General features: G+C 65.6%; 104 protein-coding genes, 1 tRNA gene and 1 riboswitch (1 of these 106 running past the window's edge). Of the genes, 50 read left to right on the plus strand and 55 right to left on the minus strand.

Annotated features, from left to right (window positions below):
• Both M4J40_RS03570 and M4J40_RS03575 read right to left on the minus strand, forming a co-directional pair.
• A partial coding sequence (locus M4J40_RS03570) for a GNAT family N-acetyltransferase (RefSeq protein WP_251752172.1) occupies positions 1-454 on the minus strand: 454 nt, incomplete at its 3' end.
• 98 nt (positions 455-552) lie between these two features.
• Positions 553-906: a YbaN family protein gene (locus M4J40_RS03575; protein ID WP_251752173.1), complete on the minus strand. Its 354-nt coding sequence runs from the start codon at positions 904-906 to the stop codon at positions 553-555.
• A 300-nt stretch (positions 907-1,206) separates the two neighbouring features.
• Between M4J40_RS03575 and M4J40_RS03580 the strand changes: the two genes are divergently transcribed.
• On the plus strand, positions 1,207-1,785 hold the full coding sequence (locus M4J40_RS03580; protein ID WP_251752174.1) for a biotin transporter BioY: 579 nt from the start codon (positions 1,207-1,209) through the stop codon (positions 1,783-1,785).
• Positions 1,786-1,964: 179 nt separating this feature from the next.
• A complete protein-coding gene (locus M4J40_RS03585) occupies positions 1,965-4,214 on the plus strand; it encodes an EAL domain-containing protein (protein WP_251752176.1) in 2,250 nt (749 codons plus the stop codon).
• 64 nt (positions 4,215-4,278) lie between these two features.
• Here M4J40_RS03585 and eda read toward each other — a convergent pair whose 3' ends face one another.
• The 4 genes from eda to M4J40_RS03605 form a co-directional block, all read right to left on the minus strand.
• A complete protein-coding gene (gene eda / locus M4J40_RS03590; protein ID WP_251752177.1) occupies positions 4,279-4,911 on the minus strand; it encodes a bifunctional 4-hydroxy-2-oxoglutarate aldolase/2-dehydro-3-deoxy-phosphogluconate aldolase in 633 nt (210 codons plus the stop codon).
• A gap of 158 nt (positions 4,912-5,069) precedes the next feature.
• Complete coding sequence (locus M4J40_RS03595) at positions 5,070-6,104, minus strand: LacI family DNA-binding transcriptional regulator (RefSeq protein WP_251752179.1); 1,035 nt, start codon at positions 6,102-6,104, stop codon at positions 5,070-5,072.
• A gap of 102 nt (positions 6,105-6,206) precedes the next feature.
• Positions 6,207-7,145: a DMT family transporter gene (locus tag M4J40_RS03600; RefSeq protein WP_251752180.1), complete on the minus strand. Its 939-nt coding sequence runs from the start codon at positions 7,143-7,145 to the stop codon at positions 6,207-6,209.
• Between the two features lie 118 nt (positions 7,146-7,263).
• A complete protein-coding gene (locus tag M4J40_RS03605; RefSeq protein WP_251752182.1) occupies positions 7,264-7,800 on the minus strand; it encodes a MarR family winged helix-turn-helix transcriptional regulator in 537 nt (178 codons plus the stop codon).
• A gap of 191 nt (positions 7,801-7,991) precedes the next feature.
• Between M4J40_RS03605 and M4J40_RS03610 the strand changes: the two genes are divergently transcribed.
• From M4J40_RS03610 to M4J40_RS03630, 5 genes are all read left to right on the plus strand, one after another.
• Positions 7,992-9,053: a GTP-binding protein gene (locus tag M4J40_RS03610; protein WP_251752184.1), complete on the plus strand. Its 1,062-nt coding sequence runs from the start codon at positions 7,992-7,994 to the stop codon at positions 9,051-9,053.
• Between the two features lie 312 nt (positions 9,054-9,365).
• Positions 9,366-10,337, plus strand: coding sequence for a WD40 repeat domain-containing protein (locus M4J40_RS03615; RefSeq protein WP_251752187.1), 972 nt, complete (start codon positions 9,366-9,368; stop codon positions 10,335-10,337).
• Positions 10,337-11,467, plus strand: coding sequence for a radical SAM protein (locus M4J40_RS03620; protein WP_251752189.1), 1,131 nt, complete (start codon positions 10,337-10,339; stop codon positions 11,465-11,467). The genes M4J40_RS03615 and M4J40_RS03620 overlap by 1 nt, the downstream gene beginning before the upstream one ends.
• Before the next feature lie 257 nt (positions 11,468-11,724).
• Complete coding sequence (locus M4J40_RS03625; RefSeq protein ID WP_251752190.1) at positions 11,725-12,198, plus strand: TrmO family methyltransferase; 474 nt, start codon at positions 11,725-11,727, stop codon at positions 12,196-12,198.
• Positions 12,199-12,241: 43 nt separating this feature from the next.
• Complete coding sequence (locus M4J40_RS03630; RefSeq protein ID WP_251752192.1) at positions 12,242-13,066, plus strand: AraC family transcriptional regulator; 825 nt, start codon at positions 12,242-12,244, stop codon at positions 13,064-13,066.
• 2 nt (positions 13,067-13,068) lie between these two features.
• On the opposite strand, the gene M4J40_RS03635 is transcribed toward M4J40_RS03630, so the two are convergent.
• Together M4J40_RS03635 and hemH are read right to left on the minus strand one after the other, a co-directional pair.
• Positions 13,069-14,499 carry a homospermidine synthase gene (locus tag M4J40_RS03635; protein WP_251752194.1) on the minus strand — a complete coding sequence of 477 codons (1,431 nt, stop codon included), beginning with the start codon at positions 14,497-14,499 and terminating at the stop codon, positions 13,069-13,071.
• A gap of 282 nt (positions 14,500-14,781) precedes the next feature.
• A complete protein-coding gene (gene hemH, locus M4J40_RS03640) occupies positions 14,782-15,795 on the minus strand; it encodes a ferrochelatase (protein WP_251752196.1) in 1,014 nt (337 codons plus the stop codon).
• A gap of 280 nt (positions 15,796-16,075) precedes the next feature.
• Between hemH and M4J40_RS03645 the strand changes: the two genes are divergently transcribed.
• The 3 genes from M4J40_RS03645 (at position 16,076) to M4J40_RS03655 (ending at position 19,533) form a co-directional block, all read left to right on the plus strand.
• Positions 16,076-16,615, plus strand: coding sequence for a TRAP transporter small permease subunit (locus tag M4J40_RS03645; RefSeq protein WP_251752197.1), 540 nt, complete (start codon positions 16,076-16,078; stop codon positions 16,613-16,615).
• A gap of 20 nt (positions 16,616-16,635) precedes the next feature.
• On the plus strand, positions 16,636-18,264 hold the full coding sequence (locus M4J40_RS03650; RefSeq protein WP_251752199.1) for a TRAP transporter large permease subunit: 1,629 nt from the start codon (positions 16,636-16,638) through the stop codon (positions 18,262-18,264).
• Between the two features lie 195 nt (positions 18,265-18,459).
• Complete coding sequence (locus tag M4J40_RS03655; protein ID WP_251752200.1) at positions 18,460-19,533, plus strand: D-alanine--D-alanine ligase family protein; 1,074 nt, start codon at positions 18,460-18,462, stop codon at positions 19,531-19,533.
• A 68-nt stretch (positions 19,534-19,601) separates the two neighbouring features.
• Here the strand turns inward: M4J40_RS03655 and M4J40_RS03660 are convergent, their stop codons facing one another.
• On the minus strand, positions 19,602-20,708 hold the full coding sequence (locus tag M4J40_RS03660; protein WP_251752201.1) for a TRAP transporter substrate-binding protein: 1,107 nt from the start codon (positions 20,706-20,708) through the stop codon (positions 19,602-19,604).
• A gap of 290 nt (positions 20,709-20,998) precedes the next feature.
• On the opposite strand from M4J40_RS03660, the gene M4J40_RS03665 reads away from it, so the two are divergent.
• On the plus strand, positions 20,999-21,745 hold the full coding sequence (locus M4J40_RS03665; RefSeq protein WP_251752202.1) for a gamma-glutamyl-gamma-aminobutyrate hydrolase family protein: 747 nt from the start codon (positions 20,999-21,001) through the stop codon (positions 21,743-21,745).
• Between the two features lie 15 nt (positions 21,746-21,760).
• On the opposite strand, the gene M4J40_RS03670 is transcribed toward M4J40_RS03665, so the two are convergent.
• The 3 genes from M4J40_RS03670 to M4J40_RS03680 all read right to left on the minus strand — a co-directional run bounded on the left by M4J40_RS03670 (position 21,761) and on the right by M4J40_RS03680 (position 24,496).
• A complete protein-coding gene (locus tag M4J40_RS03670; RefSeq protein WP_251752203.1) occupies positions 21,761-22,825 on the minus strand; it encodes a nickel/cobalt transporter in 1,065 nt (354 codons plus the stop codon).
• Positions 22,816-23,475, minus strand: a complete 660-nt coding sequence (locus M4J40_RS03675) for a DUF1007 family protein (RefSeq protein WP_251752204.1) — start codon at positions 23,473-23,475, stop codon at positions 22,816-22,818. The genes M4J40_RS03670 and M4J40_RS03675 overlap by 10 nt, the downstream gene beginning before the upstream one ends.
• 76 nt (positions 23,476-23,551) lie before the next feature.
• Positions 23,552-24,496 carry a LysR family transcriptional regulator gene (locus tag M4J40_RS03680; protein ID WP_251752205.1) on the minus strand — a complete coding sequence of 315 codons (945 nt, stop codon included), beginning with the start codon at positions 24,494-24,496 and terminating at the stop codon, positions 23,552-23,554.
• A gap of 892 nt (positions 24,497-25,388) precedes the next feature.
• On the opposite strand from M4J40_RS03680, the gene M4J40_RS03685 reads away from it, so the two are divergent.
• From M4J40_RS03685 to M4J40_RS03705, 5 genes are all read left to right on the plus strand, one after another.
• Positions 25,389-26,534, plus strand: a complete 1,146-nt coding sequence (locus tag M4J40_RS03685; RefSeq protein WP_251752206.1) for a type III PLP-dependent enzyme — start codon at positions 25,389-25,391, stop codon at positions 26,532-26,534.
• Positions 26,535-26,615: 81 nt separating this feature from the next.
• Positions 26,616-27,140, plus strand: coding sequence for a GNAT family N-acetyltransferase (locus tag M4J40_RS03690; protein ID WP_251752207.1), 525 nt, complete (start codon positions 26,616-26,618; stop codon positions 27,138-27,140).
• A 233-nt stretch (positions 27,141-27,373) separates the two neighbouring features.
• Entirely contained in the window at positions 27,374-28,345 is a 972-nt protein-coding gene (locus tag M4J40_RS03695) for an SPFH domain-containing protein (RefSeq protein WP_251752370.1), read from the plus strand.
• A 13-nt stretch (positions 28,346-28,358) separates the two neighbouring features.
• Complete coding sequence (locus M4J40_RS03700; protein ID WP_251752208.1) at positions 28,359-28,817, plus strand: NfeD family protein; 459 nt, start codon at positions 28,359-28,361, stop codon at positions 28,815-28,817.
• 109 nt (positions 28,818-28,926) lie between these two features.
• Positions 28,927-30,342, plus strand: a complete 1,416-nt coding sequence (locus tag M4J40_RS03705; RefSeq protein ID WP_251752209.1) for an outer membrane beta-barrel protein — start codon at positions 28,927-28,929, stop codon at positions 30,340-30,342.
• A gap of 11 nt (positions 30,343-30,353) precedes the next feature.
• On the opposite strand, the gene M4J40_RS03710 is transcribed toward M4J40_RS03705, so the two are convergent.
• Complete coding sequence (locus M4J40_RS03710; RefSeq protein ID WP_251752211.1) at positions 30,354-31,271, minus strand: DMT family transporter; 918 nt, start codon at positions 31,269-31,271, stop codon at positions 30,354-30,356.
• Between the two features lie 258 nt (positions 31,272-31,529).
• On the opposite strand from M4J40_RS03710, the gene M4J40_RS03715 reads away from it, so the two are divergent.
• Positions 31,530-32,825: an adenylosuccinate synthase gene (locus tag M4J40_RS03715; RefSeq protein ID WP_251752213.1), complete on the plus strand. Its 1,296-nt coding sequence runs from the start codon at positions 31,530-31,532 to the stop codon at positions 32,823-32,825.
• 131 nt (positions 32,826-32,956) lie between these two features.
• Positions 32,957-34,789, plus strand: coding sequence for a hypothetical protein (locus M4J40_RS03720; RefSeq protein WP_251752214.1), 1,833 nt, complete (start codon positions 32,957-32,959; stop codon positions 34,787-34,789).
• 10 nt (positions 34,790-34,799) lie between these two features.
• Here the strand turns inward: M4J40_RS03720 and M4J40_RS03725 are convergent, their stop codons facing one another.
• Positions 34,800-35,120 carry a multidrug efflux SMR transporter gene (locus tag M4J40_RS03725; RefSeq protein WP_251752216.1) on the minus strand — a complete coding sequence of 107 codons (321 nt, stop codon included), beginning with the start codon at positions 35,118-35,120 and terminating at the stop codon, positions 34,800-34,802.
• 126 nt (positions 35,121-35,246) lie between these two features.
• Positions 35,247-35,600, minus strand: a complete 354-nt coding sequence (locus M4J40_RS03730; RefSeq protein ID WP_251752219.1) for a hypothetical protein — start codon at positions 35,598-35,600, stop codon at positions 35,247-35,249.
• Positions 35,601-35,783: 183 nt separating this feature from the next.
• Here M4J40_RS03730 and M4J40_RS03735 point away from each other — a divergent pair, with 183 nt between their 5' ends.
• The 3 genes from M4J40_RS03735 to rpmE all read left to right on the plus strand — a co-directional run bounded on the left by M4J40_RS03735 (position 35,784) and on the right by rpmE (position 38,321).
• The gene (locus tag M4J40_RS03735) at positions 35,784-36,815 is read left to right on the plus strand and encodes an RluA family pseudouridine synthase (RefSeq protein ID WP_251752221.1); all 1,032 of its coding nucleotides are present in this window, start codon (positions 35,784-35,786) and stop codon (positions 36,813-36,815) included.
• 135 nt (positions 36,816-36,950) lie between these two features.
• Entirely contained in the window at positions 36,951-37,847 is an 897-nt protein-coding gene (rpoH, locus tag M4J40_RS03740; protein WP_251752222.1) for an RNA polymerase sigma factor RpoH, read from the plus strand.
• A 246-nt stretch (positions 37,848-38,093) separates the two neighbouring features.
• Positions 38,094-38,321: a 50S ribosomal protein L31 gene (rpmE, locus tag M4J40_RS03745; RefSeq protein WP_251752224.1), complete on the plus strand. Its 228-nt coding sequence runs from the start codon at positions 38,094-38,096 to the stop codon at positions 38,319-38,321.
• 133 nt (positions 38,322-38,454) lie between these two features.
• Here rpmE and M4J40_RS03750 read toward each other — a convergent pair whose 3' ends face one another.
• On the minus strand, positions 38,455-38,988 hold the full coding sequence (locus M4J40_RS03750) for a DUF1465 family protein (RefSeq protein WP_251752226.1): 534 nt from the start codon (positions 38,986-38,988) through the stop codon (positions 38,455-38,457).
• Positions 38,989-39,500: 512 nt separating this feature from the next.
• On the minus strand, positions 39,501-39,692 hold the full coding sequence (locus tag M4J40_RS03755) for a DUF1192 domain-containing protein (RefSeq protein WP_251752227.1): 192 nt from the start codon (positions 39,690-39,692) through the stop codon (positions 39,501-39,503).
• Positions 39,693-39,832: 140 nt separating this feature from the next.
• On the opposite strand from M4J40_RS03755, the gene M4J40_RS03760 reads away from it, so the two are divergent.
• The 5 genes from M4J40_RS03760 to M4J40_RS03780 all read left to right on the plus strand — a co-directional run bounded on the left by M4J40_RS03760 (position 39,833) and on the right by M4J40_RS03780 (position 45,504).
• Complete coding sequence (locus tag M4J40_RS03760) at positions 39,833-40,831, plus strand: NAD(P)H-quinone oxidoreductase (protein WP_251752228.1); 999 nt, start codon at positions 39,833-39,835, stop codon at positions 40,829-40,831.
• Between the two features lie 135 nt (positions 40,832-40,966).
• Positions 40,967-41,665 carry a DUF1013 domain-containing protein gene (locus M4J40_RS03765; RefSeq protein WP_251752229.1) on the plus strand — a complete coding sequence of 233 codons (699 nt, stop codon included), beginning with the start codon at positions 40,967-40,969 and terminating at the stop codon, positions 41,663-41,665.
• Positions 41,666-42,094: 429 nt separating this feature from the next.
• Complete coding sequence (locus tag M4J40_RS03770; protein WP_251752230.1) at positions 42,095-43,813, plus strand: alpha/beta fold hydrolase; 1,719 nt, start codon at positions 42,095-42,097, stop codon at positions 43,811-43,813.
• 248 nt (positions 43,814-44,061) lie between these two features.
• Positions 44,062-45,081, plus strand: coding sequence for a helix-turn-helix transcriptional regulator (locus tag M4J40_RS03775; protein ID WP_251752231.1), 1,020 nt, complete (start codon positions 44,062-44,064; stop codon positions 45,079-45,081).
• 240 nt (positions 45,082-45,321) lie between these two features.
• On the plus strand, positions 45,322-45,504 hold the full coding sequence (locus tag M4J40_RS03780; RefSeq protein ID WP_251752232.1) for a YdcH family protein: 183 nt from the start codon (positions 45,322-45,324) through the stop codon (positions 45,502-45,504).
• An 81-nt stretch (positions 45,505-45,585) separates the two neighbouring features.
• Here M4J40_RS03780 and M4J40_RS03785 read toward each other — a convergent pair whose 3' ends face one another.
• Positions 45,586-46,746: an OpgC family protein gene (locus M4J40_RS03785; protein WP_251752233.1), complete on the minus strand. Its 1,161-nt coding sequence runs from the start codon at positions 46,744-46,746 to the stop codon at positions 45,586-45,588.
• A 116-nt stretch (positions 46,747-46,862) separates the two neighbouring features.
• Positions 46,863-47,660: a sulfite exporter TauE/SafE family protein gene (locus tag M4J40_RS03790; protein ID WP_251752234.1), complete on the minus strand. Its 798-nt coding sequence runs from the start codon at positions 47,658-47,660 to the stop codon at positions 46,863-46,865.
• A 468-nt stretch (positions 47,661-48,128) separates the two neighbouring features.
• On the opposite strand from M4J40_RS03790, the gene M4J40_RS03795 reads away from it, so the two are divergent.
• The 3 genes from M4J40_RS03795 (at position 48,129) to M4J40_RS03805 (ending at position 50,044) form a co-directional block, all read left to right on the plus strand.
• The gene (locus tag M4J40_RS03795; RefSeq protein WP_251729611.1) at positions 48,129-48,341 is read left to right on the plus strand and encodes a YdcH family protein; all 213 of its coding nucleotides are present in this window, start codon (positions 48,129-48,131) and stop codon (positions 48,339-48,341) included.
• Positions 48,342-48,480: 139 nt separating this feature from the next.
• Entirely contained in the window at positions 48,481-48,975 is a 495-nt protein-coding gene (gene purE, locus M4J40_RS03800) for a 5-(carboxyamino)imidazole ribonucleotide mutase (RefSeq protein ID WP_251752235.1), read from the plus strand.
• Positions 48,965-50,044, plus strand: a complete 1,080-nt coding sequence (locus M4J40_RS03805) for a 5-(carboxyamino)imidazole ribonucleotide synthase (RefSeq protein ID WP_251752236.1) — start codon at positions 48,965-48,967, stop codon at positions 50,042-50,044. Before purE ends, M4J40_RS03805 begins: the two co-directional genes overlap by 11 nt.
• 11 nt (positions 50,045-50,055) lie before the next feature.
• Here M4J40_RS03805 and M4J40_RS03810 read toward each other — a convergent pair whose 3' ends face one another.
• The gene (locus tag M4J40_RS03810) at positions 50,056-50,859 is read right to left on the minus strand and encodes a class II glutamine amidotransferase (RefSeq protein ID WP_251752237.1); all 804 of its coding nucleotides are present in this window, start codon (positions 50,857-50,859) and stop codon (positions 50,056-50,058) included.
• A 395-nt stretch (positions 50,860-51,254) separates the two neighbouring features.
• Between M4J40_RS03810 and rpsU the strand changes: the two genes are divergently transcribed.
• Positions 51,255-51,482 carry a 30S ribosomal protein S21 gene (gene rpsU, locus M4J40_RS03815; protein WP_251729615.1) on the plus strand — a complete coding sequence of 76 codons (228 nt, stop codon included), beginning with the start codon at positions 51,255-51,257 and terminating at the stop codon, positions 51,480-51,482.
• A 202-nt stretch (positions 51,483-51,684) separates the two neighbouring features.
• Complete coding sequence (locus tag M4J40_RS03820) at positions 51,685-52,527, plus strand: tetratricopeptide repeat protein (RefSeq protein ID WP_251752239.1); 843 nt, start codon at positions 51,685-51,687, stop codon at positions 52,525-52,527.
• A 354-nt stretch (positions 52,528-52,881) separates the two neighbouring features.
• On the opposite strand, the gene ftsH is transcribed toward M4J40_RS03820, so the two are convergent.
• From ftsH to ruvB, 11 genes are all read right to left on the minus strand, one after another.
• Positions 52,882-54,804 (minus strand): ATP-dependent zinc metalloprotease FtsH, encoded by a 1,923-nt coding sequence (gene ftsH / locus M4J40_RS03825; protein WP_251752240.1) that lies wholly within the window; start codon positions 54,802-54,804, stop codon positions 52,882-52,884.
• Between the two features lie 82 nt (positions 54,805-54,886).
• Positions 54,887-56,194 carry a tRNA lysidine(34) synthetase TilS gene (gene tilS / locus M4J40_RS03830; RefSeq protein ID WP_251752241.1) on the minus strand — a complete coding sequence of 436 codons (1,308 nt, stop codon included), beginning with the start codon at positions 56,192-56,194 and terminating at the stop codon, positions 54,887-54,889.
• Between the two features lies 1 nt (position 56,195).
• Positions 56,196-57,344 carry a tol-pal system protein YbgF gene (ybgF, locus tag M4J40_RS03835; protein ID WP_251752242.1) on the minus strand — a complete coding sequence of 383 codons (1,149 nt, stop codon included), beginning with the start codon at positions 57,342-57,344 and terminating at the stop codon, positions 56,196-56,198.
• Between the two features lie 284 nt (positions 57,345-57,628).
• Positions 57,629-58,135 carry a peptidoglycan-associated lipoprotein Pal gene (pal, locus tag M4J40_RS03840; protein WP_251752243.1) on the minus strand — a complete coding sequence of 169 codons (507 nt, stop codon included), beginning with the start codon at positions 58,133-58,135 and terminating at the stop codon, positions 57,629-57,631.
• A gap of 168 nt (positions 58,136-58,303) precedes the next feature.
• Entirely contained in the window at positions 58,304-59,653 is a 1,350-nt protein-coding gene (tolB, locus tag M4J40_RS03845; RefSeq protein ID WP_251752244.1) for a Tol-Pal system beta propeller repeat protein TolB, read from the minus strand.
• Between the two features lie 52 nt (positions 59,654-59,705).
• Positions 59,706-60,743 carry a cell envelope biogenesis protein TolA gene (locus tag M4J40_RS03850; protein WP_251752245.1) on the minus strand — a complete coding sequence of 346 codons (1,038 nt, stop codon included), beginning with the start codon at positions 60,741-60,743 and terminating at the stop codon, positions 59,706-59,708.
• Positions 60,744-60,746: 3 nt separating this feature from the next.
• On the minus strand, positions 60,747-61,217 hold the full coding sequence (gene tolR / locus M4J40_RS03855; RefSeq protein WP_251752246.1) for a protein TolR: 471 nt from the start codon (positions 61,215-61,217) through the stop codon (positions 60,747-60,749).
• 3 nt (positions 61,218-61,220) lie between these two features.
• On the minus strand, positions 61,221-61,934 hold the full coding sequence (tolQ, locus tag M4J40_RS03860) for a protein TolQ (protein WP_251752247.1): 714 nt from the start codon (positions 61,932-61,934) through the stop codon (positions 61,221-61,223).
• A gap of 260 nt (positions 61,935-62,194) precedes the next feature.
• Positions 62,195-62,605, minus strand: a complete 411-nt coding sequence (locus tag M4J40_RS03865) for a YbgC/FadM family acyl-CoA thioesterase (protein WP_251752249.1) — start codon at positions 62,603-62,605, stop codon at positions 62,195-62,197.
• Positions 62,602-63,123 (minus strand): isochorismatase family protein, encoded by a 522-nt coding sequence (locus M4J40_RS03870; protein WP_251752250.1) that lies wholly within the window; start codon positions 63,121-63,123, stop codon positions 62,602-62,604. The genes M4J40_RS03865 and M4J40_RS03870 overlap by 4 nt, the downstream gene beginning before the upstream one ends.
• A 1-nt stretch (position 63,124) precedes the next feature.
• Entirely contained in the window at positions 63,125-64,171 is a 1,047-nt protein-coding gene (gene ruvB, locus M4J40_RS03875; protein WP_251752252.1) for a Holliday junction branch migration DNA helicase RuvB, read from the minus strand.
• 337 nt (positions 64,172-64,508) lie between these two features.
• Here ruvB and M4J40_RS03880 point away from each other — a divergent pair, with 337 nt between their 5' ends.
• Positions 64,509-65,249: a DUF2927 domain-containing protein gene (locus M4J40_RS03880; RefSeq protein ID WP_251752254.1), complete on the plus strand. Its 741-nt coding sequence runs from the start codon at positions 64,509-64,511 to the stop codon at positions 65,247-65,249.
• Between the two features lie 34 nt (positions 65,250-65,283).
• Here the strand turns inward: M4J40_RS03880 and M4J40_RS03885 are convergent, their stop codons facing one another.
• Entirely contained in the window at positions 65,284-65,949 is a 666-nt protein-coding gene (locus M4J40_RS03885) for a hypothetical protein (protein WP_251752256.1), read from the minus strand.
• Between the two features lie 267 nt (positions 65,950-66,216).
• Here M4J40_RS03885 and M4J40_RS03890 point away from each other — a divergent pair, with 267 nt between their 5' ends.
• Positions 66,217-67,029, plus strand: coding sequence for a metallophosphoesterase (locus M4J40_RS03890; protein WP_405030712.1), 813 nt, complete (start codon positions 66,217-66,219; stop codon positions 67,027-67,029).
• Positions 67,030-67,105: 76 nt separating this feature from the next.
• Here the strand turns inward: M4J40_RS03890 and M4J40_RS03895 are convergent, their stop codons facing one another.
• The 3 genes from M4J40_RS03895 to M4J40_RS03905 form a co-directional block, all read right to left on the minus strand.
• A complete protein-coding gene (locus M4J40_RS03895; RefSeq protein ID WP_251752259.1) occupies positions 67,106-68,770 on the minus strand; it encodes a DUF882 domain-containing protein in 1,665 nt (554 codons plus the stop codon).
• Positions 68,771-69,075: 305 nt separating this feature from the next.
• Positions 69,076-70,980: a murein L,D-transpeptidase gene (locus M4J40_RS03900; RefSeq protein WP_251752372.1), complete on the minus strand. Its 1,905-nt coding sequence runs from the start codon at positions 70,978-70,980 to the stop codon at positions 69,076-69,078.
• 128 nt (positions 70,981-71,108) lie between these two features.
• On the minus strand, positions 71,109-72,659 hold the full coding sequence (locus M4J40_RS03905) for a sigma-54 dependent transcriptional regulator (protein WP_251752261.1): 1,551 nt from the start codon (positions 72,657-72,659) through the stop codon (positions 71,109-71,111).
• Between the two features lie 181 nt (positions 72,660-72,840).
• On the opposite strand from M4J40_RS03905, the gene M4J40_RS03910 reads away from it, so the two are divergent.
• From M4J40_RS03910 to M4J40_RS03925, 4 genes are all read left to right on the plus strand, one after another.
• A complete protein-coding gene (locus M4J40_RS03910; RefSeq protein ID WP_251752263.1) occupies positions 72,841-74,694 on the plus strand; it encodes a M3 family oligoendopeptidase in 1,854 nt (617 codons plus the stop codon).
• Between the two features lie 296 nt (positions 74,695-74,990).
• Positions 74,991-76,124, plus strand: coding sequence for a Re/Si-specific NAD(P)(+) transhydrogenase subunit alpha (locus M4J40_RS03915; protein ID WP_251752264.1), 1,134 nt, complete (start codon positions 74,991-74,993; stop codon positions 76,122-76,124).
• Between the two features lie 25 nt (positions 76,125-76,149).
• Positions 76,150-76,620 carry a proton-translocating transhydrogenase family protein gene (locus M4J40_RS03920; RefSeq protein ID WP_405030714.1) on the plus strand — a complete coding sequence of 157 codons (471 nt, stop codon included), beginning with the start codon at positions 76,150-76,152 and terminating at the stop codon, positions 76,618-76,620.
• Positions 76,621-76,630: 10 nt separating this feature from the next.
• Positions 76,631-78,025, plus strand: coding sequence for an NAD(P)(+) transhydrogenase (Re/Si-specific) subunit beta (locus M4J40_RS03925; RefSeq protein WP_251752268.1), 1,395 nt, complete (start codon positions 76,631-76,633; stop codon positions 78,023-78,025).
• Positions 78,026-78,091: 66 nt separating this feature from the next.
• On the opposite strand, the gene M4J40_RS03930 is transcribed toward M4J40_RS03925, so the two are convergent.
• On the minus strand, positions 78,092-79,480 hold the full coding sequence (locus M4J40_RS03930; protein ID WP_251752270.1) for an MATE family efflux transporter: 1,389 nt from the start codon (positions 79,478-79,480) through the stop codon (positions 78,092-78,094).
• Between the two features lie 179 nt (positions 79,481-79,659).
• On the minus strand, positions 79,660-80,109 hold the full coding sequence (gene mntR, locus M4J40_RS03935) for a manganese-binding transcriptional regulator MntR (protein ID WP_251752273.1): 450 nt from the start codon (positions 80,107-80,109) through the stop codon (positions 79,660-79,662).
• A gap of 237 nt (positions 80,110-80,346) precedes the next feature.
• Here mntR and M4J40_RS03940 point away from each other — a divergent pair, with 237 nt between their 5' ends.
• Positions 80,347-81,672: an Nramp family divalent metal transporter gene (locus M4J40_RS03940; RefSeq protein ID WP_257235085.1), complete on the plus strand. Its 1,326-nt coding sequence runs from the start codon at positions 80,347-80,349 to the stop codon at positions 81,670-81,672.
• A 251-nt stretch (positions 81,673-81,923) separates the two neighbouring features.
• A complete protein-coding gene (locus M4J40_RS03945; RefSeq protein ID WP_251752275.1) occupies positions 81,924-82,532 on the plus strand; it encodes a peroxiredoxin-like family protein in 609 nt (202 codons plus the stop codon).
• A gap of 86 nt (positions 82,533-82,618) precedes the next feature.
• On the opposite strand, the gene M4J40_RS03950 is transcribed toward M4J40_RS03945, so the two are convergent.
• Both M4J40_RS03950 and M4J40_RS03955 read right to left on the minus strand, forming a co-directional pair.
• Positions 82,619-83,554: an ABC transporter substrate-binding protein gene (locus M4J40_RS03950; protein ID WP_251752277.1), complete on the minus strand. Its 936-nt coding sequence runs from the start codon at positions 83,552-83,554 to the stop codon at positions 82,619-82,621.
• A 20-nt stretch (positions 83,555-83,574) separates the two neighbouring features.
• A complete protein-coding gene (locus M4J40_RS03955; RefSeq protein ID WP_251752279.1) occupies positions 83,575-84,348 on the minus strand; it encodes an ABC transporter permease in 774 nt (257 codons plus the stop codon).
• 88 nt (positions 84,349-84,436) lie between these two features.
• A riboswitch (TPP riboswitch) is annotated at positions 84,437-84,551 on the minus strand.
• Between the two features lie 258 nt (positions 84,552-84,809).
• Here M4J40_RS03955 and M4J40_RS03960 point away from each other — a divergent pair.
• Positions 84,810-84,885: transfer RNA gene (locus M4J40_RS03960), tRNA-Glu, on the plus strand.
• Between the two features lie 173 nt (positions 84,886-85,058).
• Here M4J40_RS03960 and M4J40_RS03965 read toward each other — a convergent pair.
• Positions 85,059-86,744 carry a methyl-accepting chemotaxis protein gene (locus M4J40_RS03965; protein WP_251752281.1) on the minus strand — a complete coding sequence of 562 codons (1,686 nt, stop codon included), beginning with the start codon at positions 86,742-86,744 and terminating at the stop codon, positions 85,059-85,061.
• A gap of 582 nt (positions 86,745-87,326) precedes the next feature.
• On the opposite strand from M4J40_RS03965, the gene M4J40_RS03970 reads away from it, so the two are divergent.
• On the plus strand, positions 87,327-88,217 hold the full coding sequence (locus M4J40_RS03970; protein WP_251752283.1) for a hypothetical protein: 891 nt from the start codon (positions 87,327-87,329) through the stop codon (positions 88,215-88,217).
• A gap of 188 nt (positions 88,218-88,405) precedes the next feature.
• Here M4J40_RS03970 and M4J40_RS03975 read toward each other — a convergent pair whose 3' ends face one another.
• The 5 genes from M4J40_RS03975 to M4J40_RS03995 form a co-directional block, all read right to left on the minus strand.
• Positions 88,406-89,920 (minus strand): alpha-N-arabinofuranosidase, encoded by a 1,515-nt coding sequence (locus M4J40_RS03975; protein ID WP_251752285.1) that lies wholly within the window; start codon positions 89,918-89,920, stop codon positions 88,406-88,408.
• Between the two features lie 197 nt (positions 89,921-90,117).
• On the minus strand, positions 90,118-91,437 hold the full coding sequence (locus tag M4J40_RS03980) for an extracellular solute-binding protein (protein WP_251752287.1): 1,320 nt from the start codon (positions 91,435-91,437) through the stop codon (positions 90,118-90,120).
• A 95-nt stretch (positions 91,438-91,532) separates the two neighbouring features.
• Positions 91,533-92,378, minus strand: a complete 846-nt coding sequence (locus M4J40_RS03985; protein ID WP_251752290.1) for a carbohydrate ABC transporter permease — start codon at positions 92,376-92,378, stop codon at positions 91,533-91,535.
• Positions 92,379-92,381: 3 nt separating this feature from the next.
• Positions 92,382-93,311: a carbohydrate ABC transporter permease gene (locus M4J40_RS03990; protein WP_251752291.1), complete on the minus strand. Its 930-nt coding sequence runs from the start codon at positions 93,309-93,311 to the stop codon at positions 92,382-92,384.
• A gap of 11 nt (positions 93,312-93,322) precedes the next feature.
• Positions 93,323-94,411 (minus strand): ABC transporter ATP-binding protein, encoded by a 1,089-nt coding sequence (locus M4J40_RS03995; protein WP_405030713.1) that lies wholly within the window; start codon positions 94,409-94,411, stop codon positions 93,323-93,325.
• Positions 94,412-94,754: 343 nt separating this feature from the next.
• On the opposite strand from M4J40_RS03995, the gene M4J40_RS04000 reads away from it, so the two are divergent.
• Positions 94,755-95,495 carry a FadR/GntR family transcriptional regulator gene (locus M4J40_RS04000; protein WP_251752295.1) on the plus strand — a complete coding sequence of 247 codons (741 nt, stop codon included), beginning with the start codon at positions 94,755-94,757 and terminating at the stop codon, positions 95,493-95,495.
• Between the two features lie 15 nt (positions 95,496-95,510).
• Here the strand turns inward: M4J40_RS04000 and M4J40_RS04005 are convergent, their stop codons facing one another.
• The 5 genes from M4J40_RS04005 to M4J40_RS04025 all read right to left on the minus strand — a co-directional run bounded on the left by M4J40_RS04005 (position 95,511) and on the right by M4J40_RS04025 (position 100,711).
• Positions 95,511-96,299, minus strand: coding sequence for an ABC transporter permease (locus M4J40_RS04005; protein WP_251752297.1), 789 nt, complete (start codon positions 96,297-96,299; stop codon positions 95,511-95,513).
• Entirely contained in the window at positions 96,296-97,234 is a 939-nt protein-coding gene (locus tag M4J40_RS04010) for an ABC transporter ATP-binding protein (protein WP_251752299.1), read from the minus strand. Before M4J40_RS04010 ends, M4J40_RS04005 begins: the two co-directional genes overlap by 4 nt.
• Complete coding sequence (locus M4J40_RS04015) at positions 97,231-98,415, minus strand: ABC transporter permease (protein WP_251752302.1); 1,185 nt, start codon at positions 98,413-98,415, stop codon at positions 97,231-97,233. The genes M4J40_RS04010 and M4J40_RS04015 overlap by 4 nt, the downstream gene beginning before the upstream one ends.
• 53 nt (positions 98,416-98,468) lie before the next feature.
• Entirely contained in the window at positions 98,469-99,377 is a 909-nt protein-coding gene (locus M4J40_RS04020) for an ABC transporter substrate-binding protein (RefSeq protein ID WP_251752303.1), read from the minus strand.
• A 308-nt stretch (positions 99,378-99,685) separates the two neighbouring features.
• On the minus strand, positions 99,686-100,711 hold the full coding sequence (locus M4J40_RS04025) for a class 1 fructose-bisphosphatase (protein WP_251752304.1): 1,026 nt from the start codon (positions 100,709-100,711) through the stop codon (positions 99,686-99,688).
• Between the two features lie 379 nt (positions 100,712-101,090).
• Between M4J40_RS04025 and M4J40_RS04030 the strand changes: the two genes are divergently transcribed.
• A complete protein-coding gene (locus M4J40_RS04030; RefSeq protein ID WP_251752305.1) occupies positions 101,091-102,029 on the plus strand; it encodes an ornithine cyclodeaminase family protein in 939 nt (312 codons plus the stop codon).
• Here the strand turns inward: M4J40_RS04030 and M4J40_RS04035 are convergent.
• Positions 101,934-102,863 (minus strand): endonuclease/exonuclease/phosphatase family protein, encoded by a 930-nt coding sequence (locus M4J40_RS04035; RefSeq protein WP_251752307.1) that lies wholly within the window; start codon positions 102,861-102,863, stop codon positions 101,934-101,936. The two genes, M4J40_RS04030 and M4J40_RS04035, sit on opposite strands and share 96 nt — an antisense overlap.
• Positions 102,864-103,111: 248 nt before the next feature.
• Here M4J40_RS04035 and M4J40_RS04040 point away from each other — a divergent pair, with 248 nt between their 5' ends.
• The 3 genes from M4J40_RS04040 (at position 103,112) to M4J40_RS04050 (ending at position 104,588) form a co-directional block, all read left to right on the plus strand.
• Positions 103,112-103,546 carry a low affinity iron permease family protein gene (locus tag M4J40_RS04040; protein ID WP_251752308.1) on the plus strand — a complete coding sequence of 145 codons (435 nt, stop codon included), beginning with the start codon at positions 103,112-103,114 and terminating at the stop codon, positions 103,544-103,546.
• A 233-nt stretch (positions 103,547-103,779) separates the two neighbouring features.
• Positions 103,780-103,905 (plus strand): type B 50S ribosomal protein L36, encoded by a 126-nt coding sequence (ykgO, locus tag M4J40_RS04045; protein ID WP_026783921.1) that lies wholly within the window; start codon positions 103,780-103,782, stop codon positions 103,903-103,905.
• A gap of 77 nt (positions 103,906-103,982) precedes the next feature.
• Positions 103,983-104,588, plus strand: a complete 606-nt coding sequence (locus M4J40_RS04050; protein ID WP_251752309.1) for a tetratricopeptide repeat protein — start codon at positions 103,983-103,985, stop codon at positions 104,586-104,588.
• 197 nt (positions 104,589-104,785) lie between these two features.
• Here M4J40_RS04050 and pyk read toward each other — a convergent pair whose 3' ends face one another.
• The 3 genes from pyk to M4J40_RS04065 form a co-directional block, all read right to left on the minus strand.
• On the minus strand, positions 104,786-106,222 hold the full coding sequence (pyk, locus tag M4J40_RS04055) for a pyruvate kinase (RefSeq protein WP_251752310.1): 1,437 nt from the start codon (positions 106,220-106,222) through the stop codon (positions 104,786-104,788).
• Entirely contained in the window at positions 106,219-106,719 is a 501-nt protein-coding gene (locus M4J40_RS04060) for a DUF1036 domain-containing protein (RefSeq protein WP_251752312.1), read from the minus strand. Before M4J40_RS04060 ends, pyk begins: the two co-directional genes overlap by 4 nt.
• A 159-nt stretch (positions 106,720-106,878) precedes the next feature.
• Positions 106,879-107,772, minus strand: a complete 894-nt coding sequence (locus M4J40_RS04065) for a DMT family transporter (RefSeq protein ID WP_251752313.1) — start codon at positions 107,770-107,772, stop codon at positions 106,879-106,881.
• A gap of 126 nt (positions 107,773-107,898) precedes the next feature.
• On the opposite strand from M4J40_RS04065, the gene M4J40_RS04070 reads away from it, so the two are divergent.
• From M4J40_RS04070 to M4J40_RS04080, 3 genes are all read left to right on the plus strand, one after another.
• Positions 107,899-108,696, plus strand: a complete 798-nt coding sequence (locus M4J40_RS04070) for an N-formylglutamate amidohydrolase (protein WP_251752315.1) — start codon at positions 107,899-107,901, stop codon at positions 108,694-108,696.
• A 115-nt stretch (positions 108,697-108,811) separates the two neighbouring features.
• On the plus strand, positions 108,812-109,066 hold the full coding sequence (locus tag M4J40_RS04075; protein ID WP_051228978.1) for a DUF2312 domain-containing protein: 255 nt from the start codon (positions 108,812-108,814) through the stop codon (positions 109,064-109,066).
• A gap of 177 nt (positions 109,067-109,243) precedes the next feature.
• Positions 109,244-110,428, plus strand: a complete 1,185-nt coding sequence (locus M4J40_RS04080) for a sugar MFS transporter (protein WP_251752316.1) — start codon at positions 109,244-109,246, stop codon at positions 110,426-110,428.
• Here M4J40_RS04080 and M4J40_RS04085 read toward each other — a convergent pair whose 3' ends face one another.
• Positions 110,429-111,694, minus strand: coding sequence for a glycoside hydrolase family 5 protein (locus M4J40_RS04085; RefSeq protein WP_251752318.1), 1,266 nt, complete (start codon positions 111,692-111,694; stop codon positions 110,429-110,431). It lies immediately after the preceding gene.
• Between the two features lie 185 nt (positions 111,695-111,879).
• On the opposite strand from M4J40_RS04085, the gene M4J40_RS04090 reads away from it, so the two are divergent.
• Positions 111,880-111,938: the start of a trimeric intracellular cation channel family protein gene (locus M4J40_RS04090; RefSeq protein WP_251752319.1), read on the plus strand. The gene runs 550 nt beyond the window's last position; 59 of the gene's 609 nt are visible here — the first part of the coding sequence; it begins with the start codon at positions 111,880-111,882; its stop codon lies off the right edge, out of view.

Raw genomic sequence — 111,938 nt, forward strand, 5'->3', positions numbered from 1 at the left:
AAGGCTCCGCGCCGACGCCCGACACCGCCGTCCGTAAGGAAAAGACCAACGCCAGAAACGAACTCAGAACTGGATAATTCCTGGGGGCAACGTCATCAAGAACCTTCATAGAGGGGGTGTTGCCCCGGTCCACGGTCGCGAAGATCGCAGCAAGGGATGTGTCTCGGACGGCAATCAGTTGCTCGACCGCCTCGCATATGAGGCCAAGGCCGCGGTGTCGCGGCAGGAGCCAGTAGCCAAGCTCGGCAACCGGGCGTCCGACAAGCCCTATGACACCCATGAACTCGTCCGACTCCCTTGACGTTATGGCGTAGGCCTGAGGCGGGGTCGTCCGTGCGTTCTCGGAAATGAAGCTCGTGGCATCCTCAAGGCGATAGGGAAAAGGCACCGTGGGCAGCCACTGCGCGGTGTTCCAGTCGTTCATGGCCTCAACAAGCTTCGGTGCGTCCTTCATGTCGAGGGCGCGCAGGCGAACACGGGAGGTATCTATGGCATTCGATGACATTCCCCTTGCCTCTTCTCGTTGGTAGCGGCAGCGCATCCGCCCGTGTGTCACTCCGGCCGCGACCAGACGTAGGCGCCGATGAGCACGAAGACCGCGGCAACGATTACCAGGAGCAGCAAGCCGGGCTCGCTGCCTTTGTAGAAGGCATAGAAACCGAGCGCCATGCCGATCGTCGACAGAAGCTTGCCCGATCGCGGGATGGCGCCTCGCTCGCGCCACGCGGAGAGAAGCGGGCCGAACCGGCGATGCGACAGCAACCACGCTTCGAGCCGAGGCGACGAGCGCGCAAAGCAAGCGGCGGCAATCAGGAGAAAGGGCGTTGTCGGCAGAAGCGGAAGCACTGCGCCAATCGCGCCGATGACCACCATCAGGCAGCCGATGATCATGTAGGCTTGGCGCATACCCCAACCGTTTCGTCGCGGCAAGCGAGGGCCCCCCGTCGCCGCGACGAAGACTATGCGAGACGTTCGCAACGGACAACTGCCAGCGAGCGGTCGCTTCGGTTGCCGGCGGCAGGGGCGTCCCGAATAGCCTTCGGTGGAGACTTTTGCATGTATACGTAATATCTCGTATAGTTTGGATCGTCGTCATCTTGACGCCGCACCGGCTTGATGTTTTTGTCCGCGGGAAAGCTGTCGCGATCGCAGGCCGCCATGTCGTGATCGACCGGGCCGCGACGCAACGCCGGAAAGGACCGAGACTTGATCACTCTGAACCAGCCGTCCACCGCCTTCACCCGTTCGCTCGCCAGCTCCAGCCGCGCCGTCAAGGTGACGGCGGTCGTGTTCGGCTCGCTGCTGATCGCCGCCGCGTCTCAGATCGAGGTGCCGTTCTTCCCGGTGCCGATGACCATGCAGACGTTCGCCGTGCTGCTGGTTGGCCTGCTGTTCGGCGCCCGCCTCGGCGCTGCCGCCGTTGTCACCTATCTTGCCGAAGCGGCCATCGGGCTGCCTGTGCTGTCGGGTGGTGGATCGCTGGCGATGCTCCTCGTCAAGCCGGCCACCGCCGGATATCTCGTCGGCTTCGTCGGCGCCGCCTTTGTTGCCGGCCTGATCGTCGAGCGGACCGCCGGTCGGCTTTGGGGCGTGGTCGCGGCAGCCGTTGCCGGCGAAGTGGTTCTGATGACGCTTGGCGTGGCCTTCCTGGCCTGGCTGATTGGAGCCGAGAACGCGGTCACCTATGGCTTCGTGCCGTTCATCCTCGGCGATCTGCTGAAGATCGTGCTGGCCGTGGCTGTTGCCCGAGGCGTCGGTCGACTGTCGCTTCCGGCTGCGCTCTGAACATCGCTTTCCTGAAATAACCTTCCAGACGGCCGCCTGGTTTTCCGGCGGCCGTCGTTTTATGTGAATACCGCGCTTTTCTGCGTCGAGATTCAGCCTTTGGAAACGATCGTCTCTCAGACTACGAACCTGCGGGGGCGGCTGCGACCATTCTGTCGAGCCGGGGAGTGTCGAGGGCGATGATCAGATCGGGCGCAATCGAGAAGAGGCGGCTGCGCGAGCTCTATCGCTACCGCATTCTGGATACGCCTCCCGAACCCGAGTTCGATGGCCTCTGCGATCTTGCCCGCAACTTGCTGGGCGCCGAGGCGGCCGTCATCACTTTCCAGGACTCCGATCGTTCGTGGTGCAAGGCCCACGCTGGGCGGCATGTGCCGACGCTGCCGCGCATGGCATCGGTCAGCGAGCAGGCGGTCATTTCCGGCAAGGCGGTTGTCTTCGAGGATCTCGCCAACGAACCGTTGTTTCGCGACCATCCCCTGGTGCAGGGCGAGAATGGCATGCGTGCCGCCGTCGGCGTGCCCATCGAGGTCAAGAAGGGGCTTTGCGTCGGCGCCGTCGTGGCGATGTTCGACAAGCCTCGCAAGGTGGCCAGCGCAGATATCGAGAATCTGCGGCACCTCATGCGTGCCATCGTCGATCGGCTGCATCTCCGCCGCATTCGCATAGAGCGCGAGGTCGACCATATTGCCCGCGCCAAAAAGGATGCCGAGATTGCCGCTCAGAAGTGGGAAATCGGCAAACAGCGGCGCCTTCTGGAGCAGACGGCTCGTCTCGCCCGCATCGGCGGCTGGGAGTATGAGGTCGGCGCAGACCGCATGATCTGGTCGGCGGAGATCTATCGTCTGCTGGAACTTGACGAGGCGGGCGCGCCGCCTGACCTGACGACGCTGCTGGGGTACTGCCAGGAGGAAGCCGCCGGTGAAGTGCGACGGCTGATCGTCCGCGTACTGACGCGGGGGGAGTCCTTCGAGACGGAAATACCGCTGATCACCGAGTCCGGCCGGCGACGCTGGGCGCGCTGCGTTTGCGAAGCGGAAGTCCAGCGGGGCAAGGTCGTTCGGCTCCTTGGTACGGTGCAGGACACGACGCTGCAGCGGGCGACCGAGGAAGAGGTCAACTTCATCGCCACGCACGACATGGTGACGGGGCTTCTCAATCGCGCCGTGTTCCAGGAGCGGCTCGACCGTGCGTTGACGTTCCGGGCGCCCGTTCGCACCGTTGGCCTCTATCTGATCGACGTCGACCACTTCAAGTCGGTCAACGACACGCTTGGCCACCATGCCGGCGACGTGCTGCTCGCAGAGGTGGGACGACGGCTGCGCGAGGCGGTCGGCGAACTTGGTATTGTTGCCCGGCTCGGCGGCGACGAGTTCGCGCTGATGATGCCGGACTGCGGCGGCGAGAGCGAGCTGGTCGCCATCGGCGAGCAGATGATGCGCGGCCTGCAGGAGCCGATCGCCTACGAGGCGGAATCGATCCCGGTGACCATTTCCGTCGGCATCGCACGCGCGCCTTCGGGCACGCCCGCCGATCAGTTGTTCAAGGATGCCGACATCGCCCTCTACGAGGCCAAGGGCGAGGGGCGAAACCGTTTCGTTCTGTTCGACCGGGCGATGCGCGAGGCGATCGAGCTGCGCCACTCAATCCTGAGGGCGATCCGCCAGGCCATCGACAGGGGCGACCTGCGCCTCCATTACCAGCCCAAATACTCGCTTCGCACGGGCGTGCTGGCCGGGTTCGAGGCTTTGCTGCGCTGGCACCGGCCGGACGGCTTCATCGCCAGCCCCGGTTTCTTCGGGATTGCTCTCGACGACCCGCAACTCGGCCTCGCCATCGGCGACATGGTCATTCGCGAAGCGGTGCGCCAGGCCGCCGACTGGCGCGCGCGTGGCATCATCTTCGATCACGTGGCGATCAACGTCGCCACGCCGCAGTTCCGGCGGGGCGATCTCTGTGACTGCCTTACCGCCGCGCTCGAGGAGTTCGACGTGCCGCCGACGGCCCTGATGGTCGAGGTGACTGAGAACGTGCTGCTGTCCAAGGTGGCCGACGAAGTGCAGACGACGCTGTCGCAGCTGGCCGGCAAGGGCATCAAGATCGCCCTCGACGATTTCGGGACCGGCTATGCCTCGCTGAGCCACCTGAAAGACTTTCCGGTCGACCTACTGAAGATCGACCGCTCCTTCGTGGCGACGCTTACCGAGGAACGCGAGAGTCGTTCCATCGTGCGCGGCATTACCGCGCTTGCCCACGACCTTGGCATACCGGTCATCGCGGAAGGCGTAGAGACCTCCGCCCAGCGCGACATGCTCAGGCATTTCGGCGTCGATTTCGGCCAGGGCTATTTGTTCGCGCGCGCCATGTTGCCGGCGCAGATCGAGGCGACGGGGCTGGTCAGCCGGGTGGCGGCCCAAGTGCGCGCCTGACAAAAAACGTCGCCGACCGGGACGATCCGATCGGCGGCACTGTTTTTCGGACTCGGTGCGGCTGTCAGGCGGCGATCGCCGCCGCTTCCCTTGCCAGCTTTTCGATGCGGGCCCAGTCGCCGGCCTTGACGGCATCGGCCGGCGCCACCCAGGAGCCGCCGACGCAAACGACGTTCTTCAGCATGAGATAGTCGGCCGCGTTGTCGAGGCTGACGCCGCCGGTCGGGCAGAACACCATTTCGCCGAGCGGGGAGGCGAGCGCCTGCAGATACTTCGGCCCGCCGGCCGGACCGGCCGGGAAGAACTTGACGACCCGGTAGCCCTTGTCGCGGGCCACCATCGCCTCGGAGGCCGTGGCGACGCCGGGCAGCAGCGGAACATTGAGCTCAATCGCCGCGTCGAGCAGGTCCGGCGTGGCGCCGGGGCTGACCAGGAACTTGGCACCAGCTTCGACGGCCGCCTTGGCCTGGGCGCGATCGAGCACGGTGCCGGCTCCGACCACGCCGCCTTCGATCTGGCTCATCGCCCGGATGGCGTCCAGCGCCGCAGGCGTCCGCAGGGTCACTTCAAGCGCCGGCAGGCCGCCCTTGACCAGCGCGGTGCCGAGCGGCACGGCGTCTTCCAGGCGGTCGATGATCAGCACCGGAACCACCGGCGCACGGCGGAGGACGGCGAGAAGGGCGGGGGTGTCGAACATGGCGGGTCCTTTGCATCGGCATTCGCTGGCGTGGCAACCTGTTCGCGCCTGACGGCATGAAAGCATCAGCTCGCACCAGCTGGTAGATGGTGGCAGGATCACCTACGACGCCGCGAGCATCCTACCATTCCACACTGGTATGGCAGAAAATGGCCGGATCAGCCACTCGATTCCCGAATGACCAGATGCGGAGCTATGAGTTTATGCTCGAACGGCGGCTCGTCCCCGACGATCAGCGCGTAGATCGCGCGCGCCGCTTCCCGGCCGATCTCCTCGGAGCCGTTTTCGACCGTCGTCAGGGCTGGCGCCCAGGTTTCGGAGCCGTCGACGTCGTCGTAGCCGGTAACGGCCATGTCGATGCCCGGACGAATGCCGAGGCGTGCGAAGCTGCTCATCAGGCCGAAGGCAAGGACGTCGTTGAAACAGACGACGGCGGAGGGGCGCGGCGAGTGACCCGCGATGATCTCAGCCGCCTTGCGGCCGTCGCCCTGGGTCATCAGTTCGGGGACGTCGAGCACCGGGGTCAGGCCGGCTTCGGTCATGGCCTCGCGGAAGCCGGCGTAACGGTCGCGGCCCGACGATGTGGAACGCAGGCCGCCGACGAAGGCGATGTCCTTGTGGCCCTTGCCGATCAGGAGACGGGTGATCTCGTACATGCCGTGGCGGTCGTCGCCCCGTACGCTCGGGGCATTGGCGCCGTCGACGTCGCGGCAGACCAGCGTCACCGGCGTGCCGGTGCGCATGATGGCCTCGATGTCGGCGACGGTGGTGCCGACCGACGGGCATAGCACCAGACCGTCGGCGTTCTGCTGCTGCAGCACCTGGACGAAGTTACGCTGGCGCTCGATGCTGTCGCGATGATTGCAGATGAGGATGGTGAGGCCGTAGGTCTCGAGCTCGCTCTCGACGGCGCGGAACACCTCGGCGAAATAGGGGTTGAGCACGTCATGCACCACCACGCCGACGATGTCGGTGCGGGCGGTTCGCAGCGAGGCGGCTTGCCGATTGTAGATGTAGCCCATCTCGGCAGCCAGCGCCTGAACGCGCTTGCGCGTTTCGGCCGAGACGGCCGGGTTGTCGCGCAGCGCCAGGGAGACCGTCGCCGTCGAAACCTCCAGCTGCGCGGCGAGCTGGCTCAGCGTCACGCGGCGGCGGCGGAATCGGCGAAGGTCTTCCCGTTTGTTGGTGGTCATCGAACGTCCTGTTTTCTGCCGTCTCAATCGATCACATGAAACATAAGGACGGGCGGCGTCAACTGAATTGCCTACGTACGGAACCGGCTGCCGGCGCTTCCCTCAGGAACGCGTCGCGGCCGCCATCTCGCGGGCGTGCACGACGCGCTCGCGGTGGAAGAGATAGAGCCCCGACGCGACGACGACGCCGGCTCCGACGAGCGTCCAGATCGACGGCACGTCGGAAAAGACGAGATAGCCGGAAACGACCGTCCAGATGAGCTGGACATAGCCGTAGGGGGCGAGCGTGGCGGCCGTGGCGAAGCGATGGGCGGTCATCACCAGGAAGTGGCCAAAGCCGCCGGCGGCCCCCATGAAGATCAGGCCGGCCCAGACGAGGGGTGACGATGGCGTCTGCCAGACGACGAGAAGCGGGGGAATCAGCAAGAGGCTCGGCACCGCGGCGAGCGAGATCACCAGCGACCCGGTGTTGACGCGCGTGGCGAGGTGGCGCGTGACGAGATTGTAGACCGCGCCGGACATCATCGACGTCAGCGCCAGCAGCATGGCCGGATGGAATGTGCCGAAACCTGGCTGGGTGATCAGCAGCACGCCGAGGAAGCCGACGGCAATGGCGCCGACACGGCGGATGCCGATCTTCTCATGCAGGAAGACCACCGACAGCAGGGTGATGACCATCGGCGACAGGAAGCCGATGGAGGTCACTTCGGCGACCTGAAGGTAGTGCAGGGCGCTGAAGTTGGCGAGTGTCATGACCGTCAGGAGCAACGCCCTGAAGATCTGCAGCCCAGGGCGCTCGAAGCGCCAGGCGCCGGGCGAGGACAGCGGGTTCAGCACCGCCATCGCCATCAGAAGGTTGATGACGTAGCGGAACCAGGACACCTCGATCACCGGCAGATGGTAGCTCATCGCCTTGGCGGTCGTATCAAGGCAGGCGAAGACCATGGTCGACCCGAACAGCGGGATCAGAGCCTTGAGCGGCGCGCGGGTCGGGGGAACGATCGGCTTGGGCGAGGGCGCACTTGGCCCGGGAAAGGACATCGACGATTTCGCTGGCAGGTAACGGGCTGGGCACCGGCGCGGAGACGCCGCCGGATCGATTCAAAATCATACTAAAGTATTGTTCTGGCCGATGTAAGCCCGTTCGTTGAAGGCGCCGTCAGTCAGTGGCGCCTTCCTCTGCCTCCTCGCGCAGGATCGGTGCGGCCGGCTTGGCGACGGTTTCGATCATCTCTTCGTCGTCATCGTCGGCATGGGCGGCGACGCCGGTTGGCAAGAGGTTCTTTTCGATCTGGCGCAACAGCTTCTTGAGGCGCTTCCGGTCCTTCTCGTCGAGGCCGGCCAGCGCTTCCTTCTCGACGCGCTTCCAGACGGCATCCACCGCGCCGGCCCGCTCGCGGCCGGCGTCGGTCAGGAACACACGGGCGAGGCGACCGTCCGCGCTGGAGGTCTGGCGGGTGAGCAGCCCCTGTGCGCCCAGGCGGGAGATCATCTTGGTGACGGTCGGCGGCTGGACCGCGAGCTCGGCGGCGAGTTCCGACATCGACTGGCCGTCGCGCTCGGCCAGCGCCTTCAGCACGGCCTCCTGGCCGGGATGCAGCCCGATGCGGCCGAGGTGGACCGCGGCGCGGGTACGATGGACGCGAGCCGCCTGCACCAGGCGGTGAGTGACGCTCTTGCGATGGTTGAAGCTCATGCCCCTCGTCTCCGTCGTCGGCGCCGGCCGACGGGCCGTCGCTCTACACCTTTGAGTGATCCCCTTTTCACATGGAACTATGACACTTATTTAGGGGCCGAAGATTTTTCCATAAGCCGCCGTCCGCCTTTGTCGTGCGTCCGTCAGGAGGGCGTGCTAGGACAGCGGTCCTCTTATCCGTGGAGATGCGCATGTCCGCTCCGGCCGCCACCCCGTCCATCCCCGTCACCGTTCTCACCGGCTACCTCGGCGCCGGCAAGACGACGTTGCTCAACCGTATCCTCACCGAGGACCATGGCAAGCGCTATGCCGTCATCGTCAACGAATTCGGCGAGATCGGCATCGACAACGACCTCGTGGTCGATACCGACGAGGAAGTGTTCGAGATGAACAACGGCTGCATCTGCTGCACCGTTCGCGGCGATCTGATCCGCGTCGTCGAGAATCTCGCCAAGCGGCGCGGCAGCTTCGACGCCATCCTGGTGGAGACCACCGGCATCGCCGACCCCGTCCCGGTCGCCCAGACCTTTTTCATGGACGAAGAGGTGAGGAAGTTCGCCCATCTCGACGCCGTCGTGACGCTGGTCGACGCCAAGTTCTTCCTCGACCGTCTCGGAGACGCGCCTGAGGCGGAGGACCAGGTGGCCTTCGCCGACGTCATCGTGCTCAACAAGACCGATCTCGTCACGCCGGAGGAGCTGCGCGAGGTTGAGAAGACGCTGCGTCAGCTCAACCCCTACGCCAGCATTCACAAGGCCACCCGCTCGGGCGTTGCGCTTGATGCCGTCCTCGACCGCGGTTCGTTCGACCTCGATCGCGTGCTGGAACTCGACCCGTCCTTCCTGGAGGCCGACGAGCACGATCACGACCATGTTTGCGGGCCGGACTGCGATCACGATCACCACCACCATGATCACGACCACGATCATCACCATCATGGCCACGAGACGCACCATGACACCGAGGTCACATCGGTGTCGCTGAAGACCGGCGAACTCAACCCCGACAAGATCCTGCCGTGGATCTCGGAAATCACCCAGGCGCAAGGTCCCAACATCCTGCGCCTCAAGGGCATCCTGGCCTTCCCCAACGAGCCCAAGCGCTACGTGGTGCAGGGCGTGCACATGATCGTCGAAGGTGATCTGCAGCGCGATTGGAAGCCCGGCGAAGCCCGCGAGAGCCGCCTGGTGTTCATTGGCCGCAAGCTCGATCATGCCGAGCTGGAAGCCGGCTTCAAGGCCGCTGCTGCTTGATCCAGCCTCAAGCGCCGGCGGCGACATCCGTCGCCTTGGCTTCCGCTTCGCTTTGCGCCTGACGGGGCGATGCTCGCCACGTCAGGCTCGCTTCGCGCGGCGCCGCTTGGCGCCGGAAGCCGCTTAGCGGCTTCTGGTCTATCTGCCTCAGTCGCCGGCGGGCCTCCGGCCCTTGGCTTTCGCGCTTCGCGCTGGCGCCACTTGGCGCCGGAAGCCGTTTCGCGGCTTCTGGTTCACGGCCGCTCTTGCATTTGCCAGCCGGATGACGCACTCCGGTCGCATCATTCCTACCAATGATCCGGAGCCGCACCCGTGCCCGAGGTTACCCCGCTTCCGCTTTCCGGCTATGTCATCGACATCCATTATGTGGCCGGCGTGCCAACCTTCGTTACCGGCGACGGGGCCATAGCCCTCGGCACCGCCGGTCGAGTGGTGAAACCGCACGCGGGCGGCATCCTCGCCTCGGCGCTTGCCGCCGACGGCAAGTCGGTGATCACCGGGGGTGACGACGGCAAGGTGATGCGCACCACGGCCGATGGCACGAGCACGCTCGTCGCCGAGCGTGGCCGCAAGTGGATCGACGTGATCGCAGCCGGACCCGGTGGCGCCGTCGCCTTCGCTTCGGGGAGAACCGTGGTGGTGGTCGACGGTACCGGCAAGGTGCACGAGCTGGAGCGGCCGCGCGCCGCGCTGGGCCTAGTCTTTTTTCCCAAAGGGTTGCGGCTTGCCATTTCCGGCTACAACGGCGTCGGCCTGTGGTTCCCCGGCACCGCCGCGCCCGTGCAGGAGCTGGAGTGGAAGGGCTCGCATATCGCGGTGACGCTATCGCCCGACGGCGCCAACGTCGTCACCTCCATGCAGGAGATGGCGCTGCATGGCTGGCGCCTGCGTGACGGCCAGCACATGCGCATGTCCGGCTATCCGGCCAAGGTCAAGTCGATGTCCTGGTCGACCAAGGGGCGCTATCTCGCCACCTCCGGCGCCGGCGTCTCGGTGCTCTGGCCGTTCTTTCACAAGGATGGGCCGATGGGGCAGCGGCCGCTGGAACTTGGCGGGCGCCAGGAACTGGTGACCCGCGTCGCCTGCCATCCCCTCGAGGAGATCGCCGCCCTCGGCTACGACGACGGAATGATCCTGCTGAGCCGCTTCTCCGACCGCGAGGAAGTGCTGCTCGCTCGTCCGAACGGTTCGCCGCTGTCGGCGCTCTCCTGGAGCGGCAATGGCCTTGAACTGGCCTTCGGCTGCGAGAGCGGCGCTGCCGGCCTGATCGACCTCACACGCTGATGACCGCGCTTCGCTCTCCCGTTTCCCTGCGGACCATGCCAGCCGAGCAGGGTGAGCTCGACGCCGCCTACGCGGCGCTTGCCATCCGTGAGAGGTTGCTGCCGATCAAGGTGCCGGCCTTCTACCAGCGCAAGCTTGACGAGGAGTTGGCCGCGCTCGGTCACACCGAGGGGCCGCTTCACCGGATGGTTCGGCCGACCCGCGAGCGCTTTGGCGCGCCGGCCGGGGGAGAGGTGCCGGACTGGGTCGATGACCGCGCCAACATGCCGGTGCCGGGCTCGCGGGCGATCATCCACAAGTATGCCGATCGCGTGCTGTTCATGCCGACGTCGGTCTGTGCCGGTCATTGCCAGTATTGCTTCCGCCAGGACGTTCTCACCGACGCCCATGCCGAAGGCGGCGACCTCAAGGGGCTCTCCGCCGAGGTGGATCGGCTGATCGCCTATCTAGGCACGCGACCGGAGGTGTCCGAGGTGGTCCTGTCCGGCGGCGATCCGCTGACGCTGTCCTTGCGCGACCTTGCCCTGGTGATCTCCGGTATCAGAACCGTCCCCACCATACGGTCGATCCGTCTGCACACGCGTACGCCCGCTTTCGCGCCGAAGATCTTCGGCGACGACAAGAAGCTCGATCTTCTCGCCGAGGCGGATGTTCGGCTGGTCCTGCATTTTGCCCACCCCTACGAGGTCTGCGGCGAGGTGGCGGCGGTGCTCGACCGGCTCGATCGGCATCGCATCCGCCTTTACAATCACTTTCCGCTGCTGCGCGGGGTCAACGACCATCGCGACGTGCTGGCGCGCCTGATCGAGATGCTCGACGATCACCGCGTGCGCACGCTGTCCATCTATGTGCCGGAGCCGATCCGCCACTCCGCGCCGTTCCGCGTGACGCTCGATCGCTTCTTCGCCTTGCAGGACGAGCTGACAGCCACGACGCCGAGCTGGATCAACGCCGTCCGCTTCACGCTCGATAGCCCCGTCGGCAAAGTACGGCGCGAGCATATCGTGGCGCGCGACCGGGCCGCCGGCCTCGTCACCTTCGAGAAGCTTGGCAAGCGCTTCGTCTTCCCAGATTTCCCGCCCGAGCTCGATGTTCCCGGCGACTGCGACACCCTGCTCTGGAAAGGGTGATCAGGCCTGCGCGACAAGGGCAAAGGAGGGGCTCATCAAAGATCCCCTCACCGGCAGAGCTGGTCGGGATGTCCATGCCGCATAGCACGTCAAATGCTCTGAGTTGGCGAGACGAACGCTCGGTCGGTATCAGAAAGCGCCGAACCTTGGCGCCGTGCCGGCGGAAATCGCCGCGCTCTTTGTCATGGTCCGGCCTACCTCTCCTCGGGTTCGACGGTCACGGGTCTTTCCGTCGCCGCCAAAACGGAGAGACTGCCATGACCTCTTGTCGCCTTGTTCCGATCGGCCGTGTGGTCCACACCGCCGAGGGTCCCCTCATGGAGATCGAGCCCGCCTACCGGGATGGTCTCACCGGCCTCGATGCCTTTCGCTGGATCATCGTTCACTGGTTCGCCCACGAGGCCGAGCGGATGGGAGAGGCTCCGCTCGTCCTGCCGGCCCCCTATCGTGGTGCACTGGAACGACTGGGCGTGCTCGCGACGCGGTCGCCCCTTCGCCCCAATCCGCTTTGCATGACCGTGGTGGCGCTCGCCGGCCTCGACCTTGCCGCCGGTATTGTCCGTCCGGGCTGGATCGACTGCGACGATGGTACGCCGATCCTCGACATCAAGCCCTACCAGCCAAGCTTCGACAGGGTGGAAAACCCCGAGCCGCCGACATGGTGTGCCGCCTGGCCGGGCTCGGTGGAAACGTCGGGCGCCTTCGACTGGGCTTCGGTCTTTCCAGACTGACCAGCTGCTTTTGTTTGCCGTTCCGCCGGTGCATGCTGCCGGCATGCGCGCGAACCGGCAGATCATCGAGGACATCATGCGGTGGGTCGACGGCCGGCTTGCCGACGACCTGAGCGTCGCGGCGATGGCGAGACGGGCCGGTTATTCCGAAGCGCACTTCTCGCGCCTGTTCTCGGCGGTGGTCGGCGAGAGCCCGGCCTGCTGGCTGACAGGTCGGCGGGTGTCGAGGGCCGCCGAGTGCCTGCGTTCCGGCAAGGCGCGTGTGCTCGACATTGCCCTGGAGTGCGGCTTTGCCGACGTGACGACCTTTGCCCGAGCGTTCCGCCGTCGTACCGGCCTGTCGCCAAGCGCCTACCGGCGGATCGTGCGTCCCGGCAAGGCGCGGTCGGACGGGTTTGTTCGGGACGAGGGGACGGTGGCCTCGCCCACTTTCTGCCTCTCGGCATTGACGGCCGACGTGATGGCCGATCCGACGGCGCCCGCAAGCCTCTGGCAGGCGCTGCTGGGCCGGCTCGCCGATGGCGATTTGCACGAGGGGCGGCGGGATTTGCGACAGGTGGCTTTCTGGCAGGGCGACCCGCAGACACGCTACACCTGCGCTGTCGGTTGGGTTTGTGGTGAGGGAGATGCCTTGCCGTTGCCTTTCGCCCTGCTGCGCATTCCCGCCGCTCTTTGCCGGCGTTTCGTGATCGAAGGCCCGCATGAACAGTTGGCGATGGCCTACGAGGCGATCTACGGCGACCTGCTGCCAGCCTCGGGCGACCGGCTGGCCGCCAACTTCGTAATCGAACGCCCTCGTCCCGATGGGAGCGAGGGCGTTGAAATCTTGGTGCCGATCGCCGGAACGGTCGGCACCGCCGATCTTTGATGCTATCGCACCAGGATGTTGCGGAAGCTCCAGGGATCGCTTTCGTCGATGTCCTCGGGGAAGAAGCCGGGACGACCGGCGAGTGGCGTCCAGTCGGTGTAGTAGCCCTTCACCGGCCCGAGATAGGGCATCTGCACTTCAAGGCAGCGCCTGTGGTCCATCTCGTCGGTCTCGACGATGCCGGCCTCGGGATTCTCCAGTGCCCAGACCATGCCGGCCAGCACTGCCGAAGTGACCTGGAGGCCGGTGGCGTTCTGGTAGGGGGCGAGTTTGCGCGCCTCCTCGATGGTCAGCTGCGAGCCGTACCAGTAGGCGTTCTTGCCGTGGCCGTAGAGCAGCACGCCCAGCTCGTCGGCGCCGTCGATGATCTTGTCCTCGGAGAGCACCTCGGTTTCCTGCTGCACCTGCCCGCCCTGGCCGAACATTTCGTGCAGGGAGAGCACCGCGATGTTGGCGGGGTGATAGGCGTAATGGCAGGTTGGCCGATACTCGGGGTGGGAACCCTCGCCGACGGTGTAGTAGTCGGCGATGGAGATCGCCTCGTTGTGCGTGACGAGGAAGCCGAACTGCGGCCCCGGCGTCGGGCACCAGGTGCGGACGCGCGTGTTGGCGCCGGCCTGGAGCAGGTAGATGGCGGCCTGACAGCCGCCGTCGTGGTGGCGAGCCGTTTCCGGTTCCCAGGTCTCGCCGGTGCCCCAGCCGAGCTCGGCCGGTTGCAGGCCTTCGGACACGAAGCCGTCCACCGACCAGGTGTTTCGGAAGACGTCCATCGAATGGGGAATCAGAGTGCGCTGGGTGTCGCGCTCGGCGATGTGGATGCCCTTGACGCCGACGGTCTGCATCAGCTTCGCCCAATCCTCGCGGCTTTCGGGCGGCTTGTGGGCGATCCCCATGTCGCGGGCCAGGTTCTCCAGCGCCACCTTGACGAACCAGGAGACCATGCCGGGGTTGGCGCCGCAGCAGGAGACGGCCGTGGTGCCGCCGGGGCTGTTCCGCTTCTCGGTGCGCACGGCCTCACGCAGCCAGTAGTTGGTGCGATGAGCCGGCTCGACGTTCTTGTCGAAATAGAAGCCTTCCCAGGGCTCGGCGACGGTGTCGATGTAGAGCGCGCCGATTTCCCGGCAGAGCTTCAGGATGTCGAGCGAGCCGGTATCGACAGAGAGGTTGACGCAGAAGCCCTGGCCGCCGCCTTGGGTGAGCAGGGGCGTCAGGATCTCGCGATAATTGTCGGGGGTGATCTTCGCCTTGATGTAGCGAATGCCATGATAGGCGAGGATATCCTTGCCGGCGTCGCTGGGATCGATGACGACAAAGCGTGATCGGTCGAATTCAAGATGCCGTTCGATGAGCGGCAGCGTACCGCGTCCAATGGAGCCAAAACCGATCATGACGATGGGACCGGTGATCGTGCCATGCACGGTCGATGAATTCATTCAAACCTCTCCTGTCACGACACCCCTGGTGCCGGAAGATCTCCGCGTCTTGCAGGTCAACGGGAATAGCTAATGACGGGTGAAACGGCGGCGCCTGTGCCTTCCATGCCGTACCCGGCAGACATTAGAGCATGCCGGCGCAAAGTTTTCCAGTCGCGCCCTTGGAAGAAGTTCCGAGGATCGACATTCGGCTCGGTCGAGAAAACCGGAGGTAGTCGACGGTGGTGTGACGGCGGGACGCAGTGAACTTTGCAAGCGCTCGAAAGACCGCAGCGCGGCCCACTAAATCCAGCCTTGAAGTTCGCGCCGCACCACGTGCTCGATGACTGCCATTCCGTCGTCGCCGTCGTTGAGGCAAGGGATGCGTGCGAAGTTGACGCCGCCGTTCTCGCGGAAGATGTCGGCGTTTTCGACGCCGATCTCCTCGATGGTCTCCAGGCAGTCGGCAACGAAGCCGGGCGTCAGGACGGCCAGCGACTTGACGCCCGAGCGGGCCAGCGACTCGACGGTCTTGTCGGTATAGGGCTGGAGCCATTCCTCCGGCCCGAACCGCGACTGGAAGGTGACGCGGAGCCGGTCCTCGTTCCAGCCGAGGCGCTCGCGCAGGAGGCGCGCCGTCTTCTGGCAGTGGCAATAGTAGGGATCGCCCTTGCGGAAGTAGCTCTGTGGAATGCCGTGGAAGGAGGCGAGCACCACCTCCGGCTCGAAGGCCAGTGTGGCGAGATGGCCTTCGACCGACCGGGCGAGGGCGTCGATGTAGATGGGGTCGTCATGATAGGGCGGCACGGTGCGCAGCGCCGGTTGCCAGCGCTTGGTGATCAGATGCGCGAAGGCCTTGTCGTTGACGGTGGCCGTCGTGGCCGCGGCATATTGCGGATAGAGCGGGTAGAGAAGGATGCGCTCGCAGCCTTCTGCCTGCAACGCATCGAGGCGACTGGCGATCGACGGATTGCCGTAGCGCATCGCCCAGTCGACCACCACGGCGTCGCCAAGGCGAGCGCCCAGCTTTTCCGCCTGCGAACGGGTGTAGGTGCGCAAGGGGCTTTCGTCGCGCTCCCGGTTCCAGATGGTCTCGTAGTCGCGCCCCTTCTTCTGCGGCCGGGTGTTGAGGATGATGCCGTAGAGGACGGGGTACCACTTGAGGCGCGAGATCTCGATCACCCGACGGTCGGTCAGGAATTCTTCCAGATAACGGCGCATCGAGCGGCGGTCGGTACCGTCCGGCGTGCCGAGGTTGACGAGGAGGACGCCGACCTTGCCATGGGGGACGACGGGGTGATTGGGCGGCAACGACATTTCGGCTCGATCCAGTCTGTGACTTTAGAGAGTTTCTAGCCGAAAGCGTTGCGGTGCGCGAGGCCTATGGCGAGAGGATGGGCATTCGAGGCGAGGCGCTCCACACTCATGACGAAAATCGGCCAAGACCATATGGGTATTGCGTATTCCCTGCGGGTTGCTTGTGCTTCTCGCTGAAAATGAGCTATGCAGGCCGGGCTTCCGCAAGAAAAGCGAAAGAGGTGGCGGGAATGACGCGTGCCGCTCACGGGGAGCGGCGACATCCGGCCAGGGGAAGACGATGCGAGGCTTGCTCAAGGTGTGCGCGGCGATCGACGCATTGAACGTCGGCGTCAACTATTTTGCCCGTTGGCTGGTTTTGGCGGCGATCCTGCTGTCGGCAGGCAATGCCATTGTTCGCAAGGTCTTCAACTACTCCGCCAATTCGCTGCTGGAAGGGCAATGGTACCTCTTCTCGGGGGTCTTCCTGCTCTGCGCCGGGTACACGCTGCTTCGAGGCGAGCACGTGCGGATCGATATCCTCGCCTCGCGCTTCAGCCGGCGGACTCAGGTCGTGATCGACATCCTCGGTACGCTGTTCTTTCTGTTGCCGTTCACGGCGGCGGCCATCTGGCTGAGTTGGCCGCAGGTGGTGTCGAAGGTTTTGTCCGGCGAAGTGTCGTCGAGCGCCGGCGGCCTGCCGCTGTGGCCGGCCTGGATCTTGATCCCCATCGGTTTTTCCCTGCTCGGCCTGCAGGGCATAAGCGAGATCATCAAGCGCCTCGCCTTCCTTTCGGGCAACGGACCGGACCCGTCTCCGGCCCACGTCGCCCATAACTGACCGGACGAGGATCGCCCGCCATGACCGCCTTCCTCGTCGCCAACCTCGCGCCGATCATGTTCGGCTCGATGCTGCTGTTCCTTCTGATCGGCTACCCGGTCGCCTTCGCGCTCGCCGCCTGCGGCTTCGGTTTCGGCCTGATCGGCATCGAGCTCGGACTGTTGTCGCCCAACCTGTTCCAGGCCATCCCCGACCGCGTCTGGTCGATCATGAGCAACGACACGCTGCTCGCCATTCCCTTCTTCACCTTCATGGGACTGGTGCTGGAGCGCTCGGGCATGGCCGAGGACCTGCTCGATACCATCGGCCAGTTGTTCGGGCCGATCCGTGGCGGCCTCGCCTACGCGGTGGTCTTCGTCGGCGCGCTGCTCGCCGCGACCACCGGCATCGTCGCGGCATCCGTCATCGCCATGGGGCTCATCTCGCTGCCGATCATGTTGCGCTACGGCTATGACCGGCGCATCGCCACAGGCGTCATCGCCGCGTCCGGCACGCTCGCCCAGATCATTCCGCCGAGCCTCGTGCTGATCGTGCTGGCCGACCAGCTCGGCCGCTCGGTGGGCGACATGTACGCGGGCGCGCTCTATCCGAGCCTGATCCTGACGGCCTTCTACGCTCTGTTCGTGTTCATCGTGTCGATCGTTCGGCCGAAGTGGGTGCCGGCCCTGCCGCCGGAAGCGCGGACGTTGCGCGGCTGGCGCCTCGCCGGCAAGGTGCTGACCTCTCTGGTGCCGCCGCTGGTGCTGGTCTTCCTGGTGCTCGGCACCATCTTCATCGGCGTCGCCACCCCGACCGAAGGCGGCGCCATGGGCGCGGTCGGCGCTCTGCTGCTGGCCATCATCAATCGACGCCTGACCATGCTGATGGTGGTGCAGGCGCTGGAACGCACGGCCAAGCTCTCGGCCTTCTGCATGTTCGTGCTTCTGGGCGCGCGCGTCTTTTCGCTGACCTTCTACGGCATCAACGGCCATCTCTGGGTGGAAAGCCTGCTGGCCGGGCTGCCTGGCGGCGAGGTCGGCTTCCTGATCGTCGTCAACCTGCTGGTTTTCTTCCTGGCCTTCTTCCTCGACTATTTCGAGCTGGCCTTCATCATCATCCCGCTGCTGGCGCCGGTTGCCGAGAAGCTCGGTATCGATCTCGTGTGGTTCGGCGTGCTCCTCGGCATCAACATGCAGACCTCGTTCATGCATCCGCCGTTCGGCTTTGCACTGTTCTTCCTGCGTTCGGTGGCGCCCAATCACCCGTATGTCGACAAGCTCTCCGGCCAGAGGACGGCGCCAGTCACGTCCTCGCAGATCTACATGGGGGCGGTTCCCTTCGTGCTCATCCAGGTGGTGATGGTGGCCCTGGTCATCCTGTTCCCGGGTGTGGTGACGCACTACAAGGCGGACCGTCCGGTGATCGACCTCGACAAGGTCAAGATCGACATCATGGCGCCGGCACCTGCCTCGCCGGCTTTCGGTGATCCCGCGGCGGCGGGGGCGAGCCCGTTTGGCGCACCCGCCGCGCCGTCCTTCGGGGCGCCGCCTGCGCCGTCCGGGACAAGCCCGTTCGGCAGCCCGGCCGCGCCCGACTTTGGTGCACCCGCCGTTCCGGCTGCGCCGTCGGGGTTGCCGCAACCCGATTTCGGGGCGTCTCCGGCTCCCTAGGCGCCGTTCGGTCCGACTGGGGCAGATCGGCGCTCCAGGCGTGATCTCCGAAGCATCGTCGTCGATCCTCGTTTCACGCCGGTCGGATGATGCTCTGAGGCGGGGCGGACATTTTCGCCATAATCGACAGGCACGTCTGCCATTGAAGATCGGCGGCTTCCACGCTGCCAAGCGTGAGGGGTTTCCGTGACACAAATGAAGTCGAGCCGTCCTCGTCTCGCCGTCCTGTTCGGCGGTCGGTCCACCGAACACGAGGTGTCGGTGATGTCTGCCGTGAACGTGCTCGGGGCGATCGATCCCGATCACTTCGAGGCGGTGCCGATCTACGTCGACCGCGAGGGCGCATGGCGCCTCAGCAGCTTCGAAAATGGCAAGCTCGCCCGTCCGGAGAGTGGCCCGCAGCTGTCGCTGTTGCCGGGCGGTGGCGGCCGGCTGGTCGTCATCGATGGTGACGCGGACGTTCGGCCCATCGACCTCCTCTATCCGCTCATCCACGGCCAGAACGGCGAGGATGGCTCGCTGCAGGGCCTTGCTCGCGTGGCGCGTCTGCCGCTGGTCGGATGCGACACGCTCGGCTCCGCGACGACGCTCGACAAGGACGTCGCCAAGCGCCTCTTGCGCGACGCCGGTCTGCCGGTGGCTAGGTCGGCAACGATCCGGCGCGGTGATGTTCCGGCCTTTGACACGCTCGCCCGCGAACTCGGTCTACCGCTGTTCGTCAAGCCGGCGTCGCAGGGGTCGTCGGTCGGTGTCAGCAAGGTGACGAGCGCCGATGACTACGCGGCGGCGGTGGCCACCGGGTTCAAATACGATCGCAAGCTGCTCGCCGAGGAGTTCATAAGCGGCCGCGAGATCGAGTGCGCCGTGCTTGAGGACGACGACGGTACGCTTTTCGTTTCGCGGCCGGGCGAGATCGCGCCGGCTGAGAAGCACGGCTTCTACAGCTACGACGCCAAATACGTCGACAAGGATGGCGCAGCGCTGATGGTGCCGGCCGCCCTGCCGGAGGATATCGAGCGGGAGCTGCGACAGGCCGCGGCAACCGCCTTCCGCGCCGCTGGCTGCGACGGTTACGCCCGCGTCGACTTCTTCGTCTGCGCCGACGGTCGTTTCGTCCTCAACGAGATCAACACCATTCCCGGCTGTACCGACATCAGCATGTATCCGATGGCCATGGCGGCAAGCGGCAGGCCGATGCGCCTCGTCATCGATTGCCTCGTGCGGCAGGCGTTCGCCCGCCATGCCGAGGCTGATCTGCTCGGCGCCTGATCAAATGAAAACCGCCCGGCCCCTCAAGAGGGACCGGGCGGCGCATCGTGCCGGAGCCGTTCCGCCGGTTACTTGCCGGCGGCCTGCTGCGAATAGACGTAGCTGTCGAAGTTGTATTCGGCGACGCGGAACCACTGATAGCTCTCGGCGCGGAACTGCTTCCAGGGCTCGTAGATCTTCTTGAAGGCGGGGTTCTTCGCCGCTTCGTCCTCATAGAGCTTGAAGGCGGCGTCGTAGGCGGCGTCGAGGATCTCGCGGCTGAAGGGCCGGAGCTGTACGCCCTGCGCCACCAGCCGCTTCAGGGCGGCGAAGTTGCGGGCGTCATAGGCGGCGGTCATGTCGTCGTTGGCGAGCGCGGCGGCGGCCTTCAGCACGGACTTGTAGGCCTGCGGCAGCTCTTCCCACTTCTTCTTGTTGATCATGTACTGCAGCGCCGACGAGCCTTCCCAGAAGCTCGGGTAATAGTAGTACTTGGCGACCTGGTAGAGGCCGAGGCGCTCGTCGTCATAGGGGCCGACCCACTCGGTGGCGTCGATGGTGCCCTTTTCCAGCGCCGGGTAGATGTCGGGCGCCGGGATCTGCTGCGGCACGACGCCGAGAGACGACAGCACCTTTCCGCCGACGCCGCCAACGCGGAACTTCAGGCCATTGAGGTCGGCAACGGTGTTGATCTCGCGGCGGAACCAGCCACCCATCTGCGTTCCGGTGTTGCCGCCGAGCAGCATCACGGCATTGTAGTTGGCGAGGAAGTCGTTGAAGAGGTCGAGGCCGCCACCCTGGAGGATCCAGGCCTGCTGCTGGCGGGTATTGAGGCCGAAGGGCAGCGAGGTGGCGATGGCGAAGGTCAGGTCCTTGCCGATGAAATAGTAGGAGGCGGTGTGGGTGATCTCGACGGTGTCATTCTGCACCGCGTCGAGCACCTGAAGCGCCGGAACCAGTTCGCCGGCCGGAAACACCTGGATCTGGAACTTGCCGTCGGTCGCCTCGGACACAGTCTTGGCGAACAGCTCGGAAGATCCGAAGATGGCGTCGGTGGACTTCGGGAAGCTGGAGGCTAGGCGCCACTTGATCTCCGGCAGCGACTGCGCGATGGCCGGCATGGCGAGCGTTCCCACGCTCGCCGCGGCGCCGGTGGAGACGAGCCCGGCCTTCCTGATGAACTGACGACGATCCATGCGATCCTCCCCTTGCCCCTTGTTCACTGGCCCCGCGTGGCGCGGCGGCATTTTTGAAACTCAAAATCGCCGGCTCGATCCGCGAGCAGACCAGGCCGACACGGCGGGCATTAAAAGCGGAAAAACCAGCATTGCGCAATTAGGTGATGCTCCAATCCTGCAAACTTTTCCGAAAGTTGCGCAAAATCGTCGTGGCGTCGCCAAAAGCAGTCCGCGCCCAAAGAATGGTCTTCCAGCCCGTCCGGCGGATCGGCTAACAAGAAGGCGGTTTCATCGCTCCGGATTCAGTCATGACCACTCCCGTCGTTCTCTTCACCGCCGACTCCCGTGACTTCGACGGCTACACTTGGCACTGCGCGCCCACCACCTATCTCGAGGCGGTACTGGCGGTGTCCGGCGGCATGCCGCTGATCCTCTCGGCCTTCGGACCACGCCTCGATCTCGACGCCGTGCTCGACCGGGTCGACGGCGTCGTCGCGACGGGCTCGAAGAGCAACGTTCATCCCTCGCATTATGGCGTCACGGCTACCGAGGCGATGGGGCCCTATGACGAGGTGCGCGACGCCACAAGTCTGCCGCTGATCCGGCGCGCCATCGAGCGAGGCATCCCGCTGCTCTGCATCTGTCGCGGTTTGCAGGAGCTCAATGTGGCCCTGGGCGGTACGCTTGCCTCTGACGTGCAGGACCTGCCCGATCGCATGGACCACCGTCATCCCGACGTGCCCGACATGGATGGCAAGTTCGCCATCCGTCACGGCGTGACGATCGCCGCGGGTGGCTGTCTCGGCCGGATCGTCGACGAGGAGATCCAGGTCAACTCTCTGCACCGGCAGGCTGTGGCGCGTCTGTCCGATCGGCTTGCCGTCGAGGCGACGGCGCCGGACGGAACCATAGAGGCGGTCTCGGTGAAGGGGGCGGCCGGCTTCACTCTGGGCGTCCAGTGGCACCCCGAATACTGGGCGACCACCGACGGTCCGTCGAAGGCCATTCTGCAAGCCTTCGGAGCGGCGATCGCCGCCGAGGCCGCCAAGCGCTGACGCGCCGACGACCTCTCAGCCCCAGAGCGAGGCGCCGAACATCAGAAGGCCGAACATCAGAACGGCGATCGCGGCGCCTGCCTCGACGAGGGTGTGAAGATGGCGGGCCGTTTCTCCACCTCCGGCGGCGGCGATGCGGACGGCAAGTCCGCGCGTCGTGACGGCGGCGAGCGTCAGAAGCGCGACGGTGAGGCCGGTGCCGAGCGCCATCGTGAATGCCGACGCTATGCCGGCGATCAACAGGCCCTGGCTGAGGGCGAAGACCAGCACGATCAGCGCGCCCGTGCAGGGCCGGAGGCCGACGGCTACCACGGCCGACCACGCCTTCTTCCAGTCGAGGCGGCCGGAGGCGACTTCCGGTGGCGGCGCGTGGATGTGGCCGCAGGTCTCGTCGTGAATGTGTCGGGCGGGCTTCAGGCCGAGCCGATGCTCATGGCCACAGCCGTCGACATCCCCGGTGGCCGCGCCGAAGCTGGTGACGACGACGACCGGTGGCCCGCCCACGGTCACTGCCACCGGCGCGTAGCGTTCGGCAAACCAGCGGGCGAGTGGACGGACGATCTTGCGCCAGACCAGCCAGAGGCCGAGCAAGACGATCAGCGCGAAGGAGCCGGTTTCGAGCAAGGCGGCCGCGCGCGTCATGGCGATCGAGGTGGCTCCGAGAAGCACGGCGGCGACCAAGACGATGACCACCGCCGTCACCGCCTGTGCGAGCGCGGAGACGAAGGCGAGGATAGCGCCGTTCCGGGCCGTCTCCCTGTTGGCGAGGACATAGGTGGAGATCACGGCCTTGCCGTGGCCCGGCCCGACCGCGTGCAGCACGCCGTAGAGAAACGACAGCGCCATCAGCCAGGCGCCGGCGTTGCCATTGGCCTTCATGGCGGTCAGCGTCGCCGTGAGGTCGCGGTAGAACCCGGCTTGCCAGACGGCGATGGTGCGGAAAAGGCCAGGGAGGAGGCCGCCGCCGCTGGCGGCCGGTTCCGGCAGGCCGACGCCGAACGGTCCGGTCGACGCGAACACCGGCGTGGCGGCGAGGAGCAGTATGGCGGCAAGGGCGAGGCGGCGGGCGGTCAGGGACATGCGATGTCGGCCCCGTTGGTCTGGCCTTCGGTCAGAAGCTGCAAGGCCGGCGGCAGTTCGCGCTGGTCGGCTGGCACGGCGGCCAGGACGGCGGCGGTGGCCGGGTCCATGTCGGGCGGCCGGAAGGTCTTGGCGGCGCAGGCCTTGGGGGCGCCGTCGAGGACGATCGGTCCGTCCTTGTCGTCGATCATGCGGAAGGCGACGAACAAGGTGGGGTCGTAGATCTCCAGCCGGACCGGCCCGGTGGTCTTGACCGGGGCCTTGGTCGGCAGGGTGAAGAACAGGATGAGGCGACCGTCGACGTCCTGCAGCCAGTATTCGGTGGGTTTGCCGAAATCGATGTCCTCGCCGTCGGCCGTGATGAAGGTGAAGTAGGCGTAATCCTTCAACGAGTCGACGTTGACGTCGGCGAGCGGCTTCAGCTCGTCCACGCTGAGCTTGCCGTCGCCATTGGTGTCGAGGCCCTGGCTGGCAAAGGCCGAGTAGGCGTCGTCGAAACGCCAGATGTTGCGGATGGCGGTAATCTCGCCCTTGTCGTTGAACACCACCTCGGCCTTGGCATCGACCCAGACATGCGGATGAGCAAACGCAGGCGCGGCGGAAAAGGCCGCGGCGAGCGCTGCGGCGAATGCAATCGTCTTCTTGATCACGAGCGGCATCCGTGGCGATGGCGACGACAGTCGACACCTAAGGCGAGACATCGCTGCCAAACAAGGCGGGACGATGTCAACCCGGCTCGTCGGCTACCGCCTCCGGGCTCGTGGGGCCGTCGCTGCATCCCTCGCCGTTTTTCTGGAACCAGTCTGCCATGAAGTCGACGAAGGCGCGGATCTTGGCGGAGAGGTGCCGGCGATGCGGATAGACGACATAGATGTTGGCCGCGCCCAGCTCGAAATCGGAGAGCACGATCTTGAGACGGCCCGCCTCGATGTCGTCCTCCACCATCTTGTAGGGAACCGAACCGAAGCCCAGGCCGGCGAGCGCAGCGAGCCGCACGGCCGATGGCGAGTTCACCTCGACGCGGCCAGACACCGAAACCGTTTGTCGCACGCCGTCAACGAGGAAGCGCCAGTTGAAGCGGTTGCGCAGGTTGGAATCGATGATGCAGGGCAGCCGCGTCAGGTCTTCCGGGGTGGTGGGCAGCCCGTGGATCTCGGCCACGTCGGGGCGGACCACCGTCGCGAAGCGGTAGTCGGCAAGCTTGCGGGCGATCAGGCTGGAATCGGAGAGCTCGCTGACGCGGATCGCGCAGTCGAAGCCCTCGTCGATCAGGTCGACGAAACGATCGTCCAGCCTGAGGTCGAGGCGAATGGCGGGATTGGCCGCCACGAAATCCATGATTGCCTTGCCGAGCATCGAATCGCCGAAGGTGCGTGGCGCTGCGACGCGCAGAAGGCCCGTGGGCTCGCCATGGCGCTCCCGGACCATGTCCTGCAGGTCGTCGACGCGTTGGAGAATCTCGCCCGCGTCGCGGAAATAGGCCTGCCCCAGTTCGGTCAGGGCGAGACGCCGCGTGGTACGGTTCATGAGACGGGCGCCCAACTCGTCTTCAAGCTCCTTCACGTATTTTGAAATCAAGGCCTTGGATCGGCCGAGCTTTCGCGCCGCCGCGGAGAAACCGCCGGCTTCGACGACCTCCACGAAAGTGCGCATACGAGTGAATGTATCCATTATCCGCCGCCAGTTTGAGGACAATCCGCCATTCGACGACGTCGCGCGTGCGGTTCCGTGGCCTCCGGAACGCCCGCGCGCTGACGAAAGCGCTTTAGGGCCGACCATGTGACGGCCCAGCAATCGGCCTGCCGGCAGTCGCGCCCGTTAACTCTAATGACCTGAAGTCAATGACTTTCGTCAATATGAAAAATCGGGTCTCCGTCGCAGAATCATGCGATTTTCTGCTTTTATACGTATAGTTTACCCTGAGTGGACAATCGAATTCTTCCCGCTGAACTAATGCCGCTTGGGTAGCGCCGTTTGGACTTGTCGATGGCGGTGAGGGAAACGCCCGCCGACCTGGGTGTCGCAGCGGGGGCACATCACATGAAAATGTCGTCACAAACGGATTTTCGAAACGCAAGGTCTTGCAGAAGGGGGCGACGCAGAGTACATGCGTCATTGCCCAATTTCGCACGTGCCTGTGGTTGCGTGCCGGTTTCGCTAGGGCCGCTAACGGCGGTTCCGGCGAGGGCAACCGGTGACCGGAGTTAAACCGGGTCTAAGCTGCTTCTCAAGCGGCGGACGCGACTTAAAGCAACGACGTAGAGGGCTTTTTTGGTCTCTGCCGGCGCTCCAAACGTTGGCGTTACTGAAGAGGCACTACATCCTTGCCGGACGTGCGGACTGGAGCAATCCGTCCAATCAAAGGCTGCACGACCAAGGGTCTCGACCGCATGGCGCATCTTCGCCGAGGCGCCGAGATTTCAAGGTCGCACTGATATCCGCCGTCTTCCGGTAACGGGAGGCGATGAGGAAGCATTTGCTCGCGTGTACCGGGTCCACACCGGTCGCGGAGAAGGATTTGCTCACCCTCGAAGAAGACTTTGGACGACGGAGCTCCAGGGCCATGACCGCGCGCATTCTCGACTTCCTTGCCACCCGACGACCCGAAGGCCCCTGCCTTGTGGTCGACCTCGATGTCGTCCGCGACAATTTCAATGCCTTCCGCCACGCGCTGCCCGACACCCGCATCTATTACGCGGTGAAGGCCAATCCGGCGCCGGAAGTGCTGCAACTGCTCGCCGATCTCGGCTCGTCCTTCGACTGCGCCTCGATCCCGGAGGTCGAGATGGTGCTGGCCACCGGCGCCACGGTCGACCGCATTTCCTTCGGCAACACCATCAAGAAGGAACGGGACATTGCCCGCGCTCTCGAGCTCGGCGTCGACCTGTTCGCCGTCGACTGCGAGGCCGAGGTCGACAAGATCGTTCGCCAGGCGGAAACCACCGGCAAGGCCGGTGTCCGGGTGTTCTGCCGCATCCTCTGCGACGGAGCCGGCGCCGAGTGGCCGCTGAGCCGCAAGTTCGGCTGCGATCCGTCGATGGCCTCCGAAGTTCTCGAGCATGCCCATCGTTCCGGGCTCACCGCCTACGGCATCTCCTTCCATGTCGGTTCGCAGCAGGGCAACCTCGATGCTTGGGACGGCGCGCTGTCGTCGGCCGCCTCCATCTTTGCCGAGCTGGCCGAGCGCGGCATTCAGCTGAAGATGGTCAACCTCGGTGGCGGCTTTCCGACGCGCTATCTCAAGGACGTGCCGGCGACCGAGGCCTACGGCCGTTCGATCGACGAAGCGGTGCGGCGTCACTTCGGCAACCACGTCCCGGAGACGATCATCGAGCCGGGGCGCGGCATGGTCGGCGGCGCCGGCCTGATCAAGGCCGAAGTGGTCCTGATCTCCAAGAAGAGCCGCGACGACGATCAGCGCTGGGTCTACCTCGACATCGGCAAGTTCGGCGGTCTCGCCGAAACGATGGACGAGGCGATTCGCTATCCGATCCGCACCCGTCACGACGGCTCCGCCACGGCGCCCTGCGTGCTGGCCGGACCGACCTGCGACAGCGCCGACGTGCTCTATGAGAAGGCGCCTTACGAGCTGCCCATCAGCCTGGAGATCGGCGACGAAGTGCTGATCGAAGGCACCGGCGCCTACACGACGACCTACTCGGCGGTGGCCTTCAACGGCTTTTCGCCGCTCAAGTCCTACGTGATCTGACATCGCTCCGGGCGAGGTTCGTCCGGTTTCCATTGTGACTTCATCGCTCCGCCGGTCGCGGTGGGGGACGGGGTTGCCTCGATGATCGCCTACACGACTGAACAGGCGGGTGACGTTTTCGCCCGCGAGACCTTGCTCGACCGTGCCTTCGGGCCCGGCCGGTTCCGCAAATCCTCGGAGAAAATTCGCTCGGGGCGTCTGCCCTCCGAGGGGTTGGCGCTGGTTGCCCGGGACGGCGATCGTCTCGTCGGAAGCGTCCGCCTGTGGGAGGCGGCGGCCGATCGGACGCCGCTGTTGCTGCTCGGGCCGCTCGCCGTCGACGACGCTTGCCGTGGCGCCGGCATCGGCGCCGCGCTCATGCGGCTCGCCATCGATCGGGCGCGAGCGCTCGGTCACGGCGTGGTCGTTCTGGTGGGCGACGAGCCCTACTATCGGCGTTTCGGTTTCTCGACGCGCGGCATGGACGAACTCGCCATGCCCGGTCCGTTCGAGCGCGCGCGCTTCCTCGGTCTCGAACTGGTTCCCGGCGCGCTCGAGGGTGCCTCCGGCGTGCTTCGGCCGACCGGCTGCCTTGCGCCCGTCGAGCCTGCGACGGTTGCAGCCTGATGTGGCGGCAGTCGCCGGTAGCGACTGCCTTTTCCTTGCCTTGAGCGCTGCCTTGAGCGCTGGCGGACCTTCAGCCCGTGGCTTTCGTGCGCTTCCTGTTCGGGTGTCGCTTGGCGCCGGAGGCCGCTTCTGCGGCTTCAACATGTCCGTCCGTTCGTCCCGCCATTTGATATCCTCCCCGGAAATGCCTAGAGTCGCCTGACGTTGCCGGGGAGGTTCTCATGGACGTGTTTCTGAGCGGTGGTGATATCGCTGTCATCGCGTTGGTTTTGTTCGCGATCATCGTTCTGTTCGCCGGCATCAAGCAGGTGCCGCAGGGCTACAACTGGACGGTCGAACGCTTCGGTCGCTATACTCGGACACTTCAGCCCGGCCTCAACCTGATCATTCCCTTCTTCGACCGTATCGGCGCCAAGCTCAATCGCATGGAGCAGGTGCTCGACGTTCCGAGCCAGGAGATCATCACCCGCGACAACGCCACCTGCACGGTCGATGGCGTCGCCTTCTACCAGGTGCTCGACGCGGCGCGCGCCGCCTACGAGGTGTCCAACCTGAAGATGGCGATCCTCAACATCACCATGACCAACATCCGTACGGTCATGGGCTCGATGGATCTCGACAACCTTCTTTCCAACCGCGACGAGATCAACGCGCGCCTGTTGCACGTGGTCGACGCGGCAACCGAGGCCTGGGGGGTCAAGATCACCCGCGTGGAGATCAAGGACATCAACCCACCGGCCGACCTCGTTGCGTCCATGGCCCGGCAGATGAAGGCGGAGCGCGAGAAGCGCGCCCAGATTCTCGAGGCCGAGGGTTTGCGTCAGTCGGCCATCCTGAAGGCCGAGGGCGAAAAGCAGGCCCAGGTTCTGCAGGCCGAAGGCCGGCGCGAAGCCGCCTTCCGCGACGCCGAGGCCCGCGAGCGTCTTGCCGAGGCGGAAGCCAAGGCCACGTCCATGGTGTCGGAGGCGGTGGCGAAGGGCGACGTGCAGGCGCTCAACTACTTCGTCGCCGACAAATACACGCAGGCGCTCGGCCAGTTCGCCCAGTCGCCCAACCAGAAGATCCTGATGCTGCCGGTCGAGGCGTCGGCGCTGATCGGCTCGCTCGGCGGCATCGCCGAACTGGCCCGCGCGGCCTTCTCTGGCGATGGGCCGCAGGATGGAACGCCGCGCCGTCGCGGCGCCGTGCCGCCGGTCGGCGGCTGAGGAACGCGCCATCATGGGGCTCATCGAAGGATTGATCGCCTACCTCGGGCCGTGGTCTTGGCTGGTGCTGGCGCTTTTGCTCGCCATCATCGAAGTGGTGGCGCCCGGCACCTTCTTCATCTGGTTCGGCGCCGCGGCGCTGGTTGTCGGCCTCGCTGCGTTCGTCGTAGCAATGAGTTGGCAGGTGGAACTGGTCCTGTTCGTCGTGCTGTCGGCGGTGGCGGTCCTGGTTGGTCGGCGCTTCTATGGCCGGGCGTCCAACGAGAGCGACGGCTTCGCCAACGACCGGCTTGGCCGGCAAGTCGGCCGCTTCGCCGTGGTCGAGCGGGCGATCGAGGGCGGTTCCGGCCATATCCGGCTCGACGACACCATCTGGCGGGCCGACGGACCGGACCTGCCGGTGGGCGCGCGCGTCCGAATCACCGGCCATAGAGACGGTCGTTTCCTGGTGGAGCTGGCGTCCGCCGATTGAGGCTAGACCGTCCGTCCGAGGGAGCCTAACGGCTCGTTAACCAATTCCCTTTACGTTTCGTCAACACTGAATACCGCTCGGGGCGGTTGGCGCGGCGATGGAGGCGGGCGTGCATCGGCGGCAGACCTTTCGGGCTCTGGCGATGGCGTCGGTTTTCCTCGCCTTGCCGTCCCATGCGCAAGAGACCGACGACACGGAAGCCGTGCCTGTTCTCAGGAGCGCGCTTCCCGCGGGTTCGGTCAATGCGACCGCCGATCCGATGTTGAGCGAGACGGAAGAGGGCTCTGCCGCCGGCTCGAACGTCATCCAGCCTGAAAGTGTCGCTGCCGAGGCTCCCTCGTTGAGGGGCAGCCTTCCTTCGCCTGAGCTCAGGGCCGTCATTCGCCCGGTTCCTCCCAGCCAGTCGGCCAAGTTGCCGGCGGTGGCGCCAAGCCTGCCGCTGGTAACTCGCGAGGCCGATGCGCGAGCCGAGTACGAGCCGCTCGGACTTCGTGTCGGCAGTTTCGTGGTGAACGCGACCTCCACGACCGGCATTGGGCTGCGCCATCATTCGGCACAGGGCGATCAGACCTTCTTGCGCTCGACCGGCGTGCTCGCCGCGCGTTCCGATTGGGAGCGCAATAGCGTGGATCTGCGCGTGGGCGGATCCTTTCGCCGTTCGCTTTCCGGCTTCGAGGAAAAGCTGCCGGAAGGGGATGCGCGCCTTGCCGCCCGCTTCGACGTCACCGATGCGGATCGTCTCACCGCGACGGCCGACTGGACGTTGCGAGACGAAGCGTCGGGTGACGGCAAGGAGAACACCTTCTCCGGCTCTCTCGGCTACGAGCGGTTTGGCGGCCTGGTCGGCCTCCAGGCGGGGCTTGCGGCCGACCGGACGGTCAACGAGACCGATTCGACGCTCGACAATACGGCGCTGTCCCTGTCGCTGCGTCTGTCGCATGATAGCGGCGCAGTCTTGCAGCCCTTTGTGGAGATGAGTGCGTTCGGTCGCGATTTCGACCGGCCGGCGGCAGGAGACGGCCTCAAACGTGGCGGCATCGGCGGTGAGGCGAAGATCGGTGTCACCGTGGCGAGCGACGATCTCACCGGCGAGATCGCCCTCGGATATGGCTACGAGTGGCTCAAGGCGGGGAGCCTCGAAGACATCTCGGGTTTGATCGGATCGGCCTCGCTGTCGTGGGATGCCACCGAGCTTCTTCGGCTGACGGGGACCGCCACCACCAGTTTCGAGCCGACATCCACGGCTGGCGCATCGGGGGTCGTCAAGCGGATCGGTGGCGCCACCGTCACCTATGCGCTGGCGCCAAACGCCTTTGTGGTGGCCGGCGGCGAGTTGACGCTTGAGGACTATGTCGGCATCGACCGAAACGTGACGACGACGGCGCTGAAGGCCGGCGTCGGCTACAAGCTCAATCGCTCGGTGGAGCTCGGCATCGACGGCGAGCACAAGATTGTCCGGTCGAACGAGGCGGGAGGCGATTACACCGACAGTAGCGTGACGGCCACGCTAACCCTGCGCCAGTGAGGGGCGGCGGCTTACGCTGACGCTCCGCGCTTGCTCCACTCCGCCCAGAAGATGCCGCCGAGCACCAGCGCCAGCGCCACCGCGTGATAGAGGCGGAAACTCTCGCCGAGCACGAGAACGGCGAGGATCGAGCCGAACACCGGGATCAGGTTGATGAAGACGCCTGCGCGGCCTGGGCCGACCAGCTCGACGCCGCGCACGAAGAAGATCTGCGACACGACGGAGGGAAAGACGGCGCAGTAGGCGACCAGTCCCCAACCGAAGGCTGTCGGCGCGACGTATTGGCCCATGGCGATTTCCGCGGCCAGGAAGGGCAGCGAGGTCAGCAGGGCGGCGACGGAGAGGCCGGCGAAGAAGGAAAGGCCGGATATCTTCGGTCGACGCGGCAGAAGCACGGTGTAGAGGGCATAGACGACGCAGGCGCCGAGCATCATCAGGTCGCCGGCATTGAAATCGAGCGAGGCGAGGGTGTCGAGATCGCCCTTGATGGCGATCACGCCGACGCCGACGAGCGTCGTCGCCATGCCGGCCAGTTGCCCTGCTCCGGCCCGCGTGCCGACGATCAGATAGGCGAAGACGAAGACGAGGCCGGGCAGGGCGCCCTGAATGATGCCGATGTTGACCGCCGAGGTAAAATGGGCGGCGATGTAGTAGAAGGCGTTGAAGATCGTGAAGCCCAGCGCGCCCATCGCCAGCATGTAGGGAAGGCGGGTCCTCATGGTCGGCCATTCGGCGAGGACGGGGCGGCGGGCGAAAAGGACGAGCAGCAGCAACACGCCCGACCATCGGAAGGTGGTCAGCGCCATCGGCGAGACCTCTCCGACGGCGAGACGGCTGGCTACGGTGTTGCCGGCCCAGAACAACGGCGACAACACGAGCAGCAGGTAGGGGTGGCCATAGAGGCGCGACCAGAGACCGTCATCAGCCACGAAAAACCTCTCGCGAAAGCAATCTGTCGTCTCCTTCCTAGAATGTCTGGCTGCCGCGCGCACGTCTCTTTGGCGGGATCCGGTACGCCAGCAGCGGGACAAATGGCAGATTTGCGACATCGCGGCTTTCATTGGGGGGCGGGCGTCGTTATAGTCGGTCAAGCCCCGGTGCCCATGGTATCGGGGCTTTCCGTGCGGGGGCTGCCGTTGGCGGCGCGGTGCGGAAAGGTCTGAAACTTGAACGACGGGACCTTTTCAATGGCGAACGTAGTGGTGGTCGGCTCCCAGTGGGGAGACGAGGGCAAGGGCAAGATCGTCGACTGGCTGTCCGAGCGGGCCGATGTGGTCGTCCGCTTCCAGGGCGGTCACAACGCCGGCCACACCCTGGTGATCGACGGCGTTTCCTACAAGCTGTCGCTGCTGCCCTCGGGCGTCGCCCGGCCGGGAAAGCTCTCCGTCATCGGCAACGGTGTCGTCGTCGATCCACGCGCCTTCGTCAATGAAGTGACGCGCATCCGCGAGCAGGGCGTCAAGATCAGCCCGGACAACCTGCGTATCGCCGAGAACGCCACGCTGATCCTGTCGATCCACCAGGAACTCGACGAGCTGCGCGAGAACGCGGCTTCCCCCACCACCCGCATCGGCACGACCAAGCGCGGCATCGGTCCCGCCTATGAGGACAAGGTTGGCCGCAGGGCCATCCGCCTGGTGGACCTTGCCCATCCCGAGACGCTGGCCAATCGAATCGAGCGTCTGCTGTCCCACCACAATCCCTTGCGCCGGGGGCTTGGCCAGCCGGAGATCGCGCCCGAGACCATCCGCGACGAGCTGATGGCGGTGGCCGATTTCATCCTGCCCTACATGGATGTCACCTGGCGTTTGCTCGACGAAAAGCGCAAGGCCGGCTCCCGCATCCTGTTCGAGGGCGCGCAGGGCGCCTTGCTCGACAACGACCATGGCACCTATCCCTTCGTCACCGGCTCCAACACCATGGCCGGTCAGGCCGCCGCCGGTTCCGGCGTGGGGCCGGGCGCGCTCGACTATGTGCTCGGCATCACCAAGGCCTATACGACGCGCGTCGGCTCCGGTCCGTTCCCGACCGAGCTGTTCGACGAGGTCGGCGACTTCCTTGGCGAACGCGGCCGCGAGTTCGGCACCGTGACCGGCCGCAAGCGTCGCTGCGGCTGGTTCGATGCCGTGCTGGTGCGCCAGACGGTGGTTGCCTCGGGCATCAACGGCATCGCGCTGACCAAGCTCGACGTGCTCGACGGTCTCGACGAGATCAAGGTGTGCATCGGCTACGAGATCGACGGCCGCACGCTCGACTACCTGCCTGCCAACCAGGAAGAGCAGGCGCGGGTGAAGCCCATCTACGAGACCATGGAAGGCTGGAAGGAATCGACCGCTGGAGCCCGCTCCTGGGCCGAGCTTCCGGCGCAGGCGATCAAGTATGTGCGCCATATCGAGGAGTTGATTGGCGCGCCGGTGGCCATGCTGTCGACCAGTCCCGATCGTCTCGACACGATTCTTGTGCGTGATCCGTTTCAGGATTAAGTGATTCACCACGTTTTGCCGGCCTTCCCGCCGCAAAAAAGCCCGGCGGCCATCGCAAGGCTGGCCACCGGGTATCCTATCGAAACAGCGTTCCGCCCTGCGGCGGAGCGCCAAGCCGAGAGATGCGGTACATGGCCGACTACTATCCCGTATTGAAGCGCGCCATTTCCTCGCTGCCGTCGGGGTCCGGCGAGGCACGGCGGGCCGTGTACGAGAAGGCTCGTGTCGCCCTCCTTCGCCAGCTCAGCTCCTATAATCCGCCGCTGTCGCCGACCGACATCGCCGATCAGCGCGTGGCGCTCGAAGACTGCATTCGCCGGGTCGAGGCCGAGGTTGCCGGTGCTGCCGAGGATGCCCCTCCCAGCGCCGACGCCCATACGCCGGCGCCGATCGTCCCGCCGGCCCCCGCCGCGCCCGAGCCCGCCGCTCCAAAGGCGGAACCGGCCCGAGAGGCATCTCCCCGGGTGGAGGCCGAGCCGCGTTCCGACGCCAAGCACGAAGAGCCGGCGTTGCCACGCCGGAGCGGGCTGGCTTCGCTCTCTGCGCCGGAGATGAACCCCTTCCATCACATCGAGCCGTTGCAGCCTCGCGGCACGCCCGCCCGTGCAGCTCCCCAGGACCGGACTCAGGATCGGGCTCCCGTCAGCCTGCCGACCGAGCGCCCGCGCCTGCCGAACGCCCGGTTGCCCGACGAGCATGGCGAGCCGCGCATCGGGGTCGGCGTCAGCGCGCTGTCGCGCACCCTCAAGCAGGCCGACTCGCTCGGCGAAGCCTCGTCCACCGCCGTGCGCGCCGCGCGCCATGCCATGAACGAGGTTGACGAGATCGACGAACCGACGGCCGGCGAACGCGTCGAGCCGGAACTCGGCAGTGCTCGCCCGGCCGGTTCGCGCCAGGATTCCACCGTTGGCGGTGTGGGCGACAAGCGTGAGGCGGATCGGCCGCAGCCACAGCGCGAAACGGCGACATTGCCGTGGCCTGATGACGGAGCCAGCGCCGCCCGTCGTGTGCGCAACGTGTTGATCGGCGTTCTGGTCGTGGCGCTGGTCGGGCTCTTCGCCGCGCTCGGCTATTCTTTCCGCGAACCATTGACGAACATGTTCGCCGGCGAGCCGCAGACCCAGACGAGCGCCGAGACGCCCAGCGATGATGGTCTGGCGCCCAAGATACTCGACCGTTTGCCGGCCGAAGGCGAGGCGCCCGCGGCGCCTGTCGCCCCCGACGCTGTCGCCGTCCAGACGGAAGAGGTCCCTGCGCCCGCCGTCGTCGACCCCGATCTGCCGCCGCCGCCCGGTACCGAGACGGCCACGCCTCCGGCTGCACCGGCCGATGTCGCATCGTCTTCCGATGCGGGCCCGGCGATTTCGGCTCCGGCTGCTTCGTCCAGCCCGTCCGCGTCCGCGCCGGCGGGCGAAGCGATTGGCGTTGCCCAGAAGGCCATTCTTTACGAAGAGCCCATTCCCGGCTCGCCCGGCACCAAGCTCGATGGCTCGGTGGTCTGGTCCTTCGTCAACGAGCCGGCCCTTCCCGGTGACAAGCCGGTGCCGCAGATCCGTGGTGACATTCAGGTGCCCGAGCTCAATCTCAAGGTGCGCCTGTCGATCCACAAGAACGACGATCAGGCGTTGCCGGCGAGCCATATCGTCGAACTGTCCTTCGACGTGCCGCCGTCGTTTGCCGGCAAGTTCATCGATGCGGCGCCGGGCATGATCGCCAAGCAGACCGAGGAAGCGCGTGGCGACACCATCGCCGGCGCCGTCGCCAAGGTGTCCGACAGCCTGTTCTGGCTGGCGCTGTCCGGCCTGGAGCAGGACGTCGCACGCAATATCCAGCTGCTGAAGGATCGGCCGTGGATCGACATTCCGATCCGCTATGGCAATCGCCGTCGGGCCATTCTGACGTTCGAGAAGGGCGCCCCCGGCGAGAAGGTGTTCGCCGAGGCCTTTGCCGCCTGGGGTGAGTGAGGGGCGACCGTTACTGCGGGCTCGATAGCTTCATCAGGACGAGGCCGGCGAGAATAAGCGTCGCGGCGAGGAGCCGCGTCGCCGTCATCGCTTCGCCCAAGACGGCGACACCCACCGCGAAGCTGCCGACGGCTCCGATGCCGGTCCATACCGTATAGGCGGTGCCGAGCGGCAACGACTTCATGGCGACGGCGAGCAGGCCGAAGCTCATGAGCATGGCGATGATGGTGACGATGCTGGCGCCGATCTGGGTGAAGCCGGCCGATAGCTTCATGCCGTAGGCCCAGACGACTTCCAGAAGACCGGCGATGAGAAGATAGACCCAGGCCATGACGGCCCTCCTTTCGGTTGGGCCGGGCCGTCCCGGACTTGCAACTCATCCGCTGGGGGTGAGAGAGGGCGTTGCCTCGAGGGCAAAATGGGTCGGTGGCTGACCGGCGTCAAGCGCTGGCCGCCGTCACTTCGACAGGAGCACGGCCCGACCGATCAGCTTGCCGGACGGCAGGTGATGGATTTCGATCACCTTGCCCTCGGGGCCATCGATGGTCAGCGACAGGCGGTCGCCATCGACGTCGGTGGCGACGACGGTGCCGGGTGTCGCCACCTCGACCAGGGTTTGGAACGGTGCGCCGGTCGGCGAGGCGTTCTCGCCGCTCTTGGCGACGCGAAAGGCGATGGCGACGAAGACGGCGATCAGTCCGATACCGAGTGTGCCGGCGGCGATCAGCATCATGGTCTTGAGGCGGGCCTGCACCCGGGCGATGGCCGGATCGAGCGGCGCCTCGCGTTCGTCGTCGGTCGGGGCTGCCATGATGCTTTCCTTCAGCGCGGATTTCTGCGATAGGCGGCATTTAGCGAATTCGGCGCGGTTTGTCGACGCGCCGCCCGGAGCAAGCGGCGATCTTCCGGACCACCGTTTGCCGGTCGATTGTTTTCATGCATCCGCTGGTCCGAAAAGTCTTTCCACTTTTCGGCCGGGTGCGAAGAGGTGGCGATGGCGGACGAGGACTATATCGGCTCGGAAGACGAAGCCGGCGAGGCGCGGGCGGCCACCATCGAGGCGGCTGCGAAGGCGCGGTTCGACAAGCTGGTCGCCGAGGCTTTCCCCGACATCAGCCGGTCGCGCCTCAAGGCGCTGATCGAGGCGGGCGCGGTGGCCGTCGATGGCGTCGTCGTCACCGACGCCGCCCGGAAGATGTCTGGCAGCCTCTCGCTCACTATTCTGGTGCCGCCGCCCGAGGATGCCGAGCCGCAGGGCGAGGATATTCCGCTCGATGTCGTCTACGAGGACGACGACCTGATCGTCATCGACAAGCAGGCCGGCCTCGTGGTGCATCCGGCGGCCGGGAACTGGACGGGCACTCTGGTCAACGCCCTGATCGCCCATTGCGGCGACAGCCTGTCGGGTATCGGCGGCGTCCGCCGGCCGGGAATCGTTCACCGGCTCGACAAGGATACCACCGGTCTGATGGTGGTGGCGAAGACCGATCGCGCCCATGCCGGCCTCGCTGCGCAGTTCGCCGATCACGGCCGCACCGGCCCGCTGGAACGTGGCTATCTGGCGCTCGTCTGGGGCAGTCCCGAACCGTTCCGGGGCACCATCGAGGCGCCGCTCGGCCGCTCGTCGTCCGACCGGACCAAGATGGCCATCATCAAGGGCGTCGGCGGCAAGGAGGCCATCACGCATTACGAGGTGGTGGAGCGGTTTCCAGCCGAGTCGGGGCGCGGCGCCGTCGCCGCGCTGGTCGAGTGCCATCTCGAAACGGGACGGACGCATCAGATCCGCGTGCATCTGACCGCCGCCGGCCATCCGCTGGTGGGCGACGGGGTCTATGGCGCCCATTTCCAGACCAAGGCCAACCGCCTTCCCGAAGCGCCGGCCATGGTCGTCCGGGCCTTTCCGCGTCAGGCGTTGCACGCTTTCCTGATCGCCTTCGAGCATCCGGTGACCGGCGAGTTCCTGCGCTTTACCAGCGAGTTGCCGCCCGACATGTCCGATCTCGTGGCTGCGTTTCGGGAACTTTAGGCTTTTTCAGCAGTTTCCCCATGAAATTGCCGGGATTGTTCCTATATTCGGCTTTCTGCGCGCTTGCCGTGCGAGGCGCCGAGGGGATGCCGTGTCCGTCCGGGAGCGGTACCGTGAACGTAAGGGGGGTGCTCAATGGCCCGATCCACATTGCCGATGATCGCCGCGGGAGAAGGCGGTCTTAGCCGCTATCTCGACGAGATTCGTCGCTTTCCGATGCTTGAGCCGCAGGAAGAATACATGCTGGCCAAGCGCTATGCGGATTATGGCGACCGTGACGCCGCCCAGAAGCTCGTTACGTCGCACCTGCGCCTGGTTGCCAAGATTGCCATGGGCTATCGCGGCTACGGGCTGCCGATCGGCGAAGTCATTTCCGAGGGCAACGTTGGCCTGATGCAGGCGGTCAAGCGCTTCGAGCCCGACAAGGGCTTCCGACTCGCGACCTATGCCATGTGGTGGATCAAGGCGGCGATCCAGGAGTACATCCTGCGCTCGTGGTCGCTGGTCAAGATGGGCACGACGGCCAACCAGAAGCGGCTGTTCTTCAACCTGCGCAAGGCCAAGAGCCAGCTTCAGGCGCTGGGTGACGGCGACCTCAAGCCCGATCAGGTGGAGGCGATCGCCACCAAGCTCGGCGTGACCGAGGACGACGTGGTTTCCATGAACCGGCGTCTGTCCGGCGATGCCTCGCTCAACTCGCCCTTGCGCTCGGACAGCGAGAGCGGCGAATGGCAGGACTGGCTGGTCGACGATCGCGACAGCCAGGAAACGGTGATGGCCGAGACGGAAGAGCTCGACCAGCGCCGTGCCATGCTGAAGCGGGCGCTTGGCGTGCTCAACGAGCGCGAGCGTCGCATCTTCGAGGCCCGCCGGCTCGCCGAGGATCCGATGACGCTGGAGGACCTTTCCACCGAGTTCGGCGTCAGTCGCGAGCGTGTTCGGCAGATCGAGGTGCGCGCCTTTGAAAAGGTGCAGGAGGCGGTCAAGGCCCAGGCCCGCGAGCAAGTCCCGGCCGTCGTCGACGCCGGTTGACGGAAAGCGGTCGGAAGCGGGGCGAAAAGCGCTCCTACGCTTCCTCGACGCTTGTTCACGCCGAGCCTTTGCGCTATAGAGGCGCCCGACCGGGCCATGCGGTGGACCGGAGACGAGCCGCTCGAGTTTTCTCGGGGCGGCTCGTTCCTCTGATGAGCCGCCGTGTGGCCGATATCCGACACCGGGCGCCCCGATAAGGCCGGCGCCACTGATTGCGCCTCTTGGGCGCCCGAAAGGATCGAAAAGATGAAGCAGGGCATTCATCCCGACTATCACGAGATCAAGGTCGTCATGACCGACGGTACCGAGTTCGTCACCCGTTCGTGCTACGGCGCCAAGGATGCGAAGCTCAACCTCGACATCGATCCGAAGGTGCATCCGGCCTGGACCGGCGGTCAGCAGCAGCTGATGGACCGCGGTGGCCGTCTGTCGCGCTTCAACTCCAAGTTCGGTGGTCTGTTCACCGCCAAGTAAGGCTGAACGACAGGACGAACATGAAAAACCCCGGCGAGTGCTGCTCGCCGGGGTTTTTGTTTGGAGATGGGGAGCCTCGCCAGCAAGTCGTCCGATCCGTCGGCGCCTCCCCGCACCGACGGATCGAGGACGATCAGCTGTCGGCGCGGCGGGCGCCGAAGGCGCTGGCGAGGCGATCGAGATCGCGGGCAACGAGGTTGGCGGCCGGCTCGGCGGCGACGTCGTAGATGGCCTTGTCCATGTGGACGATGCGGCCATGCAGGCGATCGGTACGCTCGATGATCGAGCGGAGTGTCTCGGGCAACTCGTTCCACAGCGGGCCGGACATGACCGGCGGCTGGAAGTCGAGGCGCACCTTGTTCTTTTCCGTGCGGGCCTGCTCGGGCGACATCTCGCCTTCGTTGACCGCGCGCTGCATCAGAAGCCACGAGGCGATCTGCATCAGGCGCGTGGTGAGGCGCATCGACTCGGTGGAGTAGGACAGCGTTGCGGCGCGGCTGAGCGTGCGGCTCTCGGTGCGGCCATCGCCGTCGAGATAGGCGGCCGTCTCCTCGACGAGCGCCATGCCCTCGCGGAACAGCTCACGGAACAGTTCCGAATTGAGCGCGCGCGCACCAAAGGCGATCGCTTCCGTTCCGAAATGGGACTTGCCGGTAAAATCACTCATCACGCCACCTCTGCACCAGACGCTCGGACAAATGGCCCGGCCGGCTTCGCGCCCATGAGTTGGACCGCGAAAGCGCCGTAGCAAAGGAAAAGCTGACGCATGTCGCCGCTATTCCCCGCAATCCCCAAAAGGGAGATCAGAATCCCCTTCCGGAGCAGTCGTCCGACTTTGCGATGAAGGTCGCAACCGGCATGCCAGGAATGGCAGGACCCGGCCTGAACGTGAATGAAAGGTTAACGCAAAGAGCTGGGAGAGTCTCGACAAATCCTGAGGCGTCGGAGAACCGGCCCCAAAAGCGGGGGGCGCAGGATGCGTGGAAGAGGGCAGCGGGAAACGCCGAACAAAAAAAAGGCCGCCAAGGGCGGCCCTTCATAAGTTGAACAGGGAGGCGTCAAAAGAGTGACAGGAGCCACTCGTGATCCAACCATACGGATCGAATTCTTGATAAACGAAACTGGTAAACGAACCCTTAGCAATGAATAATTTTCGATGGATTCCGTTAGCCATCCGCTTCAGAACTTGAACAGGGAGTCGGCGGCGCTGCGGACATCGTCCTTGAGACGCAAGGTCTCCTCGATGCGGGCGATCTCCTCGTGCAGGAGGCCGATCCGGGCGCGGAGCTCGGCTACCGAGAGGCGCGACAGATCCTGGCCGACGACATGAGCGGGCGGCGGCATTTGGGGCCGATCGTCATCGATGGTCATCTGAACCCTCCTTGTTATGGCTGAGGGAAGTGAAGGCTGGCCCGGCCGACGTGTCAAGTTGGTTCAGAGTGGATAGGTTCGCCGGAGAGTTATTCCCGGCTGGCGATTCGTCGCCGTCTCGCCCAGGGAGGGAGCCCGCGATGAAAAGTCTGCCGTCCGACATGCTGGCGATCGAGATTTCCCGCCCCGGCGGGCCGGAGGTGTTGAGGCCGACGCGACGGTCCGTACCGGCCCTGCCGGCCGATGGGGTGCTGATCGCCGTCGAGGCGGCCGGCGTCAACCGGCCCGATGCATTGCAGCGGCAAGGCGTTTATCCGCCGCCGCCCGGCGCGTCCGATATCCCGGGGCTCGAAGTGGCGGGGACCGTCGTGGCGGTCGGTGCCGAAGTGCGCGGCGTTTTCATCGGCGCCAAGGTGACGGCGCTGGTGGCCGGTGGTGGGTATGCCGAGTTTTGCGCGGCCCCGGCCGGAAGCTGCCTGCCCTGGCCGGACGGCTTCGACGCGGTGCGGTCCGCTTCCTTGCCGGAGACCTTCTTCACCGTCTGGTCCAACGTGTTTGACCGGGGGCGTCTTGAGGCTGGCGAGAGCTTTCTCGTCCATGGCGGCACGTCCGGCATCGGGACGACGGCGATCCAGCTTGCCCGCGCCTTCGGGGCGCGCGTGTTCGCGACGGCAGGAAGCGCCGAGAAGTGCGAGGCCTGCCGCCGCCTTGGCGCTGAGGTTGCCGTCAACTATCGCGACGAGGATTTCGTCACCGTGCTGAAGGCCGCGACGGAGGGACGGGGCGTCGATGTCATTCTCGACATGGTGGGCGGCGACTACGTCGATCGCAACTATGAGCTGGCCGCTATCGACGGCCGCATCGTGCAGATTGCCTTCCTCGGCGGGGCCAAGGCGTCGGCCAACTTCGCCAAGCTGATGCAGAAGCGGCTCGTCCATACCGGCTCGACCCTGAGGGCGCGCGAGCCCGCCTTCAAGGCGGGAATCGCAGCGTCGCTCCGCAACAAGGTCTGGCCTCTGCTTGGCGCCGGCAGCGTCGCCCCGGTGATCGATCAGGTGTTGCCCGCCGAGCAGGCGGCGGAAGCGCATGCCCGTCTCGAAGACGATCATATCGGAAAGATCGTGCTGACCTTCGGCTGAAGCCCGGTTTTTCCGGCTTGTTGCGATTGCAGAACAGGGGAGCGATCTGTATATAGGTAACCATTCCCCAGTCATCGTGATACGAGACGGAGGGCCGCCGGCGAGAGCCGGTGGACCAGCGAAGAGGATTTATCGATGTCGACCCCGTTGATGCCCAAGGCAACCGCCGTCTGGCTGGTCGAGAATACGGCTCTGTCGTTCGACCAGATCGCCGCCTTCTGCAAGCTGCACGCCCTCGAGGTCAAGGCCATCGCCGATGGCGAAGCGGCCCAGGGCATCAAGGGTCTGGACCCGATCCTGACCGGTCAGCTCAGCCGCGACGACATCGAGAAGGCAGAGAAGGATGGCTCGATCCGCCTGAAGCTGCTCGACCCCAAGGTGCGGGTGCCCGAGGCCAAGCGTCGTGGCCCGCGCTATACGCCGGTTTCCCGCCGTCAGGACCGGCCGAACGCCATCCTCTGGCTGGTGCGCAACCATCCCGAGCTGAAGGACGCGCAGATCATGCGCCTCGTCGGCACGACCAAGACGACGATCGCCCAGATCCGCGACCGGACCCACTGGAACTCCGCCAACCTGACGCCGGCCGATCCGGTGACCCTTGGTCTCTGCTCGCAGATCGAGCTGGACATGGAAGTCGAGAAGGCGGGCAAGGTGTCGCCGGAAAAGGTGCTGACGCAGACGCTGCTGCCGGTGGAAGAGACGACGTCTCCCGACGCGCTCACCGGCTTCCGCGCCCCGTCGCGCGACGACGAGGAGGAGCTCGACGCCGAGGCGGTGTTCGCCAAGCTCAATGCCCTCTCCAGCCCGAAGTCCGACGAGGACGAAGACCTCTAGAGCATTCGCCGACCGAATTGAAACATTTGGTCGTCCAGCGAATGCTCCAGATTCATTTGCTGGAGCAGCCGCTCTTCGATCAGGTTGATTCAACCTGATCGGCGGGTGCTCTAGATCATTTCGGGATGATAGCGCGGCCGCCTTTGCGCAGGCCTCGCGCACTGGCACGAGGCTCCGGGTTTCCGGGGCCTTTTTTGTTTCGATTGCCAGGAGCTGGGTGTCGGTCTCTTTTCGCTTCCCGTCACTGTTTTGCGCCTCCCGTCACTAGGCGCGTTGGCGGGGCGACTTTATGACTTGGGCAGGTCCGTTCGCTCGCATGAAGGCGCGGATCCGCCACGCACGTCTCGGGGGGAACCGGCGGTGCGCTGGCGGCCTGTTTGCCTTCTTCATTGAGGGCCGGGGCGGACTGTCCGGTTCAGGGAGGGGCAGATGAGACGCAGGGCATTGCTGGCGATCGTCGGTGCGGCGATCATGCTGGTCGGTGGATTGCTGGCCTATTTCACGCAGACGTCGGGCGGCATTCGCATCGAGGACGTGCGGTTTGTCGGCGAGAAGGGCAACACCATGAGTGCCCTCGTCTACATTCCGCCGACGGCCACGGAGGAGCATCCGGCGCCGGGCATCCTGGCCGTACACGGCTATTTCAACTCGCGCGAGGCGCAGAGCGGCTTTGCCATCGAGTTTGCCAGACGCGGCTATGTCGTCGTGGCCCTCGATCAGGCCGGCCATGGCTACAGCGATCCGCCGGCGTTCGGCTACAGCTTCGGCGGGCCGGACGGCCTGCGCTATCTGCGCAGTCTGCCTTTCGTCGACAAGGACAACATCGGCCTTGAAGGGCACTCCATGGGAGGGTGGACGGTTCTTGCGGCGGCGGCGGAAATGCCCGATGCCTACAAGGCCGTCGTGCTCGAGGGCTCGTCGACCGGGGCGCCGTTCGCCAAGGAGGGCGATCCGGACTGGCCGCGCAATCTCGCGGTCGTTTTCTCCAAGTACGACGAGTTCTCCGCCCTCATGTGGGGCAGCCCCAAGCCCACGGAGCTTGGAATGACGCCCAAGATCCAGGCGGTGTTCGGCGTTCAGGAGCCAATCGAGGTCGGCAAGATCTATGGCGACATCGCCCAGGGTACGGCGCGTGTCCTCCAGCAGCCGGCCGTGACCCATCCGGGCGATCACATCAGCCACGAGGCGATCGGCTATGCGATCGACTGGTTCGGCAAGACGCTGACCGGCGGCGTGGCGCTGCCCACGGACGATCAGATCTGGTTCCACAAGGAGATCGGAACCGGCCTGGCGCTGGTGGGCTTCGTGGTGCTGCTGCTCGGCGTGTTCGACCTTCTGCTCGGCCTGCCGATCTTTGCGTCCCTGCGCTCCGGGAAACCGGCTGCCGCCGTCGTCGAACCCCGGCCGGGCAAGCGGACCATGGCAGCCTTCTGGATGACCGTGCTGATCCCGCCGCTGACCTACTATCCGGCCTTCATGCTCGGCGAGGTCATCCTGCCGGCGTCGGCGGTGTTTCGGCAAACGTTTACCAGCCAGGTCATGACCTGGGCGATGATCAACCTGATCATCACCCTGGTCCTGTTGCGCTGGGCCCCTAGGTCGTTTGAGCGACGTGGCGTCATTCTGCCGTCCCTGCTCATTGCCATCGTCGTCGCCGCCATCGGCTACGTGGCGGTCTGGCTGGTCGATGCGGCGTTCAAGATCGACCTGCGGTTCTGGTTCTTTGCCCTGAAGCTGCCAAGCGCAGCCCAGTTCAAGGCGTTCCTTCTCTACCTCCTGCCGTTCACGGCCTTCTTTGTCGTGTCCTTGCACATGTTGCACCGCAACTTCAGCTCGCCGGGCCTGCCGGCAGCTCGTCACTATGCCCTGACGGTCCTGGCGCTCGTCCTCGGCTTCGCCATCCTCGAGGCCATTCAGTACGGGCACCTCTGGCTGACCGGCGAGCTGATCAACCCGATCGCCTCCAATCCGCCGCTGATGCCGCTGTCGACGATCATCGGCCTGAACTTCCTGCCCGTCTTTACCGCCGTGGGGTTCATCTCGACCTTCACCTGGCGGCGAACGGGATCGTCGCTGCCGGGCGCGTTGATCTGTGGTCTGCTGGTGACCTGGTACCTGACGGTGGGTACGGCGACGCACTTCGCCTGAGCCAACGCGCATCGATCTTCAAGCCGGCGGGGAAACTCGCCGGCTTTTTGCGTCTTCATGCGCTTCTGCCTGGAATCCGGGCCCAGAGCATTCGCTTTCGATCAGGTTGATTCTACCTGATCGGCGGGTGCTCTAGGACGTTCGTCTGATAAGGATCAGTTCGCAATCAAGATAGGATGGCGCGATCGTGCCGCACCGATCAGTACAAACGAACGTGGATCGAACCGTCGCTTGGGAGCCGAGGTCAAATGCCATCGCGGGTGATCGTGTCGACGACCGATGTTGCTCAGGACGACAGGTTCTCCTACTTCCGGGAAAAGGTTGCCGCCTGTTTCGACGGGCTTGAGCTGGTGGAGCCCAAGGGCGAGACGCTGGACGCCCGGTTCGATACGATGGACATCGGCGATATCCAGGTCTGCCGGATCACCGGTTCCGAGCATGGAGTGCGCCGCTCCCGGTCGGCCCTGCGCAGTTCGCCCGGCGACAGGGTCAGCGTGAATTACTGTGATGGTGGCGATTACTTTCTGAGCGACGCGCTGGGAAGCGGGGACGTTCGATACGGGGCGCTGCGCATCATCGACAACGCCAGCGAGTTCGAGTTGCGCCTGCCGAGGGGAGAACGGGGTGTTCTCCATTGCTTCCAGATTCCGCGCATGGCGTTCGGCGACGATGTGTCGTTCCGCAAAATAAACTCGATCTTGTCCGACTCCCGCCTTGGCTCCCTTGTCTCCGAACAGTATCGCGTGTTGGTCAAGGCCCTGCGACTTGACAACGTCGCCGCCGCCCATGCGGCGGCCAACGCGACAAAGGCCATGCTTTTGTCGCTGGGCGAGGCCTCCGACATCGATGGCGGTCGGCGGGAGCCGAACGTCGGCATCGCCTCGCTGAAAAGCCACGTTCTGAGCCGCCTGTCGGAGCCGGGGCTGAGCATCGAAGCGGTGGCGGGCGCCTTCCGCTGTTCGGAGCGCACCGTGCAGAACCGCTTCGCCGCCGAGGGGGAGACGTTCTCATCCTGGCTGTTGTCTCAGCGTCTGGCGCGCGCCGAGGAGTATCTGCTGGCGCCGGCCCACGCGCTGCGAAGCATCGAATGGATCGGCTTCTCGTGCGGTTTCGTCGCTACGGCGCACTTCCATCGCGCGTTCAAGGAGCGCTTCGGCATGACGCCCCGCACATTTCGCGAGCGCGGCTGCTCGAATGGAGAAGGCGGGGGTGACTTCGCACCGGCGCAAGCCGATCGGCGTGGGATCAACCCTCATGGAGCCTGTTGAGGCCGTCCGGCTTTCTGCGGACCCAGGGCTCTTCTCTCGGGGGCGCGAGTGAGACCTTGGTCGATAGCGCAACAATCGGAAACACATGCAGCCATCGTGTGCAATTATACACAATAATTATCTGTATAAGCGCAATTTATAAACATGGCCGGACGCCTTGAACTCCGCAGCCATCGACTTCATATCAAAATTGTGACACGATGAATATGTTGAGGCTTAGCCCACAGCAAGGAGGCCCGAATGTCTGTTCAGTCGCACATTGCAGAGCTTGAACGCCGTCACGCTGCCCTCGAGCGCGAGCTCGACGAGGCCAACCAGCACCCCAGCATGGACGGCACGACATTGCGCGAGTTGAAGCGGCAAAAGCTGGCCCTGAAGGACGAGATCGTAAAGCTTTCGTCCGATACCCAGGTCCTCCACTAAGGACATTGCTGTTCGGAATCCACTGATCCGGCAAACGCCACGGCCTCTGGTCCGTGGCGTTTTGTTTTGGGGCGGTGGGGGTCAGGCCGCGATCGGGTCCTGGGCCGGTTCGGTCACCGGCTTCGGGGCGACCTTGGCCTTGCTGGCCTTGCCCAGATAATCGAGGAAATAGGCAAGCCCGGCCTGGGCGAGGATGCCGAGGGCGATGAAGACGATCTGGCCAGCGGTCCCCAGCTCGGCTGCGAACATTGCTACCTGGCCAACCACCGACAGCGCGGTTCCGAGCCAGAATACCGGCAGGGAGTTTCTGCCGATGCGCGAGAGAACGCCATCCGGCGACAGACGGCCGAGCCATCCCATGATCAGTCGGCTATGGCCGATGACATAGGCGAGCGAGAGGATGTGCAGAAGGCGCGGCAGCGCCACCCAGGGCTTCTCGTTGACCAGGAAATTGCGCGGTAGCCAGCTGACGCTGGGGATGGTGCCGTAGAGATTGTAGCGGTGGTAGATGCATGTGGCGATCAGATAGGCGAGCGCCAGCCACCAGAGAGGCCGATAGTAGGGAACGGGCGTTTGGCCCCGCAATACGCGCACGCCGATGAAGAAGCCGATGCCGAAGATGAGCTGCCAGGTGATGGGGTTGAAGAACCAACCGCCGCGGCCCGGATAGGCCGGCATGTTGAGGCCGAACACATGAGCGGCGGCATAGACGGCGAACGAGGTGAAAAGCATGGCGCCGAGGCCGAAGAAGCGAGCCACAACCATCAGGACCGGCAGGAAGATCAGAAGGCAGACATAGAGCGGCAGGATGTTGTGATAGCCGATCTGCTGCGTCATCAGCGGAATGCCGATGAGGGCCTTGGTCGGCTGGGCGAAGATGGTGTCGATGTTGAGGGGAGTATCGAGGATCGGCATGCCCCATTGCTGGAGCCCGAAGCAGAAGATGCCGAGACCGACCATCAGGGAGGCGAGTTGGGCGACGTAGAGAACGACCACGCGCTTGGCGATCTTGGCGAGCGGCAGGGCGATGGCGCCGGCGGCGAAGCGGGGAAAGTAAGCGAACGCCGAGGCGACGCCGGCCAGCAGGACGAAGGCTTCGGCCGAGTCGGACAGGCCGAAGTTCTTGTGCGTGAAGGGCTCAAGCACATTGCCGGGAATGTGGTTGATGAAAATGGATAGGAGCGCCAGGGCGCGCAGGATGTCGATGCGATGATCCCGCTTGCCGAGCGGCTTGATGTTCATTCCATTCTCCCGTCTCGGTCCGCCCCGTGGGCCTTCCGCGTGTTCGTGTCTCGAAAAGGCTAGACGCCGACCTCGGCAAAGGCGCGGCGGAACTGTGGCCATGGCGCCTAAACGCGTCAGAGGCCCAAGAGATGCATCCCGCCGTCGTAAATCAGCTTCAGACCGACGGCGAACACCGAGATCGTCAGGATTCGGTAGAACAGCCGCTCGTCGATCCGCTTGACGAGCTTTACGCCGACATAGGTGGAGCCGACGGTCAGCGGGGCCAGAATGGCCGACATCAGCAGGTTCTCGGCGGTAAACTGGCCGAGCATGGCGTAAGGGATCACCTTCATCATGTTGAGCGCGCCGAAGAAGATGGCAGCCGTGCCGGCGAACAGGGTGGGGCTGAGCCGCATCGGCTGAACGTAGGTCTGGAAAGGCGGCCCGCCCGCGTGCGCGACGAAGGAGGTGTAACCGGTCAGCGTCCCCCAGACGAAGGCGCCGAGCGTCGATTTCTGGGTTGGCGGCGGCAAGCCCGCGGCGCTACCGCTGGCAACCTTTCGCGCGTGCGCCCGCTCCAGCATGAAGATGCGGGCGACGAAGGCGATGGCGAGGCCGCCGACGACGAGGCGGAGGGCATCGTCGGAAACGTAACTGGCGGTCGCCCAGCCGAGGGCGGTGCCGAGGATCGCCGGGAGCATCAGATGCCGAACCAGGTCGATGCTGAAATGCCGCCGGTAGGACCACATGGCGACGACGTCGGAAATGAGGAGAATCGGCAGCATCAGGCCCGCGGCGCGGACCGGCGAGACGACGAGGGCGAGGATGGGTACCGCCGCAAGACCGAAGGCGGCGCCAAGTCCGCCTTTCGACAGGCCGGTGAGCACTACGGCCGGAATCGCGGCGAGGTAGAAGAGAGGATCGTCGATCATCGCATCGTCACCTGTCCCGGCGCTGTGGGCGACGGGGTTGCGCGGCGGTTGCCGGCTTGCATCTGTTTGGACACCACACGTCGTCATCCACCGCATGAGACGGTGGCCGGGCCTGCCGGTCGGACACGGAAGGGTCTCCGGGGAAGGATTCGCGTCACCCGCGCGCCGCTCTCTCTGGCTGTCGCGAGAAACCGACATTGCTTAGGCACATTCGGCGAAAGGCGGCAAGATGGAGAAAGCGCGGGGGCGGCTGCATTCCCCGGAAAAGCGGGGGTGTTGGCCTGAGTCGGCTAAGCTCCCGGTCGCCTGGGAGGCGGGGCGCCGAGGCGGTCGCCCCGGTCGTGGAACCGTTTCGCAAAGACGGGGGGCTTTTCCGCCGAGGACCATGAAAAGGCAATGGCGATCTGCTAGACTGTCGCGAAAGCTGGCGCTCGGCTGCCGGCGGGGACGAGGCGAAGGGTTTGCTGGATGACGGGGCAGGAAGAAGCCAATGAACAGGTGCAGCTCGAACTGGCGCAGCTTCGCCAGGAGCACCGGGACCTCGATGCGGCCATCGATGCGATGGTGTCGCTTGGCTCGGCCGATTCCATCCAGATCCAGCGCCTCAAGAAGCGCAAGCTGGTGTTGAAGGACCGCATCAAGCAGCTTGAGGACCAGCAGGTTCCCGACATCATCGCCTGAGCCGCGATGACGGAGACGCCGTCGGGCGAAGGTCTTGGCGAGCTGGTACGGCTGCATGAGAATCGCGCCGAAGGCTTGCCTTCGACCGGGATTTCCCCTACCGCCTTGGGCGACGCCGCGAGCCGGGGATTTTCCAGAGATGACCGATAAGCCGCCTGTCGCCATCATCATGGGCAGCCAGTCCGACTGGGCCACCATGAAACACGCCGCCGATACGCTGGATGCGCTCGGCGTGTCGCACAAGGCGATGATCGTATCCGCGCACCGCACGCCCGATCGCATGGTCTCCTTTGCCAAGGGCGCGCGCGCCGACGGCTACAAGGTGATCATCGCTGGCGCGGGCGGTGCGGCGCACCTGCCCGGCATGGTCGCGGCGCTGACGCCGCTGCCGGTGCTCGGGGTTCCCGTCGAGAGCCACGCGCTCAAGGGGCAGGACAGCCTTCTCTCCATCGTCCAGATGCCGGGTGGCGTTCCGGTGGGGACGTTGGCCATCGGCAAGGCTGGCGCCATCAACGCGGCCTTGCTCGCCACATCCGTACTGGCGTTGTCGGACGAGGCGCTGGCCGACCGTCTCGACGCGTTCCGCGCCCGCCAGACGGCGGCCGTCGCCGAGGAGCCCGTCGATGGCGCCTGAGATGCTTCCTCCCGGTTCGGTAATCGGCATGCTCGGCGGCGGCCAGCTCGGCCGCATGATGGCGCTTGCCGCGGCTCGGCTCGGCCTTTCGGTTCATGTCTATTGCCCCGATCCCGAGAGTCCGGCTTTCGAGGTGTCGAAGGCCCATACCATTGCCGCCTACGACGACGAGACGGCGCTTGCCGCCTTTGCGGGGCGCTGCGATGTCGTCACCTACGAGTTCGAGAACGTGCCGGCCTGCGCCGCCGAGGTGATTGCCGGGAAGACCCTGCTCCGACCCGGTGCGCTGGCGCTCGCCACCTCTCAGGATCGTCTTGTCGAGAAGACCTTTCTGCGCAAGGCCGGAGCCGAGGTGGCCGCTTTCGCCGCCATCGACGGCATTGACGATGTCGACGCGGCGATCGCCGTCACCGGACTGCCCGCCATCGTCAAGACCCGTCGCTTCGGCTACGACGGCAAGGGGCAGCGCAAGGTGGACAGCCGCGAGGCGCTTGTGGCGGCGGTGGCCGAGCTCGGGGGCGGCGATCTCATTCTCGAGGCGCTGGTGCCCTTCGCCATGGAGGTCTCGGCGATCGTGGTGCGGGGCGCCGATGGCAAGTCGGCCGTCTACGATATCGGCGAGAACTCGCACGCCAACCATATCCTGAAGGAAACGCGGGTGCCGGCACGGGTGAGCCCGGAGACCGCCGACGCTGCCGCGACGCTTGGTCGCCGCATCGCCGATGCGCTCGACTATGTCGGCGTACTCGGCGTCGAGCTGTTCGTGGTCCGCGATGCCAGGGGCGAACGGCTCGTCGTCAACGAGATCGCACCGCGCGTTCACAACTCTGGCCATTGGACGGAAGATGGCGCGGTGACCTCGCAGTTCGAGAACCACGTGCGGGCGATTGCCGGCTGGTCGATCGGCTCCGTCGAGACCGTCGCGCCGACGGTGATGGAAAACCTGATCGGCGCCGATGCCGACGCCTGGGCCGCCATCACGGCCGATCCCAGGGCGAGGCTCCATCTCTACGGCAAGGCTGAAAGCCGCCCCGGACGCAAGATGGGGCACGTCAACCGGGTGGGGTGACGCCACTGGTCTCAGGCGACGCGAGTCGTGATCCGTCGGGTCGTTTCCACCTCGAAATCGTCGAAGCGGATGTGGCCGCCGGGCTCTACGGTCAGTACCGTGTTGGGGGCGACGGCTGTCCACTGATCGTGGGCGGCGTCGATCGGCTCCGACACCACGGTGATGCCGTCGTCGCCGTGCCGCCAGTAGAGGCTGGGCGGGCGGTCGTCGGAGGAGTAGCGGAAGGCATGGAGCCTCTCGCCGTCGGACAGGGCGGCGGTGAGGCGCAACGGTTCGTCCACGCCGGCGTCGATCATCGCCCTGCGCGTTTCGGCGAGCACCGAGCGCATGGCGCCGATGGGATCGGCATCGAGGTCGTCGGCGTCGAGCAGCAGGAAAAGCACTTCGGAGTCGGTGGACCCATGGCGCTCGCGATAGCGGGTGTCGGACAGCCTCGCCTCCAGACGACGACGGATACGGTCCCAGCCGCCGACCTGCCCGTTGTGCATGAACATCCAGCGGCCGCTGGCGAACGGGTGGCAGTTGACGCGGGTTGTCGGCGTGCCGGTGGACGCGCGCACGTGGGCAAAGAACATCGATGATGAAATCTGATGCGTCAGGCTCTTCAGATTGTCGTCATTCCAGGCAGGCATGGCGTCGCGGAACAGACCCGGCTCTCTCCATGCGCCGTACCAGCCAAGGCCGAAGCCGTCGCCATTGGTGGCGGCAAGGCATTCGGTGGCCGACTGGCTCTGGTGAATGAGCGAGTGGCAGGGCTTGGAGACCAGGGTATCCAGGAAAATCGGACGACCGGAATAGGCGAGCCAACGACACATGACAGGGGCGACCTCGACGCGGACGCATCAGTTGAACGAGTCAGCCTCTCTGACCCGATTTCTCACTCGCAAGACCCATGCCGACCATCTTGGCAAAATTGCGTTAACCATGACCTACCGGACTCAGGAAGGGCGGCGGGTGTGGCTTTGCGGTTGCGTGCGATAGCGCCGATCGGGGTGATATCGCATTTTCCGGCCTATCCGCTCCGATCTCCAGTGGACAGGCCTCCGGCGATTTGCTAGAGAACCTCCACTCTTGCGGCGCCTGGCGTGCCGCGGCGGAAATCTGTCATTTCCGCGAGATTGGTTTCATCATGTCGCCTGAGACGCGAAGCCGTGGGTGGTCCGCCCCGGCAAGATGGGTCTCACGGTGACCGACCACGGGAAGAACAGGCGTGCAGGTACTCGTTCGCGACAACAACGTCGACCAGGCTCTCAAGGCGCTGAAGAAGAAGATGCAGCGCGAAGGCATTTTCCGCGAGATGAAGCTGCGCGGCCACTATGAGAAGCCGTCGGAGAAGAAGGCTCGCGAAAAGGCCGAGGCCGTTCGCCGTTCGCGCAAGCTGGCTCGCAAGCGGGCTCAGCGCGAGGGCCTGATCTCGGTCAAGGGTCGCACCCACTAATACACGGGCTCCGTCGCCCGATGCTGTTTGTCGAAGTCGAGGGACGGTCACGCGAGTCGACCGTCTCTTTTGTTTTGTCCGGCGCAAACGGATCGGTAAGGTGCCGAAATGGCGCCCATCGGTCTCATGGTGCGGACAAAGGTGCCGCGTAAGGGTGCTCGCCGGTCCAATGTGTCCGGTATTGCCTGAAAGGGATGGATTGATGCGGTTGATTGCGACGTCTTCGGCTCTTCGCGGCCTTGCGGGCGCTGTTGCCCTGGGTCTTCTGGCTTCCGCCTGCACGACGTCCGGTCCGACGAACGAACCGAGCTGGGTGGTCGACCCCAACGCCGGATCGACGGCCAACATCAGCTCTCTCTCGACGGCTATCCAGCGCGAACCGCAGAACCCGGTGAACTACAACGTGCGTGGCTCGGCCTATGGTCAGGCCGGGCAGTTCCAGGCGGCGCTTGCCGACTTCACCACCGCGATCCAGCTCAACCCCGGATTCTATCAGGCCTACAACAACCGAGCCCTGATTTATCGCCAGCTGAACCAGCCGCAGGCGGCGCTTGCCGACTACAATCAGGCGATCGCGCTCAACGCCGACTATCAGCCGGCCTATCTCGGCCGGGGCACGCTCTATCGCCAGTCCGGCCAGCTCGACTTTGCAATGGCCGACTTTGATCGAGCGGTGACGCTCAACACGTCGGACGCCAAGGCCTATTACAACAGGGCCCTGGTCTTCCAGAGCCGCGGCAACCACATCCGCGCCATGGCCGACCTCGATGCGGCGATTGCTCTCGATGCCAATTCCTCCGAGCCCTACAATGCGCGCGGTCTCAGCCGCCTTCAGGTCGGCAAGGACAAGGAAGCGCTGCAGGACTTCGCGGCGGCCGTCAACCGCAACAAGCAGTCGGCCGAGTTCTGGACCAACCTCGGCATCGCCCAGATCCGCACCGGCGACGCGCAGCGGGGCCGCGACTCGATCAATCGGGCGCTGGTGCTGAAGCCTGGCTACGGCCCGGCTCGCGATGCGCTCCGGACCACGGCAGCCCAAAGCTGATACTGCTTTCTTTCGAAAATCATGAACGGCCGCCTGTTCGGGCGGCCGTTTTTGCGTTCGCACTCGACATAGAGCGCTGTTCGATCTGACTGAATCAGATCGGCGCGCTAGATCATTCGCCGACCAAGTTGAAACATTTGGTCGTCCAGCGAATGCTCCAGATTCATTTGCTGGAGCAGCCGCTTTTCGATCAGGTTGATTCAACCTGATCGGCGGGTGCTCTAGGCTTTTGTTTGCAAAGCATCATCTTTTCGATCCTCGTTTCACTCCGGTCGGATGATGCTCTAAAAAAGAAGGCGCCGGGGCGATCCGCCCCGGCGCCTTCTCTTATTCATGTATCTCTGCGACCGATGCTCAGGCCGTCGGCTGCGGCGTGGCGCCGTCCGGCTCCTCGCCCTTCGGACGCGGCTTGGTCGTGGGTACGGCAGAGCCGCGCGGCGGCGTCGTGTCATCGAAGGCGTCGCGCACCGGCGGGTGGCCATTCATGATGCCGCGCAGTTCGTCGCCGGTCAGCGTCTCGAACTCCAGGAGCGCCTCGGCGATGGCGACGAACTTGTCGTGGTTCTCGCTGATGATGCGGCGGGCGTTCGTCTCGCCTTCCTCGATGTAGCGGCGGACCTCCTCGTCGATCAGCTTGGCGGTCTCGTCGGCCATGTTGGTCGACTGGCTGACCGAGTGACCGAGGAAGACTTCCTGCTCGTTCGGCCGATAGCGGACGCGGCCGAGCTTCTCGCTCATGCCCCATTCCATCACCATGGACCGGGCGAGGCCGGTGGCCATCTGGATGTCGCCGGCGGCGCCGGTGGTGACCTTTTCAGGACCGAAGGTGAGGATCTCGGCCTCGCGACCGCCGAACAGCATGGTCAGACGGGCAAGCGCCTTCTCGTAGGTCCAGTTGTAGCGATCGCTTTCGGGCAGCGTCATCACCATGCCGAGCGAACGGCCACGCGGAATGATGGTTGCCTTGTGGATCGGGTCGATGGTCTTGTCGAGCATCAGCGCGATGATGGCGTGACCGGCCTCGTGATAGGCGGTGTTCCGCTTCTCCTCGGGCGTCATGGCCAGCGACTTGCGCTCGGCGCCCATCATCACCTTGTCCTTGGCGTCCTCGAACTCGCCCATCGTGACGATGCGCTTGTTGCGGCGTGCGGCCAGCAGGGCGGCCTCGTTGACGAGGTTCATGAGATCGGCGCCGGAGAAGCCGGGCGTGCCGCGCGCCAGCACCTTGAGGTCGACGTCGGGCGCCATCGGCACCTTGCGTGCGTGAACCTTCAGGATCTTTTCGCGACCGTTGACGTCGGGGTTCGGCACGGTGATCTGGCGATCGAAGCGGCCGGGACGCAGCAGGGCGGGGTCGAGCACGTCCGGGCGGTTGGTGGCGGCGATTATGATGACGCCTTCGTTCTGCTCGAAGCCGTCCATCTCCACCAGCAACTGGTTCAGCGTCTGCTCGCGCTCGTCGTTGCCGCCGCCGAGGCCGGCGCCGCGATGGCGTCCGACCGCGTCGATCTCGTCAATGAAGATGATGCAGGGGGCGTTCTTCTTGGCCTGCTCGAACATGTCGCGGACGCGGGACGCGCCGACGCCGACGAACATTTCGACGAAGTCCGAACCGGAAATGGTAAAGAAGGGGACGTTGGCCTCGCCGGCCACCGCGCGGGCCGTCAGCGTCTTGCCGGTACCCGGGGGGCCGACCAGCAGCACGCCGCGCGGAATACGGCCGCCGAGCCGCTGGAACTTCTGCGGGTCGCGCAGGAACTCGACGACTTCCTGCAGGTCTTCCTTGGCTTCGTCGATGCCGGCGACGTCCTCGAAGGTGACGCGGCCGTGCGCCTCGGTCAGGAGCTTGGCCTTCGACTTGCCGAAGCCCATGGCCTTGCCGCCGGCGCCGCCCTGCATCTGCCGCATGAAGAAGATCCAGAGGCCGAGCAGAATCAGCATCGGCAGCCAGTTGAGCAACGTGCCGATCAGAGAGATGCTTTCGGTCGGCGGACGGGCGACGATGGTGACGCCGGCCTTGGTCAGTTCGCCGATATAGTCGGCGTTGTAGGGCGCATAGGTCTGGAAGGTCGCGCCGCTCTGCAAGTGGCCTGTGATCGTCTGATTGACGATGGTCACGTCGCGCACGGAGCCCTGGTCGACGTTCTTGAGGAACTCCGAGAAGGCCACGTCATTGCCGGGCTGGCGCGTGTCCGAACCCTGGAACAGCTGGAAGAGTGCCACCAGCAGCAACAGGATGATGACCCAGAGTGCGAAATTGCGGAAATTTGCGTTCATCGTCGACCTTTGAGGCGCATCGCGCGATGCGGGAGGGGCCGGGAGAGTGGGTTCGGCCCCCATCACCCTAGCCCATGTCGGGTTAAGATAGGTTGTCGGTGCTGCCTTGCCAAGCCACGGACCGGCAATCCTCGCTTGTGACAGGCGATTGCTGGCGGATTGGCCGAATTGCGATCGTCAATCGGGCCGGAAGTTCGTTGCCGTCGACCGAACGGACGGTCGGCAGGCTGGCGGCGGCGGCGGCGGGCAAGTCTCCATCCCGCGCGCCGGGGCCGCGCGCGGTGACGATGAGGCGCTGGCCTTCCGTACCGGCGACCGACACGACGAACCGGTCGTCCCAGATGTGGTCGCCGTCGTTCTCGACGAAAAGTTCGGGGAAGCCGGCGCGTCCGGCTTCGGCATAGAGCCAGAGGCGATCCGTTCGCAGGTGCAGCACGACGCCGGCCATGGTGGCGCGCCGAGGCGCGGCGCCGGCACGGAAGGCAGCATGCCAGCCCTCCGGCGCGTCGGCGCGCGGCGGGTGCTCGGACGGGCGGATGGCACGGATCAGACGCACGATGAGACGAAGGCCGATCTCGTCTGGCGCGGCGGCGAGTGCGACCGTATCCACCGACCAGACGCCGCCGTGGCTGATGGCCGATCTCAGGGCGAGGTCGTCGGTGGCCGACTGCAGCGCTGCCTCGGCGCGTGCCATGCGCCGGGCGGTGCCGGCGAGACGTTCGGCGGTCAGGCCGAGATCGGCGAGGGCCGGCAGCGCCTTGCGGAAGCGAACGCGGGTGTAGCGATCCGAGGCGTTGGACGGATCGGTCACATATGGAATGCTGGCGTCATCCAGCAAGTGAACGAGATCGGCCTTGGTAACGTCAAGGAGCGGGCGCAGGAAGCGGACGCCGTCGATCGTTCGCTCGGCCGGGATGCCGGAAAGTCCGTTGACACCAGAGCCACGCGCCAGATTCATCAGCAGCGTCTCGGCCTGATCGTCGCGGGTATGGGCAAGAAGGACGGCGTCGAGTTTGTTTCGGTGGGCCGCCTCGACCAGAAGGCGATAGCGGGCAGTACGCGCCTCGGCCTGGATGTCGGTGGTCGGCGGCGGCCTGTCATGGCGCCAGACGAGCTTCTCCGCCGGATGGCCGAGGCGGCTGGCAAAGGCCACGACATCGTCGGCCTCGCGGGCCGCTTCAGGTCTGAGGCCATGGTCGACGGTCAATGCCACAAGGGTGGGGGCTGCCGGGCTCTCGCGTTTCCAGCGGTCGAGCAGAACCAGGAGCGCCGTCGAATCCGGACCGCCGGAGACGGCGATTCCGACACGGCAAAGGCCGGCGAGAGGGGAAAACAGCCGGGCCCGCGACGTCGCCGTGAGGGGGGCGGGCGAAGCGGAACAACCGGTCATGTCAACTGCAGCCGAGTTTCTGCTTCCGCGTGGCGACGCGCGAGACAAGGCCGGACTGGGCCTTGGGGAACTTCTTGGTCAGCTCGCCATAGGTGGCGCAGGCGGCGCTGGTTTCGCCAAGACCTTCGAGCGACAAACCCAGCTTGAACAGGCTGTCTGGGGCCTTCTGGCTGGTCGGATGGTTTTTGTAGGTGGCGAGATAGGAGGTGGCGGCGTCGCGATACTGCTTGCGCGAGTAATAGCTCTCGCCGAGCCAGTACTGGGCGTCGGCGGCGCGCGGATCCCCCGGGAAATCGGTGAGGAACTTCTTGAAGCCGGTCTCCGCCGCCGCGTAGTCTCCGCTGACGATGGAGGAGTAGGCGCGATCATAATCGGCGCCGGGGTCCACTGTGGGCGGCGCTATGGAGGCCATCTGCTGCGGCGCTGCGGTGGCGTCGGCGACCGGCGGAGCGGTGAGCACGCCTCCGGCGGCGAGATCCTGGCCGGCCGCCGCGGCGAGACCGCCGGAAGTGGCGATGGCTGTGTCGTTCGGGGCCAACTCGCCACGGGCGATCGCCGACAGGTCGAGCGGTCCGCCGACGGCGCTCGCCGACGGCGCGGCGCTATCGGCCATGGCGCCTGGAAGCGTGCCGAGCGGCGCCGGAGGGGCGCCCAGCGTATCGTCGGCCGGCGGCGTGCCGGCACCGACCGTGCCGGGCGCGTCGATGGCGAAGCCTGTTTGCAGCGTCTCGCCGGTCCCGACCGAATCCATCGGCGCTTCGGCGGTGGCCGTTGCGCCAACGCCTGCGCCGGAGGTGGCCGCCGGCGGAGCGACGTCCGATCGCTTCTGGCCCTTGCCGCCCTCGAGTTGCTGCAGGCGGAACTCGTTGTCCTCCTGGGCGCGCTTCAGGAGGTTCTGCAACTGCTGGATCTGGTGGGTCAGCTCGTCGATGCGGCCGTTCAGCTGGCGCATCTGCTGCTCGACGTTGTCCAGACGCACCGCCTGCTGCGCGGCATCCTGCTGGCCGGGGATCGAGGCGGGCGGAACGGGGTCGGAGCCGAACAGGCCCGCCGAGGCGGGCGCGGCGGCGAGCAAGGAGAAGCCAAGCGCGGCGACGGCCAGCGTAGCGAAACGAGAGTGGCTTGGTGGACGAAAGAGACGGCTGGTCATCAGCGCGGTTATCCCAGGCAAGTCTGGCGGAGCCCTCCATGGAGGCCGGTGATCCGCCGGCCGGAGGACGCCTTCGTCGAAGACAGGACCATGATGCCGCTGTCGGCGCAACCCCGACGACAGCGGCGGACGGACTTCCGGACAGCTCGGCGGTCGCTTCAGTCCCTCCGTCGGCACTTAAGCGCCGGACTTCGGCGGCATTGCGGCCACAACACGAAAATCCCGGACTCCCTCATGGGAATCCGGGATGATCGTGCCTGGGGTGCGGCGGCGGCGTCTGGAGATCAGCCGCCAGTGTTCAGCACGGTGACGGCGCGGCGATTCTGCGCCCAGCAGCTATCCTGGTCGCAGAGGGCGACCGGGCGCTCCTTGCCGTAGGAGATGGTGCGGATGCGGGTGCCGGCGATGCCGCGGGCAACGAGGAAGTCCTGGGCGGCCTTGGCGCGGCGGGCGCCGAGGGCGAGGTTGTACTCGCGCGTGCCGCGCTCGTCGGCATGGCCTTCCACCGTGACGGTGTAGTTCGGGTAGAGGGCCAGCCACTGGGCCTGACGACCGAGGACGGTTTGGGCCTCGGTGTTGAGCGAGGTGGAGTCGGTGTCGAAGAACACGCGGTCGCCGACATTGACCACGAAATCCTGGGCGCTGCCTGGCGTGGCGGCGCCGGCGCCACCGGCGCCTCCCGCGAGCTGGCCATCGAGTTCGCTCGGGCTCTTGGCACAGGCTGCGGCGAGGAGGGCAAGGCCGAGAGCAAGCGCTCCGCGGCGGCTGAAAAGTCTGGTGGCTGTCGTCATGATACCGGTAATCCTCGAATACGTGCTGACCGGATGTTTCGAGAGTCTTGGTAAACGGCTTTGGTTAAACCCTCGTTCAGAGACGTGGTTAACGAAGCACTAAAACTCGGGTTCGCGGCCTTTTGATGGTAAACGCGGCGTCGGACGGGTGTCTGACGCCGCCGTTTTTTACTTGAGCAGGGGCGACCAGGCAGGGTCGGAGGCAAAGTTCGGCGTCGGGATGCGCTGCTCGTTGCGGCCGGTGAGGTCGACCGACCAGAGCTGCGGACCGCCGTTCGGACCGCCGGCGTCACGGAAGAACATGATGACGCGGCCGTTGGGCGCCCAGGTCGGGCCCTCGTTGTGGAAACCTTCGGTGAGAATGCGCTCGCCCGAGCCGTCCGGCTTCATCACGCCAATGGCAAAGCCACCACCGGACTGGCGGGTGAAGGCGATGAGGTCGCCGCGCGGGCTCCACACCGGCGTTCCATACCGGCCGTTGCCGAAGGAAATGCGGGTGGCGTTGCCACCGCCGGCGCTCATGACATAGAGCTGCTGGTTGCCGCCGCGATCGCTCTCGAAGACGATGCGCGATCCGTCGGGCGAGTAGGAGGGAGACGTGTCGATGGCCGCGGCATTGGTCAGGCGAACCGGCGACCCGCCGATCGGCATGGCGTAGATGTTGGCGTTGCCGTTCTGCTCGAGGCTCATCACCACCGCGTTGCCATCGGGCGAGAAGCGCGGCGAGAAGGTCATGTTCGGGAAGTTGCCGACAAGCGAGCGCTGGCCGCTCTCGATGTTGAGCAGATAGACGCGCGGCTCGCTGGCCCCGAAGGACATGTAGGTGACCTGCTGAGAGGTCGGCGAGAAGCGCGGCGTCAGCACGAGGTCGCGGCCGTTGGTCAGGAAGCGGACATTGGCGCCGTCCTGGTCCATCAGGGCGAGACGCTTGACGCGGTTGCCCTTGGGGCCACTCTCGTCGACGAAGACGATGCGGGTGTCGAAGTAGCCCTTCTCGCCAGTCAGACGCTCATAGATGGCGTCGGCGATGATGTGGGCGATGCGGCGCCAGTTCTCCGGCGTGGTGAAATACTGCTGGCCGGCGAGCTGGGTGCCGCCGAACACGTCCCACAGGCGGAAGTCGGCCTGCAGGCGGCCGTCGGCGGCGCGGACGATGCCGCCCGAGACGAGGGCCTGGGCGTTGATCACCCGCCAATTCTGGAAGTTCGGCACCGCGTTGGGATCGGTGATGCGGTCGACGAAGGATGCCTGGTTGAGCACCTGGAACAGGCCGGAGCGCTGCAGGTCCGCGGCGATGACGCCGGCCATCTGCTGACCGACGCTCGCAGTGTCGCCGCTCCCCACGAAGTTCGGGATGGCGATCGGCAGCGGCTGGATGTTGCCGCCGTTGATGTTGATTGTGATCTCGGCGCTGGATGGCGCCGCCGCCGCGATCGTGGCGAGGGCCGCCAACGCGGCAAGGAGAGTGCGGACCAGTTTTCGCATCCTGAGGTGCTCCCAGACGGATGTTCCGGACATGCTCCGATCGAACGATGCGGCCCAGTCCGGCTCGACTTGCTTGCTCGCCGCGTCAATAGGACGGCGGCGGGGTGAAATTCATGTTCACGACCTGCCAGTTGTCGAACTTGTCTTTCGGCAGGAACGGGTAGGGCGCGCAGCGCTGGACGGCGCGCACGGCCGCCTCGGCGACCGCTTGGCCGGCGGGGCCGGCGGGAATGGCCTTGATCTCGGGTGGACCGGCGAGGTCGCCGTCGATGGTGAAGGTCACGCGCAACGGCACGACCATCTGTTCGACGCCCTCGGCGCCGACCGGTGGGTTGAAACAGGCCGTCACGGCGGCCGTCAGCGCGTCGAGCTCGCTCTGGCTCATCTCGGCCACCGGACCGGTCCGGTTCTCCGAGCCGAGCGAGGCTTCCTTGTCGGACTCGCGGCCGCCACCGCCGGACGGATCCACCTTGTTGAGAAGCGCCGCCATCTCGTTGGGGTCGAACTCCTCGCTCTTGGAATCCTTCTGCGTCTGCTTGGGCTTTTCCTTGACGGGCTTGGCAGGCGTCTTGTCCGGTTGGTCCGCGGCATCCTCGGCCGGTGTCGGGGCCGGCGGCTTGGGCTTGGTGGGCGGCAGCTTCGGCGGCACCGGCGCCGGCTTGTCGGCTTCCTTGATCTTTTCGGCGATCTCGCCGGTGTCGGCCTTGGGAGCCTCCTCGAGCGCGGCGGTCTTCGTCTCCTTCGGCTTTTCGGACGGCGGCGGCTCCGTGGGCTTGGGTGGCGCGGCCTTGGGGGGCGGGGGCGGCGCCTCGGCCGCCTTGGCGGCGGCGGTGTCGGTCGCCTTCTCGGTGATCGGTGTCGACTGGTCGTTCTTGGCAGCGCCGACCCGTTGCGAGTCGGGGCGCGGCGTCGGCGTCTTCACCTTGGCCTGAGAGGCGTTGTTGGACTTTTGCGCGTTCTTGTTGCCTTCGGCGATCTGCGACAGGTCGGAAATCGGCACGAGGTCGACCGGCAGGGCGTCCACCGGCGCGGCGTCGAACGGCTTCGCGCCGGAAAAGGATGCAAATCCCCAGGCGAAAAGCAGGACGTGACCGATGACGGATGTCGTGAGACCTATGCGCATGTATCAGTTGGACGGCGCCGCAGCCGTCCCCGTTTCCTCTTGCGTGATGAGACCGATCTTCTTGAAGCCGGCCGCCGAAATGCGTGCCATGATGCGCATGACCGTGCCGTAGTCGGCGGCCTTGTCGCCGCGTACGTAGATGCGATCCTCGACGCCGTTCTTGGCGACGGCCATCAGCTTGGGAACCAGCTCTTCGAAGGAAATCTCGCTGTCCTGGATGAACACCTTGCCGGAGGCGTCGACCGAGATGTTGATCGGGTCGGTCTGTCCTTCCATCGGCTTGGCGGCCGTCTCGGGCAGGTCGATCGGCACGCCGACGGTGAGCAGTGGCGCGGCCACCATGAAGATGATCAGCAGCACCAGCATCACGTCGACCATCGGCGTCACGTTGATTTCGCTCATGACGCCACGGGCGTGACGCCGCCTGCGACGACGGCTGCCGTTCGGCGATCCTCCTGCGACCCCCATACCCATGGTTCAGCTCCGGTCGTCGATCTGGCGAGACAGGATGGCGGCGAACTCGTCGGCGAAGCCATCCATGCGAGAGCCGAGCTTGGCGGCGTCGGCAGAGAGTTTGTTGTAGGCGAGGACCGCCGGAATAGCGGCGGCAAGGCCCATGGCGGTGGCGAGCAGCGCTTCCGAGATGGCCGGCGCCACCACCACGAGACTGGTGTTCTTGGATGTGGCGATCGCCTGGAACGAGCTCATGATGCCCCACACGGTGCCGAACAGACCGATGAACGGACCGGCCGAGCCAACGGTGGCGAGAAAGATGAGACGCGCCTCCAGGCGCTCCATCTCGCGGGAAATGGTGACGTCGATCACCTTGCCGATGCGGTCGGTAATGCCCTGGAAGGAGACGCGTCCCGCCTCATGGCTTCGCTTCCATTCGCGCATGGCGGCGACGAAGATGGCGGCAAGGCCCTCGTTGGACCGAGAAGTGAGCGACCGATAGAGTTCCTCGAGCGACTGTCCGGACCAGAACACTTTCTCGAAGCGGTCCATCGAGCGACGGGCACGGTTGTAGGCGACGATCTTGTCGACGATGATCGCCCAGCACCATACCGAGGCGGCCAGAAGACCGAGCATGACGGCCTTCACGACGAAACTCGCCTGCCAGAACAATGCCCAGACGGACACCTCGACGGCAGGTGCTGCGAGCGCGTTCTGGGTCAGTTCGACCGGATTCATGGGTATCTTCCGTTGTCCTCAGGATGAAGCGGCAATCTCTAGGCGCCAAGTCGCGTCGGCCGGGCAGGCTGTGGCGGCATGCACTGATGCCTTAGCTTCCACATGCCGCCGAAATTTGGCGAAAACGGGACTTGACGGTCAGGAAAACCGGGGTATTTCGCCCCTCTGCCGCCGGGACGGGTTCCGCAGCCGACGGCGGCGGAGTCCCGTTCCTGTCATCCTATGGTATGGTTAAGGAAGATTTACCGAAACGCCCTGTTTCAGCGCGCCTCTTCGATCAGCGCGGCCATGGCCGGCGGCAGGCGCCGCGGCCTGCCGCTGCCGCCGATGGCCACCACCTCGACCTCGGCGGAGGCAAGGAGATCGCCTTCCCGCAAAAGTCGCTGGGCGACGGTGAAGCGGGGGCCGGAAATGCTGGCGATTTCCGTCTCGACGGTCAGAAGGTCGTCGAGCAGGCCGGGCTTCAGGTACTCGATGGCGAACTTGCGCACGACAAACAGCAGCGCATCCGGGTCGGTCCGGTCGGCCGTGGCGCTCTGGCTGATGCCGAGATCGCGCAGGAACTCGGTGCGGCCGCGCTCGAAAAAGCGCATGTGGCTGCCGTGGTAGAGAATGCCGCCTGCGTCGGTATCCTCGAAATAGACGCGGACGGCGAGGCGATGGACGGTCAAAAGGTTATGTCCTTGGCGGTTGCGACGGAAACTGGCGCATCGAATCGCGACCAGACCCAGGTGTGATGGCGCACCACGTCGGCCGCCGGAAGATGGGGTCGCTCGGAGGTCGTGTGCCCGTCGGCGATGACCGTTGTCGGGATGCCGCGCGAGGCGGCGGCGCGAACGGTGGTGTCGACGCAGAAGTCGGAGGCATAGCCGCCGACCACGATGCCGTCGACGCCAAGTCGATCGAGCGTGGCCGCAAACTCGGTGTCGCGGAAGCCATCGCAGAAGGTCTTGGCGACGACGCTGTCACCGGGCTTGGGTGCGAGAGAAGGGTGGAACTCCCATCCGGGCGTGCCGCGCTCCCAGACAGAGCCCGCTTCCTCGTGCTGGATGAAGATCACCGGCGCCCCGGCCGCTCGCGCCTCGGTCGCTTTCTCGTCGAGGAGGGCAGCCACTTCATCGATCCGATAGGCGCGTGGCTCCTCGAACAGGTTGGCTTGCACGTCGATGATAACCAGGGCGCGCGTCATCTCACTCTTCCTCTCCGCCGGAAAACAACGTGAACTGAGCCTCCTCGGCGGTCTTGGGCACGGCAAAGCCGAGATGGCGGAAAGCGTGTGGCGTCAGCAGGCGCCCGCGCGGGGTGCGCTGCACGAAGCCCTTCTGGATGAGATAGGGCTCGACGATGTCCTCGATGGCGTCGCGCGGCTCGGCGATGGCCGCCGCGATGGTCTCTATGCCGACGGGGCCGCCGTTGAAGCTCAGGGCGATGGTGTTGAGGTAGCGCAGGTCGAGCGCGTCGAGGCCGATGGGGTCGACATCGAGGCGCGTCAGCGCCCGGTCGGCGATTTCGGCGGTGATCGTCTCGGCGCCGGCGACGATGGCGAAGTCGCGGACGCGGCGGAGCAGGCGGCCGGCGATGCGGGGGGTGCCGCGCGACCGCTTGGCGATCTCGTTGGCGCCGTCGTCGGCGATGCCGATGCCGAAAATGCGGGCGCCTCGCCGGACGATCAGCTCGAGTTCCTCGGTGGTGTAGAACTCGAGGCGGATGGGGATGCCGAAGCGGTCGCGGAGCGGCGTCGTCAGCAGGCCGAGGCGGGTGGTGGCGCCGACCAGCGTGAACTTGGCAAGGTCGATGCGAACGGACCGGGCGGCGGGGCCTTCGCCGATGATCAGGTCGAGCTGATAGTCCTCCATCGCAGGATAGAGGATCTCCTCCACCGCCGGGCTCATGCGGTGGATTTCGTCGATGAACAGGACGTCGCGTTCCTCGAGATTGGTGAGGAGGGCGGCGAGGTCGCCGGCCTTGGCGATCACCGGACCGGAGGTGGCGCGGAAGTTGACGCCGAGCTCGCGGGAAACGATCTGGGCCAGCGTTGTCTTTCCGAGGCCGGGCGGGCCGACGAACAACACGTGATCGAGCGCTTCCCTGCGCGTCTTGGCGGCGTCGATGAAGACCTGGAGATTGGCGCGCGCCGACGCCTGGCCGACGAAATCCGAGAGTGCGCTCGGCCGGATCGACTGCTCGATATCCTCAGGGCGCTTGTCGCCCGAGACGAGACGGCTCTCTTCGCTCATGGTGGTCCGATCGTCTCCGGCGGTCCTGGTTGCTCGGCTTCGACGGCGCTGGTCCGACACAGGGCTCAAGGCGAATGACCGCGTCGGATTCCCCAGCCGAATCGGCGGACTGCGCCATCTGTTCGCCTTTCGTTTTGCACGAAAGGCAGGCCCTTGCCAAGCTGCGACGGCTGGCGTCGACGGGTCGTGACGCATCGCTCGTCAATGCGCCTAATTGTTGGGTGTCAATGATCACAATTACATCACGTCGACGTGATAGACCGCATTGACCCCCGGTAAAGACCGGTTAATCTTTCCCCTGGGTTCGAGGCGTTCCATCACCGACGGCGAGGTGGTCATGGCGGCTTTCAGGACGGTTTTCGGGTGCTTGCTGTTTGTGGTCGCGCTGGCGACGGTCGGCGGCCTTTTTTCCACTCCGGTGCGTGCTGAGAGCATCGTCGGGTTCTCCGACGACGAGCTCATGGACGGCTTCCAGAAGACGGTGTTCGGCGTCGAGTACGGTGGCGCGGCGGCAGGCAGCGCCGTCAAGAAGTTCAACGGCGCCGTGCGCGTCCGTGTCGTCAACCTGGCCGACAAGGATCGTCAGCGTGAGATCGCCGGCTTCGTGTCGCGCCTTCCCCGTCTCGTGCGTGGCCTCGATATCCGCATGGCGCGGCCTGGCGAGAACCCCAACTTCACCGTCTATGTCGTCGATCGTGCCGATTATGTCGACACCGTGCGTACCGACGTGCTCGGCTCGTCGCGCGCCTCGGTTCCCGGGCAGTGTCTGGTGCGGGTCTATCCCGGCTCTCTCGGCATCGTCCGCTCCACGGCCGTGATCGTGTCCGATGAGGGCAACAGCCTGTTCCGTCGGTGCATGGTGGAGGAGATCCTGCAGGGTCTCGGCCCGATGAACGACAATGCGGCGCTCTATGCCTCCGTGTTCAACGACCGTTCGCGTCACGATCGTTTCATGCCCTTCGACCGGGCCGTGGTGTCGATGCTCTATGACCGTCGTATCCGCCCCGGCATGACCCGTTCGGAAGTCGGCGCGGTGCTGCCGCGCGTGCTCGCCGACGTCAGGCGCTCGGTCCGCTAAAGCCTTTTGCCTCCGAGAGCGTCGCTCTGGCTTTTCAGCGCACGGTGCGCTGGATTCGGCTCACGAAGTGCCGCTGCTCGTTGGGCGGTCGCATCTCGATGACCATCGCGATCGCATTGCGGCGCTCCGGTTCCGTCACGTAGATCTGGGCGAGGGCCTCACGTCCTCGATAACTGGCGGCCAATGTCTGGGCGTCACTGTCGGCGATGGCTTTGATTGCCGGCGGCGCGTCCGGCATGGTCGCGATCAGCCTCGTCCGTTCGATGGCCAGGGAATACTGCCAAGGGCCGTAGGAACGGCTACGCTCGATGGCCTGAAACGCGACATCGCGCTTGTCGAGAAAGGCGGCGAACTGAGCGAGGGTCAGCCATAGACGGGCATTGCCGGGCGCGGTCTTCACCAGGGAGAGGGCGCGCTCGTAGCAGGCCTCGTTGAGGCGTGGACGATCCGCGGCGACGATCGGGGGGGTGGTCAGGCCGAAAGCCAGGCTGCGGCAGTCGTATTCGAAGACGATGAGGGCGCGCTTGCTCGACAGGAACGGGACATCCGGATCGGTCGCCACCGATTGCAGCCGGTCGGAGGAGTTGCCCGCCGTGCTGAGGAAAGGCGAGGCTTCGATGCTCATTCCGTAGAGGCCGAGGCAAAGCAATCCGCCCGAGAACAGGCCGATCAAAGGCGCCGACAACTTCAGCGATATCATCACCAACTTCCCCAATGACGGATGCCGGCCACGGGGGAAACCCCAGGTCTCTCGACCGGCGGCGGCGCGGACTCCGAACGGCGCGGTTGCCACTCTCCCGTTTCTCTACCCCGGACAGCCTTAACCGTCTCGGGGAAATTCGCCGGCCGCTGGCAAAAAACCGCTGGACCTTTTGTAGGGTAGACCGGATAAATACTTAAAGACAAGAGGTGTTGTCGGTCTTCGTCGCCAGCTGTGCGTCGGTTTCGGCGAATCGGACAGTTGTTTATGGGATTGGAGCTTTCTCCGTTGCTTACTGGGGTTCGATCGTTTTTCGGTTTTGGCGGCAAAACTGCGCCGGTTCCGAAAGCAGGTGGTCGCGAACGCGTCGAGATCGATCCGAAGGACACTGTCGTCTACGCGATCGGTGACGTACACGGGTGCTTTGATGCATTGATGGCGGCCGAGCAGCGGATCGAGAAAGACGCTGCTGGCATTTCCGCCAAGCGCCGCATCGTTCTCTATCTCGGCGATCTGGTCGATCGCGGACCACGATCGGCCGACGTGCTGGATCATCTGGTCGGCACACAGCCGGACGATTTTGAGCGCCTCTCTCTCTGCGGCAATCACGACGAAACCTTCCTGTCCTTTATTGAAGATCCCCAGGGGAACATGGGGTGGCTGGAGTTCGGCGGCGAGGAGACGCTTGAGTCCTATGGCATCGACTTCAACCGGCTGGCTCGGCATCGCGGCGGCGCGGCCAGTCTGCGCGACATCCTCCAGTCAAGGGTGCCGGAGGCCCACGTCGCCTTTCTGAAGCAGTTGCCGGTATCGGTGCGCTTTGGCAGCGTCCTGTTCGTCCATGCCGGCGTTCGGCCCGGCGTCCCGCTCGACGAGCAGGACGACGACGACTTCATGTGGATTCGGGAGCCGTTCGTCAGCCAGCCGAACGGGTTGGGGCTCACCGTGGTTCACGGACATACGCCGGCCAACGAACCGGTCTTCGCGCCGGGACGCATCGGCATCGATACGGGCGCCTATGCCACCGGCCGCCTCACCGTGCTGCGCGTGCTCGACGGCGAGGCTTCGATCATTCACTGAACCCGCCTTCAGGCGACGCCTCAAATGACAACGCCGGCCACGAGGGCCGGCGTTTTGCGTTGCGGTGGCACAGGTGTCAGCGCATGGCCAACTGGCGCGGCGTAAAGTCGATCACCTCGGTCGGCGCTTCCACCTGACCGGCAAAGCGGGTCGAGACCAGCGCGCCGTAGGGATTGGTGGAGAAGGCGGCGTTCACAACCTGAGCAGGCGCCTCGAACAGCGTGGCGATGTGCAACTGATCGGGATGGGTCAGCGTGCGGAAATGGCCCCAGTAGACGGACTGGCTTCCATCGAGCAGCGACGGACCATCCTCGGAGGTGATTTCCGGCAGTTCGATATTGGCGAACATGTCGCTCTTGCCGCTGTCGATCGTCGGTTGGGCAAGTTCGGGCGCGGGCGCCGTGGCGGGCTTGCGCGGCGTTGGCGGAAGAGCCGCCGTCTGCAATGGCTGACGGCTGGGCGCGGCGCTCGGCCCCGCAAAGGACAGGGCGGAGGCGGACGGCTCCCGATCGTCAGCCACCTCGGCCAGCGCCAACTGGGCGGCGATGGCGTCGTCGCGGCTGGCAGCCGTGGGCGGCAGCGGCGCTTCCACCGGGGCCGGGGGCTTAAGCGGCGGCAGCATCATCGGTGCGTCGAGCATCGCCAGTTCGGTGGCGGCGGCGATCTCCGAAGGCTTGGCTTGCGGCAGCGGCACATTGTCCATGGCCAACCGGTCGGCTTCGCTGAGCTTTGGCGCGGCGCCGGGCTCGAGGCCGGCCGGCAGCGTCGCTTCGGCAAGGCTGGTGATGCGGCGTTCGGGCGCGGGCGGCGGCGTGAAGGCGGCGGTCAGCACCGGCGCCGCGGGCGCCGCGGCCTTCGGCGCGGCAGGGGCCGGCTTGGCGGCTACGGCCGGAGCATCGTCATTGCCAGCCGCGCCGATTTCCTCTGCGGTGTCTTCCTCGTCATTGGAGAACAGCATGGCGAGCAGGCCGCCGCCCTTGCCGGACTTGGAAGGCTCGGCCGAAGCCATGGCGACTTTGGGCGTCGTGCCTTTCTCGCGCTGCAGCTCGGCGAGTGCCTGCTGATAGCCGGGCAAGGGCTTGCCATCGGAGGGGATGTGGGCAGTCTTGCCGTCGGGGAACAGACCGACGAGTTGCGTGCGGCTAAGGCGCGGCCAGGCGCGCACCGAGCCGACGTCGATATGCACGAAGGGGCTGTTGGCAGACGGATACCAGCCGACGCCGCCGTTCTGCATCTGCACGGCGATCATGCGAAGCTTGTCGACGGACACGTCTGGGATGTTCATGTCCATCGCCTTGCCGAGCGAATGCTGGCTGTGCTTGGCGACGGCCGAGGAGCGGGACCGCAGCATGTTGTTGGTGGCAAGAGAGCGGTAACCCGACACAACCTGGATCGGCTGGCGCGATCCGGACTTCTGGTAGACCTCCCACACCGTGTCGAACAGGCGCGGGTCCATCCGCGTGGCTTCGTTGCGCCGCCAGTCGCGCAGGAAGCGATTGAGTTCGTTGAGTGCCGAGGGGACGTAGCGGCCGTCCTTCTTGAAGACGATCGTTAGCCGCTCCTTGGTGTGCATGTTGTAAAGATCGAGGGTGCGGCTATCGGCCGCCTTGGCCACGGAGGCGAAGATCGACAGCGCTGCAGCGGAGCCGACGAATGCGCCGAGCGTCGCGCGGCCGGCGATAAGGGCGATACGGGAGGAGGAGAAGCCTGCGAATGCGCCGAAAGCCTTGGCTGCTTTCATCGAAGCTGATCCTCTCCCTGATGATGTGTTCACTGTCCGGGTCTTCACGCGTCTCTGTCCGCTTGCTCACGTCTCCAGCCGACAGGGATTATTGGCGGAGAGAATTAAGCAACCGTTTACCGTAAGCCGATCACGGCAGGCTTAGGCTCCGATGGTCGGAAATATCCCCTGGATTTCACGGGCCGTACAATAACCGGCACGGATCAAAAGGCCAAGTGGGTAGTTTATGGCATGCTGAAATGCCAAAAGACCCGCTTTGCCAATGACAAAGCAGGTTTCTTGGTTTGGTTGACCGGGCCGGACGGTCAGGCCTGCGACATGCCCAACGCCTTCTTGATGGCCTGGACGTGGCCATAGATATCGTCGCGGATCTGAAGCTTGCCGCTGTCGTCGACGAAGGCGGTGAAGTAGGCCAGATGCACCTTGAGATGGGTTGCGATGTCGATCCGACGCTCGTCGCCACCGAACATGGCCTGCAGCTTCGGCACCGTCCACTGCGGGTCGCCCTGCAGCACGGCGTCGGCGAAGGTCATGGGATCGTCGACGCGCACGCAGCCATGGCTGAAGGCGCGGACGTCACGGTTGAACAGGCTTCTGAGCGGCGTGTCGTGCAGATAGACGGCATGCTTGTTCGGGAACATGAACTTGATGTTGCCGAGCGCATTGGCCTCGCCGGGCACCTGCCGGATGCCGACGGCCTTGACGGCGTTCTCGTCCCAGATGATGCGGGTGGGGTCGATCAGTTGTCCGTCCCAGGTCACCTCGTAGCCGTGGCGGGCGAAGTAGCCGGCCGGGTCGGCCTGGATCGCCGGCAGCATTTCCTTGACCTTGATCGATTCCGGAATGTGCCAGTAGGGGTTGACCACCAGATACTGCATTTCGCCCGAGAAGATCGGCGTCTGGTTGGCGGTCTTGCCGACGACGACGCGCGCTTCGTGCACCAGCTGCCCATGACGGACGACGCGCACCTTGAACTCGGGAATGTTGACGAAGACGTAGTCCTGGCTGAGGTCGCGCGGCATCCAGCGCCACATTTCCATGTTGGCGATGATCTCGCCTTCGACGTCGCGATGGGCGCCGTTGAGAACGGCGAGCGTGCGGGAGCCGACCACGCCGTCGGCGGCGAGGCCGTTTTCCTTCTGGAAGGTCTCGACGGCGGCGACCAGCGCTTCGTCGTACAGCGTCGGCTCGGCGCCTTCGACGGGCTCGGCGAGGCCGAGCCGCTTGCGCAGGCCGGGCACGCCCTCATCGCTCATGCCGGGCTTCAGTGACCGGGCGAGCGCTATGGGCTCGGGCGCCGGCTCCGCCTTGTCCTTGGCGGCGCGCACTTCGGCCAGCATGGCCTTGAGGCGCTTGAAGCCTTCGGTCGGCGGATTGAAGCCCTCGAGCGCCGCCACGGGGTCGGCGGCATCGGCGACGGCGGCGAGAGCCTTGCCGGCGGGAATCCGCTCGGGCGTACGGGTGATGTCCTTGGAGATGGACCGTGGCGCGACGCGTCCACCGGAGGCCTGCTCGGCGAAGGTCGCCACGGCCATGGACACGCGAAGGTCGGCGTTGGCGACGAGCTCGGTGGTCGAAGCCGAGAGGTCGGCATCGGGTAGAGCGTAGTCGATCGGGTTGAGGCCGTCTTCCACCGCGTCGGCAAGACGGGCGATCGTTGCCTTGGCCTTGTCCGAATAGTGATCGCCGTCGACCCAGAGCGGCTGGTTGCCACGGGCTGCATAGACCTTGGCGACGGCGTCGGCACGACGGCGCGCGTCGCCCGTTGCCGAGGCGACGACCTTGGCGATCTCGGCATCGATCGCCTGATCGATCGGCATGCCGGGGAGCGTGGTCGCGACGACGGGCGTCGATGCGGGCTCGACTGTCGGCGCTACGGCAGGCGCGGCCGTTTCCGTCGCGGGCGCGGCGGGCTCGGCCACTGGCGCGGCGGTTTCCGTCGCGGGCGTGGTGGGTTCGACGGCTGGCGCGGCGGCAACCGGTTGGGCGGGCTCGACCTCGGGCGAGGTGGCAACCGGCGCGGAGGTTTCCGCGTCAGGCGTCGTGGCTTCGGCGGCCGGCGGCAGCGCCTTGCTCTCGACGGCTCCGGGCGTTGCCGTGTCGGTCGCCTTGGCGCCCAAGGGGTCGAAGCCGGTTTCGGCGAATGCCGGCACGGCGACGAGGCCGATCACGGCGGTGGAGAGAAGAAACCGGGACAGCGAGGAGATCATAACGTTCACCACGTCCATTCCTGCGGGGCTCTGAGCCGAACAAGAATTGTCATAGAGGGTCTGTTTGGCGGTTCGGCGGCCCTTCGACAAGGCCAACACACCGCCAAAGGTCGATTACGTGCTTCTTGTTACTCCGCGGCCACACCCGCGTCGTCTTGGTCGCCGTCGGCGATGCCGTATTCCTTGAGCTTCCGATAGAGCGTCGAGCGCCCGATGCCGAGCCGGCGCGCCACCTCCGCCATGCGGCCGCCGTAATGGTCGATGGCGAGGCGGATCATTTCCTCTTCGATGGCGACGAGCGGACGGACATGGCCGTCGTCGGCCAGAGAGCGCAGGAACCCGAAGGGGGCCGGGTCGTTGCCGGGGCCGGAGGCGACCGCGACGCCGATGAGGCCGTCTTCGGCCGCCATCGTCGGCGGGGCGGTCTCGATGATCGGAGGCTCGCCCGCCGGCGGCGCATCGGTCCCCTCGACGCGACGGATGGCAGAGACGTGGCCGGTTTGCGCGGCAATCTGCGGGAAGTCGTCGGCGGTCAGTTCGCCACCATCGCACAGGATCACGGCGCGGAAGACGGCGTTTTCGAGCTGGCGGATGTTGCCCGGCCAGTTGAAGGCGCCCAGCATGGCGACGGCGTCGGGGCGGATGCCGGTGATGCGGCGCTTCCCTTCCTCGGCGGCGAAGCGCGAGACGAAATGCTCGACGAGCAGGGGAATGTCCTCGCGGCGGTCGCGCAGCGGCGGCACGAAGATCGGGTAGACGTTGAGGCGGTAGTAAAGGTCCTCGCGGAAGCGGCCTTCCTTGACCATGTCGAGCAGGCGCCGGTTGGTGGCCGAGATCAGGCGGAAGTCCACCTTCTGCGACCGGCGGGCGCCGACGGGCTCGATCTCGCCCTGCTGGATGGCGCGCAGAAGCTGGACCTGGATGTCGAGCGGCAGCTCGCCGACCTCGTCGAGGAACAGCGTGCCGGTGTGGGCCTCCTGGAACTTGCCGGTGTGGCGGTCGACCGCGCCGGTGAAGGCGCCCTTCTCGTGGCCGAACAGCGTGCTCTGCACGAGGTTTTCGGGGATGGCGCCACAGTTGACGGTGACGAAGGGCTTGGTCCGCCGGTCGGAGGCGTTCTGGATGGCGCGGGCGACCAGTTCCTTGCCGACGCCGCTTTCACCCTCGATCAGGATGGGAATGCCGGAGGTGGCGGCGCGCTCGCCCAGGCGGAGGACGCGGGCCATTTCCGGACTTTTGGTGATGATGTCGCGGAAGCCGAGGCCGGACGGCGTCGGTCGGCGGGCGCGGCGGATCTCGCCCTCGAGCGCCGTGACCTTCAGCGCATTCTGGATCGAGACGGCGAGCCGCTCGTGATTGACCGGCTTGACGATGAAGTCGAAGGCGCCGGCCCGCATTGCGCCGACGACCGTGTCGATGGAACCGCGCGAGGTCTGGACGATCACCGGCAGACTCTCGCCGGATTTGGCGAGGCGCTCGAGCACCGCCATGCCGTCGAGGTCGGGCATGACGAGGTCGAGAATCATCAGTTGGAAATCGCCCCGCGCGGCGGCCAGCATGGACAGGCCGACCTCGCCGCCGTCGGCGGTGACCGCCTCGTGGCCGAAGCGCTTGACGGCCTCTTCGAGGAGGCGGCGCTGGATCGGATCGTCGTCGACGATCAGGATGCGAGCGGCCATGGGTTAGTCCGTCCTTCCGCGTCTGTGCCAATTCGGGGCACTGTGCCGGTCCAAGGGTTAAGAGAAGGTTAGGCCGTGGCGATTGGTCCCCCATTTTCGCCGACATTTCCGTTGATCCTCGGCGGCCCGAGCACGTAGTCTTGCGCATGGTGACCTGCGCCGCTTTTGGAGTTGTCGTTCGATGAGCCGTTTCCGTCTGCCCCGTCCCGTCTTTAGTCCCGCCGACGCCGGCGCCGTTGCCGAGGCGCTGCCCGAGTGGGATCTGTCGGCGCTTTATGCCTCGCCGGACGACCCGGCCATCGAGCGCGACATCGAGACGGCGGCCGATGCCGCCAAGGACCTTGCTGGCAGGGCAAAGGGACGCCTGGAAGCGATCCTCAAGGCGCCGGACGGCGCCGCCGCCTTTGCCGCGCTGATCGCCGACTATGAGAGACTGCAGGATCTTCTGGGCAGAGTGATGTCCTATGCCGGTCTTCTTTATTCGGGCGACACCACCGATCCCCAGCGCATGAAGTTTTACGGCGACGTGCAGGAGAAGATCACCGCCATCTCCTCGGGCCTCTTGTTCTTCGAGCTGGAAATCAACCGGATCGACGACGAGCTGATCGAGGCCGGCTTTGCCGACGCGGCGCTCGCCTACTATCGGCCCTGGCTCACCGACATCCGCCTCGACAAGCCCTATCAGCTCGAGGATCGGGTGGAGGAGCTGTTCCACGAGAAGTCGATCACGGCCTATTCGGCCTGGAACCGTCTCTTTGACGAGACCATCTCCGGTCTGCGTTTCTCCGTCGACGGCAAGGAGCTCGCCATCGAGCCGACGCTGCATCTCCTGCAGGAGGCCGATCCGGCCAAGCGCAAGGCTGCGGCCGAGGCGCTCGGCAAGGTGTTCGGCGAGAACATCGGCATCTTCGCTCGCATCACCAACACGCTGGCCAAGGACAAGGAAATCTCCGACCGCTGGCGCGGCTTCAAGGACATCGCCGACTCGCGCCATCTCGCCAACCGCGTCGAGCGCGAAGTGGTCGACGCGCTGGTCGAGGCGGTGCGGGCGGCCTACCCACGCCTCAGCCATCGCTATTACCAGCTCAAGGCGCGCTGGATGGGCGGCGAGACCATGCCCTACTGGGATCGCAATGCGCCGCTGCCCGGCGCGGTCACGCGGCAGGTGTCCTGGGGTGAAGCCAAGGCGACGGTGCTGGACGCCTACGGCCGCTTTTCGCCTGTCATGGCCGATATCGCCCGTCGCTTCTTCGACGAGAACTGGATCGATGCACCGGTGCGGCCGGGCAAGTCGCCCGGCGCCTTCGCCCATCCGACCGTGCCGTCGGCACATCCTTACGTGCTGCTCAACTATCTCGGCCGCACGCGCGATGTGATGACCCTCGCCCATGAACTTGGCCATGGCGTGCACCAGGTGCTGGCCGGGCGGCAGGGCGCGCTGATGGCGCCGACGCCGCTGACGCTGGCCGAGACGGCCTCGGTATTCGGCGAGATGCTGACCTTCCAGTCGCTCCTGCGCAGCGCCGCGACGCCGGCCGAGAAGCGGACGCTCCTGGCCTCGAAGATCGAGGACATGCTCAACACGGTGGTGCGGCAGATCGCCTTCTACTCCTTCGAGAGAAAGGTGCATGCCGCTCGCCGCGAGGGCGAACTCACTGCCGACCGGATCAACGAGGCCTGGCTCTCGGTGCAGGGCGAGAGCCTTGGGCCGGCCATCACCGTCGGCCCGGGCTACGAGACCTTCTGGGCCTATATCCCGCATTTCATCCACTCGCCGTTCTACGTCTACGCCTATGCCTTCGGCGATTGCCTGGTGAACTCGCTTTACGCCGTGTTCGAGACGGCGGAGGCCGGCTTCCAGGACAAGTATTTCGCCATGCTGGAGGCGGGCGGCACCAAGCACCACACCGAGCTTCTCAAGCCCTTCGGCCTTGATGCCACCGATCCGGCCTTCTGGCAGATGGGGCTTTCGGTGATCGAACGGATGATCGGTGAGCTTGAAGTGCTCGACGCCGACATCGCTCGACAGGGCTGACGGCATCGCCCATCGTTCATAAGTATTTGCGCGGAAACGCAGAAACCCGTCGGGTCTCCGGCGGGTTTCTCTTTTTTCGCCAAAGACTTATTCCAAAGGTCCAACCGAGAGCCATCGAGTCCCGTTTTGTGAACGTCGAACGTTACGTTGCATTACGCAAGCAAAAGGCTCTAGGAGTTTTTCCGGAGGTCCGGTCGGCCTCGGCTCGTCTTCCGGGGAGGGAAGGCGAGAAAAGGGGGGTGCCTGCGGGCGGCTCTCCCGGTGCCGGCGCCCGAACGAGATCCTGGAGAAGCTCTATGAAGATTGCGGTGTTGAAAGAACCCGATTCCGAGGAGGGGCGCGTCGCCATCACACCGGAGACGGCCAAGCGTTTTATTGGCCTTGGCGCCACGGTGCTCGTGGAAGCTGGCGCGGGCGTGAGGTCGCTCATTCTAGATTTCGACTACACGATGGTCGGCGCCGTGATGGCCGAGACCGCCGCCGAAGCGGTGCGCGAGGCCGACATCGTGCTGACGGTGCGGCGTCCGTCGCCGGAGGTGCTGTCGCAGCTCAAGAAGGGCGCGCTCGCCATCGCCATGATGGACCCCTATGGCGATGACGCCGCCATCAAGGCCATGGCCGATACGGGCGTCACCGCCTTCGCCATGGAGTTCATGCCGCGCATCACCCGCGCGCAGGTGATGGACGTGTTGTCAAGCCAGGCCAACCTCGCCGGCTATCAGGCGGTGATCGACGCCTCCTACGAGTATGGCCGCGCCATTCCCATGATGATGACGGCGGCCGGCACCGTGCCGGCGGCGCGTGTCTTCGTCATGGGCGCCGGCGTTGCCGGACTGCAGGCGATCGCCACTGCCCGCCGCCTCGGCGCGGTGGTGACGGCGACCGACGTGCGGCCGGCCGCCAAGGAGCAGGTGGAAAGCCTTGGCGCCAAGTTCGTCGCGGTCGAGGACGAGGAGTTCAAGCAGGCCGAGACGGCGGCGGGCTACGCCAAGCCGATGTCGGCCGAGTACCAGGCCAAGCAGGCCGCGCTGGTCGCCGAGCACATCAAGAAGCAGGACATCGTCGTCACCACGGCGCTGATCCCCGGCCGTCCGGCGCCGCGCCTCGTCTCGGCCGAGATGGTGAAGTCGATGAAGCCCGGCTCGGTGCTGGTCGACCTCGCCGTCGAGCGTGGCGGCAATGTCGAGGGCGCCAAGCTCGGCGAGATCGTGATGACGCCCGAAGGCATCCGCATCGTCGGCCACAAGAACGTGCCCGGCCGCATCGCCGCCACTGCCTCCCAGCTCTACGCCAAGAACCTCTTCGCCTTCGTCGAGACCATGATCGACAAGAAGGAGAAGGTTCTCGCCGTCAACTGGGACGACGAACTCGTCAAGGCAACCGCGCTGACGCGCGACGGCGCCGTCATCCATCCCGCTTTCCTGAACTGACGCGGAGACCCGTCCGATGTCCTCTATGCTCACGGCCGATCAGGCCCTCGAACAGGCGCGGCAGGCCGCACGCGTCGCTGCCGAAGCGGCCCGCGCCGCCGAAGCCGCGGCCAACGCCGCCGCCGATGCCGTCGCTTCCGGTCAGGCGGGTGTCGCCGCCGACGCGGCGGGCGCCGCCGCCCATGCCCTTTCTGGCGGGGTGATCGATCCCTTCGTGTTTCGCCTTTCCATCTTCGTGCTGGCGATCTTCGTCGGCTACTACGTGGTGTGGTCGGTGACGCCGGCCCTCCATACGCCGCTGATGGCGGTGACCAACGCCATCTCCTCGGTGATCATCGTCGGCGCGCTGCTCGCCGTCGGCGTCGAGTTCCTGGCGCCCGGCACCGGCGTGTCGCGCGGCTTCGGCTTCGTCGCCGTCATCCTGGCATCGGTGAACATCTTCGGTGGCTTCCTGGTCACCAGCCGCATGCTCGCCATGTACAAGAAAAAGCACTGAGGGGACGGACATGTCAGCCAATCTTTCCGCCGTCCTCTATCTGGTCTCCGGCGCCTTGTTCATCCTGGCGCTCCGGGGACTCTCCAGCCCGGTGACGGCCCGGCGCGGCAACCTTCTGGGCATGCTCGGCATGGCGATCGCCATCGGCACGACGCTCGCCTCGATCAAGCCCTCCTTCGGCGCCTATGCGTTGATCGTCCTCGGTCTTGCCATCGGTGGCGGCGTCGGCGCCTACATCGCCCGCAAGATCGCCATGACGGCCATGCCGCAGCTGGTCGCCGCCTTCCACTCGCTGGTCGGCCTCGCCGCCGTGCTGGTGGCCGCCGCCGCGATCTACGCGCCGGAGGCCTTCGGCATCGGTCTGCCCGGCTCGATCCACGGGCAGGCGCTCATCGAGATGAGCCTTGGCGTCGCCATTGGCGCCATCACCTTCACCGGTTCGGTGATCGCGTTCCTAAAGCTCGACGGCAGGATGAGCGGCAAGCCGATCATCCTGCCCTTCCGCCACATCGTCAACGCGGCGCTGGCGGTGCTGCTGGTGGTGCTGGTCGTGCTGCTGGTCAACACGGAAAGCCACTTCGTGTTCTGGCTGATCGTTCTGGTGTCGCTGGTCTTCGGCGGACTGATGATCATCCCGATCGGCGGCGCCGACATGCCCGTCGTCGTCTCCATGCTGAACAGCTACTCGGGTTGGGCGGCGGCCGGCATCGGCTTCACGCTGGGCAACACGGCGCTGATCATCACCGGCGCGCTGGTCGGCTCGTCGGGCGCCATCCTCAGCTACATCATGTGCAAGGGCATGAACCGCTCGTTCATCTCCGTCATTCTCGGCGGCTTCGGTGGCGAGACGGCGGTGGCCGGTGGCGATGTGGAGCAGCGGCCGGTCAAGCAGGGCTCGGCCGAGGACGCGGCCTTCATCATGAAGAACGCCTCCAAGGTGATCATCGTGCCGGGCTACGGCATGGCGGTGGCCCAGGCCCAGCACGCGCTGCGCGAGATGGCCGACAAGCTGAAGGCCGAGGGCGTCGAGGTGAAATACGCCATCCACCCGGTGGCAGGCCGCATGCCAGGCCACATGAACGTGCTGCTGGCGGAAGCGTCGGTGCCCTATGACGAGGTGTTCGAGCTCGAGGACATCAACTCCGAGTTCGCGCAGGCCGACGTCGCCTTCGTCATCGGCGCCAACGACGTGACCAACCCGGCGGCCAAGACCGACAAGACCTCGCCGATCTTCGGCATGCCGATCCTCGACGTCGAGAAGGCGGGCACGGTGCTGTTCGTCAAGCGCGGCATGGGTTCGGGTTATGCCGGTGTCGAGAACGAGCTGTTCTTCCGCGACAACACCATGATGCTGTTCGCCGACGCCAAGAAGATGGTGGAGACCATCGTCAAGAACCTCGAATGAGGCGCCTGAACGACTGAAAAAGAGGGGCCGTCGCGGGAAACGCGGCGGCCCTTTCGTTTCGGGGTATCAGGCCGGCCTGGGGTGGAAGATGCCCCAGGCGAGGTGATGACGGCGGGCGTTCCAGACGAGCAGGGCGACGACAACGCCCAGCATCGTGATGTCGCCGATCGGAGCGGCAATCCATATGCCGAGCTCCCCCGCCACCATCGGCAGCAGCGCCAGCAACGGCAGGCCGATGAGATAGGTGCGGACGAGGTTGAGGATTGCCGCGCTGCCCGCCATGCCGAGCGCCTGATAATAGCCGCCGAGCACCATCAGCGGTATCGATACGGCATAGGTGGCAGTGGTGATCGGCATGATGCGCGCCACCTCGGCGATGACCTGCGGGTCGTCGACGAACAGCGCGCCGAGCGGCCTGGCGAGAAACACGAACATGCTCTCGAAGACGGCGCCATAGACGACGGCGACGGAGAAGGCGATCTTCAGCGTCGTCCTTACCCGATCGTGCATGCCGGCGCCGTAGTTGTTGCCGGCGATCGACTGACAGGCTGTCGTGATGCCGAGCATCGGCAGGAAGGCGAAGGTCAGGACGCGGGTTATGACGCCGTAGGCGGCGACGGTCGCCCCCGGCTCGGCGGTCGGCCAAAGCTGGATGTCGGCGATGATCAGCCCGCTCGACAGGCTGATGCCGAGAAGACCGAGCGACGGCGGTGCGCCGAGCGCCAGCATGTTCTTCCAGTTGGCGAGGAACGAGCCGGTGCCGTGGGCGTAAAGCGGCAGCCGCGTGCGGCCGGAGAGACGCAGGAACAGCACCGCCCCGATCGCCACCACCTGAGCCAGCACCGTTCCGGAGGCCGAGCCGACGACGCCAAGGCCGAAGGGACCGATCAGGATGTAGTTGAAGACGATGTTGAGCAGCGTCACCGCGATGGCGACGGCGGCCATGGTGCCCACCTTGCCTTCCGACCGCAGCGCGTCGCCCTGGATGGCCAGGAAGAAGCTGAAGGGCGAGAACACCACCATGACGGTGGTGAACTGAAGACCCATGCGCGCGATTTCGGGATCGCCTTCCGACAGGGCCTGCGTCAGCGGACCGCCGACGAAGACCAGCGCCAGGATCAGTACGCCGCAGACGATCAGGGCCAGGGCGTTGGCGGCGTTCAGCGCGCCTTCGGCGGCGCGGATGTCGCCGCCGCCGATCTTGCGGGCGACGATCGACGCCATGCCCGAGGACACCATGGTCTGCAACGCCACGATCAGCATCATCACCGGGAACATCAGCGTTACGGCGGTGAGCGCCTTCGGGCCGGCAAGGCGGCCGAGCAGCAGGGCGTCGATCACGGTGTAGAGGCCGCTCACGGTCATGAACAGCACGATGGGCGCGGCGGTGCGCAGGAAGACGCGCCCCAGCGACCCGTGAAGATAGGGATTATGCAACTGGTCTTTTTCGGACATGACTTGCCCCCGGTTCACTCCGGCAAACAGATGAGGGGCCCGCGTTGCCGCACGTCGGAGTGCGAAAAAACCGATGGAGACAAGAAAACTGGCTTCACCAATGCTCTGGGGCATGCGGGCGGCCGGTGCCAGGAACCGGCGCCCAAGTAGGGCCTCGCGGAATGGTTGTCAACGCTATTTCAGCCGCGACCTTCGAGATAGGCCTCGAAGGCCTTGAGTGTGGTTTCGGAGACATAGTGCTCGATGCCCTCGGCGTCCATCTCGGCGGCATCCGGGGGAACGCCGACGGCAATCAGCAGCCGGACGACCAACCTGTGGCGCGCCTTGACCTCGCGCGCCATGGCGGCCCCGGCTTCGGTCAGGAACACGCCGCGATAGGGGCGGGAGATCGCCAGACCCTCGCGCTTGAGCCTCAGCACCGCCTTGTTGGCGGTGGGGTGGGTGACGCCGAGCCGGCGGGCGATGTCGGTGATCCGGGCCTCGCCGAATTCCTCGGTGAGATCGGCGATCAGCTCGGTGTAATCCTCGAAGAGAGCCGTCGAGCGGATGGCGCGGGCGTTGGTGAAACGGTCTGCGTCGGTCGTCTCCGTGGCGGTCTCGGTGCCTTGGGCGAGATCATCCCTCGACATGTCCTGTCCTTCGCGGGTCCTGTTTCGTCATCCTGCGGCGGGTTTCCCTCCGCGACGCTTTGATGTCGCGGCACACTATGCAGCCCGGGCTACCATTTGCAATCGACAATCAGGCGCGCATCCCCAGGGGAACCCGAAGCAGCCTTCCAGATTTTATTGCAAGTCACTCGCATCTATCTTGACAGAAATGTAGCCGATGCTATATTTAAAAGCATAGGAAAAACCTCCGGTGTCCCCATGTCCGTTCTCTCCCAGTCCGTCGTCAGCGCAACTCCCTCAGGAATGACCGGCCGCACGTCGCTGGACATCTCCGAAGTGCTGGCGGGGCGTCTCAAGGGGCCTCGGGCCATGCTGGCCTTCATCGGTCCTGCGGTGATCGCCTCCATCGCCTACATGGACCCCGGCAACTATGCCACCAACATCGGGGCCGGCGCCGGCTATGGCTACGCGCTGATCTGGGTGGTGGTGATGGCCAATCTCGTGGCCATGCTGTTCCAGGCGTTGTCGGCCAAGCTCGGCATCGTCACCGGTCGCAACCTCGCCGAAATGAGCCGCGACCACTTCCCCTTCCCGGTGGTGATCTTCATGTGGATCGTCTCCGAGATCGCAGCCATGGCCACCGACCTCGCCGAGTTCCTGGGCGGGGCCATTGGCCTGTCGCTGTTGTTCGGCACCTCGCTTCTCACCGGCATGGTGATCACCGCGCTGGTCACCTACGCGCTGCTGATGTTCGATCGCGGCGGCTTCCGCCCGATGGAGCTGATCATCGGCGGGCTCGTCGGCGTCATCGGCGTCAGCTACCTGATCGAAATGCTGATCGCCCCGATCGACTGGTCGGCCGCCGCGGTCGGCGCCGTCACCCCGGTCCTGCCGGATGCCGGCGCGCTGACCCTCGCGGTCGGCATCATCGGCGCCACCGTCATGCCGCACGCCGTTTATCTGCATTCCGGCCTCACCCAGCACCGCGCCCCGGTTCGCAACGAGGGCGAGCGCCGCAAGGTTCTGAAGTTCTCCAACATCGAAGTTGTGGCCGCGCTGGCCGTCGCCGGCCTCGTCAACATCGCCATGGTCATGATGGCCGCCTCGGCTTTCCATGCCGGCCACAGCGACGTCGCCGAGATCGAGACCGCCTATCACACCCTGACCCCGCTGCTCGGCGCCGCCGCCGCCGGCGTGTTCCTGGTGTCGCTGATCGCCTCCGGCATCTCCTCGTCGGTGGTGGGCACCATGGCCGGCCAGATGATCATGCAGGGCTTCGTCCACATGGAGATCCCGGTCATCGTCCGTCGCCTGATCACCATGGTGCCGGCCTTCGCCGTGGTCGCCGCCGGTGTCAACGCCACCGACGCGCTGGTGATCAGCCAGGTTGTGCTGTCGCTGTCGCTGCCGGTGCCGATGATCGCCCTGGTGTTGCTCACCCGGCGGTCCGACATCATGGGTTCCTACGCCAACGGCCGGCTGACCGACGGCTTGGCGATCGCCGCCACCGCGCTTGTGCTGTCGCTCAACGCCGTGCTGGTGGTGGGGGTAATGGGAGTGCAGATCCCGGGTCTTCCCGGCTAATCGGCATGGCATAGAGGCGCGGCGGCTCGGGCAAAACACCGATCCTGCCGCGTTTCTTTTTTAAAAATGCCTCTAAAGAGCGCGACAAGTCCCTTTATATACTAGACTTTCGGCTACCTCCGCGAATCGTGATGGTGGCCTTCTTAACCTGTGAACGCACAATAAGCAGATTAGGGGCGTCAAGAAGAGTGGCGATCTCCGCCATTCCTGTCGTATAGTCTTGCGACGAGCCCTGCGAGTGCCGCGTTCAGATGTCCATGTCCACCCGCCTCATTCCGAACCAGCCGGTTCCCCCGCTCAGGGTGAAGACCGTCGGCGGTCCGTGCTGGCGGCTGTGCGACCAGAAGCCGCAGCATTTCACGCTGATTTTGTTCTATCGCGGGTTGCATTGTGGCTTCTGCAAGACTCAGCTCCAGGCCTATGAGGCGCGCTACGAGGAGTTCCGCAAACTCGGCGTCCGCGTGCTGGCCGTCTCGGCCGACGATCGCGAGCGCGCCGAAAGAACGGTGCGTGACTGGCATCTCGATCAGCTCACGGTCTGCTGGGGCCTGACCATCGATCAGGCGCGCGACTGGGGGCTCTACCTCAGCGAAGGACGCGGCAAGTCCTATGACGGCATCGAGGAGCCGAACTGGTTCGTCGAGCCCGGCATGTTCTTCATCAAGCCCGATGGCCGCCTCTATGCCGGCTTCGTCCAGACGGTGCCCGTGGCCCAGCCGCGCATCGACGACGTGATCGCCGGCATCCGCTTCGCCATCGAAACCGCGTCCGAGCCGCCGGGCGGCGCCGACGAGGAAACCTGTCGCGGCGAAGACTGCGGCTGCGCCGAACCGGTCAAGCTCGCCGTCTGCAAGGGCTGACCGGCAGCCATTCTTCTTGTTGCGTTCGTTCGAACAGGCGCCCGAAAGCCGAAGCTTCCGGGCGGTTTTGTTTTGGTGCGGCGCGGTCAGCGCAACTCGACCGCGTAATCCTCGACCGGCTTCACGCTCTTGATCAGCCCGGCGTCCTTCATGAACTGGGAGAAGCGGGCGTAACGGCCGGCGTCGAGCGCTGCCGGACGCTTGGCAAAGCGCGGCAGCGAGTCGGCCCAGGCGCGGCGGTTGAGCTCGTCGTCGAGGTCGGGGTAGGCCTTGATGAACAGCGCCCAGGCGTCGTCCGGGTGGTTGGTGAGGTAGATGGTCGCTTCTTCGACGGCGGCGAGGAACGCGGGCAGCCGCTTGTCGCCGACGAGGTCCTTGCGCGTCACGTAGATCAGCTCGTCATAGGGGGGCATGCCGTTCTCTTCGGGGTAGAAGGCGAGCCCCTCGTGTCCCTCGATCTTCATCTGGTTGAGCTCGAAGTTGCGATAGCCGCCAACCACGGCGTCCACCTGGCCGGCCAGGAGCGACGCCGACAGGGCGAAGTTGACGTTGATGAGCTCGACGTCGTCGATGTCGAGGCCGGCGCTCTTGAGGAACTGGCCGAGCATGGCGTCCTCGAAGCCGGATACCGAGTAGCCGATCTTGCGGCCCTTGAGGTCGGCGAGCGACTTCACCGGGCCATCCTTCAGGACGATCAGCGTGTTGAGCGGCGTTTCGACCAGCGTACCGAAGCGGACGAGCGGCAGGCCCGCGTCGACATCGAGGTCGAGGCTGGGCTGGTAGTGCAGAGCCACATCGGCCTGTCCGGCGGCGACAAGGCGCGGTGGCGCCGACGGATCGGCGGGCGCGACCAGATCGACATCGAGGCCATGGGCGGCGAACAACCCCTTCTCCTCGGCCACCACCAGCGGCGCGTGGTCGGGGTTGACGAACCATTCGAGCAGCACCGACAGCTTCTCGGCGGCCGACGCCGGGGCGGCGGCGAGCATCAGGGCGGCGGCAAGGGCAGGCAGAAGGCGCATGGCAAGTCCTTTCGGGAGGGTCAGTCTTTCTCGATCCAGGGGATGAGGCGGAGTGTCAGCCGATCGACGGCGATCTTGATCAGCAGCGTGGCGGCCGCGAGCACGCCGAGAGCGGCGAACAGCAATGGCGTCTGCATGCGGGCGTTGGCCTGCACCATCAGAAGGCCGAGGCCGCGCGAGGCGCCGACCCACTCGCCGATGACCGCGCCGATCGGCGCGTAGACGGCGGCGACGCGGATGCCGGTGACCAGTGCCGGCAGGGCGGCCGGCACGCGGATCAGCCTCAGCGTGCGGAAGCCCCCGGCGCCGTTGAGGCGGGCGAGGTCGAGGAAATGCGGCGGCGTGCGGCGCAGGCCGTCGGCGAAGGCGGAGGCGACGGGAAAGAAGATGACCAGCGTCGTCATCACCACCTTGGAGGCGAGGCCGAAGCCGAACCACAGCACCAGAAGTGGCGCCAGGGCGAACACCGGCAGAGCCTGGCTGACCACGAGGAGCGGCGACAGCAGTCGATTGGCGAGCGGCGAGGCGGAAACGGCCAGCCCGGCCAGAAGGCCGAAGGCGATGCCGGCGGCAAGGCCGAGCAGGGTCTCGACGAGCGTGACGCCGGCTTCCGCCAAAAGGCGCGGGCCATAGGCGCCGTAGGCGGCGACCACATCGGCCGGCGAGGGCAACAGGAAGGAGGGCAGGGCCAGGCCGGTCGCCGCCGCCTGCCAGAGCGCCAGCACGGCGGCGAACGAGACCAGCGCCTGAATGGCGACGCCACCGCCGGTGGCCAGCATCGTTTTCCGCTGCATTCTCGTCCCCATCGCACCGCGCCCCGAAAGGCGAATGGATCAGCGGCGTTGGGGGAGACATGGTCGAGTGAGCCGCGCGCGATGCGGCAAGGCCATGAGGTTCCGTCCCTTCGCCGGTATGACCCGGATCAGGTTCGAAGGGTTCGATCCGCCTTGCGGATCATCTCAGCCCTCCCGGATGGAGGACACCCCTCGGAACGGCGTCAGTTATGACTGCCCGGCGGCTGGATGTCCAGAGCATCGAAGCCGGCTTCCGGCAAATGGAGGGATTGACCGGCCCTTCCTCGCAAGCGGGGAGGGCGGACGGCCAGTGTTACGCCCGGCGGGGCAGCAGCAGTTTTCCGCCCGTGGCGGGTGGCTTCCCACAGTGTCTCGCGAAAGCCGAGCCGGAAAATGAAATTCCCCCTTGCGCTCTCAAAGGGCCTTCGCTATATCCGCCCCACGCTTTCAAAAGCGTCCGCGCTCCCATCGTCTAGCGGTCCAGGACGTCGCCCTCTCACGGCGAAAACACCGGTTCGAGTCCGGTTGGGAGTGCCAAATTTTCCTTAAATGGCAAAATCCTCTGCGAGTGATGCTCGATGACACGCGCGCGCTGTCGCGCACCTGGCCGCTGCGGCCTTGGCTTCCATGCGGTCCGAGGCGTGTGAGCAAAAGAGAAGGCCGCCACCCTGCGATGACGGCCCAATCCTGTCCGCTGTGCCCGCGAGCCCTTACGCGGCGGAAACATCCTGCAGGAACTGCTCCACCGTCTTGCGCAGGTCGCCGGAGCGATCGGTGACCAGTTTCGAGGCGTCGAGGACGTCGGTGGCGCAGTGGAGGGTTTCGCCGACACGGCCGGACACTTCGGTCATCGCCCGTACCACGTCCTTGGCGCCGTTGGCCGTTTCCGTGATGTTCTGGGAGATTTCCTGGGTGGCGAGGCCTTGCTGCTCGACGGCCGTGACGATGACCGTGGTGCTGTTGTCGATGTCCGTCATGATCTCGGTGATCTGACGGATCGCCTCGACGGCCTCGGCGGTCGACGACTGGACGTTGGAGATCTGCTCGGAAATCTCGTCGGTGGCGCTGGCCGTCTGCGAGGCGAGCGACTTGACCTCGGAGGCGACGACGGCGAACCCCTTGCCGGCTTCACCGGCGCGGGCGGCCTCGATGGTCGCGTTGAGCGCCAGGAGGTTGGTCTGGCCGGCGATGTCGGAGATCAGCTGAACGACGGTGCCGATGCGTTCGACGGAGGTGACGAGACCGTCGATCTTCCGGCTGGTGGAGGTGGCGGCGTCGGTGGCATGGTGGACGATGTCTTTCGTCTGCGCCACCTGGCGGGAGATCTCGCGCACCGAGGCCGACAGCTCTTCGGTCGCCGAGGCGACGGCATCGACGGCGGCGGCGGCTTCCTCGGAGGCCGAGGCGGCGCTGGCCGCCTGGCTGGAGGTGGCGTCGGCAATGCCGTTGAGGGTGTTGGCCGTGCTGGTCATGGTGTCGGCCGTCGTCACCACCGTGCCGAGCGAGCCGGTGATCTCGCCGCGGAAGGCGTCGACCAGCGTGTCGACCCGCTGCTGGCGCTCGCGCTGCCGCTGGTTCTCGCTCTCCTGCTCCTCGCTCAGCTTCCTGCGCTCGATGATCGCGTCGCGGAAGTAGGCGACGGCGTGCCGCATGGCAGCGATTTCCTTCAGTCCGCCCGACAGCTCGAGATAGATGTCGGTGTTCCCGGTGGCCAGCGTGCGCAGCTCGTCGACGGCGGTGGCCAGCGGCTTCAGGATCGAACGCATGATGAGGACGGCGAGGATGGCGGCAAACGCCAGGAGAACGGCGCAGATGCCGGCGAGAATCGCCGTCAGGCGAAAGCTCCGGGCCTCGAGGTCGTCGACGTAGAGGCCGGTGCCGATCACATAGCCCCAGGGCTTGAACAGCTTGACGAAGGAGCGCTTCGGAAACAGCTTCGTCGCGTCTTCGCCGGGCTTGGACCACTGGTAGCTATAGGCCGCTTCTTCGCCGCCGGCGGCGGAGATGGCTTCGTTCATGCCGACGAAGATGGCGACGCCGTCCGGGCCCTTGTAGCTGGTGAGGTCCTGGCCGTTCAGCTTGGGCACCGTCGGGTGCATGATCATCGTCGGGTGCAGGTCGTGGACCCAGAAATAGCCGGTCTCGTCGTAGCGCATGCTCTTGATGGCGGCGAGCGCCTGAGCCTTGGCATCCTCCTCGGACATCTCGCCGCTGGCGACCCGCTCCTGATAGCCGGTGAGTATGCTGTAGGCGCTGTCCACCATGTTCTGAAGCCGGTGGTCGGTCTCCTCGTAGAGCGTGGAGCGGAATTGAACCACCGAATACAGAGCGAGCAGGATGAAGCTGAGGCAGAGAACGCCGACGATGGCGATCAGCCGACCGCGAATGGTGTGCATGTCTTTCCCCTCAGGAGGAGTACCGTCTTTCCTTGTTGTAGGTCGAAATTGAGAATGGCGAGTAAAGATAACCGGTGATGGTGTAATTTTCCTCGGCTCACATAGTGTTGCAGACTTATCTGTGATTTTTTCGAGTGTATACCTTTGGCTATATTGTAGAAATTAACTAGGTGCCGGGTGATGGTCGTTATCTTGAAATACGCATTTTGACGAATAAATGCTCCACATCCTGTCGATATTTTTCGTCAAAAGCAGACTCTCGCGAAGTCGGTCTGGAGAGGCACCGGTTTCAGGGGAGTTCAAAAAGTGGGGCCATTTCCCTGAATCGAAAATACTTCTACTTGCCAGTAGGAAGGGTTGGCTTTTCAATCTGCCATGTCGTTTATTATCAATAAGTGTTTGAATGATTTGTAGTATATACTAAAATAAATACTTTATATCCGAAATCTTCGGGCATGAAGTGTGCTTTGAAAGCGGTGTGTCGCTCCCTCATGTTTTCAGTTGTTCTTGTTGGATACGGCGCAACTTTTGGTTCATGAATATTTAAGGTCGGAAAGCTATTTGGGTTTTCAGGAGCTGAAAATGGCCAACACCGAACTCTACCGCCGTCGGAGTGTGGACAATCCGGCCGTTCACACGGGCCGGCTGGATCTGACGCGGCTGGGCGGCTCGGAGATCCAGGTCTGGGAAGGCACCGGGGTGTTCAACGTCTGCCGGTCGCTGTTCCTGCGCAGCCGGCTCGAGAACTGGATCAAGGCCAGTCGCTCCGCAGGGGCGCCGCCTCTACTGAAAGAGCTTTACGGCTTCGAGGAGGAAGCCCATCTCGACGATTCCATGCTGCTTCTGCAGCAGGGGGAAGATTTTGTCTACGTTCACCAGGGCACGAACTCCGTCCACGAGTATGGCAAAGTGTTCCGCGGCGTCCTCCTGTCGTCCATTCCCGGCAGCATGAGCCAGTCCTTCCGGCGCCACTACAACGCGGCCACCGCTGACATGCGGCCGCGCTACATGCAGTTCCGGACCGATTTCTCGGCCCGTCATCTGCGCTGGGAGCGCATCGCGCTGCCGCTCGTCTCGGACGAGAAGCAGACGACGAAGTTCCTGCTCGTCTATTCGGTGCCGCTCGATGACAAGCTCGAGATCCTGCAGGCTGCCTTCGACAGATCGGCCGTCGGTCTGGTCGCTGCCGCCAAGACCATCGGCGAGGACAAGACCCTGGAAGACGCGGCCATCCTGCTGGCCAACAACCGCGCGCGAACCATGCTCGGGATGGATGATGACGCCATTCCCGTCTCCACGGTGCGCGACCTTCGCGCCTGGATTCAGGGCGTCAGGAAGTGGGAGCAGATCGACGAGCCCAAGACCACGTTGGGCAAGACGATCCTCGCCTTTCGGGACAAGGAAAAGGCGAAGAACATCACGGTGGTGATCGAGCCGATCGAGCACTTCGTCATCTTCCACCTCCTCGACTGACATTCGAACGCCGGGCCTCCCCGTTCCGCTCGCCTCAGAACGCAACGAACGCCGCGACGGGGGCGTCGCGGCGTTCATGCGGGGCGGCTCGATCGGTCGCCGGGTGGAGGAATCCGGGCCGGAGGATCGGGCCGGTAGGCGCGGCAAACCTGGGAAGCGGTCGCCGCGCACCCGTCTCGATGTCTCGATCAGGCCTTCGGCTTGGTGACGATGACGTTCCAGCTGCCGGGCACGAGCTTGGCGGTCAGGGTGTCCTTGTCGATGCTCACCGACTTGATCGGCGCCGGGGCCACGGTGTTCGGGGCGTCCTTGGTGTTCACCGCCTTCATGTTGGGGTGAGAGACCTGCAGCGCCTCGACCACTTCGCGCGTGCCGCCGAAACCGCGCAGCTCGACCTTGAGGTCCATCGGCTCGGCAAGGTTGCGGTTGAGCGCGAAGATCACCACTTCGCCGGTGCTTTCGTCCTCGGTGACGGCGGAGATGAGGTAAGGCATCTCCTCGGCCGTCTTGCCGGCGAAGCTGCCGGATGTGGCCAGCGTGCGCAGCACGCGGCCCTTGGCGTACTTGGCCGTCAGGGCGAAGGGGTGGAAGATGGTCTGCCGCCAGGCCGGGCCACCCTGCTCGGTCATGATCGGACCGATGATGTTGACCAGCTGGGCAAGGCAGGCGCACTTCACGCGGTCGGAGTTGTTGAGCAGCGTGATCAGCGCGCCGCCGATCAGAAGGGCGTCCTCGGTGTTGTAGACCTCCTCGATCAGCGGCGGATGCTCGGGCCAGCCGGGCTTGCGCAGATCGTCGTGGCCGCGCGCCTTGTACCAGACGTTCCACTCGTCGAGCGACAGCATGATGCGCTTCTGCGAGCGGCGGGTGGCCGCCACGGCGTCGGCGATGGCCACCACTTCCTTGATGAAATAGTCCAGGAGCTCGATGTTGCCGAGGAACTCCTCGGTCGAGTCATGCGGGTTCATGAAGTAGGTATGCAGCGAGATGAAGTCGACGTGGTCGAAGCAGTGATCGAGCACCTCGTATTCCCAGCGGGCATAGGTGGCCATGTCGCGGTTCGACGAGCCGCAGGCGGCCAGTTCGATCGACGGGTCGACCCAGCGCATCACCTTGGCCGTCTCGTGGGCGGCGCGGCCGTATTCGGCCGCCGTCTTGGCGCCGATCTGCCAGGGGCCGTCCATCTCGTTGCCGAGGCACCAGAACTTGATGTCGTGCGGCTTCTCGTAGCCATGGCTCTTGCGCAGCTCGGAAAGCTCGGTGCCGCCGGGATGGTTGCAGTATTCGATGAAGCGGCGGGCGTCGTCGATGCCGCGCGTGCCGAGGTTGACGCCGAACATGGGCTCGACGCCGACCTGGCGGGCCCAGTCGATGAACTCATTGGTGCCGAAGGCGTTGGTCTCAGTCGAGAACCAGGCGAGGTCGAGGCGGTTCGGCCGCTGTTCCTTCGGGCCGACGCCGTCCTCCCAGTTGTAGCCGGAGAGGAAGTTGCCGCCGGGATAGCGGACGATGGTGACGCCGAGTTCCTTGGTGAGTTCGGCAACGTCCTGACGGAAGCCGTTCTCGTCGGCGGTGGGGTGGCCCGGCTCGAAGATGCCGGTGTAGACGCAGCGACCCATGTGCTCGACGAAGGTGCCGAACACGCGGCGGTCGAGGTCGGAGATGGCAAAGTCGGCGTCGACGATGAGACGAGCGGACGTCATGAGCTTTCAGCTTTCGGGTTGGAATGATCTCGGATGGTTGCGGCGCCCCGGCTGGGGAAAGGGGCCGCGATCCCTGGCGACTGCCGGCTATATGGGGCGGAAGGCGCTTGCCGTCCGCCTTCGACCGGCGGAAGGGCCGAACGACGGAGGCCATGTCCACCCGGCCGGGTTGATCCGGCCGGGCAGGTCTTGTCGGCTTACTTCGCGTTGGCGAGAAGCTCGTTGATGCGGGTCTCGGCGTCGGTCAGGGCTTCGTCGACGGACTTGTCGCCGCGCATGGCGGAGCCGACTTCCTCGCCCTCGATCTCCTGGATCGAGAACTGACGCTTGACGGCCGACGGCAGGGCGGTGCCGTTGACGGCGAGCGAGGCGATGTCGCCACGGTGCGGCAGGCCCTTGAACTCGGCGCTGTCGATGATGGACTTGCGGACCGGCAGGTGACCGGTGCGGGCCCACTCGAAGTTGTTGTCCCAGAGGAACTTCATGAACTCGACCGCCGAGGCGCGCTGCGCGTCGGTGAGGTCCTGCTTCAGAAGCACCCAGCTATGACCGTCGGCCCAGACGCGCGGGCTGCCGGCATAGATCTGCGGGAAGGCGGTCACGGCATAGCCGTTGGCAAGCGGGCCGTCCTTCTTGGACTCCTGGTCGTAGGTGTCGATCAGCCAGGTGCCGCAGATGAACACGCCGCCCTCGCCAGCCGCGAAGCTCGACACGGACGCCGCGTAGTCCTGGTTCTTGGTGGTCAGGTCCTTGGTGAAGATGTCGGACAGGAGCTGCAGGGCGCCCTTCGCTTCCGGCGAGGAGAAGTTCACCTTGGTCGGATCGGCGAAGAAGTCGACGTTCTGCTGGTAGAGCAGCGTGTCGAAGGTGCGGGTGTAGAAGGCCGTCTCGTTGGCAAGCGTCGAGATGAAGTAGGGCTTGCCCGTCTTCTCCTTGAACTGCTCGGCCTGCGCGAACAGCTCGTCGGTGTTCTTCGGCAGGATCGGCTTGCCCGCCTCGTCGACGAGGCCCGCCTCTTTGAAGAGGTTCATGTTGATGTGCCACAGCCAGGTGTGGGTGTCGAACGGCATGGCGTAGATCTTGCCGTCCTTGGTGACACCCTGGCGGGCGGCATCGGTCATGTCGTTGACGTCGACACCGGCCTTGGCGAAGTCCTCGTCGAGAGGCTCGAGCAGGCCGCGCGACGAGTAGTCGGAGATGACGGCCTCGTGCATGACCGAGATGACCGGCGGCTCGCCCGAGCGAATGCGGGCGGTGAGCTGGTCGTAGCCGGGCCACTCGACGATTTCCGGCTTGACGACGGTGGTGGTGCTCTCGGCGTTGAACTTGTTGATCAGCGCGGTGATGATGCCGCACTCGCCGTTGGCCTTGGTCACGTCGGTGACCGAGCCGTAGTCGGCTTCGCAGGCGCCGAAGAAGCGGGCGACAGAGATTTCGGTCTTGTCGGCCGCCATGGCGGCGCTGGCGCCGGCGGTCACGACCAGACCTGCCAGCAGGGCAGTAGTCAGCTTTCTCATTGGACCTCCTCCAATACGGCCGATCTCTTTGAAAAACCCTCGCGCTCGGCCGGATATGCGCTGGATTCCGCGTCGCTGAACCCCTCCTCCGGGGGTCAGTTGATCGCCGCGCCGGCGACGGCCCGGACGATGTATTTCTGGAAGAACAGGTAGACGATGAACACCGGCAGGCCCGCGAAGATCGCCTGCGCCATCAGGAAGCCGAGGCCTTCAGACTGGGCGAAGTTGGTCTGGGTCGAAGCCATGCCAACGGTGATGGTGAACATCTCGGGCTTGGTCGCCGAGATCAGCGGCCAGAGATAGTCATTCCAGGCGCCGAGGAAGGAGAAGATGCCGAGCGTCGCCTGGGCGGGGACGGTCAGTGGCAGCAGCACCTTCCAGAAGATCTTGAAGCGAGAGGCGTTGTCGAGCATCGCCGCTTCGTCGATATCCTTGGGGATCGCCTTGAAATACTGGGTCATCAGGAAGACGCCGAAGGCGCTCGACAGTCCCGGCAGGATGATCGCCGGGTAGGTGTTGTGCATCTTCAGGTCGGAGAACATCTGGTGACGGGCGATGATCACCGCCTGCTCCGGCACGGCGAGGCCGAGCAGAACCAGCACGAAGATGATGTCGCGGCCCTTGAACTCGGCGCGGGCGAAACCGTAGCCGGCGAGCGAGGACAGGATCAGGATGCCGGCGGTGACGCCGACCGAGACCACGGCGCTGTTCCACAGCCAGCGGAACACGCCCGACGACTGGAAGATGTCGGTGTAGTTCTTGAGCGTGTAGGGCGGATGGAAGGCCGAGGCCGTGGAGATCATCAACTCCGAGTTCGGCTTCAGCGACAGGAGCAGCGTCCAGGCGATCGGCAGCATCCAGATGACGGCGACGAGGACGACCGACAGAAGGATCAGCTTGTTGCCGATGCCACGGCCGACGATGTGTTCACTGGCAGCCATGGCTCAACCCTCCACCCGCTTGCGGGACGCGAAAAACTGGGCCAACGCGGCGACGGCCATGATCAGGAACAGCACTTCCGAGGCGGCGGCGGCATAACCGAGATTCCAGGAGCGGAAGCCCTGCTCGTAGATGAACAGAACGATCGGACGCGAGGCGTTGTTGGGGCCGCCCTGGGTGAGCAGCTGGGCCTGGCCGAACAGCTGGAACTGGGCGACGATCTCGTAGATGACCACGACCAGCATCGTGCGCCGGATCGAGGGCAGGGTGATCGACCAGAACGAGCGCCAGCGGCTGGCGTTGTCGAGGGCTGCGGCCTCGTAGAGTTCGCCGGGGATCTGCTGCAACGCGGCCAGGAACAGCATCATCGGCAGGCCGATGATCCACCAGATGGTTGTGACGGCGATGGCCGGCAGGGCCAGCGACGCCGTGGTGATGAAGGCGATCGGCTCGAGGCCGAACAACCTCATGACGCTGGCGATGGCGCCATTGCCGGGCATGTACATCATCTTCCAGATGATGGTGACGATGGTGACCGACAGCACCGAGGTGCCGAAGAAGATGGCGCGCAGGCTTGCCGAGGTGCGGTCGCTCCGGTTGAGGGCGAGCGCCAGAAGAAGGCCGATCGCCACGAACACCGGTACCGTCATCAGCACGAAAAAGATGGTGTTCCAGATCGTGCCGATGAAGATCTTGTCGTTGAACAGACGATAGTAGTTGGCCAGTCCGGTGAACTTCGACGTGTCGTCGAACATGTCGGACTCGAGCATCGACATCCAGATGCCCTTGAACAGCGGGTAGACCAGCAGCGCGAGGTAGAACACCATGTAGGGTGCTATGAACAGCGCGTTGGTCCAGCGCGGCCCGATCGAGGCGCCCGTCGGGCGCTTGACCGCCGCGACCGCCTTGCCGGGCGATAGCGTGACGTCCGTCATCTCATCCTCCGTCACTGGCGCGCGTGGTAGGCAAGGCCCGCGTCGTCGAAGAGATGCGCGGTGGCGCCCTCGACGGCGAGGGGGACGGTGTCGCCGGGCTGAACCTGGCTGACGCCCGTGTCCTCGGCGACCAGCGTGCTGCCGTCCTTCAGGCGGATGTGAAGGTGGGTGCGATCGCCGAGGCGCTCGACCACTTCCACCTTGCCGGGAATGGCGCCGTCCGGCCGGACGTGGATCGCTTCGGCGCGGACGCCGACACGCAGTTCGCCGCCGGCCGACAGGAGATCGACGGGAACGTCGGTATCGATGATCGAGCCGTCGCCGAGCACGGCGGTGGCGAGGCCGGTACGATCGCGAACCGTGACGGGCAGGAAGTTCATGGCGGGCGAGCCGACGAAGCGGGCGACGAACTCGGTGGCCGGGCGACCGTAGATCTCCATCGGCGTGCCGACCTGCTCGACCTTGCGGGCGTTCATCACCACGATGCGGCTCGCCAGCGTCATGGCCTCGACCTGATCGTGGGTGACGAAGATGGTGGTGGCGCGTGTCTGCTGATGCAGGCGGGCCAGCTCGACGCGGGTGCGGACGCGCAATGCGGCGTCGAGGTTGGAAAGCGGTTCGTCGAAGAGATAGGCCTTCGGATCCTTGACGAGGGCACGGCCGATGGCGACGCGCTGACGCTGGCCGCCACTGAGCTGCCCCGGCTTGCGCTGGAGGAGATGGCCGATCTCGAGAATGCGGGCGGCTTCCTCGATGCGACGGGCGATCTCGTCATGCGGCGTGCCGATGTTCTTGAGACCAAATGCCAAGTTATCGAACACGGTCATGTGTGGGTAAAGTGCGTAGTGCTGGAACACCATGGCGACGCCGCGCGCGCCGGGGGGGAGGTGATCCACCCTTTCCCCGCCGATGCGAATCTCGCCGCCATTGACCGTCTCCAGTCCGGCGATCATGCGAAGAAGCGTCGATTTGCCGCAGCCCGACGGTCCGAGGAAGGCGATGAACTCGCCGGAGTGGATGGTCAGCGACAGCTCCGAGATGACCTCGACGGAGCCGAACCGCTTGGACACCGAATCCAGTTCGATGCTGCTCACCTGCATTCTCCTCCACAAAACCAGTTTTCTTCTTATGGTATGATGATAAGATTGTACGGCGAGAAGGGGCCTTGTCAATCCTCGCGTTGGACATTTTTGGCGAGAAAAAGGTACAGCTAGAGCGCGCTTCCGGCGGAAGAGCGGGACTCGCACGGTGCCGTTTTCCGCCGGGGGCCTCGACCGGACACGCTTTCCGAACGGGCGGTCAGCCCGCCGGACGGCCGAGTGTCCGCCCGCCGGGTCTTAGTGCCGGACCGGGCAGACGGACGCTCGAATTGGTGTGGCTGAGCAGACGCGCTTCGATCGGGCCGGTTCGGCTCCTTCGGCGGACGCTCCGGGAAAGAGAAGTATGTTCGAGAGAGATTCCACCATCGGCACCATGAGTGCCCAGGTCGCGCGAATCATCGGCACGCGGATCGTCTCAGGCGAGTTCGGCCCCGGTGATTCCCTGCCGATCGAAGCCGAGCTCTGCCAGGAATACGGCGTCAGCCGCTCGACGGTACGCGAGGCGGTGAAGAACCTTGCCGCCAAGCGGTTGATCGAGGTGGCCCCCAAGCTCGGTACGCGTGTGCTGCCGTTCGCCGACTGGAACCTGCTGGACCCCGACGTCCTGTCCTGGCGCCTCAGCGCCCAGTTCGACGAGCGGATCATCGAGGATCTCTACGAGGTGCGTCAGTGCTTCGAGCCGCGCGCCTGCTATCTCGCCGCCCGATCCGGGACCTCGGACGATCACGACCGCATCTGTCGCCGCTACTCCGACATGGTGTCGATGCTCGATCAGGCGCCGCTCGCCGCCGGGGCCGAGAGCGAATTCCACCTTGCCATCATCGCGGCGACGCACAACGGCCTGTTCGTTACCATCGGCGGGGCGGTCAAGACGGCGCTGAAGGCGTCCTTCAGCCTGACGCAGAAGGATGCGAGCGGCACGCCGATCGATCTTGCGCCCTATGAAGAGGTGCTGTCGGCCATCCTGGCGCGCGATGGCGAACGAGCCGAGGCGGCGATGCGTCGGCTTCTGGAGCTGTCGCGCCTGCGCGTTCTGGCGGCTGTCGCCCATACCCGCGAGCGCGGCGGCCGCGGCTGGCGCTGAGCTCCGGTTCGCGTCTCAGGCCCCGGACTGTTGCCCGTCCGGATCTGCCTGCCGCGTTGCACCGCGCCGCTTCGCCATCCGGTGCGCCACGGCCTCGAACCCATCGGAAATCAGCACGGCCAACACGCCGGTGATGACGCCGCCCTGGACGATGAAGGCGAGGTTGTTGGACAGGAGTCCGGCGACGATCACCTCGCCGAGCCCCTTGGCGGCCACGGTCGAGCCGATGGTCGCCGTGGCGAGGCCGATGACGGCGGACAGCCGGATGCCCTCGATGATCAGTGGCATGGCGAGCGGCAGCTCGACCTTGAGAAGACGCTGCCGGCCGGTCATGCCCATGGCCGAGGCGGTTTCCACCACGGCGGGCGGCAGGGTCGACAGGCCGACGAGCGTGTTCTCGAAGATCGGCAGCAGGCCGTAGAGGAATAGCGCCATGCGCGTCGGGCCTTCTCCAAAGCCCATGATCGGCACTGACAGCGCCAGCACCGCCACCGGCGGGAAGGTCTGGCCGATGTTGACGATGGCGCGCGACAGGGCGAGGAACTCGGCGCCGGCCGGACGGGTGACGAAGATGGCGAGTCCTATGGCCACGATGGCGGCGGCGACCGTCGACAGGCCGACGGTGACGAGATGCGACAGCGTCAGGTCGAGCAGCGTACCCTGGTTGTAGATGGCCGGTGCGCCGTTGTTGGTCAGCGGCGCCAGCAGGCCGGCGAAGCGATCGGGCGCCAGCAGGAAGGCAAGGAGCGCGGCGAAGACCAGAAGCCGAAGGATGGTGCCGGTGCGAATCATGTCGCGCTTCATTTCGGCCGAGCCGCCCGGCCGGCAATGCCCTGAAGACTGATGCGCCCGACCGGCGCCCCGGCGGCGTCGATCACCGGCGCCGCGTCTCGGCCCGACCAGAGCAGCTCGCCGAGGCCCTCGTAGAGGCTGGCGTCGGCGGCGAGCGGCGCCCCTTCGGCGTCGCCGGGTTCGACCGCCGCACGGACCTTTCCGAGTGTCAGGTAGCGGAACGGGCGGTCGGCGCTGCCGATCAGGTCGTCGACGAAGGCGTCGGCGGGCCGGGCGAGGATGTCTGCGGCCGGCGCGTATTGCTTGAGAAGGCCGCCGTCCATGACGGCGATGCGATCGCCGAGATGAACCGCCTCGCCCATGTCGTGGGTCACCAGAAGGATGGTGGTGCCAGTGCGACGCTGGATGGCCTTGAGGTCGGTCTGGGCCTTGGAGCGGATGATCGGATCGAGCGCGCCGAAGGGCTCGTCCATCAGGAGAAGGGCCGGCTTGGCGGCCATGGCCCGGGCGACGCCGACGCGCTGCTGCTGGCCGCCGGAGAGTTCGTGCGGGTAGCGGTTGGCGAACTGGCCGTGATCGAGCTGGAACAGCTCCATCAGCTCCTCGACGCGGGCATCGACCTTCCTGCGGTCCCAGCCGAGCAGCATCGGTACGGTGGCGATGTTGCGGGCGACGGTCCAGTGCGGGAACAGGCCGTGATTCTGGATGGCATAGCCAATCGAGCGGCGGAGCTCGTGGGGCGGCATCGTCGATACGTCGCTGCCCTCGAGAAAGACGCGCCCTTCCGTCGGCTCGACCAGTCGGTTGACCATGCGCAGGAGCGTCGACTTGCCCGAACCGGAGGTGCCGACGATTACGGTGATCGTACCAGCCTCGATCTCCATGTTGACGTCGTTGACCACGGCCGTGTCGTTGTAGACCTTGGTCAGATGGCTGAGTTCGATCATGCCTTGCCTCTGCCGGAAATCTCGATGACGGCGTCGAGCACGACGGCGGCGGCGAAAGCCAGGGCCACCGGCGGCAGCGCGCCGAGCAGGATGAGGTCGGTGGCCGTCTGGCCCAGCCCCTGGAACAGGAAGACGCCGAATCCGCCGCCGCCGATCAGCGCCGCCACCGTGGCGAGGCCGATGTTCTGGACGAGGGCGATGCGGATGCCGGTGAGGAGCACCGGCAGGGCCAGCGGCATTTCCACCTGGAAAAGCCGCTGTCGGCCAGTGAGGCCCATGCCGCGCGCTGCGTCGACCACGGCGCGGGACACGCCGTTCAAGCCGACCACGGTGTTGGCGACCATCGGCAGCAGCGAGTAGAGGAACAGCGCCAGGAAGGCCGGCGCCATGCCGATGCCGCGAATGCCGATGGCGTGGGCGCCGGGAACGTTCATGGCGATCCAGCCGAGCGGTGCGATCAGGATGCCGAACAGCGCCATCGACGGAATGGTCTGGACGATGTTGAGCACGTTGATCAGCGGGTCGCGGACGGCGCGGACCTCGTAGGCGAGAATGCCGAGCGGCAGGCCGATGGCGATGGCGGCGGCGAGCGAGCCGGCCGCGAGAATGACGTGGTTGATGGCCTCGCGCCAGAACACGTCGGCGCGGTTGCGATACTCGGCGACGATCGACAGGTGGCTCCAGGCGCCCGAGGCAAACAGGCCGGCGATGAGCGCCGCCGTGACCGCCAGCGCGACAATCCGCCCGGCAGGGCCGAGTTTCAGCCGCACGCTGGCGTCGGTGACCAGCATGGAAGCGCCGAACAGGGCAACCCAGAAGCCGCTGGCCGGGGCGATCCGGGCGTAGGGATTGTCGTCGGGCATCAGATGGGCGCCGGCGGCGCCGGCGGCGAGTGCCAGCGCGGCGAGCGCCAGCGCGCCGAGGGCGAGGCGGACCGCCGGTCGGCGACTTGACAGCGCCACTCCGATCGCGGCGGCGAGCACCACCAGGACCGTGGCCGTCACGGTGACCGGCAGCGCCTCGAACAGCCGGAGTCCTGTTCCTGAGGCGATGCGGGTGGCGCGCAAGGTGGCAAAGGGAAGGGCGAGCGCGCCGATCAGGAAAATGGCGATGACGACGCCAAAACGATCGATCCGCGACGTTGCGGCGCGTCCGGTTCCGGCGTCTGCGAGCGTCGTCATGAAGAACCTTTGAAAAGGGGCGGAGGAGATCTCCCCTCCGCCGTGACCGGTCGTTACTTCAGGAAGCCCTTGGACTTCAGGTAGTCTTCGGCGACCGCCTTGGCCGGCTCGCCACCGACCTGGACGCGGGCGTTGAGCGTTTGCAGCGTCACGAGGTCGAGACTCTCGAAGACCGGCTTCAGCGTGTCGGCGATGGACGGGTTGGCCTTCAGGACCTCTTCCCGGACGATGGCGGTGGGCTGATAGACCGGCTGCACCGACTTGTCGTCGTCGAGCACCACGAGCCCGGATGGGGCGATGGCGCCATCGGTGCCGTAGACCATGGCGGCGTTGGCGCCGTTGGTCTGGTCGGCCGCCGCCTTGATGGTGGCCGCCGTGTCGCCGCCGGAGAGCACGATCAACTGGTCGGGCGTCAGCTTGAAGCCATAGGTGGTCTGGAAGGAAGGCAGTGCCGAAGCCGAATTGACGAACTCGGCCGAGCCGGCCAGCTTGACCTTGCCGCCCTTGGAGACCCAGGCGCCGAAGTCGCTGAGCGACTTGACGCCCGCCTCGTCGGCCACGTCCTTGCGCAGGGCGATGGCCCAGGTGTTGTTGGCCGGCGAGGGCGTCAGCCAGACGATCTTGTTGGCGTCATAGTCGAGCTTCTTGGCCTCTTCATAGGCCTTGGCGGCGTCCTTCCAGAGCGGATCGTCGGCCTTGTTGAAGAAGAAGGCGGCGTTGCCGGTATACTCGGGATAGATGTCGATCTCGCCGGCGGTGATGGCCTGGCGCACCACCGGCGTGCCGCCGAGCTGGATACGATCCTCGACCTCGATGCCCGAGTTCTGAAGGGCGAGAAGGATGAGATTGCCGATGACGCCGCCTTCGGTGTCGATTTTCGAGGACACCACGACCTTGGCGTTGGCGGTGCCGGCAAAAAGCCCGAGGGCAAGCACAGCGGCGGCATATTTCAGATGGGGCATCACTGTTCTCCTGGCTGGTTGGGTCGGGGGTGTTCTGCTGGGGTGTCGTGTCTCGTCGAGGGGCGCAAAAATAGCAGCCGAACTGCCGAAAGGTGGCAGTGGTGCCATGTTGGCGGCAAATTACGGGCGGCGGCGGATGTCGCCAGCAGCGCCCGGAGACCAAACGCGGCGCGATGGCCTGCGTTCCATTGAAACGTTCGGAGGGAGATGGACGGCACCTCCCTCCCTCGGAAGCCGATCACTCGGCCAAGTGTTACCCCTTGAGCGGCGCATGTCCAGCCTGGATGCCCGCCGGGGTTCGATGAACGTCAGGCGGCGGAGGTTTCCTCATGTCCGGTCTCGGCGTAGTAGCGGCCGATGCGCTCGACCTCGTTCTTCGAGCCGAGGATGACGCCGGTGCGCTGATGCAGTCGCTCGGGCTCGATGTCGAGGATGCGCTCGTGGCCCGAGATCGCCCGGCCGCCGGCCTGTTCGACGATGAAGGCCATCGGGTTGGCTTCGTAGAGCAGGCGCAGGTGGCCGCCCCTCGGCGCGTTGTCGCGGTCGACCGGATACATGAACACGCCGCCGCGCATCAGGATGCGATGCACTTCGGCCACCATGGAGGCGATCCAGCGGGTGTTGAAAGCCTTGCCGCGCGGTCCGTCGGGGCCGGCGACGCACTCGCGCACGTAGCGGTGGATCGGCGCCGGCCAATGGCGCTCGCGCGAAGCGTTGATGGCGTATTCGCCGGTGTCTTCGGGAATGCGCATGTTGGGATGGGTGAGGACGAAAACGCCGATGTTGTGGTCGAGGGTGAAGCCGTTGACGCCATGGCCTGACGTCAGCACCATCATGGTGGACGAGCCGTAGATGGTGTAGCCGGCGGCCACCTGCCTGACGCCGGGCTGCAGATAGACCCGTTCGTCGGAGGGATCCGCGCCTTCGGGCAGCCGCAGGATCGAGAAGATGCTGCCGACCGCCACGTTGACGCCGATGTTGGACGAGCCGTCGAGCGGATCGAACAGCAGGAGATAGCGACCGTCGGATCCGCGCGAGATCCGGGCATCCTCCAATTCTTCCGAGGCGACGCCGGCCCAGTTGCCGCTCTGGTCGGTCATGTAGAGAAAGATGTCGTTGGCGAGGACGTCCAGTTCCTTCTGCTCTTCGCCCTGCACGTTGCGCGAGCCGGCGTATCCCATGGTGCCGGCCATGGCGCCCCGGTTCACCTCGTTGGAGATCGTCTTGCAGGTGGTGCAGATGTCGGTCATCAGCGCCGTGAAGATGCCGCTGCCACCCAGGCGGCGCTGCTCCTGCACAAGAAAAAGCGGCAGTGTGATGCGTCGATAGGTCATGCTTTCTCCTGTGGGGAGGTGGGAGGATGTGCGCCGATGCTACTCTGCGAGGCTAAAGCTCAAAAACGATTTTGGTTTAGTGGTCTTGGCTCTGAATAAGATCGAATCAATGAAACGTATTTTGAACTCAGTTCGGTGAACTTCCTTGGTTTATGCCCTCGATGATAGTGTCGGCGGGGTACTGTCAAAACTATCCCTTTGGCGATTTTATCGTTAAAGTCAGCTTTGCATGGCACATATACAAAAACTGAGTGGCTCGACTTTGCTTCTGTCCTTGGTTCTTTGATGGGCAATCTGGGCGGGCAATGGCGCCAGAGCGGGCTTTCAATCGCTTGGCGGCAGGCTATGCTTCGCCGGTTTTCTCTGCCGGGAGCCTTCCATGCTCGTCCTCGATGCCGCTGCCACCGCCGCCGCCCTCGACTATCCGGCCTTGATCGCCGGGCTGCGGGAGATATTTGCCGCCGGCGTTACCGCTCCGCTCCGTCATGCCCATGGCCTGCCGCGCGTCGGCGAGCCCGACGCCACGCTGCTCGTGATGCCCGCCTGGATGGGCGACGGCAGCCACGGCGGCGTCAAGATCGTCAACGTGGTGCCCGGTAACGCCAAGCGCGGCCTTCCGGCGGTGACGGCGAGCTATCTGCTGTTCGACGAGACGACCGGCTCCCACGTGGCGCTCATGGATGGCGCGACGCTGACCGGACGACGTACGGCGGCGGCCTCCGCGCTCGCCGCGTCCTACCTGGCGCGCGCCGATGCTCGCACGCTGCTGGTGGTCGGGGCCGGGCACATCGGCTCGGAGATGCCGGGGGCCTATCGCGCCGTGCGGCCCATCGAGCGGGTGCTGGTTTGGAATCCGACGCCGGAGCGGGCCGAGCGGCTGGTAACCCGTCTTCGGGGCCAGGGAATCGAAGCGGACACGTGCGACGATCTCGAAGCGGCGGTCGGCGAGGCCGACATCATATCCTGCGCCACGCTCTCCCGGTCACCGCTGATCCACGGCGATTGGCTGAAACCCGGCCAGCATCTCGATCTCGTCGGCTCCTTCACTCCCGAGATGCGCGAAGCCGACGACCGCGCCGTGGCGCGCGGTCGGGTGTTCGTCGACGGGCCGGCGGCGGCGGTCGAATCGGGCGACATCAAGGGACCGATGGCGTCGGGCGCGCTGAAGGAGATCGCCGGTACGCTCTATGATCTTTGCGGTGGCGGCGTCGAGGGGCGGCGTTCAGCGTCCGAGATAACGCTGTTCAAGTCGGTTGGCCTCGCTGTCGAGGACCTCGCCGCCGCGCGCGTCGCGCTCGCGTCTCGGCGGCCGGACTGAGCTGTCGCCGAACAGCCCGCCAGCCGACTTCAGGTCGATCACTGCCTTGACCGGAAGGTGGTCGGAGGCGCGCCGGGCGACAGGGCTGTCGTGCACGCCGAAATCGGCGACCAGTCCGTCAGGCCAGCCGAAGATGCGATCGAGTGGAAACACCGGCCGGCGCGAGGGAAAGCTTGGCACGGCGTCGGCCGTCTGGAACAGCGGCGACAGTCGCTCCAGCGGCGAGTTGGCCCGGCCGGGTCGCCACTCGTTGAAGTCGCCGCACAGGAGCGTCGGCATCGGTTCGCGCGCTTCGAGCTGGGAGCGCAAGCGTTCCATTTGCAGGCGACGGGTGTGGCTCAGAAGGCCGAGATGGGCGGCAACGATGCGCAAGGGGCGGCCGCCGATGTCGAACTCGGCTAGCACCGCGCCGCGCGGCTCGGCGTGCGGCAGGTGAAGGCGCTCGGCGCGAACGATGGTGCCGCGCCGGTAGAACAGGGCATTGCCGTGCCAGCCATGGCTCATCGGCCGGGCGGCGAGCGGCACAAGCGTCAGCCCGGTTTCCCGCTCCAGAGTGGCGAGGTTGAGCCGGCCCTTGCGGTCGCCCAACCGACGGTCGGCTTCCTGAAGGGCGATGATATCGGCGTCGATCTCGGCGATCACCGAGATGGTGCGGGCCGGATCGTAGGTGCCGTCGTTGCCGATACCCTTGTGTATATTGTAGCTGGCGACGCGGACGAGATCGCAGCCGTCGCAGGCCGGCGTAGACGGCACGGAGTCGGGCGCCCGGCCGAGCCGGACAAGGCGGCCGACGCCGTCAAGCAAGCGGGAAAGGCTGGCAAACTGCCCGGGCATGGTGTTCGAGCCTCTTCGTCCGACTTAGGGGAACCGATCTCGGTCGTTCTGCACCCGGCTCCCGTCCCCATGCGATAGCAGCGGAATGGCGGCGAGAAAAGGGCGGGGACGTTGAAACCGCCGCGCCGGCGGGGAACCGCCGCCCCGGGATCCGGTTGTCTCCGCGTCCGTGTCACTCCTGCCGCGCGACGCGAGGGGCAGGTCTTCGCGTCGACGGGGGCGGCACTCGTTCGCAACCCGAGGTGACCATGAACGGTTCCACTACGTCGCGCCTTTTCTCGCAGTTTGCCTCCACCATTTCCGATCTGTCTGGGCGGCCGGCAACCTTCGCCCTTGCCGTGGGGATGGTCGTCGTCTGGGCGGTCTCCGGACCTTTCTTCGGCTTTTCGGAAACCTGGCAGCTCGTCATCAATACCTCGACCACCATCGTCACCTTCCTGATGGTGTTCGTGTTGCAGAACTCCCAGAACCGGGACGGCAAGGCCCTGCAGGCGAAGATCGACGAGCTGATCCTGACCTCGAAGGCGCAGAACAAGTTCATCGGGATCGAGAAGCTGGACGAGGACGAAATCCGCGAGGTCAGTCAGGCTCTCGTGGAGAAGGCCGAGGCTTTGGAGGACGTGGCCGACCACCGGGCGGAGGAGCTGGAAGGGATGGTCGGCAACAAGGAGGAAAGCCACTAGCCGGAATGCCCTTGGCGGGATCGGTTTGCGCCGGCATAAAATCAGCCGGCTCTCCCCGAAAAGTCGGTCATGGCGCAATTGACATCTTCGAGGTCGATACGTATGGTCCGCCCGAATTCGGGCAAGGGGGTTCAGCCCTCCTGGCATCGGGATTGATGACGTCGGGCATCGACCCGTCGGCGGCGCGTCTTCTGACGCTGACGCCGTTGGGCATGTCGGCAAGGATGGACCAAATGAAGATCAAGAACTCTCTCCGGGCCCTCATGACCCGCGACCGCAACAATCGCATGGTCCGTCGCAAGGGCCGTATCTACATCATCAACAAGAAGAATCCGCGCTACAAGGCCCGTCAGGGCTGATGTCCGGCGGGCTTGCCGCCCGCCTTGGCGCCAGGATGCACTCGACGATCGCTGCCCGGGGAGGTACCTTCCCGGGTATGCGTGTTTTTGTGCCCCTCATATTGTTGTTGACGGTCGCCTGGCCGGTCTCCGCCCAAGTCGATCTGCCGCCGCCCGCGACGAGTGGGCGCGAGCGCTTGGTCTCGGTCGTGCCGGTCGACAAGGCCGCCGAGCTGGATGAACTGTTCGCCCGGCTCGCGATCGCGCGCGACCGCAAGGAAGCCTCAGGCCTTGAAACGGAGATCCGTCGGCGCTGGGCGACCTGCGGCAGCGCCACCTGCGATCTCATGCTGGGCTGGACGCAAGACGCTGTCGCGTCCGGCGACGCGGCCGGCGCGCTCGATCTTCTCGACGAGTTGACGGTGCGGCGGCCCGCCCTGGCCGAGGCCTATTACCGGCGCGGCACCCTGCACCTTCTTGCCGGCCGGCTGTCACCGGCGCTCGGCGATTTCCAGACCGTTCTGCGCATCGAGCCCCGCCATTTCATGGCGATGAAGGATCTTGCCGTGCTGCTCGAGGACCTCGACCAGCATGAAAGGGCGCTCGAAGTGCTGCGCCGCCTGCAAGCGATCGATCCGCATTTCGACGGGCTCAGCGAGGCCATCGAGGCCATCGTCGCTGGCAGCCATGGCCGCGATATCTGATGCCGCTTCCGTCGGGTTTGACCTTTTGGGCGAAACCCGACGGGAGGGGAAGCGCCCGACCGGGCGCTGGCCGGTCAGGCCGAAACCCGCTTGAGCCGGATGAGTCCGGATCAAGCGGAACGCGTATGAACATCCCGTCATAAGAAAAGGGCCGGATCGCTCCGGCCCCTTTTCAGTTCGCGCGCAGTTGCCGCCGATCAGATCCCCGACTTGCCGTCGGCGCCGATGGTGGCGATGCGCAGGAGGTTGGTCACGCCGGCCGAGCCGAAGGGCACGCCGGCGGTGATGATGATGCGGTCGCCGGGCTTGGTGAAGCCTTCCTCGGCAGAGATGCGGCTGGCGCGCTGCACGAGGTCCATCAGCGAGCGGGCGTCGTCGGTCACCACCGAGTGGATGCCCCAGACCAGCGCCAGGCGACGGGCCATCGAGCGGTTGGGCGACAGCGCCAGGATCGGCGTCGACGGCCGCTCACGGGCGGCGCGGAGGCCGGTGGCGCCGGAGGCGGTGAAGCAGACGAGGGCGGCGATGCCGAGCGTCTCGGCGATCTGGCGGGCCGAGGCGGAAATGGCGTCGGCGGGGGTCGCGTCGGGCTCGCCGCGCTGGCCGGCCAGGATCGAGTGGAAATGCTCGGAAGCCTCGACCTCCTCGGCGACGTGGCTCATGGTCTGAACCGCCTCGACCGGGTAGGCGCCGGCCGCCGACTCGGCCGACAGCATGACCGCGTCCGCGCCCTCGAAGACGGCGTTGGCGATGTCGGAGACCTCGGCGCGCGTCGGCACCGGCGACTGGATCATCGATTCCAGCATCTGCGTGGCGACGACCACCGGCTTGCCGGCCTTGCGCGTGGTGCGGGTGATGCTCTTCTGAACGCTCGGGACCTGTTCGAGCGGCAGCTCGACGCCAAGGTCGCCGCGCGCCACCATGATGGCGTCGGAGAGCTCGAGAATCTCGTTGAAGCGCTGCACGGCCTGCGGCTTCTCGATCTTGGCCATGACGCCGCACTTGCCGTCGACGATCTCGTGCACTTCCTGGAGGTCTTCCGGCCGCTGCACGAAGGACAGCGCGATCCAGTCGACGTCGGCGTCGAGAGCGGCCGTGAGGTCGGCGCGGTCCTTCTCGGTGAGGGCGCCGGAGGTGAGGATGGTGTCGGGCAGGCTGACGCCCTTGCGGTCGGAGATCTTGCCGCCGACCTCGACCTCGGCGATCGCCTTCTTGCGGTCGTTCTCGACCACGCGCAGCCTCAGGCGGCCGTCGTCGATCAGAAGGCGATGGCCGGGCTCGAGCGCGTCTATGATTTCAGGATGCGGCAGGGTGACGCCGGTGACGTCGCCGTCGAACTTCTCGCGATGGAAGGCGAACTTGGCGCCGATTTCCAGGAAGACCGGGCCGTTGGCGAAGGTGCCGACCCGGAGCTTGGGCCCCTGCAGGTCGGCGAGGATGCCGATCGGGCGGCCGGCCTCGGCCTCGACCTCACGGATGGTCGATACGTAGTAGCGGAGCTTCTCGTGGTTGGTGTGGCTCATGTTGATGCGGAAGCAGTCCGCACCCGCCTGGTGAAGCCGGGCGATCATGTCCTTGTCGGAGGAGGAGGGGCCCAAAGTTGCAAGAATCTTGACCTTGCGGTTACGTCTCATTTCGCCCCGTTTCCTTTTTGGGTCGGCTGGTACAGGTGTACGGTCCAGCTGCGTTGTTCGGCGGTGTCGACCTCGAAGAACCCTGTCCGCTCATAGCCGCGGGCGACACAGTTTTCGACGCCGCCTATTGTGAACATCTTGCGTCTCGTACACATGAACGCCTTGCCGCCCCATTCGCCGCCGTGTTGGCTGTCGACCGCATAGAGGTAGTAATAGCGTGATGTGAGAGCGCCGGAGAGCAGCGTTCCACATTTCGATCCGCCGATGTTCCACCAGCCTTCGGAGCGCCAGCCGTCCTTGGACTTGTAGCCGATCGCCACGGAGATGGTGCCGTCGGTTTTGTTACAGAGCCTGAGATCGGCCTTCGCGGGTGTCGCGGCGGCGAGGAAGAGGAAGGACAGCGCCAGGGCAACAAGCGCCGGCCGCGTCTTTCGTACCGGTCCCTCATGTGCCGCCATCGGTTTTCCGCCCGCCAACGATCCTTGTCCGGTGCTCATCGGAGAATGCCCCGCCTTATCGCGTGACCTACGGCAAAATGTCAACGTATAATTACGCAAGGCGCCGCACTGTCCCGTCGTGTCCGGTCTCCCATGAACATTAACACGCATCCTCAAAGGCTTACGCTCCAGTCTTTGGTCGCGTCCGAAGAACGCTGGTCATGATCGCGGCCGGGCGATCCAGATGCCGCCAAGGATCATCAGGCCACCCAGCCCCTGGCTCCAGCCGATCGCCTCGCCGAACACGAGGAAAGCGAGGGTGGCGGCGGCGATCACCTCCATGAAGATGACCAGAGACGAGAAGGCGGCCGAGAGATATCCGAGCGCAAAGGCGAGCAGGCCCTGCCCACCGATATGGCTTACATACGCCAGGGCGGCGAGAGTTGCGACGCCCGTCAGCGAAGACGGCAGAAGCTTTGGCTCGAAGGCGAGGGCTATGGCGCCGAGGCAGAGCGCGGTCACCGCCGTTGCGCCGAAGGTGACGGTGCCGGTGCTGTGCTGGCGTCGGGCGGCGCGAACGGCCAGGAAGTAGGTGCCGAAGCCGAAGGAGGTGCCGATGCCGTAGATGTCGCCGATCAGCTTGTCGGCATCGAGCGTATAGGAGCCGCCGAGCAGCACCGCGCCGCCGAGGATGCAGACGATGACGCCGCCCGCTTCGCGCCGGCCGACCTTCTCGCCGATGAACAGGCCGGAGAACAGCAGCACCCAGATTGGCGCCATCGAGGACAGGAAGGTGGCGTTGGCGATCGACGTGTTGAGGATCGAGAGGTGCCAGAAGAACAGGTCGACGGCGAAGAAGACGCCGGCGAGCCAGATGGCCTTCGAGCGGAAGGCGGTGGCCAGTGCCTTGCTGCCGCCCTCGCTCGCCGCCCAGATGGCCAGCACGGGGACTGCGAGCGCGACACGCCAGAAGGCGCTGGCGAAGGGGCCGACGTCGGCGAGGCGGACGAAGACCGGAGATATGCCCATGGCGACGGCGCCGAGGCAGAGGGCGAGGAAGGCCACGACCTCACCGGGGCGTGGGGACAGCGGCAACGATCTGGCGACGGACATGAATGGACCTGAGGACGACGGCCGTCGGGCGGGCCGCGGCGAAAGTGCAACGGTCGGCAGGTCGACGGCGCCAGCGGGTGGATCTCGACTTTATCCGACCGATAGCAGCATTTAGGATCATCCGCCATGCAGGACCCGACCGACGACGCTCCTTTCACATTTCTTCCCGGCGACGAGGCAGGCGGCCTTCTGATCCTCGCCGACCACGCATCCCGCCGGGTGCCGCCGTCTTACGGCAACCTCGGTCTGCCGCCGGCCGAGTTCGAACGTCATATCGCCTATGATATCGGTACCGAATGGCTGGTCCGCCGCCTCGCCGCCGTTGCCGGCGCTCCGGCGCTGCTCACCCGCTTCTCGCGTCTGCTGATCGATCCCAACCGTGGCGAAGACGACCCGACGCTGGTGATGCGCCTGTCGGACGGGGCGATCGTGCCGGGCAACGCTAGGGTCGACGCCGCCGAGCGACAGCGGCGTATCGAAGGATTCCATCGTCCATATCATCAGGCCATCGATGGCCTGATCGACCGGATGCTCGCCACCGGCGTCGCGCCGGTGATCCTGTCCATCCATTCCTTCACGCCGGTCTGGAAGGGCGTGCCGCGTCCCTGGGACATGGCGATCCTGTGGGACCGCGACGACCGCATGGTGGCGCCGGCGCTCGCCGCCTTCCGTGAGCGCGGCCTTGTCGTCGGCGACAACCAGCCCTACGACGGGGCGCTCCGCAACGATACGCTCTATCGCCATGGCACGGCGCGGGGGCTCGCCCATCTGCTCATCGAGGTGCGGCAGGATCACATCGCCGACGAGGCTGGCGCAACCCACTGGGCGGAGACGATTTTCGAGGTGGTGGCACCGCTGGCGGCGCGGCCGGAGATGCGCAAGACCGCCTTTTACGGATCGCGCGCGGATGGCGCTCGCGTGTGAATGGACGCTCGAAAACGGTTGACGGGCCCATGAAGTTCGGACTTCATGCCGCCCTCACGGGCGGCGGCCCCGCCCGGACCCAGTATCAAGATCGGCAGGACAATATCCCATGAGCATGGAATCGGCAGAATCGCAGGGCGGCGTCGCGGCGGGTGAACTCCGGCAGTTCATCGAGCGCGTCGAGCGGCTTGAGGAAGAGAAGGCCGCTCTCCAGGACGACATCAAGGACGTGATGGCCGAGCTCAAGGGCCGCGGCTACGACGTCAAGGCCGTCAGGGCCATTCTGAAGCTTCGCAAGCAGGACCCGGACGAGCGCCAGGAGGCGGAAGCCATCCTCGAACTCTACATGAACGCGCTCGGCATGGTGTAAGCGGGCTTTCCGCCTGTCCCCGACCGGGGGGCGTGACGGCCTTGCCTGGGGTGGAGAGGCTCTTCTCCGCGCTTGACAGCGAACGGGTGTCGGCCTAGCAATCTGTATCGTTTCAAGGAGGCGTCGCGCCGTCCGCCGATGATCGGTGGCGGAGGGCGCCTTCTTCATGTGGATTTCATGACCGCCCCATCGCTCTCCCCGTCCATTCCGGCGCCCATACGGCGCGACCGGCTGACCTGGGCCGCCTATCTGGCGCTCGCCCAGTTCACCTTCTTCCTGAATATTCAGGGAAACATCATCCCCTTCCTGAAGGACGAGTTCGACCTCAGCTATCGGGTGGTGACGCTGCACCCGGCAGCGGTGGCGGCCGGTCTTATCGTTTCGGGATTGTTTGGCGAGCGGCTGACGCGCCGGTATGGGCGACCGAGGTCGGTGATGTTCGGGCTCGCCGGCATGGCGCTCGGCGCGGTCGCCATCACCGCCGCGCCGCATCCGGTGGTCAGCATCCTCGGATGCTTCCTGATGGGCGCGGTCGGTTGCCTTGTGCTGATCGTCGTGCCGACGCTGCTTGCCGACTGGCATGGCGCCAATCGTTCGGTGGCGATCGGCGAGGCCAACGGCGTTTCCTACGTTGCCTCGTTGACGGCGGCGATGGCGGTCGGCCTGTTCGTGGCCATCGGTTTCGGTTGGCGGGCGGCGCTTTTGCTCGGCGTGGTCCTGGCCGGCCTGTTGCTCCTGTTCCTGCGGGGCGTGCCGATGCCGGCGCCGAAGGAGCCGGCGACGGTCGAGACGGGCGGTCACGGCGGCCGGCTGCCGATGGCCTATTGGCTCTACTGGTTGACGATCATCGCCTTCGTCGGCGTCGAGCAGTCGGTTCTTGTGTGGGCGACGGAGTTTCTCGTCCGTGTCAAGGACGTGCCGGTGGCCTCCGCGGCGATCGCCGCCGGCGCCTTCTCGCTGGGCATGCTCGTCGGACGTCTGTCGTCGGCCTTCGTGTTGACGCGGATAACGGCGGCGCGCGCACTCTATCTCTCGGCAATCGTCACTGTGCCGGCCTTCTTCCTGTTCTGGGGCGCACCGAGCCTGCTGGTGGCTGTGGTCGGCCTGTTCGCCGTCGGTCTCGGGTGCGCCTTGCAGTATCCGCTGACGCTGACCAAGGCGATCGTCACCGCCGGTCCGTTCGGCGAGCTGGCGACGGCGCGCGCTTCGCTGGCGAGCGGTCTTTCCATCCTCATCATCCCCTGGGCGATCGGGGCTCTGGCCGATCACGTGGGTTTGTTTACGGCCATATCGGCGTTGCCGATCCTCATCGTCGCGGCGGTCGGCTTTCTGTTCGTCGGCGAACGGCTCGTCCGCCACTGATCACTTGTCGCCGAGGCCCAGCGCCGCCTTCACCTTCGGTTCGAGGGTGAGGCTCCGGTCGTCGCCGATCACGGCAAAGCCCTTCCCGGCGCTGGTCAGGCCGGCGGAGTAGACCGCCCAGGCAAAACCCTTGTCCTCGGCGGCATCGCGCGTCGCCTCGATGAGGGCGATGCGCGATGCCGGATCGGCCTCGTCCTGAAAGATGCCGAACTCGCCGAGCAGAACGCGCTCGGGCGGAACGCCGTTCTCGGCCGCCCAGTTGCTCACCCGCTGGAAGTCGGCGGCGATGGTCGCCGGGCCGGCTTCGCTGGTGCGATAGTCGTCGAGCGCTTCTCCGACCGCGATATCGAGCTCCCTGCGACGCGACGGATCGGCGACCTCCCTGGCAATGCGGCTCCTTGCCGCGCGCAGGAGCTGCTTGCCGCCGGCCTCGTCGACCTGGCTGGCCGGATAGGGCAGATGGGTGAGATAACGGCCGGGATCGTCGACCCAGGGGCGGCCCGCGTGGCTGACGACCATGGGGTCGTAATAATGGAAGGTCCAGACGATGTTCGGATCGTCCGCGAAGGGGACTGGGTCCAGACGCGCAAGTCCGTCGATGCCACCCGAACGGCCGCCGGTCAGCACAAGCGTCAGCGTCGGGGCCGCCTGGCGCGCGGCCTCGCGCAGCGCGGCCAACTGGTCGGGCCAGCGGTCGGCCAGGGCTATGTAGGATCCCCAATCCTGGTTAGGCTCATTGATCGGCTCGAGAAGGGTCTTGTCGGCGGGCAGGACGGCCAGTCGGCCGGCGAGCCGCGTGACGAGAGCGAGATAGCGGTCCCAAAGGATGGGGGCGTGGTCGTCGGTGCCGAGCACGTCCTGCAATCCGTCGGGGCGTTCCTGGTCGATCGGCAGGAGATGCATGTCGACGATCACTGCGAAGCCCAACGCCTGAAGACGCTCCGTCGCGGCGACGATGCGTCCGATCAGCGGCCCGGCGCCGTCGTCGCCCGCCCAGAGCAGGGCGGCGGCGTCGATGTTGAGGCGGACGAAATCGAAGCCCTCGGCCTTCAGGCTGGCGAGCTGGCGGTCGTCGATGCGTCCCATCCAGTCGGGAAAGTTGCCCCTGTCGAACTCCGGCGCGAGAAAGGCGTCGCGACCGGTCCATGTCTGCCAGACCTCGAAGTTGATGCCGCGCTTGAGGGCGGGTGCGGCAGTGGCCGGCAGCGCCGCAAGGAGGGCGAGGCAGAACGCCGCCAGACGGGCGCGTGTCACGGAACGGGGCATTGGGTTCTCCTCCAGGCCGGGTGGGGCGGCGGCGCGATCATGCCGGGACGTCGCGGCCCGCGCAACGGACTGGTGCGGAAGTTGACCATCTTCCGTCCGACGCGCCGACGTGAGAGAAGGCAGCCAGAAATTCGTGTGACCCCCGGCGCGGGCCTTCCCCGTCCGGAAAGACCGGTAGACCCATCATGTTCCTCACCCTGGTCGACTTCGTCGGCTGCTTCGCCTTTGCCCTGAGCGGTGGTAC

Source organism: Pleomorphomonas sp. JP5 (assembly GCF_023721815.1).
In the GTDB taxonomy this organism is placed as follows: domain Bacteria; phylum Pseudomonadota; class Alphaproteobacteria; order Rhizobiales; family Pleomorphomonadaceae; genus Pleomorphomonas.

Excerpts from the sequence above, each read along its gene's own strand:
- M4J40_RS03945 (WP_251752275.1), top strand. The coding sequence starts at position 81,924 with ATGTCCATGTCCACCCGCCTCATTCCGAACCAGCCGGTTCCCCCGCTC.
- M4J40_RS04005 (WP_251752297.1), bottom strand. The coding sequence starts at position 96,299 with ATGAAGCGCGACATGATTCGCACCGGCACCATCCTTCGGCTTCTGGTC.
- M4J40_RS03655 (WP_251752200.1), top strand. The coding sequence starts at position 18,460 with ATGAAGTCGAGCCGTCCTCGTCTCGCCGTCCTGTTCGGCGGTCGGTCC.
- tolQ (WP_251752247.1), bottom strand. The coding sequence starts at position 61,934 with ATGAATCCGGTCGAACTGACCCAGAACGCGCTCGCAGCACCTGCCGTC.
- M4J40_RS03605 (WP_251752182.1), bottom strand. The coding sequence starts at position 7,800 with ATGAGCTTCAACCATCGCAAGAGCGTCACTCACCGCCTGGTGCAGGCG.
- M4J40_RS04080 (WP_251752316.1), top strand. The coding sequence starts at position 109,244 with ATGACCGCCCCATCGCTCTCCCCGTCCATTCCGGCGCCCATACGGCGC.
- M4J40_RS04060 (WP_251752312.1), bottom strand. The coding sequence starts at position 106,719 with ATGAGCACCGGACAAGGATCGTTGGCGGGCGGAAAACCGATGGCGGCA.
- M4J40_RS03725 (WP_251752216.1), bottom strand. The coding sequence starts at position 35,120 with ATGGCCTGGGTCTATCTTCTCATCGCCGGTCTTCTGGAAGTCGTCTGG.
- M4J40_RS03625 (WP_251752190.1), top strand. The coding sequence starts at position 11,725 with ATGACCTCTTGTCGCCTTGTTCCGATCGGCCGTGTGGTCCACACCGCC.
- ruvB (WP_251752252.1), bottom strand. The coding sequence starts at position 64,171 with ATGAGCGAAGAGAGCCGTCTCGTCTCGGGCGACAAGCGCCCTGAGGAT.
- M4J40_RS04030 (WP_251752305.1), top strand. The coding sequence starts at position 101,091 with ATGCTCGTCCTCGATGCCGCTGCCACCGCCGCCGCCCTCGACTATCCG.
- M4J40_RS03750 (WP_251752226.1), bottom strand. The coding sequence starts at position 38,988 with ATGAGTGATTTTACCGGCAAGTCCCATTTCGGAACGGAAGCGATCGCC.
- M4J40_RS03910 (WP_251752263.1), top strand. The coding sequence starts at position 72,841 with ATGAGCCGTTTCCGTCTGCCCCGTCCCGTCTTTAGTCCCGCCGACGCC.
- M4J40_RS03765 (WP_251752229.1), top strand. The coding sequence starts at position 40,967 with ATGTCGACCCCGTTGATGCCCAAGGCAACCGCCGTCTGGCTGGTCGAG.
- M4J40_RS03700 (WP_251752208.1), top strand. The coding sequence starts at position 28,359 with ATGGGGCTCATCGAAGGATTGATCGCCTACCTCGGGCCGTGGTCTTGG.
- M4J40_RS03920 (WP_405030714.1), top strand. The coding sequence starts at position 76,150 with ATGCTCACGGCCGATCAGGCCCTCGAACAGGCGCGGCAGGCCGCACGC.
- M4J40_RS03650 (WP_251752199.1), top strand. The coding sequence starts at position 16,636 with ATGACCGCCTTCCTCGTCGCCAACCTCGCGCCGATCATGTTCGGCTCG.
- ybgF (WP_251752242.1), bottom strand. The coding sequence starts at position 57,344 with ATGACCAGCCGTCTCTTTCGTCCACCAAGCCACTCTCGTTTCGCTACG.
- M4J40_RS03690 (WP_251752207.1), top strand. The coding sequence starts at position 26,616 with ATGATCGCCTACACGACTGAACAGGCGGGTGACGTTTTCGCCCGCGAG.
- M4J40_RS03600 (WP_251752180.1), bottom strand. The coding sequence starts at position 7,145 with ATGTCCTTTCCCGGGCCAAGTGCGCCCTCGCCCAAGCCGATCGTTCCC.
- M4J40_RS04050 (WP_251752309.1), top strand. The coding sequence starts at position 103,983 with ATGCGTGTTTTTGTGCCCCTCATATTGTTGTTGACGGTCGCCTGGCCG.
- M4J40_RS04085 (WP_251752318.1), bottom strand. The coding sequence starts at position 111,694 with ATGCCCCGTTCCGTGACACGCGCCCGTCTGGCGGCGTTCTGCCTCGCC.
- M4J40_RS03795 (WP_251729611.1), top strand. The coding sequence starts at position 48,129 with ATGACGGGGCAGGAAGAAGCCAATGAACAGGTGCAGCTCGAACTGGCG.
- M4J40_RS03900 (WP_251752372.1), bottom strand. The coding sequence starts at position 70,980 with ATGATCTCCTCGCTGTCCCGGTTTCTTCTCTCCACCGCCGTGATCGGC.
- M4J40_RS04010 (WP_251752299.1), bottom strand. The coding sequence starts at position 97,234 with ATGATCGAACTCAGCCATCTGACCAAGGTCTACAACGACACGGCCGTG.
- M4J40_RS03630 (WP_251752192.1), top strand. The coding sequence starts at position 12,242 with ATGCGCGCGAACCGGCAGATCATCGAGGACATCATGCGGTGGGTCGAC.
- M4J40_RS03595 (WP_251752179.1), bottom strand. The coding sequence starts at position 6,104 with ATGACCACCAACAAACGGGAAGACCTTCGCCGATTCCGCCGCCGCCGC.
- ykgO (WP_026783921.1), top strand. The coding sequence starts at position 103,780 with ATGAAGATCAAGAACTCTCTCCGGGCCCTCATGACCCGCGACCGCAAC.
- M4J40_RS03805 (WP_251752236.1), top strand. The coding sequence starts at position 48,965 with ATGGCGCCTGAGATGCTTCCTCCCGGTTCGGTAATCGGCATGCTCGGC.
- tolB (WP_251752244.1), bottom strand. The coding sequence starts at position 59,653 with ATGTCCGGAACATCCGTCTGGGAGCACCTCAGGATGCGAAAACTGGTC.
- pyk (WP_251752310.1), bottom strand. The coding sequence starts at position 106,222 with ATGAGACGTAACCGCAAGGTCAAGATTCTTGCAACTTTGGGCCCCTCC.
- M4J40_RS03990 (WP_251752291.1), bottom strand. The coding sequence starts at position 93,311 with ATGACGGACGTCACGCTATCGCCCGGCAAGGCGGTCGCGGCGGTCAAG.
- M4J40_RS03820 (WP_251752239.1), top strand. The coding sequence starts at position 51,685 with ATGCGGTTGATTGCGACGTCTTCGGCTCTTCGCGGCCTTGCGGGCGCT.
- M4J40_RS04015 (WP_251752302.1), bottom strand. The coding sequence starts at position 98,415 with ATGACGACGCTCGCAGACGCCGGAACCGGACGCGCCGCAACGTCGCGG.
- M4J40_RS03620 (WP_251752189.1), top strand. The coding sequence starts at position 10,337 with ATGACCGCGCTTCGCTCTCCCGTTTCCCTGCGGACCATGCCAGCCGAG.
- M4J40_RS03775 (WP_251752231.1), top strand. The coding sequence starts at position 44,062 with ATGCCATCGCGGGTGATCGTGTCGACGACCGATGTTGCTCAGGACGAC.
- rpmE (WP_251752224.1), top strand. The coding sequence starts at position 38,094 with ATGAAGCAGGGCATTCATCCCGACTATCACGAGATCAAGGTCGTCATG.
- M4J40_RS03940 (WP_257235085.1), top strand. The coding sequence starts at position 80,347 with ATGTCCGTTCTCTCCCAGTCCGTCGTCAGCGCAACTCCCTCAGGAATG.
- M4J40_RS03810 (WP_251752237.1), bottom strand. The coding sequence starts at position 50,859 with ATGTGTCGTTGGCTCGCCTATTCCGGTCGTCCGATTTTCCTGGATACC.
- M4J40_RS03715 (WP_251752213.1), top strand. The coding sequence starts at position 31,530 with ATGGCGAACGTAGTGGTGGTCGGCTCCCAGTGGGGAGACGAGGGCAAG.
- M4J40_RS03885 (WP_251752256.1), bottom strand. The coding sequence starts at position 65,949 with ATGATATCGCTGAAGTTGTCGGCGCCTTTGATCGGCCTGTTCTCGGGC.
- M4J40_RS04065 (WP_251752313.1), bottom strand. The coding sequence starts at position 107,772 with ATGTCCGTCGCCAGATCGTTGCCGCTGTCCCCACGCCCCGGTGAGGTC.
- pal (WP_251752243.1), bottom strand. The coding sequence starts at position 58,135 with ATGACGACAGCCACCAGACTTTTCAGCCGCCGCGGAGCGCTTGCTCTC.
- M4J40_RS03950 (WP_251752277.1), bottom strand. The coding sequence starts at position 83,554 with ATGCGCCTTCTGCCTGCCCTTGCCGCCGCCCTGATGCTCGCCGCCGCC.
- M4J40_RS03665 (WP_251752202.1), top strand. The coding sequence starts at position 20,999 with ATGACCACTCCCGTCGTTCTCTTCACCGCCGACTCCCGTGACTTCGAC.
- M4J40_RS03670 (WP_251752203.1), bottom strand. The coding sequence starts at position 22,825 with ATGTCCCTGACCGCCCGCCGCCTCGCCCTTGCCGCCATACTGCTCCTC.
- M4J40_RS03790 (WP_251752234.1), bottom strand. The coding sequence starts at position 47,660 with ATGATCGACGATCCTCTCTTCTACCTCGCCGCGATTCCGGCCGTAGTG.
- M4J40_RS03645 (WP_251752197.1), top strand. The coding sequence starts at position 16,076 with ATGCGAGGCTTGCTCAAGGTGTGCGCGGCGATCGACGCATTGAACGTC.
- M4J40_RS03930 (WP_251752270.1), bottom strand. The coding sequence starts at position 79,480 with ATGTCCGAAAAAGACCAGTTGCATAATCCCTATCTTCACGGGTCGCTG.
- M4J40_RS03980 (WP_251752287.1), bottom strand. The coding sequence starts at position 91,437 with ATGAGAAAGCTGACTACTGCCCTGCTGGCAGGTCTGGTCGTGACCGCC.
- M4J40_RS03975 (WP_251752285.1), bottom strand. The coding sequence starts at position 89,920 with ATGACGTCCGCTCGTCTCATCGTCGACGCCGACTTTGCCATCTCCGAC.
- M4J40_RS04040 (WP_251752308.1), top strand. The coding sequence starts at position 103,112 with ATGAACGGTTCCACTACGTCGCGCCTTTTCTCGCAGTTTGCCTCCACC.
- M4J40_RS03780 (WP_251752232.1), top strand. The coding sequence starts at position 45,322 with ATGTCTGTTCAGTCGCACATTGCAGAGCTTGAACGCCGTCACGCTGCC.
- M4J40_RS03970 (WP_251752283.1), top strand. The coding sequence starts at position 87,327 with ATGGCCAACACCGAACTCTACCGCCGTCGGAGTGTGGACAATCCGGCC.
- M4J40_RS03610 (WP_251752184.1), top strand. The coding sequence starts at position 7,992 with ATGTCCGCTCCGGCCGCCACCCCGTCCATCCCCGTCACCGTTCTCACC.
- M4J40_RS03685 (WP_251752206.1), top strand. The coding sequence starts at position 25,389 with ATGACCGCGCGCATTCTCGACTTCCTTGCCACCCGACGACCCGAAGGC.
- M4J40_RS03575 (WP_251752173.1), bottom strand. The coding sequence starts at position 906 with ATGCGCCAAGCCTACATGATCATCGGCTGCCTGATGGTGGTCATCGGC.
- M4J40_RS03915 (WP_251752264.1), top strand. The coding sequence starts at position 74,991 with ATGAAGATTGCGGTGTTGAAAGAACCCGATTCCGAGGAGGGGCGCGTC.
- M4J40_RS03660 (WP_251752201.1), bottom strand. The coding sequence starts at position 20,708 with ATGGATCGTCGTCAGTTCATCAGGAAGGCCGGGCTCGTCTCCACCGGC.
- M4J40_RS03720 (WP_251752214.1), top strand. The coding sequence starts at position 32,957 with ATGGCCGACTACTATCCCGTATTGAAGCGCGCCATTTCCTCGCTGCCG.
- M4J40_RS03760 (WP_251752228.1), top strand. The coding sequence starts at position 39,833 with ATGAAAAGTCTGCCGTCCGACATGCTGGCGATCGAGATTTCCCGCCCC.
- mntR (WP_251752273.1), bottom strand. The coding sequence starts at position 80,109 with ATGTCGAGGGATGATCTCGCCCAAGGCACCGAGACCGCCACGGAGACG.
- M4J40_RS03850 (WP_251752245.1), bottom strand. The coding sequence starts at position 60,743 with ATGCGCATAGGTCTCACGACATCCGTCATCGGTCACGTCCTGCTTTTC.
- M4J40_RS03880 (WP_251752254.1), top strand. The coding sequence starts at position 64,509 with ATGGCGGCTTTCAGGACGGTTTTCGGGTGCTTGCTGTTTGTGGTCGCG.
- M4J40_RS03730 (WP_251752219.1), bottom strand. The coding sequence starts at position 35,600 with ATGGCAGCCCCGACCGACGACGAACGCGAGGCGCCGCTCGATCCGGCC.
- M4J40_RS03925 (WP_251752268.1), top strand. The coding sequence starts at position 76,631 with ATGTCAGCCAATCTTTCCGCCGTCCTCTATCTGGTCTCCGGCGCCTTG.
- M4J40_RS04000 (WP_251752295.1), top strand. The coding sequence starts at position 94,755 with ATGTTCGAGAGAGATTCCACCATCGGCACCATGAGTGCCCAGGTCGCG.
- M4J40_RS03895 (WP_251752259.1), bottom strand. The coding sequence starts at position 68,770 with ATGAAAGCAGCCAAGGCTTTCGGCGCATTCGCAGGCTTCTCCTCCTCC.
- M4J40_RS03965 (WP_251752281.1), bottom strand. The coding sequence starts at position 86,744 with ATGCACACCATTCGCGGTCGGCTGATCGCCATCGTCGGCGTTCTCTGC.
- rpoH (WP_251752222.1), top strand. The coding sequence starts at position 36,951 with ATGGCCCGATCCACATTGCCGATGATCGCCGCGGGAGAAGGCGGTCTT.
- hemH (WP_251752196.1), bottom strand. The coding sequence starts at position 15,795 with ATGTCGTTGCCGCCCAATCACCCCGTCGTCCCCCATGGCAAGGTCGGC.
- M4J40_RS04025 (WP_251752304.1), bottom strand. The coding sequence starts at position 100,711 with ATGACCTATCGACGCATCACACTGCCGCTTTTTCTTGTGCAGGAGCAG.
- tilS (WP_251752241.1), bottom strand. The coding sequence starts at position 56,194 with ATGACCGGTTGTTCCGCTTCGCCCGCCCCCCTCACGGCGACGTCGCGG.
- M4J40_RS04070 (WP_251752315.1), top strand. The coding sequence starts at position 107,899 with ATGCAGGACCCGACCGACGACGCTCCTTTCACATTTCTTCCCGGCGAC.
- purE (WP_251752235.1), top strand. The coding sequence starts at position 48,481 with ATGACCGATAAGCCGCCTGTCGCCATCATCATGGGCAGCCAGTCCGAC.
- M4J40_RS03585 (WP_251752176.1), top strand. The coding sequence starts at position 1,965 with ATGATCAGATCGGGCGCAATCGAGAAGAGGCGGCTGCGCGAGCTCTAT.
- eda (WP_251752177.1), bottom strand. The coding sequence starts at position 4,911 with ATGTTCGACACCCCCGCCCTTCTCGCCGTCCTCCGCCGTGCGCCGGTG.
- M4J40_RS04075 (WP_051228978.1), top strand. The coding sequence starts at position 108,812 with ATGGAATCGGCAGAATCGCAGGGCGGCGTCGCGGCGGGTGAACTCCGG.
- M4J40_RS03680 (WP_251752205.1), bottom strand. The coding sequence starts at position 24,496 with ATGGATACATTCACTCGTATGCGCACTTTCGTGGAGGTCGTCGAAGCC.
- M4J40_RS03785 (WP_251752233.1), bottom strand. The coding sequence starts at position 46,746 with ATGAACATCAAGCCGCTCGGCAAGCGGGATCATCGCATCGACATCCTG.
- M4J40_RS03770 (WP_251752230.1), top strand. The coding sequence starts at position 42,095 with ATGAGACGCAGGGCATTGCTGGCGATCGTCGGTGCGGCGATCATGCTG.
- M4J40_RS03955 (WP_251752279.1), bottom strand. The coding sequence starts at position 84,348 with ATGCAGCGGAAAACGATGCTGGCCACCGGCGGTGGCGTCGCCATTCAG.
- M4J40_RS03870 (WP_251752250.1), bottom strand. The coding sequence starts at position 63,123 with ATGACGCGCGCCCTGGTTATCATCGACGTGCAAGCCAACCTGTTCGAG.
- M4J40_RS03635 (WP_251752194.1), bottom strand. The coding sequence starts at position 14,499 with ATGAATTCATCGACCGTGCATGGCACGATCACCGGTCCCATCGTCATG.
- M4J40_RS03735 (WP_251752221.1), top strand. The coding sequence starts at position 35,784 with ATGGCGGACGAGGACTATATCGGCTCGGAAGACGAAGCCGGCGAGGCG.
- M4J40_RS03890 (WP_405030712.1), top strand. The coding sequence starts at position 66,217 with ATGGGATTGGAGCTTTCTCCGTTGCTTACTGGGGTTCGATCGTTTTTC.
- M4J40_RS03905 (WP_251752261.1), bottom strand. The coding sequence starts at position 72,659 with ATGGCCGCTCGCATCCTGATCGTCGACGACGATCCGATCCAGCGCCGC.
- M4J40_RS03985 (WP_251752290.1), bottom strand. The coding sequence starts at position 92,378 with ATGGCTGCCAGTGAACACATCGTCGGCCGTGGCATCGGCAACAAGCTG.
- M4J40_RS04035 (WP_251752307.1), bottom strand. The coding sequence starts at position 102,863 with ATGCCCGGGCAGTTTGCCAGCCTTTCCCGCTTGCTTGACGGCGTCGGC.
- M4J40_RS03755 (WP_251752227.1), bottom strand. The coding sequence starts at position 39,692 with ATGACCATCGATGACGATCGGCCCCAAATGCCGCCGCCCGCTCATGTC.
- tolR (WP_251752246.1), bottom strand. The coding sequence starts at position 61,217 with ATGGGTATGGGGGTCGCAGGAGGATCGCCGAACGGCAGCCGTCGTCGC.
- ftsH (WP_251752240.1), bottom strand. The coding sequence starts at position 54,804 with ATGAACGCAAATTTCCGCAATTTCGCACTCTGGGTCATCATCCTGTTG.
- M4J40_RS04020 (WP_251752303.1), bottom strand. The coding sequence starts at position 99,377 with ATGCCCCATCTGAAATATGCCGCCGCTGTGCTTGCCCTCGGGCTTTTT.
- M4J40_RS03995 (WP_405030713.1), bottom strand. The coding sequence starts at position 94,411 with ATGCAGGTGAGCAGCATCGAACTGGATTCGGTGTCCAAGCGGTTCGGC.